This is a genomic window from Streptomyces sp. NPDC127092, assembly GCF_042722475.1.
GTDB lineage: Bacteria > Actinomycetota > Actinomycetes > Streptomycetales > Streptomycetaceae > Streptomyces.
On record NZ_JBHXFE010000015.1, the window covers coordinates 1 to 110588 of the forward strand.

The following is a 110588-nucleotide window of genomic DNA, read 5'->3' on the forward strand; positions in this document are numbered from 1 at the left end:
AGGGGGTGGGGGTTGTTGGTTTTTTCGGACATCGTGTGTGTTCCCCCCCCCCCCCCCCGCGGACCCGGCCAAGATCCGGAAGAGACGGCCTAGCAGCGCCGGACCGAGGTGGGTCTCCACTCGCACCAGGGCCGCGGCCAGTGCGGGCACCGCGGCGAGCGCGGCGAGACCGGCCGCGGAGACGTACAGCGCCTGGGTGGTGTACCCGGGGTGCTCGGTCCGCCAGTGCATGGGGACCGCCCAGATCCACGCGTACACGGTGGCGGCGGCCGCTGCGCCGACCAGCAGGGTCAGCAGCAGCGTCTCAAGCCCGCCCAGGAGCGGTCCGACGGCGCAGTGGTAGCCGATCTGCCGCTGCGACCGCCGGCGGCCCGGGCGGGGGATGTCCACCCCGAGCAGCCGCCGGAAACGTCGGTGCTGGGCCGCGGTGAGGACCGGGACGCAGCCGGCTCCGAGTACCACCACGAGCCCTAGGGCCACTGGTGCCTGCGCGTCCTGCCCCTCGACGACCTCCCATGCGAGGACGAGGACCGCGAACAGCACGCACGCCATGAGGAGGTGCAGCGGCACGCCCAGCGCGAGGAAGGACGTGTCACGGGCCACGCGGGTGAGCGCACGCCGGGTCCTGGGTGGCAGGTTCATGATCCAACCGTAGGCGCCCGGCGCGGCGGGCCACCATGCAGGTGGTGTCCGGAACAGGGGTGTAGCTGGTGCCACCCCGAGTCGGACATGGGCGTTACTGACTCCGGCACGGTGAGAGCGGAGTGTTGATCACGAGCCCGAGAGCCGGGTTCGTGACACGAGGGGCAGCTCTTCCATGGCCTTGTGCGACGTTCGTCTTCCCGCTTGCTCCGGCCATGACGGCCACGCTCCCCGGCACGGCGGCAGCGCCGGACGCCTCGGCCTTGCCCGCCGCCTGCAAGGGCGCGTCCTGGTGGGTGCCGGCCTGGCCCTGCTGCCCTGGCTCGGCTACCTGGCGGGCACGCTGCCCCCTGCCGAAGCGGCGGGCTGGGTCGCGCTGGACGCCGCCGAGGCGGCGGCACTGCTGACCGCGGGAACCCGCGTCCTGCGCCTGGACCGTGCTTGCCGTTTCCCGGCGGCGGCTTCGGCCGCGCTCCTCGTCGCCGACGCCTGCATCGACCTCGCCACGGCGAGTCCCGGCGCGGAACGGATGGCCGCCGTCGTCATGGCCGCTCTCGCCGAACTGCCGCTCGCGGCCCTGTGCCTGATGCTCGCCATCTCCTTCAGACGTACCCGCCGCCGGCCTCCCTCGCCCCACAGGCGGGCCGACCGGCGGACGGCGAGCCGATCGGCCGACGAGCACCCCGGCACGTCCAAACCTAACGTGGAGGGTGGGAACCGACGTGACGGAGGAGTCATGGACATGAGTAGCGCCATGGGCAAGGCCAAGGGGCGGCTCAAGGAGATCACCGGAAAGGTCACCGGCCACGAAAGCCTGGAGGCCGAAGGCCGAATGGACCAGAGGAAGGCCAGGGTCCGGCAGAAGGTGAGGAGCGCTCGACACCGCGCCGAAGGCATCGTGGACTCGATCAGGCACGGCCGCTCGTAGGACATCCTGGGGGATCGGACGCCCACCGCCCGCCGCCCGCCGCCGTGCGGTCGGACGGCAGCATCGACGTCCGCCGGCTCCCGGCCGGCCGCCCATCGGTGCGGAGTCACCGGCTCGACCTTCGAGTAGCCCGGAGACCGCGTTCTGACAGCCGACCCTCAAGATCCGTCCCACAGCCCCAGACGCTTGAGCCGGCGCTGCCGGAGTCGCTCCGCGCCGGCCGTGAGAGCAAAAAGGGATCCCATGATCAACCCGCTCAGTACGGCGGCAAGGAGACTGTCGGCTCCGTCCTCAGACGATACTGACAGTGCGAGAAGCGAGAAGGGAACGGCCAGGCAGAGACCAGCAGCGATCGGGCGTCGGGCCACCCACTTCTGGAGCCGAGTCGGACGCTGCTGCCCGACCTGCTCGGCCAGCGTCCAGCCGTTCTTCCGCTCCAGCGGAGCCAGCAACCCGGCCAGGTAGTCCAGCGCCCGATCGCGGGGCTCCGACCTGCCAAAACGATGCGCGATGCAGGCATGGAACCCGGCTATCCCCTCGAACCACGACTCGACTCGACCTGCTCAACCGTCAGGTCATCGGCACACAGATACACCAACGAGCCCCACACCACATCCCTCACGAAGATGTGGTTGCAGGATTAGTCTGACCGGATGACAGCTGATCGCACAGCAGCCAAGTACCGCCGCATCCTCGCCCTGGCCGGCGCGGCCGGGATCGCCCTTGGCGGGAGCGCCTGTTCCTCGTCCGGGAGTTCCGGCGGGGCCGCCTCAGGCGGTGAGAGGCTGTCCTACGACCGGGTCGCCTCGACGGCGAAGCAGCTGACGAGTACGTCGGCCTGCCCGTTCGGCCTCGACCCGGCGGCGGCGCTGAAGGCCGCCGGTGCCGAACGGACCGTCGCCCCGGCGGCGTCCGGCGGCGACCCCGCGGCTCAGGGGACCGTCGACCCGGGCCGCCCGGCCCAGGCCTTGCCCAGCGGGCAGCCCACGCCGTCCGGGCTCCCCTCCTTCCCCGCCGTCCCGCCGAACGCGTCTGTCGTCTGCAACTTCACGGCTTCGGGAGCTCCGATGGAGATCGACCTCGTGGCCGTGTCCGAGGGCGAGGTGGCGGTGAACCTGGCGCTGCCGAAGATCGCCACCCTCGGCCACCTCAGCGCTGACGAGGTGATGACGTTCTCCAAGGACGAGCCCGGGATCGGCCAGACCAGGGTCACCCCGGGCCGGGGCACGGCCGCCGTCGCACGGGTGGCGGTGGCGGGCAAGGGCGACTTGGTGCTCGTGGTCTCCCAGGGATCGACCGTCACCAAGGCGGACCCGGCCCTGGCCGGTGAGTCGCTCGGGAAGGTCGCCGAGGCACTCGCGGCCCAGCTGCGGCCGTAGGCGGCGCCGGCAGGCGACCCGACCGGAGCGAGCCGGTGCGGTACACACCACATCCGTCATGCAGATGCGGTTGCAGTATTAGGGGGCGGATGGGGGCCAGGTGTCGGTTTTCCGTTTGGGCGGGTAGTCGATCTGGTCGGGTTCCCAGTGCCAGTCCTCCCCTTGGTAGACGGCCCGGCCGGGAACGGGGTTGGGTCCGCCGTCTCGGCCGGCGTGCCAGTAGATCAGGGCGATCACCGCGCCGAGGAAGAGGACCATCCCGAGGACGGCCCACGCCGCCGGGTCGCCTTCGGCGAGCCGTGGCCCGCCCGTGGTCCAGAGGAAGCGCCCAAGCCGCCAGGCGGCGACCACCAGCACGTACCCGAGCCCGAGGGCGAACGGCAGGAACACCAGCCCGATGCCCAGACAGCCTTTGTCCACGCTCCCGCGTCTCATCTCGCAGCCCCCTTGTTCCCCCGCCCGCTGCCGGGTGTCGCCAGGGCGGGGCATACCCGGCCCGGGACGGCCCGACACCGGTGGCGGCTCCTGCCCAGCCGGTCCGTCGCCGTGTCTCTCCTGGACGTTCCGGGGCAGGAGATGGCGGCTACTGCGCGTCAGGCTGGTCGGCAGCCTCCCACGCGAACCCGTCCAGGTCGGTGAAGGCGCCGGCGCTGCTGCCGAGGACGACGCGGTGGGAGCCGGTGCCGTCGGCGGGGACGCCGAGGTCCTTGGCCAGAGCACGGCGCTTGTACAGCGCCAGCTTGACGGGGCTGGACTGGCCAGGCGCGAACTCCGCGTACTTGCCGCCGAAGCTCTTGGCCACGGTCATGCCCCGGTCGACATAGAACTGCTTGGTGGCCTTCACGTCCTCGACGCCGATCAGCACGACGACCTCGTCGATCTCGCGGGTGGCGGGGCCGGTGTCCTTCTTCGCCGACGTCGCGATCTTCCAGATCGTCCCGTCCGGGGCCCGGACGACGCCGCCGTAGCCCCACATCGACTTCGCGGCGGGCTTCAGCACCGTGGCGCCCGCGTCCACGGCGGCGCGGACGAAGCCGTCGACGGTGGCCGGCCCGGACACCGTGAGCGCCAGCGTGAAGCCACGGAATCCGGTGCAGTGCGCCTCGGACACCCGCAGGCGTATGTACGTGTCCACGCCGAAGGCTGCGTAGAAGCGGCGAGCGGTCTCGAGGTCGGCCACCTCAAGGGTGACGGACGCGAGGGAGATGTCGGCTGCGGTGGAAGTGGTGGTTGCCATGACCATCACGCTAGGGGGCGCACGGCGGCCGGGGCTTCTTCAATCCTGACCGGTCCGGTGGTGAGACGGGCTTCCCCGCATCCCCGCATTCGCACGCTTCCGCGAGTGGGCGGGAAACGGGCCCCGGCAACTCGGTCCCGTTGCGGGTGTCGAGGCGGGGCCGCCGGTTCCGTTCTCGGTATACCGGTGGCCTGCACCGGTGACCTCGAAGACTCGCGCAAGGCCAAGGGAGACCGTCATGACGCTTCAGCGGATCGACAACGTCGGCATCGTCGTCGAAGACCTGGACGCGGCCATCGCCTTCTTCACCGAACTGGGCATGGAAGTCGAAGGCACGGCGGAGATCGAGGGCCTCTTCGCGGACCAGGCCGTCGGACTTCCCGGAGTCCACAGCCACATCGCGATGATGCGAACCCCCGACGGCCACGGGAAGCTCGAGCTCGCGCAGTACCACTCCCCCGCGGCGACCGGCGACGGATCGCACCCTCTGCCGCCGAACACGCTGGGACTGCACCGGATCATGTTCGCCGTCGACGACATCGACGACACCATCGCCCGTCTGCGCCCGCACGGTGCCGAACTCCTCGGCGAGGTGGCGCAGTACAAGGACATCTACCGCCTGTGCTACCTCCGCGGCCCGTCGGGGATCATCCTCGCCCTCGCCGAAGAGATCAGCTGACAGCCCTGTACGGGCCCGGCCCGGTGGTGTACGTGGGGGGATGGCCGGGAGGGGAGGGCGGCCGAGACCGCTGGTCATGAAGGTCTGCCCGGGCCGGCGCGGCCCTCCCCAGGTCCGTCGCCCCCTCCGCAGGAGTCAGCCGGAGTCGCCCCCGCGCAGGGGCGAGCCGGATTCGCCGGCGCGGGGGCGGGGCGGCGCGGGCGGCGGCGTCGTTGTCAGGCTCCCCTGCGGCGCCTGATGGCGTAGAAGGTGATCCCTCCGAGCACGAGGACCGCGACGCCGACTCCGGCCGGTACGGCGAGGCTGCCCAGGGGCGAGTCGCCGTCCTTCGCCGACGGTGCCGGGGTGCCGGTCGTGCCGGTCGTGCCGTGTTCGCCGTTGCCGTTCGCTCCGGACGGTGGTCCGTCCTGGGCGGTGGCGTCGCCGAAGAAGAACACCGGGCCGTTCTCGGGGCGTGGTGTGCCGGAGACGTCCACGGTCAGCGAGATCGGTACGACGATGCCTTTCGCCTTGTCGTCCGGCTCGGCCACCTGCGCCTGGATGTAGTAGGTGCCCGGCACGTCGTACCCGTTGGGGTCGGGGCTCTTCGTGTCGTCCTGCTCGGTGATCTCCCACGGGCCGCAGGCCCGCTCGATGTGTCCGGTCCGGCCCGCGAGGAGTTCGGTGGAGCGGTGGTCCTCGTTGCAGAGCGTCGAGCTGCGCTCGGCGTTGTAGACCGTGACGCCCCATCCGGTGGTGGCGGACGCGGGGAAGTCGGACGGGATGTCCACGCCCGCCTTGACGGCCAGTTTCTGACCTGCCTTCAGTTCGACGCGCCAGAAGGGGGCCTCGCCGACGGCGATGGACTGGCGGTGGGTACCCGGTCCGATCGGCGTGGCGCTGTTGAAGGAGAAGCCGCCCTCGGCATCCGCGCCTGTTCGGGGCTCGGGAGTCCGCGAGCCGGTCCGCTGGGTGTCGTTGTCGGCGATGCCGACGAGAAGCTCGACGGGCATCGGCTTGTCACCGGGCCTGGTGATGTCGTTCTCGACCATGATGCAGCCCGTGTCGTCCGGCGCGGGCTTGTCGTTGCCCGCTCCGGGCTTGCTGCGCCCTCCGGTGGAGAGGATGTTCGCCCACCCCATCGACTGGTCGAACTCCCGCAGCCACGCGCGAGGTTCGCCGTCGCCCGCAGGGCCGGCCGCGACGGTGATGATCGAACCGCGCTCGTAGCCCTCCTCGGCGACGGCGGTGGCGCTCACCTGGAGCCGCTGGTCCGGCCGCTTCTTGACCTTGTAGTAGAGGTCGCGGCCCCCGGTGAACTCGTCCAGGTACTGGCCGGGGGCAACCAGCGGAGCGTCCTGGCAGCCGGTCGGCGAACCGTCGACCGGTTTTCCGGTGGCGTGGTAGGTCCGCCACTCCTTGCGGAACAGGGCGCCCAGATGGGCGGTCAGCGAGTCGGCGTCGTCGGCGTCCGCGTACGACCCGTCGGTCACGTCCGCGATGCACTTCAGCTGCGCTCGCGCCGCAGAGGGCGTACGGAACCCGACCACGTCGACGGCGAGGTCGATGCCCTGTGCCTTGAGCTCGCGGGCCACCTCGCACGCGGGCGGCGGCGCACACGTGTCCTCACCGTCCGAGACCAGGACGATGCGGCGCCTGCCGCCCGTACCGTTGCCGTCGAGGTCCTTGGCGGCTTCGCGCAGCGAGACGCCGATCGGTGTGAAGCCGACCGCCTTGAAGCCCGCGACCTGCTTCTTGGCGTCCGCGCGCGACGCCCGGTCCATGGCCGCCACAGGCCGGACCAGCTGCGTGTCGGCGCAGCCCTGCTTCTTGTCCTGCCCGGGATAGGTGGCGCCGTACACGCGCAGTCCTAGTTCGGCCTCTGCGGGGGCGGTGTCGATGATCCGGGAGACCGCCTGCTTCGCGGCGGCCAGGCGGGTCATGCCGCCGGCGTCGTTCTGGTTCATCGACCCGGACAGGTCGAGAACCAGATCGATCCGGGCCGGCTTCGGAGCGCCGGGCGCTGCGCGGACGGCAGGCGCTGCCGGGATGGCGGCGGTCGCGGCCGTCGCCGCCGACGGCACGACCGCGGCAAGGACGAGGAGGGAAACGGCGGCGAGCGCAGCTCGCCGACGTCGTCTGAGAGGCATGAAGGTGATCTCCGAAGGGTCGGTCTGCCGGGTCCGTTGCAAAAGACCCGAGGACTCGGGGACTTGGGACATGCCTCGTTCGACGATGAGCACATGCGAACGGTTCCTCGGAACTGCCCGGGTATCAATTTCCTGCACTGATTGCGCAGACATATGACGGGACCGTTCCGATCGCAACCACATGCGGGGACGTCGCCTCAGGGTCGGCTGGGCTCAGGGCGGCGTGAGCGTGTCGATCCGGGCGGCGAGGTCGGGGTGGGCGGACGCCAGGTGGGGGCGGGCGGCGGCCAGGTGGGCGATGAGGTCGGCGGGGTCGTCGTGGGCGAGGGCCGCGTGGAGCTCGCCGAGCGGGCCCCGGGCGGCCGGGGGAAGGTCGGTGAGAGCCGTGATCTGGCCGGCGAGACGGCGCAGGTCGGCGGCGTTGGCGCGGGCCCAGGTGGCGGTGGTGCGTTCGGCGGCCCGGGCCTGGCGGGTGGCCGTCACGCGTTGCTCACCGGTGGTCCCCGCGGGGCCGGGACGGCCGCGCAGATAGCGGCGCTCCGCGGCCTGGCGGCTGGCGACGCCGAGGGGGTGGGCGAGGTCCGCCCAGCTGGCTCCCGCCTCCCGGGCCGTTTCGATCAGGCCGGTCTCCCATCCGGCCAGCTGCTCGCGCACCTGCCGCAGCAGCAGAAGGGAGGCCAGCGCCTGCTCCGGCCCGGGGCCGGGGCCGGGATCGGCGTCAGTGGCGGGATCGGGACCTGTGCGGGAGCCGGGAGCGGGGCGGGGTCCGGAGCCCGGGTCGGGGCCTTCGGAGGTGTCCGGGGACTCTCGCCGGGCGTTGCGCAGGGCGTCGTCTATGGCCCGCAGGGCCGCCGCGGCGGCCAGGAACGACGCCGGGCTGTGGGCGTTTGCGCTGGTCGCGGGCGGTTGGTCGGCTGCAGTCACGGGCACCTCCTCAGACTGTCATCGTTTCGACGACATCATGTTTGTCATCCGATGGATGACATGTTACAACGGTGTCAGTGAGGCGCATTGGCAGCAACTGCCCGAACCTGCTGGAGGTGTTTTCACGATGTTGATGCGCACTGACCCCTTCCGTGAGCTGGACCGGCTGGCGCAGCAGCTGATGGGCCCGGGCACGTGGTCCCGCCCCTCGCCGATGCCGATGGACGCCTACCGCGAGGGCGACGTGTACGTGGTGGCCTTCGACCTTCCGGGCGTCACCGCGGACGCGATCGACATCGACGTCGAGCGGAACATGCTCACGGTGAAGGCCGAGCGGCGGCCGGTGACCAAGGCCGACGACGTGCAGATGGAGCTGTCCGAGCGGCCGCTGGGTGTCTTCTCCCGCCAGATCGTGCTCGCCGACACCCTCGACACCGAGCGCATCCAGGCCGACTACGAGGCCGGCGTGCTCACTCTGCGCATCCCGATCGCCGAGCGCGCGAAGCCCCGCAAGATCTCCATCGGCGGCGGATCCGGCCGCAAGGAGATCTCCGGCTGAAACCGGCCGGACAGGTGCGGAGGGCGAGCACTCGATCTCCCCCTCACCTCGCTCTCCGCACCCCCGTCGTACGTCCGAAGAAGAAGGGGTGGCGGCCGAGATGACCCTGCGACGTGAAGCATTCCTCGACCAGGTGAAGGAACGCGGCGAGTACGACAGCGCGGAGGAAGCCGAGCGCGCGGCGCGCGTGGTGCTCGCCCTGCTCGGCGCCCATCTGGTCGGCGACGTGCGCGCCCAGCTCGCGGCGCGCCTGCCCGAGGCGTTCGCCCTGATCCTGCTCAACCCGCTGCAGAGCGCGGAGCCGCTGTCTCCGGAGCGGTTCGTACGCGCGACCGCGGCGTGGATCGAGGGCGCCACCGAGCAGACCGCGGCCTGGGACGTCAGTGCCGTGCTGTCCACCGTCGCCGACTCCGCCGGCGAGGAACTGCTCGGGCGGATCCTGCTCCAGCTCCCCGTCGGCTACGACCTCCTCTTCGGCCGCCCCCAACACAGCTGACCGAGACGGGTGGTGCCGCACGCCCACGCCGGCACCACCCTTCACCCACCTGACTCCACGAAAGGCATGCCCCGCAGTGATCTCCGACGTCCGCGTACCGCTCGATCACCAGCAGTCGTGCGGGAAGGCGTACGAGCAGATGCTGGAGAAGGTCCGCTACGAAGGCGCCTACCCCACGCGTGAGCGCGCCGACGAAGCCGTCCGCCTCGTGCTGGCCGGGCTCGGGCGCCAGCTGACCGGCGACGAACGCGTCGACCTCGCCGCCTGCCTCCCCCTGGAGGCCGCCCGCGTCCTGACCGCGCAGGTCCCCGACACCCAGCCGCTGACCGGCTGGGCCTTCGTGAAGGACCTCGCCGCCCGCACCGGCGCCTCCCTCGCCGTCACCCGCTGGGACACCGGCTCCGTCCTCTCGGCCGTCGCCGCCCACGCCGGCCCGGACCTCACCGCCCGCATTCTGGCCCAGCTCCCCACGGGCTACGCCCTGCTCTTCGGCCGCGCCGAGCTCGCGCCCACCGCGTAGACGACGAGCTGCGCGTCGCCGGTGCCGGGCCGTGTCGCGACGTATGCCCTCGCCCGTGCACCTGCCGCGCGGATGATCACCCTTCCTCGCCGGAAGGGCGGCCTCATGCCTCCGACGGCGCGCCACTGCCCTGGCGCTGCCGTCGGCGGTGTTTGCGCATCGACACCTGAGAGCCGCAACCGGTACTGCAGTACAGCCCGGCTCCGTTGCGGGTGCGGTCGAAGAAGCCGAAATGGCACGGAGGGTTCCGGCACGCCTTGATGCGGCCCCAGTCACCGCTCTGGGCGAAGGTCGTCACCGCGGCCAGTACCGTCCCGAAGACCCGCGGCACCCCCGCTTGCGGCGAGGTCAGTTCGACGCCGTCGGCCGTGACCGCCGCGGCCAGAGGGTAGAGCTCACCCACACGTCGCAGGTGCCTCTCGGCCCGCAGCAGCGGCTCGCCCAGGCTTTCCTCATCGCCCGAGTGCGCGAGCAGAAGGGTCACCAGGGCGTCACGCAACTCGCGCGCGACCGCGGCGTCGGCATCGGTCACCACGGTTTCGCCACCGAACTCGTCGCGCTCCGCCAGCCATGCCGCGAACGCGGCCCCGTCCCCGAACATCTCACGGCGCCCCGATCCGTCCGCGCGCGTGTTCACGAACGCGAGAACGGCCTCCACCGTCGGCGGAACGGCTCGAGGGCTGAGTCCGGGAGATCCGGCTGTCGCACTGCTCATACGACCACCCTACCTCAGCGCTCACGAGCTAATCGGACTAGAAGGCAACCTGCACCATCAGATCAATTGACGTGTTGCGACCTAACGCCTTACGGTCGCAACATGAATCAAGCATCCCACCAGCAGAACCGTCTCCGCACCTGGCTGATCACCGGCGCGACGTCCGGCATCGGCCGCGAACTGGCGCTCCAGGCCCTGGAGAACGGCGACACCGTCGCGGCCCTCGCCCGCGACGTCTCCCCTCTGGACGACCTGGCGCAGGCGCACGGCGACCGCCTGCTGTGCGTCCAGGCGGACGTACGCGACGAACAAGCCGTCCGGAACGCGGTGGCGGGCACGCTCGCACGCTTCGGACGTATCGACGTGGTGGCCAACAACGCGGGCTACGGACTGTTCGGAGCCGTTGAGGAGGCCTCCGACACGCAGGTCCGCGCCGTGTTCGACACGAACGTCTTCGGAGTGCTCAACGTGCTCCGCGCAACGCTGCCGGTTCTCCGCGCCCAGCGGTCCGGGCACATCCTCCAGGGCTCGTCGGTCTACGGGCAGTCCGCCCACCCCGGCGTCGGCCTGCTGGCCGCCACCAAGTACGCGGTCGAGGGACTGTCGGACGCGCTCGCGGCCGAGGTCGCGCCGCTCGGCATCAAGGTCACGATCATCCAGCCCGGAATGACCGCGACCCCCTTCCTCGCCAACCTCGATGTCGCAGCCGGCCTGGACGACTACGACGCGACCGTCCGCGAGGTCCAGAAGGGCATCGGAGAACTGCCGGCATCCGCGTTCTCCGCCGCGGCACGAATAGCCGCAGGCATCCGGACCGCCGTCGAAAGCCCCAACCCCCCGCTACACCTGGCCCTTGGCACCTCCAGCTCGACGGGCATGCGCACCGCACTGGAGGCACGCATCGCAGACCTGGACACCTGGCACCACGTAACGGACGCCGTCGACAGGTAGCAAGTCACGCCTCCCACCGGGAGCATGGCCACGGCGGCCGTGAAGCAGCTGGATAGGCTGGTCCGTCATGCCCAGCCCCCAGCTGAAAGGTGCCGCCGTGAGCCAGTACTTCGACATCGGCGACGAGACACTGTGGAACCCGTCCAACGGCGCTTCTCGCATGTTCCAGCGTCAGGTGGCGGTTTTCGAAGCGGAGCTGGAACTTCCTTCCGGCATCGCGCCGATGGAGAACGACGAGTGTCAAATCAGCCCCGACACCTTCGAGACCTTCGTCAACGCCCTTCTGGCGAAGCACCGAAGAACGAGCCACGCCATCTGGCTCGCTCTCTCCGACGGCTTCACCGCAACAGTCCTGGTCCTTGCCGAGCGCGCCGGGATCGAGGTGGACTGGCCACGACACGGAGCCGCCCCGGAAGGGCCGCTCGAAGACGTGCAGGTTTCCACGGTCACCGGCATGTCCGGCCCTTCGGAGGGTGAAGCCTGGGCTGCGGGTCTGCGTGCGAAGGCACAGGAGCTGAGTCGGCGCATGCCCCGCTGACAGCGGAGTGCGCGGCGGACGAGGAGCTGCGCGGAGAGCGGCGATCGGTGACCGCGCGGACGCGCTAGACGCGCCCGCGCCCCTCTCCCGCCTCGCCGCGCCGCCCATGCGGCCGTCGTTGCTCCTCGCGGCCCAATCCGGGTGACTGACGCTTGGCGCGCATGCCGTCTGCATCGGGTTCCGCGTCGTCGTGGCGGTCGCGGAGGGCGTCGTCGGCTTCCCGGCGTGCCGCGTCGTCGCCGCTCTCGCCCTTGGCCTGGGAGGGCGTGGTGCGCGGCGGCGCGTCCGCGGGAAGGGTCCGCCGGCGCTCGTGCTGGTTCATGGTCGTCCCTCTCCTGTTCGTCCGGACGTCAAACGGGCTACGAAGGCGGCTGCCCCGTCACCTCACCGGGAAACACCCGGCATGACGGTGGGCATAAATGACGGCGGCCTGGGTCCGATGGCCGTGAATGCCGAGGAAGGCGCAGGTGCGAGAGGGTCGGCGTCACCTTCGGCCGGTTCCGGCGGCCTCCCCAGGGCGGCGGCACAGAAGCGGTTCGAACCACGTGAGGCGTGCCCGCCCTCCGCGCCAGGGCTCGTCCGGCGGATCGTGGGCCGGGCCACGGCCGGACCGGGGCGAAGGCTGGTCAATGATTAATCGTGTTGACCGGCCCCGGCAGGCGGTGCTGGAGTCGGCACGTGGACAGCATCCCCGCCAACCGGCGGTTCTGGAACCAGATCAGCAGCGCGTACCAGCACGAGCACGATCCCCAAATCGGCGCCGCACCCCGGCTGTGGGGCATGTACTCCATCCCCGACGCGCACCTGCAAGCCCTGGGCGACGTCAGCGGCAAGCGCGTCCTCGAACTCGGCTGCGGCGCCGGCCAGTGGTCCAGGGCGCTCGCCGCCGAGGGCGCCACCGTGGTCGGGCTCGACGTGTCCGAAGCCCAACTCGCGGCAGCGGCCCGCGCGATGGGAGCGGATCGCTACCCGCTCGTGCAAGGCGCCGCCGAACAACTCCCCTTCGCCGACGACAGCTTCGACCTGGTGTTCTGTGACTTCGGCGGGCTCAGCTGGGCGCCCCCGCGCCTGGCCGTCCCGCAGGCCGCACGCGTCTTGCGCCCAGGCGGGCGACTGGTGTTCAACGTCGCCAGCCCCTGGTTCGAAGCCTGCTACGACGAGCCCGCCGGCCGCGTGACCACGACGCTGCGGCAGGACTACTTCGGGCTGGACACCATCGCCGAAGACGACGGCGCGACCAGCTATCAGCTCACCTACGGCGACTGGGTGAGGGTCCTGCGCGGCGCGGGTCTCGTCATCGACGACCTCATCGAGCCACGGCCCGAACTCGGAACACGCAACGGCTACAACGAAACCGACCCACCCGACTGGGCACACCGCTGGCCTGCGGAACTGCTCTGGGTCACCCACAAACCGGGCGCTCCCGCCTAGGCCGTGTCCTTCGGATTACTGTGACACAGAGCGTTGGCACGTTGTAATGGGTGGTCGATCTCCCGTAGTTCTGGCTAGCCTCCGCTGATGCTGCATGCCGAGTTCCGTGACCCCTTGCTGGTGGCTGTCTACGATGCCGAGTGTCCGTGGACACGTGAGGACGACTTCTTTCTTGGTGTGGTTGGTGAGGCCCCGAAAGGGAGGGTGCTCGATCTCGGCTGCGGGACGGGGCGGCTGGCCCTGGGCCTGGCCGCGGCCGGACACGTGGTCACCGGCGTCGACCCGGCCGGCGCCTCGCTCCAGGCGGCTCGCGCCAAACCCGGCTCCGAACGGGTGACCTGGGTGGAGGGAACCTCGGCGGACCTGCCCGTCGCGGCGTTCGACATCGCGGTCATGACGAGCCATGTCGCGCAGTTCTTCGTCACGGATGAGGAGTTCGGCCGTGTTCTCGCCGATCTGAAGCGTGCACTCGTGCCAGGCGGGCGCCTGGTCTTCGACACCCGAGACCCTGCGGCCCGGCGCTGGGAAGCGTGGAACCCGGTCGACTCCCACCGGCAGGTCGAGCTGGCAGACGGAACTGTGGTCACGGCCTGGACCGAGGTCACCGCCGTCATCGACGGCGCGGTCTCCTTCACCCACCACTACACCTTCTCCGACCACCAGCAACTGCAGAGCACTGCGACCTTGCGATTTCGGACCGAGAGGGAAGTCCGCGCGGCACTGCATACCGCGGGTTTCCAGGTCGGGCACGTCTACGGTGGCTGGAACCGGGAACCGGTCGGTGACGGAGACGGTGAACTTCTGGTGATCGCCCACCGCTGATGTTTCGCAGGAGGAAAACCGGCCAGAGCGCTTCTGTCCACCTTGCCGCAGACAATCGCTGCCGCCCGCTGGCCTTCGTCCTCACGCCCGGCCAGGCAGGTGATGCACCCGTGTTCCCCCATGTCATGGCATGTCTGCGGGTACCTCGACCAGTCGGTCGGCCCAGAACCACGCCAGACATGATCCTGGTCGACAAGGCGTATTCGTCCCGAGCGATCCGGACCCACCTTCGTCAGCGCGGAATCCGAGCAGTAATTCCGCAGCCGGCCGATCAGGTCGCGAACCGTAAGCGGCGCGGCAAGCTGGGAGGCCGTCCGCCAGTCTTCGACCACGAGGCGTACAAGCGGCGCAACACGGTCGAGCGGTGCATCAACAAGCTCAAGCAGTGGCGCGGTCTGGCCACCCGATATGACAAGACCGCCACCATCTACCTGGCCGGGCTCCACGTTGCCGCCATCTTCATCTGGTCAGCCCGACATGATCCGAAAGACACGGCCTAGCGGTGTCAGAGATCAACAGCTCTGTCGCTCTCCGCGTACGTGTGGGGTACGCGGGTACGCACCGGCGGTGTGGTGATCACTTCTGATCCGTCGTCAGCGGGGAGAGTGGCCGCTCGAAGAAGGTCTCGAGCACCACCGTCGCCTGCGTTCCGCTGACGCCCTCGATGGCGTAGATCCGCCGCAGTACGTCCTGCAGTTGCTCGGTGGTCGCGGTCCTGACCTTCACCAGTACCGAGGCACTGCCGGCGATGACGTGCGCCTCCAGGATCTCGGGGAGGGCGGCGAAGGCCTGCGCCGAATCGCCCATCCAGGACGTCGAGTCGACCATCACGTAGGCCAGAACGGCGCTGCCGACGGCGGCCGGGTCCACCTCAGCCGTCGTGCGCCGGATGACGCCCCGCTCGCGCAGCTTCCGCACCCGCTCGTGGGCGGCACCGGCGGACAGGCCGACCGCCTGACCGAGCGCGGCGTAGGACTGGGTGGCGTCCTGCTGGAGCTGCGCCAACAGTGCGCGGTCAATGTGATCCACAACTCTCCATTCGGAATCGACTGGCTATCGCAGTATCCCATCTTGCAGCATGCAGCTTGAGCCGATTCTCATTCGGCATGGGACGGGTTTCGGGAGAGGTGGACTCCATGAGCGGCGAGCGCAAGGGGCTGTACGAGATGCTTGACGACCGGTTCCGGACCGGCAGGTGCATGAACGGTGACGACGCGCTGGAGGTCCTGTACGCCGGCTGCCGCTGGGCGGAGGGGCCCGTCTACCTGCCCGCCTGGCGCCAGGTGATCTGGAGCGACATCCCCAACGACCGGATGCTGCGGTGGGACGAGGAGACCGGCTCGGTCAGCGTGTTCCGCCGATCCGCCGGGCACACCAACGGCAACACCCTCGACCGTGAGGGCCGGCTGATCACCTGCGAGCAGGGCAACCGCCGGGTGACCCGTACCGAACACGACGGCACCCTCACCGTGCTGGCCGACCGCTGGCAGGGAAAGCGCCTGAACAGCCCGAACGACGCGGCCGTGAAGTCCGACGGCTCGATCTGGTTCTCGGACCCCGACTTCGGCATCACCAGTGACTACGAGGGATACCGCGCGCAGAGCGAGATCGGAGCCAACAACGTCTACCGAATCGACCCGGTCACGGGCGAAGTGCAGCTGGTCGCCGACTGCTTCGGCGCGCCGAACGGGCTGGTCTTCTCCTCCGACGAGCGGCAGCTGTTCGTCTCCGACACCCGAGCGGGCTTCATCCGGGTCTTCGACGTACGCGACGACGGCACCCTGTCCGACGGCAAGGTCTTCGCCGAGGCCGGGGCCCGTGAGAAGGCCCGCTTCGACAACCTCCGCTTCGACGACGGCGGCCGGCTCTGGGCCGCCGCGATGGACGACGGCGTGCACTGTTACGACCCTGACGGGACCCTGATCGGCCGCCTCAACGTCCCTGAGGCGGTCGCCAACATCTCCTGGGGCGGCGCCAAGCGCAACCGCCTCTTCATCGCCGCCGAGACGAGTCTGTATTCGGTGGTCATGGGGGTGACCGGCACGCACCCGACGGGACCCGGACGACGGCCCTGGCTGTAGACCATGCTCCCGGCGTCGGCCGGCCTCACCACTCACCCGGCCCTGGTCCGGTGCCGGGGAGTGGGTCCGGGTCGGCACCGGCCACGATGGCCCTCGGCGGGGGCCAGCCGCGGACGATGAAGACGTGCCGGGCACCGGTCACGTGCAGGAGGCGGGCGACCGGGCGGCTCAGTGCGGTCAGTATGAGGGTCTTGCCGGCCTTGCGTGCCAGCCGGTTCAGGTCCTCCAGGACGTGCAGGCCCTGACTGTCGAAGAAGGTGACGGCGGACAGGTCGACGTCGAGGCCGCGGCTGCTGGATCCGAGTGCCGCGGCGAGGTCACGGCGCAGGCCGCCCGCGTTCTCCATGTCGATCTCGCCGCGCACATGGGCCAGCACCCGCAGCGGCCCGGGTTCGACGACCACGGCCACGACGGAGGGCCTCAGGGTACCGTCGATGCGCGCCGCCCCGGCGGGGAGCGGGCGGCCGAAGTCAGGGGTCATGGCCTTACTCCCTTCAGACCCCGAAGCGCGGGGAAGAAGGCCTGGTCGGGCACTGGCGCGGTGAGCCCGGATCCCTCCAAGATCAGCCGTGCCGGTCGCGCTCACCGTGACCACCGTCCGGATGCCCGGTCGCCCCGGCGGGTGGGGCGAGGTCGACCAGCAGGTGCAGCAGGTCCGTGATCTCGTGCTGGCCCTCGGCCGGATGACGGAAGAGGGTCCCCGGCGTGACCTCGTAGTGGTTACGGCGACCGTGGCGCACGCGCGTGAGGTACCCCGCGGTGTCCAGGTCCGTGACGATCGCCTGGGCCGCCCGCTCCGTGATCCGGCAGCTCTCCGCCAGGTCTCGCAGCCGGATCTCCGAGTCACGCAGGATCATGGCGAGGATCCGGGCGTGGTTCGTGACGAACGTCCAGTTACTCCGGGACAGCGTCGGCTCCATGTCCGAAATTATATGATTTGCGACACCTGTTCCGCCAGACCGGAATGCGGAATCCGGAATCCCTGCTCCTGAGTCGTGGCTCATGGCCCCAGTCGCGGCTCATGGCGGCTCCAGCGCACCACTGCCCTCTCCGACAGATACGCGCTCTCCGACACCGCAGACGCTCTCCGACACCGCACGCGATCGAGCAGCAGGCCGCGGCTCCCTTAGCATGTGCACATCATGATCAACATTCGGCACAGTCGACGAAAGCATCCGATGCACCTCAAGCGCCTGCGCACCGCCCTCGCCGCCCTCACCGCGATCACCGCCCTCTCCGCGCTCACCGCCTGCGAGGACAGCTCCCCCGACCGTACGTCCGCAGCGGGCTCACCGACAGCCGTCGCCGACAAGGGTGCTGACGCCGCATCACTGGAGGAGGCGCAGAACTACGTCCGGCGATACGCCTCATGTGAGGAGATGGGCACCGACCCGAACGACCATCGGCTGCCGCTCGTCGATCTCACGACCGTCGGCAAGTGGTCGGTGACCGAACGAGGGGTGTGCAGCGACCGCGTCGAGCGTGGCGAGATCGTCTTCTACATGGCCTCCGACATGAAGGCGTTCCAGGAGGGGTACAAGCAGCGCGTCATGGCGAAGATCGCCGCCGGAAACGCCACGTACGGGCTCTTCAGCCGCGTGTTCGTCGGCAAGAACTTCGCGGTCACGCCTACGGAGACCAAGACCGCGCTCAAGCTGTCCCGCTCGGACCTGCGCATCCTCACCTGCAACCCGACGGCGACGGTTCCCGAGGGCTACAAGCGGGAGAAGGCGCTCGTCGAAGGCTGCGTGCTGAGCGACTTCGTCGCGAGCGCGAACGGCGACGGCAGTCCGAACTTCCAGGCGCCGCAGGATCCGGCCGCGGGCGGCTCCGCGTCCGAGAAGCCGGGGCAGCCGGCCGAGGGCGGTCTCGGTCTGCCGAAAGCGGGCAGTCTGACCGAGCTGAAGGCCATGCTGCACCCGAACTACGTCGACTGCACCCAGTACTCGACCGACCCGGCCTCGCTCGCGGTCGAGTCGATCGACTACCAGCCGGTCGTCACCGGCGACCACCAGGCCTGGGGCGTCGAGGAACGGGCGATCTGCGGCAATACGGGCGGCGCCCAGCGCGCCCATGATCTCAACTGGCTCGACGTCGTCAGCGATATGACGGTTCTTCAGTTGCGTGCCAAAGCGGCCCAGCAGGAGGACCTCAAGGACGACGGTCGTGTCCGGGCCACCGCGAGCAAGCTGCTCGTGGGCCAGAACATCGCGGTGGAGACGAACGACCAGTCCGTCCGCCACGGCCTGTACCAGCTCCAGTTCCTCTACCTGAACTGCGAGCCGGGCTTCTCCGCACCGGCCGGCTACCGCGTGGAGAAGGCCGCCGTCGCCGGCTGTGTCCTGACCAATTACGAGCCGGGCGCCAGCTGACGAGCGGCGCGTCGTCGGTCCCCGCGCCGGGGTTGTTCACATGCCGTGCTGGACGACCCCTCGCGTGGAGAAGGTGACGGGATCACCGCCGGTGAAGTCGCCCGGCGGGATCCCGGGATGATGTCCCGGCGGGATCCCGGGATGATGTCCTTCGGTGGTGACGGCGGGTTCCGCGCTGGGGCCGAGGGCGAGGCGGGAGACGATGCGGTAGCGGTCGCCGCGGTAGAGGGAGTGGACGTACTCCACCGGACGGTTGCGGACGTCCGTGGTGAGGCGTTCGAAGAGGAGCGCCGGGGAGAACTCCGGAACGTCGAGCAGCTCCGCTTCGGCCCGGGTGACCACGGTGGGCTCGATGGACTGCACCGCTTCGCTGACCTGGATGCCGTGCAGGTCGCGGAGGTGCTCGTACAGGTCGCCCTGCTCCAGTTCCTCACTGGTCAGGTCGGGCACCAGGTCGGCCCTGATGTGGAGGTGCTCGATGGCCATGGGCGCGCCGTCGACCAGCCGGAGGCGGGCGACGTAGCGGATCTCCGCCGCCGGCGAGATCCGCAGCCTGCGCCCCACGCGCGCGCCCGCGGGCAGCGTGCGAAGCTCCAGCAGTCTGCTGGTCCACACACCGCCCGCCTGCGGGAGGCTGAAGGCGTTGCGGTCCGACACCAGTTCCTGGGTGATCTTCTCCGCGGCCACGAACATGCCGCGGCCGTGCTCGCGGACCAGCAGTCCCGCCACGACGAGTTCGTCGACCGCGGCGCGCAGGGTCGGGCGGGAGACCCCGAGTTCCGCGCACAGGACGCGTTCGGAAGGAATGGCGTCGCCGGGGCGCCGCGCCTCGATGAGTTCGAGGATCGCCTCCCGGACTCGCTCGCGCTTGAGCATCGCCCCTGAGGCGGCGGTGTCGATCTCCAATGGGAGCCTCGTTCGTCTGGGGACAGTCACTGGTCATCGTAACTGGTTCGCTGGTCAGGTCACTCTAAGCGGTGAGACGCGCGGCCATCCAGTCCTCTGATCACGAGCCTTCGCCAAATCCCGTCCATTCTCGGAGGGTTGACGGCGCCAGTGGTCCATGCCACCTTCATCCCCGCACCAACTGGTAAGCCCTCTGCGACCAACTGGTCAAGCCGAGGTGTCGTGCGCTGCCCCGTCGCCCGCCTACTGTCCTCTGTCTCCCGTCTCCCGTCTCCCGTCTCCCGTCCTCCCTTCCGCCTGTTTCTTCTCCAGGCTCCTCAGAGGTGAACCGTGAAGCACCGATCCCTGGCCCTGCTCGGCGCCCTGCTGCTGAGCAGCGCGCTCACCGCCTGCTCCCCGTCCGGCGACGGTTCCGGTGGTGGTTCCCGTGACGGGTCCGGCGACGCCGCCGGCGGCCGGACCGTCCTCGACGTGTGGCTGATGCGCGACAGCGTCTCGGCGGCCTTCCAGCAGGAGTTCGAGGCCGGCTTCGAGGAGGATCATCCGGAGATCGACGTGAAGATCCAGATCCAGGAGTGGGAGGGCATCGGCGAGAAGGTCACGGCCGCCCTGGCCAGCAACGACGCCCCGGACGTCATCGAGGTCGGGAACACCCAGGTAGCCCAGTACGCGCAGAGCGGCGGCCTGACCGACTTCACGGGCAGGGTCGGTGAGCTCGGCGGCGACAGCTGGCTGACGGGCCTGGCGGAACCCGGTGCGTACGAGGGCAGGCAGTACGGCATCCCGTACTACGCCGCCAACCGGGTCGTCATCTACCGCACCGACCTGTTCCGCCAGGCGGGGATCGACGCCGACACGATCAGGACGCGCGAGCAGTGGATCGCCGCCACCGAGAAGCTCGACCAGGGCGGGACGCAAGGCATCTACCTGCCCGGCCAGAGCTGGTACACTTTGTCCGGGTTCATCTGGGACGAAGGCGGCGACCTCGCCGTCGAGTCCGGCGGGGAGTGGAAGGGCGGTCTCGACAGTCCCGCGGCCCTGCGGGCCATGGAGTTCTACCGGAGGCTCCAGGCACTCGGGAAGGGCCCGAAGGACTCGGACGAGGCACAGCCGCCACAGGCCGAGGCCATGGCCAAGGGGCAGATCGCGCAGATCATCGCCACCCCCGGCGGTGCCAGCGTCGTCGCGGAGAAGAATCCGGACTTGAAGGGCAAGCTGGACTTCTTCCCCATCCCCGGCAAGAGCGCCGCCACCCCGGGTGCCGTGTTCACCGGTGGTTCCGACCTCGTCGTACCGGCCGTCGCCGCCCACCAGCAGGAGGCGTTCACCTTCCTCAAGGAACTCACCGGCGACGCCTGGCAGAAGAAGCTCGCCCTCGCGATGAGCTACGTGCCCAATCGGACCACCTTGGCCGGCGCCGTCGCCTCCGACCCCGGAGCAGCCGCGATGGCCGTCGGTGCCGCCAACGGCCACGCCACGCCGAACACGCCCCAGTGGGCCGCCGTCGAGGCCAAGAACCCGATCAAGGACTACATGACGGCCGTGCTCACGGGCCGCGATCCCCGGACCGAAGCCGCCAAGGCGTCCCGCGTCATCGCCGACACCCTCAACAGCGACTCCTGAGAGCCGTGGCGCCCGAGGCGCCCACCGACTCGCCACCGACTCCCCACCGGCCCCGCCCGAACCACCCGAGAGACCCACTCGAGACCACCCGAGAGACCACCCAACACCCACCCGAGAGACCACCCAAGACCCACCCGAGACCCACCCAAGACCCACCCGAGACCCACCCGAGACGAGGAGACGCCGTGTCGACCGTCCGCGAGCGGACCGCTCCCCGCTCCGTCACCCGCCGCCCCGCACGGCGCCCCTCCACGGCGACGTCGGCCGCTCGCGGCAACAGCAGGTCGCCCTGGCCGTACGTGCTGATCGCCCCGGCGGTACTGGGCATGCTGTACCTGCTGCTCTACCCGCTCGGCCGGGCCGTGGTCATCTCGTTCCAGGACTTCCGGCTGCGGCAACTCATCCTCGGCGACGCCGAGTTCGTCGGACTGCGCAACTACCGCACCCTGCTGTCCGACCCCCGCTTCTGGGAGGTCGTGCGTCGCACCTTCCTGTTCATGGCGGTCAACGTCGTCGCGATCATGATTCTGTCGACGCTCGTCGCCCTCATGCTCGAACGCCTGGGCAGGCTCGCCAGGACCGTGGTGCTCAGTTCACTCGTCCTCGTCTGGGCGGTCCCCGTGGTGGCCGCCACGACCGTCTTCCAGTGGCTGTTCCACTCCGAGTTCGGGATCGTCAACGAGACCCTGACCGGCCTCGGTTTCGATTCCTTCGACGGCTATCCCTGGTTCGCCCACGGCGGCGCCGCGTTCGCCATCGTCGTGGTGCTCATCGTCTGGCAGTCCGTGCCGTTCGCCGCGATCACGCTCTACTCGGCCCTCACGACGGTGCCGGGCGAGCTGTACGAATCGGCGCGCATCGACGGTGCCGGCGGGATCCGCGTCTTCCGGTCCGTGACCTTCCCGCTGGTCCGGCCGATCTTCACGCTCATCGTCTCCCTCGAAGTCATCTGGACCTTCAAGGCCTTCGTGCAGATCTGGGTGATGACGCGCGGCGGGCCCGGTGACGCCACGACGATCCTGCCGGTCTACGCCGTGCAGACCGCCCTCGCCAACCAGCGCTACGACCTCTGCTCGGCCGCCTCCATTGTCACGCTGCTGCTGATGAGCGGCGTACTCGTCCTCCACTTCCGCCAGTTGTTCCGACAGGAGAGGGAGCACCTGTGACGACGACGCTCCGCCGTCCCGGCCGTCCCCGCGTCTTCGACCGGGCCCGAGCTGCCGCCCGCGCTCGGCGCAGGATTCCGCTGTGGGCCGCCGCCACCCTCACCGTGCTCGTCTGTCTGTTCCCGGTGTACTGGATGGTCGCCACCGCGTTCCGCCCGTCGCGCGACATCCAGTCGTACGATCCGCGGCTGATCCCGCAGGAGTGGACGCTGGACCACTTCCGGCGGGCCGTGGAGGCCGACGGTTTCGGTCTGTTCTGGCGCAACAGCGTCCTGGTCACCCTGAGCGCCGTCCTGCTCGCGCTCGTCGTCGCCCTCGGCGCCGCGTACGCCGTGGCACGGATGCGCTGGCGCGGCCGACGGCAGTTCGTGCTGGCGGTGTTCATCGCGCAGATGGCGCCGTGGGAGTCACTGATCATCCCGGTCTACATCATCTCCCGCGACACCGGCATGCTCGACCGGCTGCCCACCCTCAGCCTCGTCTACTTCATGATCACCCTGCCGTTCACGCTCGTGGTCCTGCGCGGTTTCATCGCCGGCATCCCGCCGGAACTGGAAGAGGCGGCCCAGGTCGACGGCTGCACGCGCATGGGCGCCTTCCGTCGCGTGGCCTTCCCCCTGCTCGCACCCGGGCTCATGGCGACGTCGCTGTTCGGATTCATCACCGCTTGGAACGAGTTCACCTACGCCAACTTCCTCATCATCAAGCAGCAGGACAACCGCACCCTGCCGGTGTGGCTCTCCTCCTTCCAGTCCTCCTTCGGCACGGACTGGGGAGCAACCATGGCCGCCGCCACCCTTTTCGCGCTCCCCGCGCTGCTCGTCTTCCTCGCTCTCCAGCGCCATGTGACCTCGGGCCTGGCTTCCGGAGCGGTCAAGGGGTGAGGCATCCGAGGCGTCGTCCATGCCCGCCGAGCGATGGCCGAGCCCGCCGACGACCGAACCGCAGCACCGCCGCCCGCAGACCGAGACCGCAGAACCGCCTACCGCAGACCACCGCCCGCCGACCACCGACAACCGACCGCCGGAGACAGATCCCGTGGACCTGCCACGCCCCGAACTCTCCCTCGTACCCCGCCCCCGCACCATGCTCCTGCGCCCCGGGCACTTCCGCATCGACGCCACCACCCGCCTCCGTGTGACGCCGGGCGCCGAGACGGCCGCGCGCCTGCTGCGCGACTGTCTGACGCCGGCCACCGGGCTGCTCCTGGAGCACTGCGACGACGGGGCGTTCGTCCTCGCCGTCGACCCCACGCTCAGCGGCCTGGGCGACGAGGGGTACGGGCTAACCGTCGGTCCGTACGGGGTGCTCCTCCGCGCCGCACGTCCGGCGGGTCTGCTGCGCGGCGTCCAGACCGTACGCCAGCTCCTGCCTGTCCGAGCCCTTTCTCCGGCGCCCGCCGGGGCCCCCACCGAGCGCCCCATCGACCTGGTCCTCCCCGGGGTGGAGATCACGGACGTGCCGGCGCATCCGTGGCGCGGCGCCCTGCTCGACGTCGCCCGCCACTTCCAGCCCGTCTCGTACCTGCGCCGCTACGTCGACCTCCTCGCCCTGCACAAGCTCAATGTCCTCCAGCTCCACCTCACCGACGACCAGGGCTGGCGGATGCCGGTGGCCGCCTATCCCCGGCTCACCGAGATCGGCGGCCATCGCGCCGAGTCGATGGTCGGACCGGCGGGCAGCGACTGCTTCGACGGGCGTCCGCACGGCGGTTCGTACACCCGTGCCGAACTCGCCGGCCTCGTGGCGTACGCGGCCGAACGCGGCGTCACGGTTCTCCCCGAGATCGGCGTGCCCGGGCACGTACGCGCCGCCCTCGCCGCGTACCCGGAACTCGGCAACCACCCCGGCCGCAGGTTGGACGTGTGGACCGAGTGGGGCGTGTGCCGGAACGTCCTCGGTGTCGGCGACCACGTCATCGACTTCTTCCGCACCGTTCTGGACGAGGTGATGGACGTCTTTCCCTCCCCGTACGTCCACATCGGCGGCGACGAATGCCCCACGGACGAGTGGGAGGAGAGCCCGGACGCCGCCGCCCGGGCGGCGCGTGAGGGGCTGTCCGGGCCGAGGGAGCTGCACGGCTGGTTCCTGGGACGGATCGCCGAGCACGTGGTCCGGGCGGGTCGTCGCCCCGTCGCCTGGGCGGAGACCGGCGCGACGCTGCCCGTCGAGTGCACCGTCATGAGCTGGCGGGAGCCCGCCCACGCCTGGGCCGCGGCCCGCCGCGGCCACGACGTGGTGTACGCGGACCACCGCGCCACCTACTTCGACTACGCGCAGGGACCCGGCCCCTGGGAGCCTCCGGCGCAGCCCGGCCGGATCGTCGACCTCGAGACCGTGCACGCGCTCGACCTGACACCGCCGTCGGACGAGCCCGCGCTCGCCGGACGGGTCCTGGGCGCGCAGGGGCAGTTGTGGACCGAGTTCGTCACGACGCCCGAGCACATCGAGTACCTCGCCTTCCCGCGCCTGTGTGCCCTCGCCGAGCGCCTGTGGGACCCGGCCGCCACCGACTGGCGCGACTTCCGCGACCGGCTCACGGGGCACCAGGCGCGTCTCGACGCTCTGGGCGTTCCGCACGCTGCCCCACCTGGCCGTGCTCACGAAGGGGCACACGGCCACCACAACCGCCTCGGCAGCCCGAGCAGCCCCGGCAGCCCCAGCAGCCCTGGCAGCCCTGGCAATCCCAGCAGCCTCGGCCTCCCCGGCAGCGCTGGCAGTCCCGACCTCCTCGGCAACCCCGACGCCCCCGACGCCCCCGGTGCCCCCGGCACCCCCGGCAGCCCCGGCAGCATCGGCCTCCCCGGCAGCCCCAGCAGCCCCGCCTCCGCGACCAGTTGACGCGGGCCGCGTCCGGACCCCTGCCGGCCGCACCACAGCGAACCGCCCGTGCCGCCCCGCCCCTGTCCTCCCGTACCCCACGGGAGTCATCGAAAGGAACAAGGATGAGCACTCGCCCCACCGGCCGCCGATCCCGCGCGGCCCTCGCCCTGACCGCGCTGACGGGAAGCGCCGCCCTGGCCACCCTGCCCGTCACGACCGCCTCCGCGAGCGCCGACGGAGTCGCCGTGCAGTACCGCACCAGCGCCTCGGGAGCCACCGCGGACCAGAGCGAGCCCTGGTTCAAGGTGCGGAACACCGGCTCCACCACGATCCAGCTCAGCCAGGTCAAGGTCCGCTACTACTTCAAGGCCGACTCCCCCACCGCCACCTACCGCTTCGCCTGCTCCTGGGCCGTCCGCGGCTGTGCGGCGATCACCGGCACCTTCGGGACGCCGGCCCACCCCACCGCCACGGCCGACCGCTATCTGGAGGTCGGCTTCACGCCGGGCGCGGGCTCGCTGGCGCCGGGTGCCGACACCGGCGACATGCAGCTGCGCTTCTACCAGTCGAACTGGCAGCCGCTCCGGCAGAGTGACGACTACTCCTTCGGCGCCACCCAGACCGCGTACGCCGACTGGTCCAAGGTCACCGCCCAGGTCGCCGGCACCACCGTGTGGGGCACCGCCCCCGAGGGAAACGACCCGACCGACCCCACCGACCCGACCGACCCCACCGACCCGACCGACCCCACGGATCCGACCGACCCGCCCGGCGGCGGCCAGACGCTCTTCGACGACTTCACCTACACCTCTCACACCGACCCGGCCATATCGGCGCACGGCTGGAGCGTCCGCTCGAACTCCGGCGGGCCCGGTGTGCCCGGAGCCACGTGGGACCCGTCCAAGGTCACCTTCGTCAGCCAGTCCGGGAACACGGTGATGAACCTGGAGACCTCCACCGCCGGCACCGGCGAGTCCACCCGGCACACCGAAGTCCTGACGAAGGCCATGAAGTTCAGGAACGGTACCTACGCCGCCCGCGTCAGGTTCTCCGACGCCCCCAAGTCCGGCCCCGACGGCGACCGTCTCGTGCAGACCTTCTTCACCATCAACGACCTCAAGGCGCCGATGGCGGACGACTACGCCGAGTACGACTTCGAGTACCTGCCCAACGGAGGCTGGGGCGAGCCGGCCAACATCCTCTACACGACCTCGTGGGAGACCTACAACCCCGACCCCTGGCAGGCGGTCAACCAGCACAGCGAGAGCCGGCAGAGCTTCGCCGGCTGGCACGACCTGGTCGTGACCATCGACAACAGCGCGATCAGGTACTACGTCGACGGTCAGCTCTTCGGCACCCATGACGCCGCGTACCTGCCTGAGCGGCCGATGTCGATCAACTTCAACCAGTGGCTCATCGACCTCAACGGCCAGACGTCGACCACCCCTCGCGCGTACGACCAGCAGGTCGACTACGTCCTGCACGTCAAGGACCAGGTCCTCACCCCGGCCCAGGTCGCCGCGAAGATCGCCGCCTACCGGAGCGCGGGCACGGCGTTCGTCGACGAGGTCCCGTCCAGCTGATCGTGACGTGAACGGAGGCGGGCAGCCCGCCGCCCGACCCCGCCCTCCTCGGGTGCGGGGCCGGGCGTCTGCCTGAGCCGTCCGTCGCCCAGCCTTGTCACGCGTCCGCCTTGGCCCTATCGTACGGTCGCCAGAAAGCGCTTTCTATCCTGTGATTCCGCACCACCCGGCATTCGACGACGAACGATTCGGGAGACAGCGATGAGACGACCAGTGGCAGCACGACTCTCCGCGGGCCTCGCCACGATGGCCCTGGCGGCCGTGGCCGGCGTCGTGGTGACGATGCCTCAGGCCACGGCCGCGACGGCTGGAAGCGCGACCGGCTACGCGTCCCAGAACGGCGGTACCACCGGCGGGGCCGGCGGACGGACGGTACGGGCCACCACCGGCACCGCCATCCACGCGGCCCTGTGCTCGCGGGCCAGTAGCAGCACCCCGATCGTCATCGAGGTCGAGGGGACCATCAACCACGCCAACACCGCGAAGGTGTCCGGCAGCAGCTGCAACACCGCCGACGGAGTCATCGAGCTCAAGCAGATCAGCAACGTCACCATCGTCGGCGTCGGCAGCGGTGCCGTCTTCGACCAGCTCGGCATCCACATCCGCGAGGCCGCCAACATCATCGTCCAGAACGTGACGGTGCGGAACGTCAAGAAGTCCGGGTCACCGATCTCCAACGGCGGTGACGCCATCGGCATGGAGAGCAACGTCCGCAACGTCTGGGTCGATCACGTCACCCTGGAGGCGTCGGGCGGCGAGTCGGAGGGGTACGACGGACTCTTCGACATGAAGGACAACACGCAGTACGTGACCCTGTCCTACAGCGTTCTGCGCAACTCCGGCCGTGGCGGCCTCGTCGGCTCCAGCGAGACCGAGCTCTCGAACGGGTTCATCACCTACCACCACAACCTCTACGAGAACATCGACTCCCGCACGCCCCTGCTCCGCGGCGGCATCGCGCACATGTACAACAACTACTACCTGAAGCTCAACGAATCCGGCATCAACTCCCGTGCCGGGGCCCGCGCCAAGGTGGACGCCAACTACTTCAAGGACTCCAAGGACGTCCTCGGCACCTTCTACACCGACGCGGCCGGCTACTGGCAGGTGAGCGGCAACGTCTTCGACAACGTCACCTGGTCGGCACCGGGGACGGACTACAACCCCGCCGGCCCCGACGTGCGGTCGAACACCACCGTGAGCATCCCGTACGCCTACGCCCTGGACGCGGCCTCCTGCGTACCGGCCGTCGTGAGCCGGACGGCCGGGGCCGGCACGGGCCTGCTGGTGTCGGACGGCTCCTGCACGCCGCAGACGCCGACGCCGGCACCGACCTCGACGACGCCCACGCCGACTCCGACTCCGACTCCGACTCCGACTCCGACTCCGACTCCGACTCCGACCGGCGGCACTCCCACGCCCACCCCGACGGCAAGCACGCCCACGGGGACCAACCTGAGCATCGGGGCCGGCTCCGACGGCTCCAGCAAGGCCGACGGGACGAGTTACGGCAACGTCCGCGACGGCAGCATGAGCACGTACTGGTCACCGGCCGGCGCGACCGGCTCGATCTCCGTCAAGTGGGGCTCGGCCGTGTCCGTTGCCACGATCAACATCCGGGAGGCGGCCGGATCCGCGGGGACCATCCGCACCTGGCGGGTGATCAACGCGGACACCGGCACCGTGCTGGCCTCCGGCACGGGCGCGGGCGTCATCACCTTCCCGCGGACCTCGCTGAGCAAGGTCACCTTCGAGATCACGGGCTCGACGGGTACGCCGAAGGTCGCCGAGTTCGAGACGTACGCGGGGTAGCCACAGACCGGGACGGCCTTCCGGCCGGGTGACGACGGGCTGGTCCTGCGCCGGGGCGCCGGGCCGGCCCTTCGGCTTCCGCCGGGGAAGTGCGCGCTGACGGCACGGGCGCTCTCGCTCGAACATGACCCGAAGGGTCCGGATGAGGTACGAAGTGCTGCGTGAATGATCAGTCCATCAGTGCGGCCACCAGCGCGACCATCCGCGTCTTCATCGCCCTCGCCCCGCCCGACCACGCGAAGGACGAGCTGGCGCGGCAGCTGCGCCCCGCCCTCGACACGTACCCCGACCTGCGCTGGAACCGTATCGAGGACTGGCACATCACCCTGGCGTTCCTCGGCGAGCTGCCGGTCACCGCGGTGCCACCGCTGCGCGCCGCGCTGGCGGGCCTCGCCGCGGGCCGCCGGCCACTGGAGCTGGCTCTGCGCGGGGCCGGTCACTTCGACGAGCGGGTGCTGTGGAGCGGTGTCGAGGGCGACCTGGAAGGACTGCACCTGCTGACGTCCGACGTACGGGCCGTGGTCAAGGACCGCGGCATCCCGTACGTGGACCGGCCGCTGCGTCCGCATCTGACCCTGGCCAGGGCTCGGCGGGGCGACGCGACGTCCGTCACGCGGCTTGCCGCTGACCTGGCGGGATTCTCCGGCCGCGGGTGGCCGACGGAGCGGCTGCACCTGGTGGGCAGCAACTTCGGGCGCGGTCCGGGACCGATCCGCTACCAGGACATCGAGTCCTGGCCGTTCGAAGGGCGCTGAGTCCGCTCCGGCGGCCTGCCGGACGCACGAGCACCGGTGCGACCGGAGGTGAGTCGTGTCTCATCCGGACGGGCTTGCTATGCAACAAGGTGCATAGCAAGATCGGGGGCATGGCGCTCGACCACGCGATCCTCGTGTCCCTGCTCGAGAAGCCCGGATCCGGATACGAGCTGGCCCGGCGCTTCGAGCGGTCCATCGGGTATTTCTGGACCGCCACCCACCAGCAGATCTACCGCGTGCTCAAGCGCATGGAGGCCGACGGCTGGGTCGACGTCCGTGACGTGCCGCAGGTCGGGCGGCCGGACAAGAAGGAGTACTCCGTCGCCGCCGCCGGACGGGACGCGCTCTCCGCGTGGCTGGGCGCGCCGATCGAGCCCGAGAGCGTACGGCACGATCTCGCCGTGAAGATCCGGGGCGCCGCCTTCGACGACCCCGCCGCCCTCATCGGCGAGGTCGAACGGCACCGGCAGGCTCACCGGGACCGCCTCGCCCACTACCTCGCGGGCGAGGCACGGGACTTCGGAGCACCGCCGGCCGCGGACGGCGGTCCTCCCGACGCCGAACGGGAGCTCCAGCACGTCGTGCTGCGCGGCGGCATCGCGTACGAGCGGATGATGATCGACTGGCTCGACGACGTCCTCTCCACCCTCGCCCGGTTCGGACCGGGCCCTGAGCCCGGGCACGAGTCCGAGCCCGGGGCCGGGCACGAGTCCGAGCCCGGGGCCGGGCACGAGTCCGAGCCCGGGGCCGGGCGCTGAGCACGCGGCCCCGAGCACTGACCCCGAGCACTGACCCCGAGCACTGTTCCAAGCCTCCGAACCGGCCGCCGGAGCGAGGGCCCTGACCCCGGACTCCGAACCCAGGCGCCAGGCCGCGGCGGTCGGACCCGGGCCCGGGCGCCGCGCCCGGGCCCGCACGGCTGGAGCCGAGCCCTGGGCTCCGCTCCCACCTCCAGCATCACCACCCTCATCCCGATCCGGAAAGGCGGACGTCATGGCCGACCCGCTGCTGTTCAACCCGCACACCTACGACCCGGCGCACTTCGACCCGGAGACGCGCCGCCTCCTGCGCGCCACCGTCGACTGGTTCGAAGCGCGCGGCAAGCGCCGGATCATCGAGGACTACCGGACCCGGGCCTGGCTCGGCGACTTCCTCGCCTTCGCCGCCGAGGAAGGCCTCTTCGCGACCTTCCTCACGCCCGCCTCCGCCGCCGGGGAGCCGGAGGGTGACAAGCGCTGGGACACCGCCCGCATCGCCGCGCTCAACGAGATCCTCGGCTTCTACGGCCTCGACTACTGGTACGCCTGGCAGGTCACCATCCTCGGGCTCGGCCCGGTCTGGCAGAGCGACAACGCGGCCGCACGCGCCCGCGCCGCCGAACTCCTCGCCCAGGGAGAGGTGTTCGCCTTCGGGCTCTCCGAGAAGTCGCACGGTGCCGACATCTACTCCACCGACATGCTCCTGGAGCCCGACGGCGCCGGCGGCTTCCGCGCCACCGGCTCCAAGTACTACATCGGCAACGGCAACGCGGCCGGCCTCGTCTCCGTCTTCGGCCGCCGCACCGACGTCGAAGGCCCCGACGGCTACGTCTTCTTCGCCGCCGACAGCCGCCACCCGGCCTACCACCTCGTCAAGAACGTCGTCGACTCCTCGAAGTTCGTCAGCGAGTTCCGACTCGAGGACTACCCCGTCGCCGCCGAGGACGTGCTGCACACCGGTCGCGCCGCCTTCGACGCCGCCCTCAACACCGTCAACGTCGGCAAGTTCAACCTCTGCACCGCCTCGATCGGCATCTGCGAGCACGCGATGTACGAGGCCGTCACCCACGCGCAGAACCGCATCCTGTACGGCCGGCCGGTCACCGCCTTCCCGCACGTGCGGCGCGAGCTGACCGACGCGTACGTCCGGCTCGTCGGCATGAAGGCGTTCAGCGACCGCGCCGTCGACTACTTCCGGACCGCCGGACCCGACGACCGCCGCTACCTCCTCTTCAACCCGATGACGAAGATGAAGGTGACGACGGAGGGCGAGAAGGTCATCGACCTGATGTGGGACGTCATCGCCGCCAAGGGCTTCGAGAAGGACAACTACTTCGCCCAGGCGGCCGTGGAGATCCGCGGACTGCCCAAGCTGGAGGGCACGGTCCACGTCAACCTCGCGCTGATCCTCAAGTTCATGCGCAACCACCTGCTCGACCCGGTCGCGTACGAGCCCGTCCCGACCCGTCTCGACGCGGCCGACGACGACTTCCTCTTCCGGCAGGGCCCGGCCCGCGGCCTCGGTTCGGTCCGCTTCCACGACTGGCGGCCGGCCTTCGACGCGTACGCGCACCTGGCGAACGTGAGCCGCTTCCGCGAACAGGCCGACGCGCTCTGCGAGTTCGTGCTCAAGGCCGCTCCGGACGAGGAGCAGAGCCGCGACCTGGACCTCCTCCTCGCCGTCGGCCAGCTCTTCGCGCTCGTCGTCCACGGCCAGCTGGTCCTGGAACAGGCCGCGCTCACCGGCCTGGACGAGGACGTGCTCGACGAGCTCTTCGCCGTCCTCGTACGGGACTTCTCGGCGTACGCCGTCGAGCTGCACGGCAAGGACTCCGCGACCGAGCAGCAGCAGCTGTGGGCGCTCGGCGCCGTCCGACGGCCCGTCGTCGACGAGGCGCGCTCGGCGCGCGTGTGGCAGCGGGTGGAGGCCCTCTCGGGGACGTACGAGATGGCCCCCTGAGCCACCCGGGACCAGCCGTCGTATGGTCCTGGGCATGCAGCGCAGCGATGTCACGCAGGACGACGGCAGGTGGGTCGGGCTGTCCCTGGACGTACGGGGCCGGCCCCGGCCCGGGCTGTGCGTGTTCAGTGCCGGATCGCGACTGCTGATCTCCCAGCAGTCGCGGCCCGTGCTGCTCGCCATCGTGGACGAGCAGCTCGACGGCGTGGACTTCTGGCGCACGGAGGAGTACCGCTCCTTCGTGCCGCCGTTGCGCGCCGATGTGGCACGCGCCCTGGCCGGCAGCCCTCAGCGGTGGGCGCATCGCTTCGCGCAGTACCTGGCCGACTCGCCGGAGAGCCCGTTGCACGAGGGCCGATGGCTGCTCTCGTGCGAGAGCCCGCTCCGGCACTGGCGCCACGCCGGCGAATCTCATGCCGAGTACTGGGGCTCGATGCTGGTCGAGGGGCATCCCGAGGGTTACCTCGACTGGTTCTTCCATGCCACTTCGTGGGAGGTCCTGCCGCTGCGGCCCATGCCCGACGCCCAGGACGGCCGGGTGAAGGCGTACCGCAAGCAGGCCCGTGAAGGGACGCTCCCACCCGTTCTCCTGTGGTGGGTGAGCGGTCTGGACTGTCATCTGATCCTGGACGGTCACGCGCGGCTCGCCGCGGCGGTCGCCGAATCCGTCGAGCCCCCGTTGCTGCAGTTGCAGCGCACGCTGCCGGGGGACGTCCTGGCCGAGCGGACCGACGAGGCCGTGGCCTTCTACGAAGGCGAACTGGCGCGCTTCGCGCAGCTCCGCGCCCTCCACGGCCCCACGGTGCCGGACGGCGCAGCCACCGCCGGCCCCCAGCTCGTCCGCCTGCTCCACGATCTGAACACCGTGACGCAGCCGACCTGGGCCTGGCCCCTGCCCGGCGGGGAGGACCAGTGGCGTCGCATCGCTCGCGAGGTGACGGCCGACCGGGAGTGGCCCCCTTCCTGAACGTCCGCCGTGCGCACACGGTCGGACCGGCTGGGCGGAGTGGCTGGTCGTACCGGCTGGGCGGAGTGGCTGGTCGGACCGGCTGGGCGGACCGGCTGGGTGGAGTAACCAATCGGACAGGCGTGGCCTACGGCCAGATGGCGCACGTGCCGCGCGCCGGAGCAGCGGCCGTGGGCGGGGTGGCCGATGCTGGGCGTCGGACCGCCTGTCACACCCGCGGGGCGTCCGTCGCCGCACCTGAGGAGGCAATACGTGCCCGTTTCCGCCCTCGGAGCCCGCACCGGTCGGCGTGTCGTCCGGCGAGCGGTCGCCGCGGCCCTGGTGGCCGGGGCCGTGCTGACCGGTACGGCGGCGGCACCCGGCGCCGCCGGCGGACCGCCGCCCGTCGGCCATGGCCCTCATGACGAGGCGCTTCAACGCGCCCTGGCCGAGCTGGTCGCCGCGCCGGGCGGGCCGCCGGGGGCGATCGCCGTGCTCACCCGGGACGGCATGCGGCGGGTCTACCGGGCCGGCACGGCCGAGGTGGGTACGGGGCGCCCGCCGCGGGCCGGGGACCACATGCGCATCGCGAGCGCGGCCAAGGCGTTCAGCGGGGCCGTGGCCCTCAGTCTGGTGGACCGGCGTGCGCTGGGACTCGACGAGACGATCGGCGAGCGGCTGCCCCACCTCCCGGTGGCCTGGCACGCGGTGACGCTGCGCCAGCTGCTCCGGCACACCAGCGGTCTGCCGGACTTCAGCCGGAGCAAGGCGTTCCAGGACATCGTCCGCGCGGATCCCCGGCACCACTTCGAGTCACGCCGGCTGCTGGACTTCGTGGCCGACCAGGGCCTCGCCTTCCCGCCCGGAAGCCGCTACGCCTACTCGAACTCGGACAACATCGCGGTCGCCCTGATGGCCGAGCAGGCCACGGGACGGCCGTACGAGTCGCTGCTGCGCGAACTGGTCTACCGGCCGCTCGGCCTTCGCGAGACCAGCCTGCCGCAGGGCTACCGGCTGCCCCGCCCGTACCTGCACGGCTACGACACGGCTCCCGGTGAGCCGCCGGAGGACGTCAGCGAGGCGGTCAGCGCGTCCGGCGCCTGGGCCTCGGGCGGCATCGTCTCGACGCCGGCCGACCTCTCCGCCTTCATCGGCGGCTACGCGGGCCCCGGGCTGCTGACCCCGGTCACCCGCCGTGCCCAGCAGGACTTCCTGCCCGGCGGCGCCTCCCAGCCCGCCGGTCCCGGGACCAACTCGGCGGGACTCGCGTTGTTCCGCTACGACACCCGGTGCGGGACCGTCCTCGGCCACACCGGCAACACCCCTGGCTACACCCAGTTCGCCGCGGCCACTCCCGACGGCCGGCGCACGGTCACGGTCTCCGTGACCAGCCAGGTCCCGCTCGACCCGGCGCTGCTCGCCCGGCTGCGGACGACCGAGGAGAAGTTCGTGTGCGCGTTGCTGGAGCACGGACGCCCCTGAGGACGGCCGGGCGAGGGCAGACGGCCGGGCGCGGACGGGCAGCCGGGCAATCGGGCAATCGGGCAATCGGGCAATCGGGCAATCGATAACGGCTGAAATTAGCCCGGGCTGGGGTGAACAGGTGCCTACGCGCTGGTAACTTGCGGGAGTTGATCAAGGTCGAGGCCCCTTCACGGAGCCGTCGGCCCGCGCCACCCCCCAACCAAGGAACCACATTGGCACGCACCATCCGCACGATGGCCCTCCCGCTCGCCCTCTCCGCCCTCCTGCTGTCCGCCGCACCGGCCGCCGCCGACGCTCCCACCCCGCACCTGGACGCGGTGGAGCAGTCCCTGCGCCAGGTCTCCCCCGGCCTGGAGGGCTCCGTCTGGGAGCGCACGGCGGGGAACCGGCTGGGCGCATCCGCCCCTGGCGCCCCGGACTGGCTGCTCCAGACGCCCGGCTGCTGGGGCGATCCCACCTGCGCCGACCGCGCCGGCTCCCGGCGCCTGCTGGAGAAGGTCCGCGAGGACATCGCGAACGCCCGGCACAGCGTGGACATATCCACGCTGGCGCCGTTTCCCAACGGCGGCTTCCAGGACGCGATCGTGGCCGGTCTGAAGGAGGCGACGCAGAAGGGCAACCGGCTCCAGGTCCGCATCCTGGTCGGCGCCGCGCCTGTCTACCACGCCAACGTGATTCCGTCCTCGTACCGCGACGAGCTGGTGAGGAAGCTCGGCCCCGCGGCGTCGAGCGTCACCCTCAACGTGGCCTCGATGACGACGTCGAAGACGGGCTTCTCCTGGAACCACTCCAAGCTGGTGGTGGTGGACGGGAGTTCGGTGATCACCGGCGGCATCAACAGCTGGAAGGACGACTACCTCGACACGTCCCACCCGGTGAACGACGTCGACCTCGCGCTGTCCGGCCCGGCGGCGGGCTCCGCCGGCCGCTACCTCGACACGCTGTGGGACTGGACGTGCCGCAACAAGAGCAGCTGGACGGCCGTCTGGTTCGCCTCCTCCGACGGTGCGGGATGCATGCCGACGCTGCCCCGCCCCGCCGCCCCTGCCGACGGAGGCGACGTCCCCGCTCTTGCGGTGGGCGGCCTCGGTGTCGGCATCCGGAAGAACGACCCGTCCTCGTCGTTCAAGCCCGTCCTGCCGACGGCCTCCGACACCACCTGCGGATTCGGGGTGCACGACTACACCAACGCCGACCGCGACTACGACACGGTCAACCCGGAGGAGAGCGCGCTGCGGGCACTGGTCGCGAGCGCGACCGAGCACATCGAGATCTCTCAGCAGGACCTGAACGCCACCTGCCCGCCGCTGCCCCGCTACGACATCCGGCTCTACGACACCCTCGCCGCGAAACTCGCCGCGGGCGTGAAGGTACGCATCGTCGTCAGCGACCCGGCCAACCGGGGGGCGCTCGGCAGCGACGGCTACTCGCAGATCAAGTCGCTGTCCGAGGTGAGCGACGCCCTGCGGGGCCGCCTCAAGGCCCTCACCGGTGACGAGCCGAAGGCGAGGGCCGCGATGTGCCGGAACCTCCAGCTGGCGTCCTTCCGCGCCTCGGACAAGCCGACGTGGGCGGACGGCAAGCCGTACGCCCAGCACCACAAGCTGGTCTCGGTGGACGACTCGGCCTTCTACATCGGCTCGAAGAACCTGTACCCCTCCTGGCTCCAGGACTTCGGCTACGTGATCGAAAGCCCCGCCGCCGCACGCCAGCTGGCGGACGGGCTGCTGGCCCCGCAGTGGAAGTACTCGCAGGCGACCGCGACGTACGACTACGCGCGCGGCGTCTGCCAGCCCTGACGCCCCTCCGCCCCCTCGGGCCGGCACGTACACCGGCCCGAGGCGTGGCCGCCCGCCGCCCCGCTTGAGCCGCCAAGCCACCGACGATTCTCTGCCCGTTACTGCACGGCCGATCCAGGTTCCCCGGGCAAGGCCGAGGGCTCGCGCATCCTCCTCCAGCCCGCCCGTGGGGACGACGCCGAAAAGGCGTTTCGTCCTGGCGAAGGTGTTGGTCAAGCCAATCGCGGGGATGGCTGGGCTTCGGCCAGCCGCAGCAGTTCTCCGTCCTCGTCGTAGAGCTCAAGGCTGAACCGCAGGCCGAACCGGGTCACCAGCGCTGCCAGGTCCTCGAACCGGTCGGGATCGACCACTCCGTGGAGGAGCGTGTGCTCGTCCGTCGGGTCGATCTCCAGACGGCACCAGCCGGTCTCGACCTCGTACGAGTCCCACGACGTCGATCTGGAGCTCCAGCCGGCACCGACGAACCGCTCGGCCAGCGACGCCGCACTCGCGTCCTGGGCCAGGCTGCCGTACACGTTGTTGTCGAGCTCAAGCCAGACGGGATCGAGCGGCCGGCCCTCATCGGATAGGTCCACCGCTGGATTATGGACGAGACCGGGGTCCTCCGTCGCGCGCGTTGTCCACGTCCGTGAGGGCGATCGTGTCGGTCATCAGGCCGCCGCCCGCCGACGGTCGGTCGGCTACGCGCCGCGTCGTACGCGGGCGGCCCTGCGGGCTTCGGCCGTGCGGCGGGCCTCGGCGGACTTGCGGGACTCGTTCTTGGCGCGGCCGGGTTTTCCGGGGACGGTGCCCATGCCGCGGAAGGGGGCGTTGCCGCGGCGGTCGTGGCCCGCGCCGTCGGGGGTGGCGGAAGGGGTCCTGGCTCCGGTGATGCGGCGCAGTTCGGGGTCGCCGGGGCGGGTCTTGGTGATCCGGGGGCGGATGCCCGCGTCCGTGAGGAGTCGCGCCATGTCGCGGCGCTGGTCGGGCAGGACCAGGGTGACGACGCTTCCCGAGGCCCCGGCCCGAGCCGTGCGGCCGCCGCGGTGGAGGTAGTCCTTGGGGTCGGTGGGCGGGTCGACGTTGACGACGAGGTCGAGGGCGTCGACGTGGATGCCGCGGGCGGCGACGTTCGTCGCCACCAGGACGTCGACCGCCCCGGTCCTGAAACGGTCAAGGGTGTCGGTTCGCTGGGGCTGGGACTTGCCGCCGTGCAGGGCGGCGGCCCGTACGCCGCTGGCCACGAGGTGCCGGGTGAAGCGGTCGACGGCGTGCTTGGTGTCCAGGAACATGATCACCCGCCCGTCCCGCGCGGCGATCTCCGTGGCGGTGGCGAACTTGTCGGCACCATGGACGTGGAGCACGTGGTGCTCGACGGTGGAGCCGGTCTCCCCGGCGGGGTCGACGGCGTGGACCACCGGGTCCCGCAGGTACCGGCGGACCAGGAGCTCGACGTCCTGGTCCAGCGTGGCCGAGAACAGCATCCGCTGGCCGCCGGGCGGCACCTGGTCGAGCAGTTCGGTCACCTGGGGCAGGAACCCCATGTCGGCCATCTGGTCGGCCTCGTCGAGGACCGTGATCTCCACCTGGTCCAGGCGGCAGGCCCTGCGTTCGACGAGGTCCCTGAGGCGGCCCGGGGTGGCGACGAGAACCTCGGCCCCGGCGCGCAGCTCGCCCGCCTGCCGGCCCGACTGCAGGCCGCCGACGACCGTGGCGAGGCGCAGTTTCAGGGCCTGGGCGTACGGGGCGAGCTCCTCGGACACCTGCTGGGCCAGCTCGCGCGTCGGGACGAGGACCAGGGCGAGCGGCTTCTTCGCGTCGGCGCGCCGGCCGGCCGTGCGGGCGAGGAGCGCGAGCCCGAACGCGAGGGTCTTGCCGGAGCCCGTACGCCCCCGGCCGAGCACGTCACGGCCCGCGAGGGCGCTGGGCAGGGTGGCGGACTGGATCGGGAACGGCGCCGTGACGCCTCGGCGGGCCAGTGTCGTCAGGACCGCGGCGGGCAGCTCCATGTCGTCGAAGCGCTCCGCGGCCGGGAGCGGGGAGGTGCCGGTGTCGCCGGTGAGATCGGCGAGGCCGGTGAGATCTCCCGTACGGGCCGAGGGGTTCATGGGTGCCGTGCCTTCGTCGATGGGATGCCCACCAAGGAAAACACGGCGGGGCTGGGCCGGTCGAATCCCCTGGATCATGCTGCGGCGGGTGGTGTCCTGGCCGGTCGGCGCCCGGGGGCGTGTTCCTCTGCGGCGCCGGGCGGAGCGCGGCACGGTGGCCCTGGCGCTGGGAGAGGAAGTCGGGAAGGCTGGCCCGCATGATCTCAGTAGTGCAGAACGTGGCGATCGACTGTGCGGACCCCTACGAGCTGGCCCGCTTCTGGAGCGCGGTGACGGGCCGCCCGCTCGATCCGGACAGCGGACCCGGGGACCGGGAGACCCAGGTGCTGCTGGGCGAGGGCCCCGTTCTGTACTTCAACCAGGTGCCCGAGCCGAAGACGGCCAAGAACCGGATCCACCTGTGCCTCCGTCCCGACACCTCACGTGATCTGGAGGTGGAGCGGCTCCTCGGGCTCGGCGCCACCCTCGTCAACGACCTCCGGAACGACGACGGCTCGGGCTGGGCGGTCCTCGCCGACCCCGAGGGCAACGAGTTCTGCGTGCTCCGCAGCGACTCCGACCGGGACGGCATGAAGCCGGCATGAGGCCCGCGGTTACGTCCCCCGCGGCTCCGCTCCCGTGCGCTCGGCGCCGTGCGCCTCGGGCGGGCCGCCTCGGCGGGCTCGTACCCATCGCACCAGGCGCGTGACGCCGTAGCCGAGCAGCCAGGGCAGCACCGTGATGGCCCCGACGTACACCGCCAGGTAGCCGAGGAAGTCGGTCAGGTGGGGCGGCAGCTCCTTCGCGCCGTCCACCCGCACCGGGCGGTCCCATCGGCTCAGCGGGAAGATCATGACGATCGCCGAGGTCATCACCGGGTACAGCGGGACCAGCACCGACCACCACCTGCGTCGCGGACCGGGGCCCGAGCCGCACCACGCCCCCAGCAGCAGCATGGCGAACGGTCCGAAGAACACCCACAGCACCGCCGGAATGAGCAGCAGCACCCACCACTCGTCGGAGTACCCGAACATCATCAGCGCCCCCCAGCTGAAGTCGCCCGCCACCCCCGGCGGGCTCCTCCCCGTCCCGTACCCGCGTCAACGCGTCCCCCACAGCCAAGCACGGCCCGGTCGAGAACGGCAGCGATATTCGACGGGCCGGGCTCGGCACCCGACGCAGTGGTGTGCGGGCGTCAGTCCGCGTCGCGCGGGTCGAACGACTCCGTGTCGACCGTCAGCCTCTCGGGAAACGCGCCGGCGACGGCGTCCCACCGGACGAACTTGAAGTTGGTGCCTTCGCGGTCACCGTCGGCAGGGGTGGCCTCGCCGTCGTGGGTGACCAGCATGCCCTGCGGGAAGGCTCGGCCCAGCGGCACGTTGACCACTGTGGAGCCGTCGGAGTGCTGCACCCCGTCGACCGCGCCGTCGGCGAGGCGGAAGGAGCCGACGTAGTCGTTGTCCCCGTCGCGCTCGTACACGGCGAAGGTGTTGTCGCCCTGGCTGGAGGCCAGGACGTATCCGGTGCCGTCCTGCGCGTGGTAGACCGTGACGCCCTCGGCGTCGGCGCTCAGGTGCTCACCGCCGAAGCCGGGGTCGCCGGCGGTGTCGAGGACGCATTCCTCCTCCTCGGCGTCGTACGTCCAGGGCGTGCCGTACTCGCGGACGCGGTCGACCAGCTGCGGGTCCTCGAACTCCGCGTCGTCCAGGTCGATGCGCCACAGGCCGACGCGCTCCTGCGCGGCGTACAGCACGTGCTCCTCCTGGTCGACGGCCATGCCCTCGACCTGGGGCCGCTCGCCGGGGTCCGCGCAGGGCGTCCAGTCCTGGCCGTTCGGCAGGGTGAAGGTGGTGGGCAGGTCGAGGGTGTCCTCGGTGCCGTAACCGACGCGCCCGTCACGGTCCTTCAGACGCAGCAGCCGCAGGCGGGTCTCCTCGCGTCGCGACACCACCACGTAGGCCTCGTCGTCGTCGCTGAAGGCGGTCAGGCCGTAGGAGGTGCGCTGCTCGTCCACCTCGGCCTCGTCGGCGGCGAACACCGGCGGCGCGGTGGGGTCGGTGACGTCCCTCAGCGGCGGCCGGCCCTCGGCGACGGCGCGCGGGTCGATCGCGTAGGCGCGGACGCGGTCGCGGCCGCGGTCGCTGACGAGGGCGAGGTCCGTCTTGCGGCCGCCGAGCTCGAAGCCGTAGACGATGTCGACGTTGTTGAAGCGGCCCGGCTTGGCGTCCTCCCCGGGGGCCTGGGGCGCGGCGACGTGCTGGAGGCGGCGGCCGTCGAGGCCGTAGACGTCCAGGCCGGCCTCCTTCAGCGTGCCGATCACGATGCTGCGGCCCGGGTTCGCGGGGTCGACCCAGACGGCCGGGTCGTCGGCGTCGGCGTTGCCGCCCGCCTCGTCGTCGTAGACGGCGGGGGTCTCCACCGTGGCGGTGAGGGTCACAGGCGCCGCGGGGCCGGTCGTCAGGGCGAACGCGGTGGTCAACGCGGTCAGCGTGCTGAGAGCGAATGCGCTCACGTTACTCCTCGGTAAGAGTGTGGTCGCGGTGAACCTACGAGTGATCTTCGAGTGACCGGCGACCGCGTTCGTACGCGAGGGTGAACGGCCCCTGAATCCTCGCCCCTGCCGCTCGCCTCCGGACGGCCCCGGGCGGGGGCTCGGCCGGGCCGAGCCGGCGCCCTCGACAGGGCGGGCGGTGACGTGCCGCGCCGTGAGCCCGGCAACGGGACATGCCCGGCGGCCTGCGGTATGCCTTTCGCATGGATCCCCACCGAAGCGCCTTCGTCCCCCGCCTCACCCGGCGTGGCGGCAAGCTGCTGCCGGCCGTGCCCTTCCTGCTGATCGCGGCGGTGACGGTGGTGGACGTCCTGGTCCCGCCCGAGGTCCACCTCGGGCCGTTCCTGATCGCGGCGCCCGCGGTGACGGCTTCGTTCGCGGGGCCGCGGATGACGGCGTTCGTGGGGGCGGTCGCGGTGCTCGCCCAGTCGGTGGTGGCGGTCGCGCGGACGAGCCTCACGGATCTCAACCACACCTATCAGATCGTCGCGCTGATCCTGATCTCGGTCATCGTGACCTTCTTCGCCCATCTGCGTGAGCGGGACGAGGGCAGGGTGACGCGGCTGCGCTCCATCGCCCACGCCGCCCAGAGCGTCGTCCTGCGACCGCTGCCCCACCGGGCCGGGCCGCTGCGCATCGCATCGGTCTACCTGGCGGCCGAGGAGGAGGCGCAGATGGGAGGCGATCTGTACGCGGCGGCCCGTACGGCGTCGGGGACCCGGCTGCTGATCGGCGACGCCAGGGGCAAGGGGCTGGACGCGATCAGCGAGGCGTCGCTGGTCCTGGGCGCCTTCCGGGTCACGGCCGCGCGGGAGCGGGAGCTGCCGGAGCTGGTCAGGCACCTGGAGGCGGGCGTCGGTTCGGCCGAGATCAACGGTGCGACGGGAGTGGGCTCAGGTGCGGGACCGGGTGCCGCGGGGGACGACCACACGGACGAGGCTTTCGTCACCGCGGTCGTCCTGGACATCCCCGACCGTGAGCCGGTGGTCCGGTTCGTGAACTGCGGTCACCCGCCGCCGCTGCTCCTCAGGGAGGGCCGGGTGATCTCGCTCGACGCGGGCGGGGCGAGCCCTCCGCTGGGCCTGTCGGACGTCCTGGCCCCCGACGTGACGGTGGAGACCTTTGCCTTCGACGTCGGAGACGTGCTGCTGCTGTACACGGACGGGGTCGTCGAGGCCCGGGACCGCTCGCGCGCCTTCTATCCGCTGACGGAACGGCTCACGGCCTGGGCCGGGGACGATCCGCAGACGTTGCTCGACCGGCTGCGCGCCGATCTCCAGGCGTACGCGGGCGGTCATCTCGGCGACGACGCGGCCCTCGTCGCGGTCGAGCGGCTCGCGGCGGGGCCGTAGGCGTCATCGCAGCCGGGCCGTAGGCGTCATCCCAGCGGGGCCGTAGGCGTCATGTCCGACCGCCCACGGCCCCGGTGGTTCCGACGGTTCCTCGGCCCCCGAGCGGTCAGGGCTTGGCCGCGCGCAGCTTCTTGAGGGTTCCGCCGACGGGGATGAGGCCGTCGCCGCCGGGCTTCATCTGCTTGGGGTCCACGGGGAGGGCCTTCGTGACGGGGGCGGTGTCGAGCGGAAGGGCTTCGGTGACGTTGCCGACGCCTCCGGCGTGCGCGGGAGCGGCGATGGCGACGCCGGTGAGGGTGAGCATGGCGGCAGTGACGATCTTCTTCATGCCTGGAGGAACGATCGGCTCCGGTCCGGGTCACGCGCGGAGGGACGCTGGGGCGTCCTGCGGTGCCTGAGGTTGACGACGGCCGCCCTGACGAGGGCGCGGGGACTGAGGAAGCGCATCGGTCGGATGAGTCGGCCGGCGGAGAGGGAGCCCTGGTCTGGCCGCCCGGGCTCGCTCTTGCCGCCGGCGCCCTGTTCCACCGCGCCATCACCCCGGCCGGCACCGGACGGAGGTCGTGACGAGCGGACGGGTCGGCGGCGTGGCACCTGCCGGCAGGGGATGCCCAGCGCGTACAGGTATGTCCTGATCCCTTCGATCCGAGGAGCCCCCGCATGAGGACCATCCGTTCCCCGCACCGCCGCACTGCCCTGGCCGCCCTCGTCGCCGCCTCCGCTCTCTTCCTCGCCGGCTGTGGTGACAACGGCGACGGCTCTGCCGCCGCCTCTCCCAGCCCCACCACGTCCGCCTCGGTCCCGGCAGGCGAACACAACCAGGCGGACGTGGACTTCGCGCAGGGCATGATCCCGCACCACCGCCAGGCCGTCACGATGTCCGACATGGCCGCGACCCGGGCCTCCTCCAGCGAGGTCAAGGCCCTCGCCGCGAAGATCAAGAAGGCTCAGGAGCCGGAGATCGCGACCATGTCCGCCTGGCTGACGTCCTGGGGCGAAGAGGTTCCCCAGGGCATGGACGGAATGGACGGGATGGACCACGGTGACGCCTCGTCCATGCCCGGCATGATGAGCGACCAGCAGATGGACGACATGCGAGGCGCCTCCGGCAAAGCCTTCGACACCATGTTCCTGACCATGATGATCAAGCACCACGAAGGCGCCGTCGACATGGCCGAGACCGAGAAGAAGGAGGGCTCCTACGGCCCTGCCAAGGACCTCGCCGACGACATCATCACCGCACAGAAGGCGGAGATCACCCAGATGAAGCAGATGCTCGGCACGAACTGACCACGGCGCCGGGCGGGCGGCAGGTCGTCTCGGGAGCAGAAGTCGGGACAGCGGCCCGGGCACACGGCGGAGGTGCGGCCGGGCGCGGTCGCGCCGAGGGGCGACGGGGCCGCTGGACAGGCCTTCCCGGGCGCCGGGTAGGGTCTCGGCGTGATCACGGCTCGGGCTCCCTTCAGCGCGACGCGGTCCCGGCCAACGGCCGGACCGCTGCGGTTGCTGTGGCTGGCCGCTCTGCTGTTCGCCTTCCTCTACACCCACGCTGCCGGCGCCGACAGTGCCTCCGCGCACGTCACCGGCGGCGCCGCGGTACCCCAACTGGCCTCCACCAGCTCCGGCGACGCCCACCACGGCGGGACTCCAGATCGACGCGACGACGGCCAGGGGCACTCCCATGCTGCCGAGGAGTGCGCCTCGCCCCACCCGCAGCACGGCTGCGAGCTGCCCGGTCCGCACCCCGATCCCCTCGCAGGACAGACCTCCCCCTCTGGAGAGGGCAAGCCCCAGGCGTGGACCCTGACGCGGTCCTCCGGCCTCCCACCCTTGCGCAGTTCCCTCAGCTCAGTGGTGCAGCAGGTATAGATCCGGGCCGTTTGCCCCGATCTGCCCCCTCCTCATCGCCTGCCCCGGTCGCCTGGCACACGGCGCCCACCGGGCGGTGAGGCACGCTCGCCACACCCCAAGGAACTCGTACACATGACCTCCGCCCAGCTCCTCGACACCGGCACGGCCGACAGCGGGCTCGACGCTCCGCCCATGGGACGGGCCGCCCGGCGCAAGGCCGGCTCCTCCCGGAAGCGCCCACTGGCCGCCCGGTACCTCGGCTACGTCGGCTACTTCGTCGGCGCCGGCCTCATCAGCGGCGCCGTTGTCCACCACCCGCTCGACCCCGACCGCTACACCCGTATCGCCGCCTACGGCGCGCTCGTCTTCCTCGCCGCCACCATCCTCAACGAGGTCCTCCTCACCCGCGAGAGGCCGGGCCTGGGTCGCACGCTCGTGGTGGTCGGCTCCTCGCTGCTCCTCTCCTTCGGCATCGGCATGCTCAGCGGAGGCCTTCAGCACTTCGACGACTTCCCCGCCCGCGGCGCCGTCCTCGTCCCCGTCGGCCTCGTCGTCTCCTTCGTCACCTTCGTGATCAAGGACGCCGACACTCCCTGGCAGCGCATCTTCAGCGTGTTCGGTCTGACCGTCGTCGTGGTGGCGGCCCTCGCGTTCTTCGGGCTGCGTGAGGTCGCAGCCTCGATGGAGACGTCCTCCAGCGGGCACGACCACGGCACTGCCGAGGAGCCCGCGGCGGACGAGCACGCACCCGCCCCCGGCTCCCCTAGCGATGCGGTGACGGATCCGGTCACCACCACCCCGCCTGCGCCGGCTTCCACACCGTCGTCCCATGACGACGGACACGCCCACTGAAAACCGCCGAGCTGCCCCGCCTCGACTGAGTCCGGGCAAAAGGGACCCGGGCCGGGTCTCCCGGGCCGGGTCTCCCGGGCCGGGTCTCCCGGGCCGCGCCGTCGGCCTACTGCAGGTAGCCGAGGACGGCCATCATGCCGGATTCGGCGTGATAGACGTTGTGGCAGTGGATCATCCACAGCCCGGGGTTGTCCGCGTCGAAGTCGACGTCGAGCTTCCTGCCCGGCAGCACGATCGAGGTGTCCTTCCGTGCGCCGCCGTCGGCCAGCCCGTACGTGTGGCCGTGCAGGTGCATGGGGTGCCACATCGTCGTGGTGTTCACGAACGACAGCCGCACGCGCTCGCCCGCGCGCACGGGATAGCGCTGCGCCGGGTCGTACTTCCTGCCGTTGACGGCCCAGTCGTACGTCGTCATCGAGCCGGTGAGCTTGAACTCGATCGTCCGGTCGGGGCGCCTCGACTCGAGCCGTACGGACTCGGCCGCTTTCAGCTGACCGCCGTGGACGACCTTGCCGTCGAGCTCCTTCGGTCGTACGGAGGAGCTGGGCGCGGCGCCGCCGCCGGTCCGCAGGACGGCGAGGGCGGTGCGGGCCTTGCCCTCGGCGAGCGCGGTGAGGGGGAAGGCGCCGTCCCCGACGGTGACGAGCGCGTCGAGGCGCTCGCCCATGCCGAGCAGGACGGCGTGGGTCTGCGTGTGCTCGACGGGGAAGCCGTCGGTGTGCGTGACGGTGAGCTTGTGGCCGCCGAGGGCGACCCGGAAGGCGGTGTCGCCGCCGGCGTTGACGATGCGGAGCCTGATCCGGTCGCCCGGCCTCGCGGCGAAGGTCCGCGGCTCGTCCGGCGTACGGCCGTTGATCAGGTAGTGCGGGTAGCCGACGTCTCCGGCGTCACCGCCGAGCAGGTCGCTCGTGGCGCCCATGAGCATCCGGGAGGGGCCGGCCGGCTTCGGGGACGGGGACTTCTTCCTGGTCATCGACATGGTGGACATGTCGTGGCCCTCCATGCTCCCGGAGTGGGTGCCGCCGTGGTCCATGCCTCCCGTGCCGCCCATACCCTGGCTCAACTCGGCGAGCACGGCGTCCGGGGTCGAGCCGTCGACGCCGTCGACCCAGTCGTCGAGGACGATCACCCACTCCTTGTCGTACTTCAGGGGCTCCTTCGGGTCCTCGACGATCAGCGGGGCGTACAGGCCGCGGTCCTGCTGGACGCCGGAGTGGGGGTGGAACCAGTACGTACCGGGATGGGTGACGGCGAAGCGGTAGTCGAACGAGCCGCCGGGCCTGATGTCGCGCTGAGTGAGACCGGGGACGCCGTCCATGTCGTTGCGCAGGGCGAGACCGTGCCAGTGGAGGCTGGTGGCCTCGGGAAGGTTGTTGGCCAGGGTGAGGGCGAGCGTGTCACCGGCGGTGACCCTGATCTCCTTGCCGGGGAGGTCGTCCCCGTACGCCCAGGAGCGGACGGTGCGTCCGCCGCCGAGGTCGAGCGGGGTCTCCACGGCGGTCAGCTTGAACCGCCGTTCCGGGCCGGGCCTGCGGAGGGCTTCGGCGGCGCCGACCTGCTTGCCGTCCGGGGTGACGTAGTCGGCGCTCGGCGACGTGCCGCCTCCGCCGGAGGAGTGGTCCATGCCGCTCATGGAATCGGAGCAGGCGGTCAGCAGGCCGGTGCCGGCGGCGGCGAGTCCGGCACCGAGGACGGTACGACGGGTGAGTCGGGACATGACTGTGGAACCTCTTGACGTGGTCGTTGCATGGACAAGTCGGCTTTCCGCTCACGAGGTGGAGCGGCCGGTCTGCCTAAATGCGCAACGACGAGAGGCGGGTCAGGAGGGAGTTGGGTGACTCGGGCGGCGGGATCGCGCGGAGGGCGTAGGCGAGCCGCACGGCCGAGGGCGCGGCGGCTCGGCGTCGGTGTGCGAGCGCGCCACCTAGCGCCAGCAGGGTTCCGATCCCTGCGCCGAGCACGGCCAGGCACACGGCTGCGACACCGGCCCCATGCGCGGGTGCCGGGGCCGTCGCGTGGCTCGCATCGGCGACCACGTGCTCCATCGCCGCGGCCGCGTGCCCGACGGAGGTGTGTGTGGCGTCGGCGTGCTCGCCGGGGTGGCCGAGGACGTGCATACGATGCCGACGAGCAGCGCGGCGGCGAGCACGCACCGGCTCCACCATGTCGCCGCCCTCGGGCGTCTCTTCACCTCGGATTCCACTCGCTCATCATACGGAGAGGGGGTATGCGGGACGTCAGTGAGAGCCGTGGCGACGGTGCCCATGTCGGCCATGGGCCAGGGTGTCCTCCATCCCCGCGGGGGTTTCCTGGACGGGATGAGCGTCAGCACTCAGCCCGGCCAGAGTCACGGTGACGAGCCGTCGCACCGCCGCCTTCGACGGGAGGCCCGCAGCCGCGCCGAGTGCGTGGAGGCAGTACGCGGCGAGTTCGCCGGGCGCGACATCGGAGCGCAGGGCGCCGCTCGCGGCGCCCTCGGCGACCAGGTCCCGGACGAGCTCCAGCAGCCGCTCGTGGGCCTGAGTGATGACCGGCCCTTGGTGGAGCAGGGCGGTCATAGCGGCTCCGTGGTGACCATGATGCCGGTGGCGCTCGTGGGACATGAGCGCGTACGTCTCCAGGACGACGTGAAGCCTGCGGTCGGGGTCCGTGGTGCGATCCCGTGCGGCTTCGAGCTGTTCGAGGTGGTGACCGACCTGGCGCTCGTGCCAGGCGACGAGGATCGACTCGACGTCAGGGAAGTACTTGTAGAGCGTCGCCCGTCCGATGCCGGTCTCCTGAGCGATCCGCGACATGGTCACCGACATCAGGCCGTGCTCGGCGACCAGCGCGGCGGTCGCGTCGAGCGTCGCGTCACGCACGGCGCTGCGGTGCGCCTCGATCGTCTCGTTCCACAGCTTCGGCATCCCCACAATCTAGGGGACGACGATGACGTGACACCATGACTTGACAGAGACACTCTGTATCGAAAAAGTGGCGAGTCGGCGCCACGCGGCCGTCCGCTCCCTCACGCATCGGAGTCTCCCCATGTCCGACGGGACACCTCCCCCGTACGCTCCCCGCCCTCGTTGGGTGACCGCGCTCCTGATCGGTGCCGCGATCCTTGTCGTAGTCTTCCTGGCCCTGCACCTCGCGGGCGGCGGCATGCGGGGCCACGGCTGATGCCGATGTCACCACGGGTGCGCAAGCTCGCCCTCACCGCCCATGTGACGGCCTCCGTGGGCTGGTTCGGCGCGGTCGCCGTCTTCCTCGCCCTCGCCGTGACCGGAGTGACCGCGACCGACGCGCTCACGGTGCGGTCGGTGTACGTCACGATGGGCGTGGCCGGCTGGTACGTGATCGTCCCGCTCTGCTTCGCCTCGCTGGCGACAGGCGTCGTGTCCTCGCTCGGGACGACATGGGGCCTCCTGCGTTACCACTGGGTGACGGTGAAGCTCGCGATCACGGTGCTCGCGACCGGCGCCCTGCTCCTCCACATGCCGCCCGTCAGCCACATCGCGAGCGCGGCGGCAGCGCCGGACTGGTCCGGCGACACCCTCGTCGGCCTGCGGACCCAGCTCGTCATCCAGTCCGCCGCGGCCCTGGTCGTGCTCCTGCTGGCGACCGCCCTGTCGATGTACAAGCCGCAGGGACGGACCCGCTATGGACAGCGCCGGCAGCACAGGGGTCTCCTGGCGCCCAAGGCGTCGTGACCCGGTTGCGGCCAGCAAGCGCGACCACCACAGACCCCGGCACACGGAACACGACGCCGCGGCCGTCTGACGGATCCTCGAAGCGGACCGGGCCGGCGTCGGGGCCGTGTGCGCGAGCGGTCGGGTCTCAGCCCTCCGCGAGGACGACGATCGCGTCCGCGGGCCCGAAGGCCAAGGGCGCGGTCTTCGACGGGTTGAGGAAGATCCCGAAATGGGGCGGGGCGTCGCCCTGCCGGGCGAGGCGGTAGCCGATCGCGGTCTCGCCCTCCCGCCGGGCGGCCTCGACGACGGTGGCGAAGTTGGCCTCCGCGCCGAGGACGACATAGTCGGAGGCCGGCTTGAGGTAGATTTCCGAGCCCTCCGGGTTGAACAGATCGGTGAAGACCTCGTACAAGCCGCGGTTCTCGCTCAGCTGGGTGAGGAGCAGGCTGATCACCTTGGTGCTGACGATGAAGTCGTCGGCCTTGGTCACCTGGGCGACCTCGCGGTTGGCGTCGTCGTTCATCTCAGTGACGATCGAGTACGGGTCGCCGAGCCGTACTTCGATGTCCCGCAGGTGGAGCAGGGTCACGAGCGTCCGGTCGTCGGCCGGCCCCGGGGCGATCGTGTCGTCGGAGAGCACGACGATGTGCTGGTAGTCGCCCAGGTCCAGGGCCTCCAGGGAGGAACGGCGGGTCGGCTCGCAGTGCTTGTAGCCCACGGTGAGGTTCACCGTGGGCTGCTCCAGCGCGGTGTCCGGGCGGCGGGGCGCGGCGACGTCCAGCGTGGAGCCGGGCTGGACGAAGCTGTCGAGAAGCGTGACGAGCTTGCTCGTACGGGAGTTCTCGCCGATGAGGAGGGTGCGGTCGAGCCGCGGCGGCTCGGCCGGGGCCGAGGTGATGGCCGATTCGACGATCCGGGGCCGGGTCCGGGCGAGCCGGATGAGCAGGTCGTCCTGCGCGATCACGAGCAGCTGGTCGCCCGGGCAGATGAGCGTGTCCATGGGCGGGTTGACCAGCACCGTGCCGTCCGCCCGTCGCAGTCCGGCCGGAGCGCCGACGTCGTAGGCGTGGAGCGCCGCCCCGTAGGTGGTCCCGACGAGCTCGGGCTCCTCGCGGAGGTAGAACTCGTTGCCGACGAAGCTGAGCAGTTCGTTGAAGACGCCCGACAGGCCGGTCTGGCGGTGCGCCTGGGCGATGAGGCGTACGGCGATGTCCTCGGCATCGATCACCAGGGCGCCGTCGCCCGCGGCCAGGCGGGCGGCGGCGATGTTCTCCGAGTCGTGGACGGCGGCGACGATGTCCGGACGAGCGCCCCGCCACGGGCGGCTGTTCAGCAGCAGCAGGACCTTGATGACCTCGACGTCCTTTTCCTCACCCGCCGGCGGCAACACCATGATCGATTTGGCCGTGTCCGGGCTGACCAGTTCCAGGTCGGTCCGCACGAGCGGATTGCCGGAGCGGCAGATGACGCGGGTGCTGCCGGTGTCCGGGATCCGGGCCCGGATGGCGTCCTCCATGAACACCTTGTCGCGGTCCGCGAGGACCACGACACACGAGCGGCGTTCGCTCTGGTTCGCCTCGACGAGTTCCGCGATGACCGTGAAGACCTGGTCCGACCAGCCGAGGACGATGGTGTGGCCGCGTTCCATCAGCTGCGAACGGCCTTTGCGCAGCTCGTGGATCTTCTGGTTGAGGCCGGTGGTCAGGACACCGATGAGGGCGCTGACGAGGAAGATGCCGCCGATCGTCACCGCCAGCATGAGGCCCAGGAAGACGGGGCTGCCCGTGTCCCCGCCCATGGTGCCGGCGTCGAGCGTGCGCAGCAGACTCATCCATGCCACGCCGAACCAGCCGCCGTTGTCCTCGGCGTCCGTGTCGGTGAACAGCACGACCAGGGTCGAGGCGAGCGCGATGAGCAGCACCGAGGCCAGCGCCAGCCAGCTGATGAGCGCCGGTGTCCCCCGGTCCATCGTCGCGTCGAACCAGTACCGTAACCGGGTCCGCAGCCTGCCGCGCGCCACCGAATGTCCCCCGCCCCGCGCCCGTCCGTCGTCTTCGTGCGTCACAGGCCCGTTGCCGTGGCTCCGACCTTGCGCGGTTGATCATTCTTTCAGACTCGGGGGCGGCATTCGCCGACGAATACACCGGGCCCCGGGCTCGCGTCAGCGACGAGGGCCGAGCCGACTCCGGCGCCGGCCCCTTGTCGTCAGCCGCCCTGTTCGAAGGTCCGGAGCAGGTCGGCTGCGACGCTGACCGCGATCGTGGCGGGTTCCTTGCCGGTGATCCCGGCCGTACCGATCGGGGTCTTGATCCGGTCGATGGTGGCGTCGTCGTGGCCGCCCTCGGTGGCCAGGCGCTGCCGGAAGCGCGACCATTTGGCGGCCGAGCCGATCAGTCCGATCGTGCCGAGGCCGTGGGTCCGCAGGGCCGCGTCGCAGAGGGCGGCGTCCTCGGCGTGGTCGTGGGTCATGATCAGGACGTGGGTGCCGGGGGCCAGCTCGGCGAGCACCTCCTCCGGGAGCAGCGGTGTGTGGTGCACGCGGACCTGCGCCACCGCGTCGGCGAGCAGGACGCCGAGCCGTTCGTCGGTGAGCATGTCGGGGCGGCTGTCGACCAGGTGCAGGTCGAGGTCGTGGCGGGCGAGGATGCGGGCCAGCTCCAGGCCGACGTGTCCGACGCCGAAGACGGCGACCGCGGGGACCACCGGCAGCGGTTCGAGGAGCACGGTGACGGCTCCGCCGCAGCACTGCACGCCGTGCCGGCCGGTGACCTTGTCGTTGAGGGCGAACTCCATCAGCTCGGGTTCCGCGCCGGCCGTGCCGGTCAGTTCGCGGGCCCGGTCGATGGCCACGGCCTCGATGTTGCCGCCGCCGATCGAGCCCCAGGTCCCGGTCCGCCCCACGACGAGCTTGGCACCGGCGCGGCGGGGCGCGTGGCCGCGCACGGTCGCGACGGTCACCAGCACGCCGGGCTCCCGGCGTGCTCGCAACCGCGCGACCGCGGCGACCCAGGTCATGTCAGGCATGGAGCGGGGCGTCGGTGTCGTCGGGAGTCCGGACGCCGTCGCGTGCCCGTCCGCCGCCCGGTCCCCGTACCTCGGCCGTACGGGCCGCTTCGACGGCCCAGTAGACCGCCTCCGGCGTGGCGGGAGAGGCGAGTTCCACGCTGACCCCGGCGGGTCCGAACGCCGCGGCGGCCTCCCGCAGCGCTTCCCGCACCGAGAACGCCAGCATCAGCGGGGGCTCGCCCACCGCCTTGGAGCCGTACACCGCGCCCTCTTCGGTGGCGTTCTCCAGCAGCGTGACGTTGAACTCCTCGGGCATCTCCGAGAAGCTCGGCAGCTTGTACGTGCTCGCGGCCTGGGTCAGCAGCCGACCGCGGTTCGGTCCCTCGCCGGTGTCCCACCGCAGGTCCTCGAGCGTCAGCCAGCCCGCGCCCTGGACGAAGCCGCCCTCGACCTGACCGATGTCGATCAGCGGGGACAGGCTGTCGCCGACGTCGTGGACGATGTCGACGCGGCGGATGCGGTACGCGCCGGTGAAGCCGTCCACCTCCACCTCGGTGGCGGCGGCGCCGTAGGAGAAGTACTTGAACGGCGAGCCCCGGAACGACTTCGCGTCCCAGTGCAGTCCCTCGGTCCGGTAGAAGCCGGCCGCCGACAGCTGTACGCGCTGGAGGTACGCGGTGCGCACCAGGTCGTCCCAGGCCAGTTCCTGGTCGCCGCCGAGGACGCGCGCGACGCCCTCGACGATGCGGACGTCCGCGGCGCCGGCTCCGAGCTGGGTGGCGGCGACTTCGAGGAGACGTGCGCGGAGCTGCTCGCAGGCGTTCTTCACGGCGGCGCCGTTGAGATCGGCCCCGGCGCTGGCGGCGGTGGCGGACGTGTTGGGCACCTTGTCGGTACGGGTCGGGGCGAGCCGTACCTTGTGCAGCGGGATGCCCAGCGTGGTCGCGGCCACCTGCAGCATCTTGGTGTGCAGGCCCTGGCCCATCTCGGTGCCGCCGTGGTTGATGAGGACCGAGCCGTCCTTGTAGATGAGGACGAGGGCGCCGCCCTGGTTGAAGGCGGTGAGGTTGAAGGAGATGCCGAACTTGATGCCGGTGAGCGCGAGCGCCCGCTTGGTGTGCGGGTGCGCGGCGTTGAAGGCGGCGATCTCGCGCCTGCGATCGGCGAAGCCGGCGTCGTTCTTGACCTGCCGCCAGACCGTGGAGATCCGGTCGGCGTGGGTGACCGGCTGTCCGTACGGCGTGGTCTGGCCCTGGCCCGGCCGGTAGAAGTTGCGTTCCCTGAGCTCCGTCGGGTCCAGGCCGAGCAGCGGCGCGCAGCGGCCCATGATGTCCTCGATCACCAGCATGCCCTGCGGGCCGCCGAAGCCGCGGAAGGCGGTGTTGGACACCTTGTTGGTCCGGGCGATGCGGCCGGTGACGCGCGCGTTGGGGATCCAGTAGGTGTTGTCGATGTGGCACAGGGCGCGGGCCACGACGGGCTCGGACAGGTCGAGGCTCCAGCCGCCGTCCGCGGTCAGGGTGGCGTCGAGGGCCTGGATGCGGCCCTCGGCGTCGAAGCCGATCTTCCACGTGGCGTGGAATCCGTGCCGCTTCCCGGACATGGTCAGGTCCTGGGTCCGGTTGAGACGGACCCGGACCGGCCGGCCGGTCAGCCGGGCGCCGAGCGCGGCGACGGCCGCGAAGCCGTGCGGCTGCATCTCCTTGCCGCCGAAGCCGCCGCCCATCCGCAGACACTGCACGGTCACCTCGTGGCTGTGCAGGCCGAGCACGTGCGCGACGATCTCCTGCGTCTCCGAGGGATGCTGGGTGCTGCTCTGGACGAACACCTGCCCGGCCTCGTCGACGAGGGCGAGCGCCGCGTGCGTCTCGAGGTAGAAGTGCTCCTGGTCGGAGAACTGCAGCTCGCCGGTGAACACGTGCGCGGATTCGGCGAAGCCGGCGTCGACGTCTCCGGCCAGCATCACCGGCCGTGCGCCGTGGAAGCTCTCCGCCGCGATCGCGTCCTGCAGCGTGACCAGGGAGGGCAGTTCGTCGAGTTCCACCTCGACGGCCGCCGCGCCGAGCCGCGCCGCCTCCAGGGTCTCGCCGAGCACCCAGGCGACGGCGTGGCCGTGGAACATGACCTCGTCGGGGAACAGCGGCTCGTCGTGCTTCATGCCGGCGTCGTTGACGCCGGGCACGTCGGCACCGGTCAGCACGCGGACCACACCGGGCACGGCGAGCGCGGGCTCGGTGCGCAGCGCGGTGATCCTGCCGTGGGCCTTCATGACCTGGACCGGGTAGGCGTGCAGCACGTCCTTGGTGCGGTGGACCAGGTCGTCGGTGTAAAGCGCGCTGCCGGTGACGTGCAGGGTGGCGCTCTCGTGCGGCATCGGCACGCCGACGACGGGCTTCTCGGGGCGCTCGGACAGCTGACTCATGACGACACCGCCTCGGTGGTGGTCTGTGCGTAGGTCTTCAACAGGCTCTGGCCGAGCATCGCGGAACGGTACGCGGCGCTCGCGCGGTGGTCGTCCATGGGCGTGCCCTGGGCCCGCAGCACCCGGGCCGCGTCCTCGACGGTCTCCGCCGACCAGGGCCTGCCCTCCAGGGCCGCCTCGGTGGCGAGTGCGCGGATCGGGGTGGCGGCCACACCGCCGAGGCCGATGCGCGCCTTGCGGACGATCCCGTCCTCGATGTCGAGGGCGAAGGCGGCCGCGACGCTGGAGATGTCGTCGAAGCGGCGCTTGGCGATCTTGTGGAAGGCGACGACCGGCGACAGCGGCAGCGGGATGCGCACCGAGCGGATCAGCTCGCCCGGTCGGCGCACGCTCTGCCGGTAGCCGGTGAAGTAGTCCGCGAGCGGGACCTCGCGCTCGCCGTCGGGCGCGGCGAGCACCACCGACGCCTCCAGCGCGAGCAGGACGGGCGGGGTGTCGCCGATGGGCGAACCGGTGCCCAGGTTGCCGCCGAGGGTGGCGCTGTTGCGGATGAGCCGGGAGGCGAACTGCGGCAACAGCTCGGCCAGCAGCGGGACGCGGCCGTCCAGGCGGCGCTCGATCTCGGTGAGCGTCACCGCGGCGCCGATCTCGATGCGGTCGGACTCGACGCGCAGCTCGCGGAGTTCGGGCAGCCGGTCGACGGCGATCACACAACCGGCGCGGCGGGACCGGATGTTGACCTCGACGCCCCAGTCGGTGCTGCCGGCGACGACGACCGCTTCGGGCCGCTCGCGCAGCTCGCGCAGCGCCTCGGCCAGGGTGGCGGGTCGCAGGAACAGGCTGTCGCCCTGGGCGTACGCGGTGGCGACCGGCGCGGGCGGCGCCTGCTCGCGGCGCTGCGCCAGGACGTCGTCCTCGGTGGGCGTGCCGACGGCGAAGGCGGCGTCGCGAATGGGGCGGTAGCCGGTGCAGCGGCACAGGTTTCCGCTCAGTGCGTGGAGGTCGAAGCCGTTCGGGCCGTGCTCGGGGTCGGCGGAGCGGGTGCCGAGGGGGGCACTGGCGGCGTCGGCCGCGGATGCGTGCGTATCCGGGTGTGCTTCCGCATCGGCGTGCGCTTCCGTGGCCGGGTCTGCCTCCGCATCCGCGTGCGCTTCCGCGGCCGCGTGCGCGCAGCGGTCGGGGCGGTAGTACTCGGCGGCCATGCTGCAGATGAAGCCCGGCGTGCAGTAACCGCACTGGGAGCCGCCGCGCACGGCCATCTCCTCCTGCACGGGGTGCAGCCTGGACGGCGTGCCGGGCTCGTCGGGCCGGCCGGCGGTGGCGAGGCCCTCGGAGGTCACGATCTCCTGTCCGTCGAGTGCCGCGACCGGGACCAGACACGCGTTGACCGCGACCCAGTCGGTGGGCTTGTCCACCCCGGGGCGGGCCACGAGGACCGCACAGGCACCGCACTCGCCCTCGGCGCAGCCCTCCTTGGTGCCGGTGAGGCCACGCTCGCGCAGGAAGTCGAGCACGGTCGTGTGGGGCGCGACGGGCGAGAGCGGCGCTTCCTTCCCGTTGACGGTGACCCGCGCCTCTACCATGACATGTCCTCATTTCGGTGCACGGTCGATCCGATCGTCGTAGTCGCCATTGTTTTCAGGAGCTTTCTGTAGCGGTGGCGCGGCTCGCGCACGTCCGTGAGTCAGGAGAGTCCCGGGCGCGGACCAGGAGCGCGCGGACCAGGAGCGCGCCGCCCCGGAGTGCGCGGACTCAGAGTGCGCTGACCCGGAGTCCGCCGCCCCGGAGTGCGAGAACCCATGACTCACATCAGCACGCGACGCCGTGCACGAGGTGGACGACATGCACGGCGCGCCGCGAGGGTGGTGACAGAGATCAAGGAATGCCGGTGGCGCCGTCGGGCACACCGGGAGAAGGAGGCTGCTCAGCAGCCGTGCGCTACGCGGCCCGGAACCCAGGCGGTCCGGCGAGCGAGGCGATTCAGGTCGGAGAAGAGTGACATCCGACTTCGCCTCCTTTCGACAACTCACGAGCCGGTGCGCTCGAAAGTACGATGCGGCGGGCTGATCGGTCAAGAGACGGACCCGAGCCCCCTGACCGGCCGCGGCGGGGTCTCACCGGCTGATGGAGCAGGAGCAACCGGAGCCGCTGCCAGGGGTGGTGGCGGGGCGGGCGGAGGGCCTGCCGGGGGACGGTGTGTGGCGACTTCTCGACAAGGAGTGCGGGATTCCGCATCCGGGCGGTGGCGGCGGGCAGAACAGCCGGAGACACCTCGGACGTACGCGATCCGCCGCAACCCCGTCGAGCGGGTTCCCCGACGTGAGGAGAAGCGCATGCCGACCTGGCCGCCGGCCGAAGAGCCGGTCTTCACCGCGGACTTCGGCTCGTCCGAGCAGTGGGTCGCGGGCCGCAGCTGGGCCTATCCGAACGGAGGGCCGGTCAACCCGGGCGACAACAAGCTGGACCACCTGGTCGACGACCCCGCGTACAGCCGTACGGGCGTGTTCCGGGCGACCCGCCGGCGCGACGGACTGTGGGACACCGGGCTGCTGACCACGGAGGGCAGCCCGGAGGGCTTCGAGGTACGCACCGGGGACGTGCTGGAGGCGCGGGTGCGGCTCCCGGAGGAGACGGGGGCGTGGCCGGCGATCTGGACCTGGCGCGACGGCGGCCAGGAGGTCGACGTCTTCGAGTACCACCCCGACAACCCCGATCTCCTGGAGCTGTCCAACCGCGTCCGCGGCACCCACCGTTACCACCGCTCCCCCGACGTCCGGCCGGGCGGCTGGATCGCCCTGCGCATCGAGTTCGGAGCGCGCTCGGTGGTGTGGTGGCTCGACGGCACGGAGGTCTTCGCCGACCACCGGGGCGTCGGACGCGGGTGGCACGCCGCCCTGATCGTCAACCTCTCGGTCTGCGCGGGCCGTTACCACCCCGCCCCGGACGACACGACGACGGAGATGTCCTACGAGGTGCAGGACCTCCGGGTGTTCCGCCCGACCGGGTGACGCTGCAGCCGCGGGTCACGTGAGATGCAACGCGACATCGCACAGCCCGAGGCCGTCGCGGACGGCGTTGCGCCAGACACGCGGCGGGCCGTCGAGGACGCTCTCCTCGTCCGCGCCGTAGGAGAGCCAGTCCCTGCCCTCCGCGGCGGCCCGCTCGGCAGGCGTGAAGGCGAAGGCCGCCTCGACGCGCGGAAGGGCCTCGCGCACCTCGGCCGCGGTGAGGACGAAATTCCCGCACCAGCCGGGCAGCAGGGCGGCGCGGGCCGGGCCGAGGGACTGTGGCATGGGTCGTCACCGGCAGAGCCGGGCCTTTCGAGCCCTCTGTTCACCCGAGAGAAGACATCACCCCCTTGACTGGTGACGCTCACGGTCGCCATGATGGCGTCACCGCTTCAACCGGTGACGCGTAGGCAAGGTGTGACGCGCGCCGGACTTGAGGTCATGAGAAGCCTCCGAGCCGAACTGGGAGTACGAGCGATGGCAGTCACCTACACCGCACACATCGAAGTCGACGGAGAGGGTCGCAACGGCGGTCGCGTCCGCTCCGCCGACGGTCTCCTGGAGACCCGGCTCGCGATTCCCAAGGAGTTCGGCGGCGCGGGGGACGCGACCAACCCGGAGCAGCTGCTGGCCGCCGGCTGGGCCGCCTGCTTCCTCGGCGCCCTGCGCCGCGCCGCCGCCACCCGCAAGCTCCGGCTCGGCAGCACCACGATCACCGCCGAGATCACGCTCATCCACGGCGACGACGGAGAGTTCTCGCTCGCCGCGGTCCTCAGCCCCGTCCTCGGCGGCGTGGACCAGGCGACCGCCCAGGAACTCACGGAAGCCGCCCACCAGATCTGCCCGTACTCCAAGGCCACCCGCGACAACATCCCCGTCACGCTCAACGCCTCCGGCACCGCCGCCTGACGCGCCCTGAGCCGCCCCCGTCCCGTGCCGCTTTCCTCTCCGTCCCTCCCTCCGGCACGGGACCGGTCCCACTCACCCATTTCTTCCGCGAGCGGACGAGGACATGTCCCTGACGACGCAAACCCCCGACCGCGCCGACCCGACCCACGGCCCACCCCCCGAACGCGAGCAGCCGAGCGCCGCACACTTCTGGAACTGGACGGAAACAGCAGTGCTGTTCGGATACGGCCCCGGGGTCCGCAGCTTCAGCTGAAAAAGCCGCGGTGGCCGAAGACGCGCTCTGTTCCGGAGGCCCCGCGCGCGGAATAGTCGGGGCATGGCCTCCGACACTCCCCCGCCGACTCGCGCCCTGGCCTTCGGCCGAGCCGCCCGCGCCTATGACGCCTATCGCCCCCGGTATCCCGACACTGCCTTCGAGACCATGGAGGAGTTCAGCGGTCGGCCGCTCGCCGGAGCCCGGGTCGCCGACGTGGGCACCGGCACCGGGATCGCCGCTCGTGCCCTGCACGAGCGCGGGGCCAGGGTGGTGGGCGTGGAGCCGGGCGCCGCGATGGCGGCGCAGTTCCGCAGCGGGCTGCCCGGGATTCCGCTCGTACGCGGGGACGGCAACCGGCTGCCGCTGGCCGACGGCTCGCTCGACCTCGTCACGTACGCCCAGTCCTGGCACTGGACCGACCCCTCCCTCGCCGTCCCGTCCGCCCTGCGCGCCCTGCGCCCGGGAGGCGCGCTCGCGCTGATGTGGAACGACCCCGACCCGTCCGTACCGTGGGTGGCCGATCAGCGGTCCAGGATCGAGAAGTGGTTCGGTCCCGGCTGCTTCATCTCCGACGTCCACACCCCGGCCGAGCTCAACTGGCGGAAGCGCACGCTCCGCTGGTCGCGCCGCGTCACCGTCGACTTCCACCTCGCGAAGCTGGCCACGCACTCGGCCGTCATCGTGCTCGACGAGTCCGAGGCGACCGCCTTCCTCGCCGCCGAGCGGGAGCAGCTCACGCGGCATTTCCCCGACGGCCGGCTGGACGAGCCCTATGCGACGACCGTGGCGGTGGCCCTCCGCCCCTGACCGTACGAGTGGGGAGGGAAGGAATCCTCACGGTGCTGTCCAGCACGCGCTCGCGCGGCTCACGGGGCACTACGGGCGCCCCCGGGCTCACGGACGCTCGACGACCCGGTAGCCCACACCCGGCGTGGTGGTGACGACCTGCGGTTCGCCGAGCTTGCGGCGGAGACGGCCGATCGTCACCGCCACCGTGTTGGTGAACGGGTCGGCATGCTCGTCCCACACCCGCTCCAGGAGCTCCTCCGCGCTGAGGAAGGCCGGGCTGGCGTCCAGCAGCGCTTCGAGCAGGGCGAACTCCTTGACCGAGAGGTCGAGCTGCCTGCCGTCCCGGGTGACCGTCCGCCGGAGCGGATCGAGCTCGATGCCCGCGGCTCGGAGCACGCGGGCCCGGGCGCCGGGCCGGCGGCGGGCCAGGGCCCGTACGCGGAGCACCAGTTCGGGGAAGTGGAAGGGCTTGGCGAGGTAGTCGTCGGCGCCCATGACCAGTCCGGCGACCCGGTCACCGGGTGCGTCGGCCGCGGTCAGCATCAGGACCATGACGCGATCGTCCCGCGCGACGATCATCCGGCACAGGTCGTCGCCGTGGATGCCGGGCAGATCGCGGTCGAGGACGACCACGTCGTACGCGTTGACGTCGAGCTTCGCCGCCGCCTCCAGGCCGTCGTACGCCACGTCCACCGCCATGCCCTGGTCGCGCAGGCCCTCGACGAGGACGTCGGCGAGGGACAGGGCGTCCTCGACCACCAGCACTCTCATGCCGCCGCCCCGTCCTTCCCGTCCGCCCGGGGCAGGACGACGGTGACCCGCAGGCCGCCCTCGTCGCGGGCCGACAGCTCCAGGCTGCCGCCGTGCGCCTGGGCGATGGCGGCGACGATGGAGAGGCCGAGTCCGGACCCTCGCCCTCCCCTGCTGGTCCGCTCCTCGCCCAGGCGGCGGAAGGGCTGTGCCAGCAGGGCCACTTCGCGGGGATCGAGCACCGGTCCGCCGGTCTCGACGGTCAGCCGCGCCGTCGCGGCGTCGGCGTGGGTCGCGACGCCGATCCAGCCTCCGGCCCGGTTGTGCGCGATGGCGTTGTCGACCACGTTGTCGACCACGCGGCGCACGAGGCTGCGGCTCGCCCACACCTCCGCGCCGCCGTCCGCGTCCTCGTCCTCATCCTCGTCAGCGTCGGCGACCGCGCCCGCGCGGCGCACCGTGAGGTCCTTGGCGGCGATGTCGGCGGCCCGCTCGCTCAGGGCCGTCGTCACGAGCCGGTCCAGGCGGACCGCCGTCGCGTCGGTGAAGGCGCCGTGCTGCGTGCGGGCGAGTACGAGGAAGCCTTCGAGGAGCCGGTCGACCCGGTCGAGTTCGGTGCGGATCCGGCCCGCCAGGGCGAGCGTCTGCTCGGCGACGGGGCCGGGCTTGGCCACCGCCACGTCGGCCGCGGCTCGCATCGTGGCCAGGGGGGTGCGCAGCTCGTGGGAGGCGTTGGCGACGAACCGGCGCTGTGCGGCGAAGGCTCCTTCCAGACGTTCCAGGAGGCCGTCGATGGTGTCGGCCAGGTCCTTGACCTCGTCGCCGGGGCCCGTGACCGCGAGGCGCTCGTGCAGGTTGTCGGCGGAGATGCGCCTCGTGGCCGCGGTCATCGTCCGCAGGGGACGGAGCACCCGGCCCGCGGCCAGCCACCCCATCAGGAGGGACAGCACGGCCATCGCGCCGAGCGCGACCGCCGATCCCAGGAGGATCCGGGCGGACTGCGCGTCCTGCGCCTGGGCCAGCTGTCGTTCCAGCGCGTCGATGCGCTCCTGGGCCTGCGCCGGCATCGCGGGAAGCGCGGGCGTCGTCCCGGGCGCGGTCCGGCTGTCCCTGCTGCCCGAGGCCACGGCGGCGGCGATCGCCAGCAGGACGGTGCCCGAGAGCAGGAACAGGCCGACGTACAGGGCGGTGAAGCGCGCCCGTACGGTGCCGAGCCGGGCGGAGAAGCCTCGTACCACTGCCTGGTCCTCCCCCGCCGCCGGTCCGGATACGTGCCCCAGGTTAGGCGGCGCCACCTAACAGCGGCATGACAGCGCCCGTTCGGCGCGTGTCATGTCCCGCGCCGCAGGGTGTGCGTCATGAGCGAAGACACGAGAGCGACCGTCGAGGTCGTCGGCCTGCGCAAGCGCTTCGGGCCGCAGGTGGCCCTGGACGGCATGACCTTCACGGTCCGCCCGGGCCTGGTGACGGGGTTCGTCGGTCCCAACGGCGCCGGGAAGTCGACCACGATGCGGGTGATCCTGGGCCTCGACGCACCCGACGCGGGCTCCGCGCTGGTCGGCGGGCGACCGTACCGGAGCCTGCGCGAGCCGCTGCGGCACCTGGGGGCACTCCTCGACGCCTCTGCGCTGCAGCCGAGCAGGACCGCCCGCGACCACCTGCTGTGGCTGGCCCACTCCCAGGGCCTCCCGGCCCGGCGGGTGGACGCGGTGATCGAGCAGGCCGGCCTGGGTACGGCCGCGCGGCGCAGGGCCGGCGGCTTCTCCCTGGGCATGCGACAGCGGCTCGGGATCGCCGCGGCGCTGCTCGGCGACCCGCCGGTCCTCATGCTGGACGAGCCGTTCAACGGTCTCGACCCCGACGGCATCGTCTGGATGCGCGGCTTCCTCGCGTCACTGGCCGGGCAGGGCCGGGCCGTGCTGGTCTCCACCCATCTGATGGGCGAACTCCAGGACACCGCCGACCACCTGGTGGTCGTCGGACGCGGAAAGGTCATCGCCGACACGGGGGTGCGGGAGCTGCTGGCAGCGGCTTCCGGCGACCGGGTCACGGTGCGGACCAGCGCGCCCCTGGAGGCCACGGCGGTCCTGGAGGCGGCCGGCGCCCAGGTGTGCGTCGCGGGCCACGACACGCTGTCCGTGTCCCGCCTCGCGGACGAGCGGATCGCCGCGGTCCTCGGGCGGGGCGCGGTGCCCTTCTCCCAGGTGTCGGCGCACCGCGCGACGCTGGAGGAGGCGTACATGGAGCTGACCCGTGACGCGGTGGAGTACCGCGGGGTTCCGGCCGCGGAGGCGGGGCGATGAGCCGGACCACCTTCCCGCGGCTGCTGCGCGCGGAGTGGACGAAGTTCCGTACGGTGCGCGGCTGGGTGCTCGGCATGGCCGCCGCCGCGCTGGCGACGGTGCTGGTCGGGCTCCTGGGTACGGCGGCCCCCGGGCCGTCCGGGCAGGGCACCGACACCTCGTTTCCGCGGGGCCCGGGCGGGGAGGCGGTCAACGACAACTTCTTCCTCGTCCACCGGACCCTGACCGGTGACGGCAGCATCACCGTTCCGGTGCAGGCGCTGACCGGCGTCCCGGACGCCGGCCCGACGCCGGACACCGGCCGCACGACCGACACCACTCCTCAGACGGCCGGTGATCCGACCACGGCGGACGTTCCCCCCTCCTCTCCCGCCGCCGTCTCTCCCTGGGCCAAGGCCGGGATCATCGTCAAGGGGTCGCTCGCGCAGGGCTCCACGTACGCCGCGGTCATGGTCACCGGTGCCCACGGGGTGCGGATGCAGTACGACTACACCGGCGACATCGCGGCCGCCGGGTCTTCCGGCGGCGTTTCCGAGGGGTCGGCGCGCTGGCTGCGGCTGGTGCGTGCCGGCTCTCTCCTCACCGGTTACGTCTCCGCCGACGGCAGCCACTGGAGCTGGGTGGGCACGGCCCGCCTCGCCGGGCTGCCGGCCACCGTCCAGGCGGGTCTGTTCGTGGCCTCTCCCCAGGCCATGGAGGAGACCCCGGTCGGCGCGGGCTTCAGCCCCGCCGTGGCCAGGGGTGACTTCGGGCGCCCGGTGCTTGGAGGCGACTGGTCCGACGAGGACTGGACCGGCACCCAGGTCGGCGACGACGCGGGCACCTCCGGCAGCTACACGAACACGACGAAGGGCGAGTTCACGTCGTCGGCCGCGGGTTTCAGTGTGACCGGCGCGGGTGACATCGCGCCCGTGGTGGGCGGTCCGGCGATGGGCCACGGCTACACCCTGGAGAACTTCCTCGTCGGCGCGTTCGCCGGGCTGATCGTGGTGACCGCCGTGGGCACGGTGTTCGTCACCGCCGAGTACCGGCGCGGACTGATCCGTACGACGCTGACCGCGCACCCCGGGCGGGGGCGGGTGCTCGTCGCGAAGGCCGCCGTCGTCGCCGCCGCGGCCTTCGCCGTGGGGCTGGTCGCCGCGGCCGTCGCGGTCCCGCTCGGCGGGCGGAGCGCGGAGGGCAGGGGCTTCCGGGTCTTCCCGGTCCCGACGGCCACCGAACTGCGCGTCGTGGTCGGCACCGCGCTGCTGTTCGCGGTCACCGCGGTGCTCGCGCTCGGCGTCGGCGCCGTGCTGCGGCGCAGCGCCACGGCGGTGGCGCTGGTCGTCGCTTCGCTGGTCCTCCCGTATCTCCTGGCCACCGCCGGAGTCCTGCCCGTGGGGGCCTCGGAGTGGCTGCTGCGCGTGACCCCGGCCGCCGGCTTCGCCGTGCAGCAGACCCTGCCGCGCTACGCGCAGGTCGTCACCGTCTACGAGCCCTCGACCGGTTATCACCCGTTGCCCCCGTGGGCGGGCTTCGCGGTGCTGTGCGGCTACGCGGCGGTCGCCTTCGCCCTGGCCCTGACGCGCATGAAGCGGAGGGACGCGTGAGGTACGCGCTGTGCGCCCTGCGCGCGGAGTGGACGAAGCTGCGGACCGCGGGCGGCGCCGTCGGGCTGCTCGCCCTCGCGGTCGTCCTGACCGTGGGCCTGGGCGCCGGGACGGCGCAGGGCGCGATGTGTCCGGGCCCGGGGTGCGGTGAGGACGGCGTACGGATCGCCCTCACCGGTGTGGTGCTCGGTCAGGCGGTCGTCGCGATCGCCGCCGTGCTGACGGTCAGCGGTGAGTACGGGACCGGCATGATCCGCACGACGTTCACGGCGGTGCCGCACCGGATCGCCGCGTTCACCGCCAAGGCCGCGGTCCTGACGGGCGCGGTGCTCGCGGCAGGGGCCCTCGCCGTGCTCGGTTCGCTGCTCGCCGGGCGGTACCTCCTGCCCGGCCGCGGGTTCACGGCGGCCAACGGCTATCCGCCGCTGTCCCTGTCCGACGGTCCCACGCTGCGCGCCGCCGTCGGATCGGTCCTCTACCTCGCGCTGGTCGCTCTGCTGGCCCTCGGCGTCGCCACGGCGGTACGGGAGGCCGCGTCCGCGATCGGCACCGTCCTCGGGCTGCTCTATCTCTTCCCGGTCGTCGCGCACGTGGTGGGAGACCCGGAGTGGCAGCGCCACCTGCAGCAGATCTCCCCGATGACCGCCGGCCTCGCCGTGCAGTCCACCACCCACCTCGACAAGCTGCCCATCGGCCCGTGGGCAGGCCTCGGCGTCCTCGCCGCGTGGGCGGCGGCAGCCCTGCTGGGCGGCGGCGTGCTGCTGCGCCTGCGCGACGCGTGATTCCCGCTCGGCGGGGCCCGTGGGGCTGACGGAAGTCTTACGGCGCGGTGCGGATCGCCCTGCCGCCCGCGCCTTTTCCGTAGCGTGCGGGGCATGCGCGTACTCGTCACCGGAGGAGCCGGGTTCATCGGCTCGCACATCGTCTCGGCTCTGCTCGCCGCGGGCCACGAACCCGTGGTCCTGGACGCGCTGCTGCCCGGCGCGCACGCCACCGTGCCCGAGCCTTCGCCCGTCGGCCTCCTCCACGCCGACGTCAGGGACGCGGCGGCCGTCCGGGCGGCCCTGGCCGGAGTCGACGCGGTCTGCCACCAGGCCGCGATGGTCGGCCTCGGCAAGGACTTCGCCGACGCCCCCGACTACGTGGGCTGCAACGACCTCGGCACGGCCGTGCTCCTGTCGCAGATGGCGGAGGCGGGCGTGCGGCGACTCGTCCTCGCGGGCTCGATGGTGGTGTACGGCGAGGGCCGGTACGAGTGCCCCCGGCACGGCATCGTCCGGCCGGGCGCCCGCCGCCCCGAGGACCTGGCCGCGGGCCGCTTCGAACCCCCCTGCCCCGCGTGCGGCGCGGCACTCGTGCCGGGTCTGGTCGGGGAGGACGCGCCGGCCGACCCCCGCAACGTGTACGCCACCACCAAGCTCGCCCAGGAACACCTGTCGGCGGCGTGGGCCCGGGCCGTGGGCGGGACGGCGGTGTCGCTGCGCTACCACAACGTGTACGGGCCGGGCATGCCCCGGGACACCCCGTACGCGGGTGTGGCCTCGCTGTTCCGCTCGGCGCTCGCCCGCGGCGAGGCGCCCCGCGTGTTCGAGGACGGCGGACAGCGACGGGACTTCGTGCACGTCCGGGACGTCACCGCGGCCAACGTGCTCGCCCTGGAGGCCACTGTGGAGGCCGCCGCCGGACTGCCGGCCGGCGCCCTCACCCCGTACAACGCCGGCAGCGGGGAGCCCCACACGGTGGGCGAGATGGCGACGGCGCTCGCGCGGGCGCACGGCGGCCCGGCGCCGGTGGTGACCGGCGAGTTCCGGCTGGGGGACGTGCGGCACGTCACCGCGGACTCGTCGCGGCTGCGGCGCGACCTCGGCTGGCGACCGGCGACCGGCTTCGACGAGGGCATGGCCGAGTTCGCCCGCGCCGGGCAGCGGGCCTCGGCGCCGACGACGGGCATCACGGCCTGAAGAGTCCGCCCACCCACCAGTCGTGCGGCTTGCCGTCGTTGGTGATGCTGCGATGGCGCAGCGTGCCTTCGACGGTGAAGCCGAGCTTCTCGGCGACGGCATGCGAGCCGGTGTTGCCGACCATGGCCCACCACTCGATGCGATGGACGTCGAGGGTGGCCCAGCCCCAGTCGCACAGCGCCCGAGCGGCCTCCACCGAATACCCGCGCCCGCGCTGCTCCCTGACCGCCCAGTAGCCGAGCTCCCAGACGCCGCGGCTGATGAGGGTCAGGCAGTACGAACCGACCAGGGCGCCGGTGTCCTTGCGGAAGGCCCCGAGGGTGTAGTCCCTGTCCTCGGCCCACTGGGCGGGCAGCTTCTCTCCGACGAGCTCCTCCGCGTCCGCGCGCCGGTACGGCACCGGCACCGGGGTGTAGAACTGGATGTCCTCGTCCTGGCAGGCCTCGTACACCGCGTCCACGTCGGCAGGAATGAAGGCCCGAAGCACCAGACGCTCGGTCTCAAGAGTCACCGGATCCATCGCGGCAGTATGACCACCGCCGGCCCGCGGCGACCATCGAATATCCCGTCCGGTCACGCTTCCTTCGCCACCCGGGCCCGCCCCTTCAGCCCGCGGCGGCGGGGAGGGTGACCTCGAAGCGGCAGCCGCCGGGGACGTTGCGGACCTCCGCGCGGCCCGCGTGCGCCTCGACGATGCCGCGGACGATCGCGAGACCGAGGCCGGCGCCGGCAGGTGGGGTGCGGGCCTCGGTGCCGCGCCAGCCGGTGTCGAAGACGCGGGGAAGGTCCGCGTCCGGGATGCCGCCGCAGCCGTCGGTGACGGACAGGACGACGGCGTCGTCGCGGCGTTCGGCGGTCACGGCGACCGTGCCGTCGGCGGGGGTGTGGCGGATGGCGTTGCCGAGGAGGTTGGCGAGGACACGGGTCATCTCCTTGCCGTCGACCTCCACGGGAACGGCCTCGACCTGCTGCCCGACCAGGCGCACCCCGTGCTCGCGGGCCAGTGGGTCGGCACCGCTGAGGGCGTCGCCGACCAGGTCGTAGACGGAGACGCGGCTCGTGCTGAGGGCGAGGGCGCCCGCGTGGATGCGCGAGAGCTCGAAGAGGTCGCTGACCATGCCGGTCAGGCGCTCCACCTCGGTGCGGATCTGCCGGTGGTAGCGGGCGGGATCGGCGGCCACACCGTCCTCCAGGGCCTCCGCCATGACCCGCAGCCCGGCGAGCGGGGTGCGCAGGTCGTGCGAGATCCACGCGACGAGCTCGCGGCGGGACGCCTCCAACGAGCGCTCGCGGGCCCTGGACGCCTCGAGCTTGGCGCTGGTGGCGGCCAGTTCGCGGGTGAGCGTGGCGAGTTCGGCGGTGGCGGCGCCGTCGGGGGCGGAGAAGCTGCCGCCGTCGCCGAAGTCGCGTGCGGCGCGGGCGAGCGCCCGGCTCCGGGCGACGACCCACCTGCCGAGCACGAGCGCGGTGCCGAGCGACACGAGGGCGGCCATCGCGGCGACGACGGTCACCACCCACAGGTCGTGCGGCGACAGGAACATCGCCTGGGCGACGGCGAGGGTCCCGGCGAGCATCGCCGTGACGGTGACGGCGGCGACCACGGTCAGCGAGACGGCGACCGAGCGGTGGCGGACGAGGCGCAGGACGACCGCTCCCGCGAGGCCCGCGCACACGGCGCCGGCGAGGGCGAACGCGGCGATGAGCAGGACGTCCTTCACGCCGCGCCCTCCGCCCGCCCCGGGCCCTCGACGATCGCCTGCCACGGCTCCGGCTCCGGCTCCGGCTGCGGCTCCGGCTGCGGCTGCGGCTCGAAGCGGTAGCCGACTCCCCACACCGTCTGGATCAGCCGTGGCCTGGCCGGGTCCTCCTCGATCTTGGCCCGAAGCCGACGGACATGGACGGTCACCGTGGAAAGGTCGCCGAAGTCCCAGCCCCACACCCGCCGCATCAGGTCCTCACGGGAATGCGCCGCTCCCGGGTGCTCCATGAAGTACGACAGGAGGTCGAACTCCCGCAGAGTGAGAGCGAGTTCGCTGCCGGCGCGGGTGGCGCGGCGGGTCGCCGGGTCCACGACGAGGTCCCCGGACCGCAGCACCGGCCGGGCCGCGGCGCCGGCCGACGCCCGGCTCCGGCGCAGCACGGACTCCACGCGCAGCACCAGTTCGCGCGGGCTGAACGGCTTGGTGACGTAGTCGTCCGCGCCCACCTCCAGGCCCGTGATGCGGTCCTCCTCGTCGCCCCGTGCGGTCAGCATGATCACGGGCACGGGACCGTGTGCACGGAGCCGCCGGCACACCTCCAGGCCGTCCAGGCCCGGCAGCATGAGGTCGAGCACCACCAGCTCCGGCCGTCGTTCGCCGGCCTTGCGCAACGCGTCGGGACCGTCGGCGGCCTGCTCGACGGCGAACCCGGCCCGCTCCAGGTAGCCGGTGACCACCTCGGCCACCGTCGGGTCGTCGTCCACCACCAGGATCCGTGCCCGGCTCTCCGGGCCTCCGCTCTCGCTCATGCCGCACAGCGTCGCATCCACCGGCGCGACGGTCACGGGCGCCCCGGAGCGCCGGGAGTGATGTCCGCGTTTCGTAAGGACTTCCGGAGCCCCGATCCGCCCCGCGCTTCCTACGGTGGGTCCCGTGACACCCAAGACCGAGACCGTAGACGTCGTCCTTCCCTGTCTCGACGAAGCCGAGGCGCTGCCCTGGGTCCTCTCCCGCATCCCCGTCGGCTGGCGGGCCATCGTCGTCGACAACGGCTCCGCCGACGGATCCGCCGCACTCGCCCGGAGCCTCGGCGCCACCGTCGTCCACGAGCCCCGGCGCGGCTTCGGCTCCGCCTGCCACGCGGGACTGCTCGCAGCCGACGCCGAGTTCGTCTGCTTCTGCGACTGCGACGCCTCTCTCGACCCCGGCCTGCTGCCGGGGCTCGTCCGTACGGTGGCCGACGGCTCCGCCGAGCTGGTCCTCGGCCGCCGCCGGCCCGCCGGACGCGGCGCCTGGCCCGCCCACGCCCGGGCCGGGAACCTCGCGCTGTCCTGGCTGCTGCGCCGGCGCACCGGACTGCGGCTGCGCGACCTCGGTCCGATGCGGGCCGCCCGCCGCGAGGCGCTTCTGGGCCTCGAACTCACCGACCGCCGCAGCGGTTACCCCCTGCAGACGGTCGTGCGGGCCGCGGACGCGGGGTGGCGGGTGCGCGAGGTCGACGTACCGTATCTGCCCCGCTCGGGCCGGTCGAAGGTCACCGGCACGTGGAAGGGGACGTGGCAGGCCGTGCACGACATGCGCAAGGTCCTCGCCGAAGCCGCGGAGACGCCCGTCTCGACGCCGGCTCCCCCGGCCGCGCCGACGCCCGCGCCGACGCCCGCAGCGGCATCCGGAGCTGCGTCCCCGCCGACGGACCGATCCGCCTTCGCACCACCGACGGACCAGGCCGCTTCCGCACCGCCACCCCCGCCCACGCACCGGCCGGCCGGCTGGGCACGCCCGTGACGACCTTCCTCGTCATCGCCAAGCAGCCGCTGCCCGGCCGGGTGAAGACCCGGCTCACGCCTCCGTTCAGCCCGGAGGAGGCCGCCTCCCTCGCCGAGGCGGCGTTGGCCGACACCCTGGACGCCGCGGCTCGGGTCCCGGCCGGCCGTCACGTGCTGGTCCTCGACGGCGCGCCCGGATCGTGGCTGCCCGCCGGCTTCGACGTCGTCCCCCAGGCGGCGGGCGGGCTCGACGAGCGGCTCGCCGCCGCGTTCTCCGCCTGCGCCGGGCCCGCCCTGCTGATCGGCATGGACACCCCGCAGGTCACCCCGCGGCTGCTCGCCGCCGCCCTCCGCTGGGAGGACCACGACGCCTGGTTCGGCCCCGCAGCGGACGGCGGCTTCTGGGGCCTCGGGCTGGCCCGCCCCGACCCGGCCCTGTTGCTCGGCGTGCCGATGTCGAGGCCCGACACCGGTGCCGTCCTGTACGAGCGGCTGTGCGCGGCCGGGATGCGCGTCGGGACGCTGCCGGTCCTGAGGGACGTGGACACCGCCGCCGATGCCCGGGCGGTGGCGGCCGAGGCGCCCGGTACCCGTTTCGCCGCACGGCTCGCGGCGCTGACCGCCACGACCACCGGAGCGGGCCCGTGACGGCGACGACGGACTGGCGCGCCGACCCGTACGCCGACGCCCTGCGCGCCGGGCGCGGCCCGCTCTTCCTCCGCCGTGCCGACGGCTGGCTGCTGCCGCTGGAGGTGGAACGCTGGTGCGAGGCGCCCGACCGGGCCGACCGCTCCGTCCTGGAACGCTGCCGGGGCGCGGTGCTCGACGTCGGCTGCGGCCCGGGCCGGCTCGTGGCCGCCCTGGCCGCCCGGGGCCGGCGCGCGCTGGGCATCGACATCGCCCCGGCGGCGGTCGCGCACACCGTGCGGCTGGGCGGTTCGGCCCTGTGCAGGTCGGTCTTCGATCCCGTGCCGGGCGAAGGCCGTTGGGACACGGCCCTGCTGATCGACGGAAACATCGGCATCGGTGGTGACCCGGCCGCGCTGCTCCGTAGGCTCCGTCAGGTGGTGTCCCCTGCCGGGACGGTCCTCGCCGAATGCGTGCCCGTGGACGTCGACGAGCGCTGCGAGGTGCGGGTCGACGACGGCCGGGGCGGTCGCGGTGCCCCGTTCCGCTGGGCCCGGGTGGGCACCCGCGCGCTGGCCGGGCACGCCGGGCGGGCGGGCTGGGCCGTGTCCGAGCGGTGGACGGTGGCGGGTCGCTCCTTCGTCTCGCTCGTGCCTCAGTCGTCCTCGGCGGTACGCCGCTGAGCCCGGGCCCGCTGCCGTCGTACGAGGTGCAGCGCGCCCGCGACGACGGCCACGGCGCCCAGCACGAACGCGAGGTTCCGGGCGTACGGGAGGGGAAGGGCCGACGGGTTCGGGGGCTCTCCCGGCCGTACGAGCAGCGGGAGCGCCACCAGGATCACGCTTCCCGCGACGACCAGCGTCCCGCGCAGCAGTCCGCGCCCGGGGCGTCCGACGAGCAGCAGCCCCACGGCGAGGACCAGCGGGGCGAGGAGGCCGTCGTGCAGGACCAGCGCCCCGGCCAGCCACACGAGGACGCCCGCCGGGTCCGGCTCGACCGCGACCAGCCACGCCCCGAGGCCGATCAGGCCGAGGCCGAGGGCGCCGGCTCCGTACCGCAGGACGTTCGCCGTGCTCACAGCACCTCCAGGCGGTGCACCCACTTGGTCTGCAGGACACCGGGCCGATTGGGAGCGATGATCCGGGCCGGGAAGCCGTGGTCGAGGGAGAGCGCCTGCCCGTTGAGGGTGAGGGCGAGGAGCGACAGCGGGTCCGCGGCGTAGTCGGCGCCCATCTCCATCACCCGGTAGGCGCCGCTCACTTCCAGCGAGGTCACCCGCACCGCGGCCGTCCCCGGCCGGCCGCCGGCGCGCTCGACCAGTTCGCGGACCGGCACTCCGGCCCAGTCGGCGTCGACGCTCCAGCCCTCGACGCAGGCGATCGGCAGCCGGGTGCGGGCCTGTGGCAGTGCCCGGAGCGCGTCGAGGGTGAGGACGTACGGACGGGGTCCGGCGACCTCCAGGCGCCAGTCCCGCAGGCTTCGCGCCGACACCCCGGCCGCGGCGGCGGTCCGGTTCACCGGCAGTCCCTGCGGTCCGTGGTCGGGGTGGCGTGGTGCGAGCAGGTCGAACGTCTTCAGCGGTGTGAAGGACTGACCGACCGTCGTCAGGGTCACCACGCCGACCGCCGCGCCCGTGGCCAGCAGCAGCGAACGGCGGTCGACGGCGTCCTCGGCGGGCAGGGCGCGGGTCCCCGTCGAGCGCCGCCCCCAATGGTCCCTGATCTCGGGCGCCTTCACCGCGATGTGCAGCAGGACCGATCCGGTCGCCACCCAGGCGACGGCGAAGTGCACCGGCACGAAGGCGAAGGGCCAGGGGTACCACTCGACGATGTTCAGCAGGCCGGTGAACAGCTCGAACACGGCCGAGGCCACGAGCAGCGCGACGGACAGCCGTTCGAGGGCGTGTCGCACGGACCGCACCGGCGGCCAGACGAAGAGCCGGGGGTACACCGCCCACAGCTTGACCAGGAGCAGCACGATCGCGGCCAGGCCGGTGGCGACGTGCAGGCCCTGGTTGAGCGCGTAGCCCCACACCGGCCGGGTGGGCAGCCGGTCGGCCAGCCAGGCCGGCGGCCGTTGGAGGTAGTGGCTGACGAGCCCGGTGACGAAGCAGACGGCGAAGGCCGCGCCGAGCCACCGGCCGACGGCTGTGGCCGTCCTGGCGTCGTGCAGTCGGCCGTGGAAGGCGGGCGGCCGGAACGCGGACGGCTCGAGGCGCGGCCTGCGCATGCGGAAGGTCATGCCATCCATGACACCGCCGTCGTGGGCCCCGCGGGCGCTCCGACACCTTACGAAACCCGAACGCTCCGACGGGTCGCCCACCGGCCGGCCGGCGCCGCTGACACGCTGCGCCCATGACCCGCGCCTCCCGCACGTCAGCCGACACCGCCGCCCGCGCCGCCGCCCGGACCCCCGCTCGCCCCGCCACCCGTACCGCCGTCGTCACCGCCGCCCTGTTCCTCGCGGCCCTGACGGCCGCGCTCGTGGTCCTGCTCCGGAGCGACGCGAGCGGAACGGGCTTCCTCGCCGGATACGCGGCCGCCTGGGCCCTGTTCGCGGGGGCCGTCGTGGTCCTGCGGCGCGTCCCGGCCCGCTCTGCGGTCCCGCTGGTCCTGGCCGGGGCGGTCGTGGTCACGGCCACCGGCCTCGTGGCGTCCCCGCGCACCAGCACGGACGCGTACCGGTACGCGTGGGACGGCAGGGTGCAGGCAGCGGGCGTCTCCCCGTACGACCACGCCCCCGCCGACCCCGCCCTGTCCGGCCTGCGGGATCCGTGGCTCTTCCCCGAGCGCGCCGCCTGCGCGCACGGCCGGGACCTCGCGCCGCTCGGCGACGGGCTGTGCACCCGGATCAACCGGCCCGCGGTGCACACGATTTATCCGCCGGTGGCCGAGGGCTGGTTCCTCCTGGTCCACGCCGTCTCGCCGTCCGGCGTCCGGCACAAGGCGCTCCAGACCGGCGGAGCCGTGCTGTCCCTGTCCGTCACCGGCCTGCTGGTCCTCGCCCTGCGCCGCCGGGGCGACCCGCGCCGGGCGGCCTGGTGGGCGTGGTGCCCGGCCGTTCCCGTCGAGGGGGTGAACAACGCCCACGCGGATGTCCTCGCCGTGCTGTTCTCCGTCTGTGCGCTGGTCGTCGTGGCGCGACGGCGGTCGGCGGGCGGGGCCCTGCTGGGTCTGGCGGTCGCGGCGAAGCTGCTGCCGGTGCTGCTGGTGCCGGGCGCCCTGTCCGGCGTACGGCGGCCGCGCGAGGCGGCGGCGGTCCTGGGGCCGGCGGCCGTCACGGTCGCCGCGCTGTACCTGCCGTACGTCCTGCTCTCGCGCGGTTCGGTGCTCGGCTATCTCGGCGGCTACGCCGAGGAGGAGGGTTACGACGACGCGGGCGCGGGCGGCAGGTACGCCCTGGTGCGTCTCGTGCTCCCCGACGCGTGGGCGCTGCCCGCCGTCCTGCTCGTGCTCGCGGTGGTGTCGGTCCTCGTCGTGGTGCGCGGAGATCCCGAACGGCCCTGGCGGGGCGCCCTGGTGACCACCGGGACGGCGTTCCTGCTCCTGACTCCCGGCTACTCCTGGTACGCCCTGCTGCTGGTGGCGCTCGTGGCGCTGGACGGCCGCTGGGAATGGCTCGGCGTCGCCGTGGCCGGCGCGGTCGCGTACCTCGCGGGCCCGGAGGCCGGGAGCGGTGCCGTGACCGCCGCGTACGGGACGGCGGCGGTCGCGGTGGCCGGCGGGTGGTGGGTGCGTCGGCGCCCGCGCGTCCGGCACCTCGCCCGCGGGGGCGGCGGCGGGGCCGGGCGCGTGGCCGTCAGGCGCGGGTGAGTGCGGCGGCGCCGAAGGAGACGTCGAAGCGGTCGCACCAGATGCTGACGCTGGTGTACTTGCCGAGGTCGGTGCCCGCAGGCAGGGCGTAGTTCTGGTCGCCCTTGTTGCCCTTGAGCTTGCCCAGGCTCAGGTGACGGCCGTCGTCGAAGACGCGCCAGCCGGCCACGCCCTCCTTCACCGGTGCGTCGGTCAGCAACACGTGGAGGTCCGGGCCGTTGCTGGTGTCCAGGTTCTCGATGCGGAGTGTGTGCGTGCCGTCCGGGAGTCGGATGATCTTCACGGTGCCGGAGGTGCTGTGCTCGTGGCTGATCAGTTCGCCGGAGGCCACTGCCTGCGGCGCGGCCGGCGGGGCCGAGGCGGTGCCCGTCGGCGCCGTGCCCGTCGACGCGCCCGGAGCCGCGGTGCTCGAAGCCGTGGTGGCCGGAGCGGAGGGCAGGGCCTCGCTCACGGTTTCGTCCACCCAGATCTTCCACGGCTGGAACCAGAAAAGCCCGGCGCCGAGCCCGAGCACCACCACGGCCAGGACGGCGATGGTGATTCGTCGACGTGACACCCTGCTCATGCGGTTCTCCCTGAATCGTTCCTGGTGGTGGCGGAGCCTCCATTCAACGCGCCCTGCCCGGCGTGCGTCCCGGGCCGGGCGATGACGATTTCCTTACGTCGGTTCCTGAGGGCTGCCCCGTGAAGGACCCACGACATGCGGTTCCACCAGCGAGCCGCGCCTCGTCCGGCGCGGGTGGGGGCGTGCGCTGTTCTGCCGGCGGCGGAACAGCGGCCGGACCGGGGTCGACGATCACTACAGTCCCCCCTCATGACGACGATTGCGACGCGTACGGTCGAGTACCCGGCGGACGGTTTGACGATGATCGGGCACCTCGCGCTCCCGGCCGGTGTCGACCGCCGGCCCGCGGTGCTGCTGGGACCGGAGGGCATGGGGCTCAGCGACGTCGAGCGGCGCCGGGCCGACGCTCTCGCCGAGCTGGGATACGTAGCGCTGGCCTTCGACCTTCACGGCGGGCGCTATCTGGCTGACCCGGCGGAGATGCTGGCCCGGTGCATGCCCCTGCTCGCTGATCCCGACCGGATGCGGCGCATCGGACACGCGGCACTCGACGAGTTGCGCGCCGAGCCCCGGACCGACCCCGACCGGATCGCCGCCATCGGCTACGGCACCGGGGGCGCCATCGCGCTGGAACTCGGCCGGGACGGCGTCGACCTGCGCGCGATCGGGACAGTCAACGCGACGACCACGGGCCGAGCGGGCGAGGCAGCGCGCATCCGCTGCCCGGTGTGGGCCGGGGTCGGATCGGAAGACCCGATCATGCCGCCCGAGCAACGAGAAGCGTTCGTCGCCGAGATGCGGGCCGGGGGCGTCGACTGGCGCCTCGCGGTCTATGGCGGCGCCCTGCACGCCTTCCACCACCCGCCGGTCGACCACCCCACGGTCCCCGGTGTCGGCTACCACCCGGAGCACGCGCGGCGGGCCTGGCGCGACGTCGTCGACCTGCTCGCCGAGTGCCTGTCGTGACGGCGGACCTGGGGGCATGACCCAGGCGGACACGCCGGCGCCAGGACCGGCTCGCCTCCGACCCGCTCCTCGTGGAGAACGCCGACCTCCTCGTTCCGTCGGGCGCGTGGGACGAGCCGGACCAGGCCGAGCGGACACCGCCGCGACCGCTCCGGTCGCCTGGAGGGCCGCGTCGTCTCAGTGCAGGTCCCGGCGTTCCTCGTCGGTCACGGTCGGAGCGACCGGAGGGACCACCACCCGGCGGCGGCGCAGGATGCTCGTGTACACGGCCGTGCCGATGATGCCGACGGCCATGAGGATCAGCCCCACCAGGTCGAGATCGACCCCGTCGAGCTCCCAGTCGGTCGCGAAGGTCAGTATGGCGCCGATGGCGATCAGGATGATGCAGGCTCCCAGACCCATGTTTCCTCCCTTGTCGGGTCGGATGTCGCTCGCGTACCCCCGTCCTCGGCTCTCATCCCCTCGTGCGGCGGCGGGCGGGCCGACTCCTCCGCCGCGCGGGGCCGTTGCGGAGACCGTCGCGTCGTCGGACGGGAGGGCGCGGCGGCGTCAGCAGAGCCCGAAGGGCGGTCGCAGGTAGCCGGCTTCGCCGCAGCGCGCGCGGCCGGCCGCCGCGGGGGCGAACGTCTCCTGGGGCAGGGGGAAGTCCCATGGCCCGCCCAGGACGACGGCCGCGGCCAGACGGCCGATCTCGTCGGAGCCGCGGGCCCCGTGCCCGTTGCCCCCGACGGCGACGGACAGGGTCCTCTCGGCGTCGAGATGTCCGATGTACGGGTACCGGGACGGCGTCTTGTCGACGACGCAGCACGCCTCGCGTACGGAGACCGGCGCGAGGCCGGGCAGCAGGAGCCGCGCCATCCGGGTCAGGAAGCCCGCCTGGTCCCGGGTGATGCGCTGCCGGGCGTACCAGGCACGTGCTTCGCCGGCCGTGCGCAGCTCGCGGACGACCGGCTGCATGCCCGGACCGGTCCGCAGGTACCACCGGCCGTCCGGGTAGCGGACCGGCGGGATCAGATAGGCCGACAGGTTGTCGTTCCCCGTGTCCTCGGGGTCGATGGTCACCACCGTGGGCAGGCACCGCAACCGGTCGAGGCCGTCCTCGTCGACCTCGAAGAGGAGGTTCGGCTCCGTGAAGGTCCGGAGGTCGAGTGCGTGTCCCGCCGGGAGGGCGCCGGTGTGGTTGGCCAGGGAGCCGGTGGCGAGGAGGACCTTCCCGGCCTCGACGCGGAAGCCGTTCCTCCCGTCATGGAAGGACACCTTCCAGCGGCCCGTCCTTCCGTCCCTGCGCACCTCCGTCACCGTTCCGCGCACCCGCCGGGCTCCGGACGCGACGGCCAGCTCCAGCTGGGCCCGTACCAGCTGACGCGGATTGAGGTAACCGGCGCTCTTGCGTTCCAGGAGTCAGAAGAGGTCCCAGCCCAGGCAGCGGGCGATCCGCGTCTCGTCGTGGTGCGCACCGAATGCGCCGAGACCGGCTCCGTGGGCGTCGTCGGGCCCGGTCGGCCCGATCACGCACGTGTCGGCGCCGGCCCGACTCAGGTACTTCGCTGCCGCGGCGCCGAACATGCCGGCTCCGACGACCACTACGTCACGTACCACCGCACTCCTCGTATCGCGTTTCGGGGTTCTTCGGCGAAGCCGCCGTCGGCGGGGAAGGCGCCGTTCTCATGCCGGTGGGCTGGTGGTGTCGACGAGGTGGTCGACGACGTCGGTCAGGGCGGCGTTGCGGCGGTAGGCGGCGCGCTGGCCCTCGGCGCCGCCGCCCCGGGTCCGCAGCCGGGCCCAGAGGGTGTGCACGAGATCCGTGTCGCCGTGCCGGTCGAGTGCGGGGCGCAGCCGGGACAGGAGCGCCTCGACCTGGGTGACGGCCGGGGTGAGGCGGCCCGTCGCGGGGTCTATGGTCTCGCCGGTGATGCCGTCGCGGGCAGCGCGCCAGCACGCCGCGCGCAGCATGTCGTCGGAGGGGCGGAGGGCCGGTTCTCCCGCGTCGACGGCGGTGTGGGCGGTGGCGACCATGGCCCTGGCGATGCCCGCCAGCAGGACGGTGTCGTCGGGGGTGGCGGCGGCGTCGGCGGCACGGAACTCGAGGGTGGGCACGTGGTGGGAGGGCCTGATGTGCCAGTACAGGCCTCCGCGGTCCATGAGGGCGCCGGTGGCGAGGAACGCGGCGACGAGTTCCTCGAAGTGGGACGGGGACGTGAAGTACGGCGGGGGGCCCGCGACCGGCCAACGGCCCCAGGTGGTCGTGCGCCAGCTGGCGTAGCCGGTGTCCCGGCCGTCCCAGAACGGGGAGTTGGCCGACAGGACGATCAGGAGGGGGATCCACGGGCGCAGGTGGTTGCTGATCCGCAGGGCGGTCGCCAGGTCGGGGACGCCGACGTGGATGTGGCACGCGCAGGCGATCTGTTCGTCGTCGAGGGCGCGGAAGGTCTCGGCGCTGCGGGCGTAGCGGGGTCCGTCGGCCAGCGGTGGGGGGCCGGGCGGGGCGAGGACGGGGGTTCCGGTGGAGATGACGCGCAGGCCTTGTCGTGCGGCGGCGTGGGCGAGGGACCGCCGTGTGGAGCGGACCTGGTCGGCGAGGCCGGCCAGGCTGCTGTGCGGGTCGGTGCGGGTCTCGACCTGGTAGCGGGTGATCTCGGGGCCTACCCGGTCGCCGAGTTCGCCGGCGGCTTCGGCCACCACCTTCTCGGCGTCGGCGCGCAGTTCGCGGGAGACCGGGTCGACCAGCAGGAACTCTTCTTCGACGCCGACGGTGAGCGGAGTCGCCCTCCGGGCGGGAGGCCGGGTCCGGCCACGGCGGGGTTCAGGGGATGGTGTGACGGCCGGCGTGTGCCCTGTACTCGTCATGACGGCCATGCTGGCACGCGGAAGGGCAGCCGGGCAGAAGGCAGAGTCGTCATTGACCGATACGGCGGCCGGATCACGGCGGGCCGCACGGAGGCGCGTTCGGCTCCGTGCGGCCTTCGAGCGGGAGGCGACGCCGGGTCAGCGGGGGTTGCGGCGTGGCTTGAGCGGCGTGGTGGGGAGTTCGGGTGCGGGCAGCCGGAGCGGGGTGCCGGCGTAGCCGACGACCTCGCCGAAGCGGGTGCCCGACATCCAGTCCTCCCTCGCCTGGCGGATCTCCTCGTCCGTGCGGGCGATGAAGTTCCACCACATGACGATCTCCTCCTCGAACGGCGTGCCGCCCAGCAGGACCGCCCGCGCGCGGTGGCCGGACTCGTTGGTGAGGGTGAGGGTCGTGCGTCCCGTGGGCACGTAGCCGAGTTCGGCGGGCTTGAGGACGGTGTCGGCGAGGCGCACCGCGCCCTCGTCGACGAGGAGGCCGTGCTCGAAGGCCGGGTCGACGTCGAGGGTGACGGTGGCTCCGGGGTCGACGAGGAGTTCGGCGCCGAGCAGCGGCGTGAAGGTGCGTACCGGCGAGGTGTCGCCGGCCAGCGTGCCCAGGAAGACCCTGAGTTCGGCTCCGTCGACGCGGAGCGGCTTCGGCGCGTGGTGCTGGAAGTCGCGCGGGGCGTGGCGGTGTGCGTCAGGGAGGACGAGCCACAGCTGGACGCCGTGCAGGACGGTGGTGCCGGGTGTGGAGACCTCGGAGTGGCTGATGCCGTGGCCGCCGGTCATGAGGTTGATCTCTCCCGGCCGCACGTAAGCGTGGGTGCCGAGGCTGTCGCGGTGCTCGATCTCGCCGCTGAAGAGCCAGCTCACCGTCTGCAGCCCGGTGTGCGGGTGCGGGGCCACGTCCATGCCGCCCGAGTCGGCGACGAGGTCGGGGCCGTAGTGGTCGGCGAAGCACCAGACCCCGATGAAGCTCCGGGCCCGCTGGGGCAGTGTGCGGCGCACGGTCATGGCGCGCGGGCCGCCCAGCGGGACGTCCCGTGCGGTAAGGACCTCGACCTCCGTGCCAGTCATCTCCCGACCCCTTCCCCAAGATAGTTCCATTTTCAACAATCATGGAGGATGATAGCCAGGAAGACATACCGCAACAACAGCGAAGGCGAAGGAGCACCAGGTGACTGAGACTGGGACGGCGGCTACGGCGGCCGTGGCCGCGCGGTCCGCCCGGGCGGACCGGCGGATCTACCTCGACAAGCAGAACCCCGCCGCCTACCGCGCCCTCCTGGCCACGGCCGAGACCGTCCGGAAGACCGCCGCCGAGGCGGGCCTCGACCGCGTCCTCGTGGAGCTGGTCAACCTCCGGGTCTCCCAGCTCAACGGCTGCGCCTCCTGCCTCGACGTCCACACCCGGGCCGCGCTGCGGGCCGGTGAGACCACCCGGCGCCTCGGCGTGCTCGCCGCCTGGCGGGACACCGAGCTCTTCACCGCCCGCGAGCGCGCCGCGCTCGCCCTCGCCGAGGCGACCACCCACCCGGAGCAGGCCGACGCCCAGGACCGCGCCTACGCCGAGGCCCGTCAGGTGCTGAGCGACGACGAGCTGTCCGCGGTGATCTGGGTGGCGATCACGATCAACGCCTTCAACCGGGTCTCGATCCTCAGCAAGCACCCCGTCCGCGGGTCCGCCGGCCACTGAGCCGTCCGCCCCCGGCCGTCAGGACGCCGGATAGCTGGCCACGACCTTCCCCTTCTGGTCGGCCGTCAGATAGCCCACCGCGCTGTACTCGTTGATGAGGTAGAAGCGCATCGTGGGACGGTCCTCGTTGAAGGTCCAGCGGTCGACGACGACATAACGCATCGTCGGGTTCTCCACCTTCAGCTCCTTCTCGCCGCGCCGCATCAGCGACGGAAGCGTGTCCCACGCCATGGCGCCGACGTCGAAGGGCTGGTCGTCCGGGTCGGTGCCCAGCGTCCCGCCGGGGCCGGTCCTGCGGGCCACGCCGTTGCGGAACTCCCACCGGTCGTACGTCCTCGCCCCGGGCCGGGTCGGGATGGAGGCCAGCGCGTAGCCCTCGTAGACCGTGAGTTCCTTCATGGTGGTGCTGCCGGCGGCATCACCCAGCGCCTTGACGACGCCACGGACGTTCGCCGTGGTGAGCAGGCTGCCTCGGGGTGCCGTCGTGCCCGGGTCGGCGGTGCCGGGGGCACCGGCCACGGTCGGCGTACGGCCCGCCGGAGAGGTCGCCGGCGAACTCGCGGCAGAAGAGGAGGCGCCGCCCTTCGCCCCGGTACCGCGTCCGCCGTCGGTACCGCCGTCGGGCAGCAGGTTCACCACGCCCAGCACGGCGGCGCCCGTCAGCACCACCGCGCCGGCGACCAGGCCGGCACGTCGTCCGGTACGGGACGGGGCGGGCCGCCCGAAGCCGCCGGACGGGACGGTCGGCGCGGCCCACGCCCCCGCCGGCACCGGGCCGGACGGGCCGTGCGGGCCGTGCGGGCCGGGCGGCCCGTAGGCGGGATGGGCGTACGGGGCGCCGAAACCGGCCGCGGCCGGAGGTCCGACCGGAGGTCCGACCGGAGGTCCGGCCGGAGTCCCCACCGCAGGACCGGCCGCAGGGCCCACGGGAGGCGCGGCCGGCATCGCCGCCGGCGTGCCCGCCTCGGCCTCCGCGAGCAGCCGGTCCAGGAGCGCGCCGTCAGGGCGCGCCGCCGGATCGCGCACCAGGAGCCGTTCGAGTACGGGCGTGAGCGGCCCGGACCGTACCGGTGCCGGGATCGGGTCGTCGAGCACGGCGACCACCGTCGCCAGGCTCGTGGCGCGGCGCAGCGGATGGTGGCCCTCGGTCGCCACGTACAGGAGCATGCCCAGCGACCACAGGTCGGAGGCCGGATTGCCCTCCTCGCCGCGCACGCGCTCGGGTGCGATGAACTCGGGCGAGCCGATCAGGTCGCCGGTGGACGTGAGCCGCGAGGTCGCGCCGTTGAACGCGGCGATGCCGAAGTCCGTGAGGACGGCGCCGCCGTCGGGGCGGAGCAGCACGTTGGCGGGCTTCACGTCACGGTGCTGGATGCCCGCGGCGTGCGCGGCGCGCAGCGCGGAGAGCACCTGGCGGCCCAGGGTGACCGCCTCGGCGGGCGACATCGGGCCTTCGGCGAGCCGGTCGTACAGCGAGCGGCCCTCGACGAGTTCCATGACGATCCACGGGTGCGAACCGTCACCCGGCTCGACGATGTGATGGATCGTCACGACGTGCGGGTGGGAGAGCCGGGCCAGGGCCCGTGCCTCCCGGACGGCGCGCTCACGCAGCTGCGCGGCGAAGCCGGGATCGGCCTCCGCGGCCGCCGGGTCCGGCGGCCGTACCTCTTTGAGGGCGACGTCCCGGTCGAGGGCGACGTCCCGCGCCCGCCACACCGTTCCCATGCCGCCGCTGCCCAGTCTCGCGACCAGCCGGAACCGCCCGTCCACCAGCGGTCTGCCGCCCTCACTCGTACTCATGGGCGGCATCGTAGGCGGTTCCGGTGACACCTCCGCTCCCGAGGCCCCGGGAGAACCCGGGAGGGCCCGGGAGACGGTCTACGGCGTCTCGTCCCAGTCCGGGAGGCTGTCCATGAACGAGCTGACCGAGAACACCGCACGGCCGGGGCCGGCCGGGCCGTAGCCGGGAGGCGAGCTGAGGCCGTGGGACTCCATCGTCGCCCGGTAGGCGTCGAGAAGCCGGATGTGGTACTCGAGCGGCGCGCCCGCCGGGTTGGCCTTGCCGAGCGGAGTGGTGGGCTCGGGGCACCAGGTGGTGAAGCGGGGCGTGATGCCGCGCGACATGAAGTACTCCAGGCCCTCCGTCGTGGAGGCGATGGCCTCGTCGACCGTCGTGAAGCCGAAGGGCTCGGCCATCTCCACGCCCGCCACGAAGTTGGGGATGACGTTGCGCGGGCCGAACACCTCGGCGGAGTCGAGGATCCGACGGTGCCACTCGTCGCGTCCGACGTACCGCTCCTTGCCGGGGCAGTACAGCTCGAACAGGCGCTTGTCCCACACCTCGTAGTTGGGGTGGTAGATCTGGATGCCGTAGTCCTTGAACCGCTGGACGTCGGCCTTGGGCAGCGCCTGGGCGACGACCTTGCCGATCCAGCGGCCGGGGAAGCGCTCCTCGATGGCCTGGGCGTACTGGCCGTAGAAGTCGGCCTCGTCCTTGCCGGCGACGCGGGAGGTGACGGCGCCGCCCGTGAGGGTGTACGCGGTGGAGGCGCCGGCCGTGTCGTACTTGTCGATGATCGCGAGCGCCTCGAGCACCTCCTCGACGTCCTTCACGCCGGTGTAGGGCCGGCCCGCGGCCTTGTGCTGGCGCCAGTTGTGGTTGATGTCGCAGTACTGGCACTCCTCCTTGGCACCGAAGTACTGGCAGACGCGGAAGACCGTGAGGTAGATCAGGTAGCCCCACTGGATGGTGGGTGCCACCTCCATGACGGACTTCCCGTTGGCGAGGGTGTGCCGGTAGTACTCGGGCATCGGCGGCAGGCCGACGTCCGCGATGCGGCGGCCGTCGAGGTAGAGCCCGAGCATGCCGTCCTCGCCCGCGGCCACCTTGTAGGGCGAGGACGGGTTGACGCGGACGGAGACGACGGTGCGGCGCAGCTCGTACGGCCCGCCGGTGAGCACGATCTCCTCGGGCGGGCGGCGCAGCGCGGCCTGCCCGAGCTCGGGCAGGGTGCGGTGGTCGAAGGAGAAGATGAAGTACGACTTGGGCTTGACCTCGCCCGCCGCCTCGTCGCCGGAGTCGGTGAGGGCCGAGTCGTCGAAGGCGATGCCGCCGCGCAGAAGGTCCTCCTTGATCACCGCCTCCTTCGGGACGTGCGGGAAGCGGTGCATGAGGTCTTCGACCTCGTCGGTGCGGCGGATCATGCGCGAAGACATCTCCTCGGTCGTGCGGTCGCGAGCCGGATGGGCCACTGACCACCCTAGGACGGCGCCGCCGGGGCCGGTATCCGACCCCGGTCGCACGCGTCCTCGGCCGCGGGGCGGAGGCCGGTCAGCCGCCGAGGACGACCTGGTGTCCGGTCAGTTCCAGTTCGAGCCCGTCCGGCTGGGAGCGGGCGGCGGTGAAGTCGGTGTTCGTGGGCATCGGCACCCGCCAGGTGTACGTGCTGCCGCCGAGCTCCGGGACGCGCAGCTGGAACTCGTCGGCGGCGACCGCCACGGTCGCGGTCGTGTCGATCGGCCTGCCGTCCCAGGTCCCGGTGATGCGCAGCGGCGCCGACCGGTCGCCGCCCGCACCGCCGGATCCGCCGGTGGCCGGTGCGACGGTGAGCGCGCCGCCCTTGCCGAGCAGCCGGGAGACGACTCCGGACAGGTCCTCGTAGCCGATCGTCACGCGTCCGGTGACGAGGTTGGCGCCGGCGCTGCGCGCGGTGAAGGAGGGCGCGGTCAGGTCGTGCAGGTCGAGGCTCAGCTTGCGCACGTTGAGGTGGTCGCCCCGGGCGTTGACCGTGGTGTTGACGGAGAAGTTCCCCGCGGTCAGGGTCACGTGGTCGAAGCTCAGGTCCGCGGCCTGGGTGAGGAACGGGAAGCCGTGGATCGAGAGCTCGGTGAGGCCGTTCGTCGATCCCGATCCGTAGCCGTACTTCTCCTCGACGAGGGCGACGGCCTCCTTCTCCGCGTAGTGGACGGCGATCCGGTCCACGGCGACGAAGAGCCCCGCCAGTATCACCAGCGTGACGGTGAGCACCTTCACCCAGCGCCGCTTCATTCCCGTACTCCCCCCGTGGATGCCGTGTCCGCCCCCTGCGGGCATGGCCCGGCCGATCCTAAGCGGTGCTCAGAAGTTGCCGTAGTTGACCTGCCAGGTGGGCAGGCCCATCCGGCGCCAGACGGCGACGACCCGGTCCCGGTCGTCGAGCGACACGCGGACCGCGTAGCGGGAGCGGATGTGGGCGTCGAACAGCTCGGCCTTGACGAGGTCGTCGGAGCGGCCGTCGTCGGACGCCCGCATCCACAGCTCGTCGTACGGCACCTCGTACCGCGCGAGCCAGGCCTCGGTCATCTCCCGGTGGTCCTCGCTGCGCCCGGAGAGCAGCACGATCCGGTCCTGGTGGGACGCCCGGAAGGCGCGCAGGGCCTCGCGCACGGGCACGTTGAGCAGGTCGAGGTCGCAGCGCGAGAAGTCGTACGGTCCGCGGTCGCCGCGCAGCGCGAGCGTGCCGTCGATGTCGCACAGGACGGCGGAGGGCAGCGCGGGGTCGGGGACGTACGGGGTGACGGCGGGACGGTCGTTGAGCCAGTCGCCGGTGAGCCGCCAGCCGCCGCGGGTGGCCTTGGCGTGCTTGTCGGCGAGGATGCGGATGATCTCCTCGCCGACGGGCCGGGCACGGCCGGCGTCGCGGCGGACGCACTCGTCGACGGGCACGTCGGTGAAGTCGTGCACGACGAAGGTGGCGTCGCGGCCGGCGACGGCGGCCTTGAGGCGCTTGGGGATGTGCGGGGTGAGGTGGGTGTTGTCGACGACGACGTCGAAGCCGTCGTCGACGGCGGCGCGGATCGCCGCGTCCTGGATGCCGAGCACGGTCTGCTCGTGGACGTGCGAGCGGCGTCCGTCGCCGGGCAGGTCGAGCATGGTGCGCAGGTCGTCGAGGTTGACGCGGCGCATCCGGCCCTCGGACCGCTCCTGGAGGGCGCGGGCTGCGGTGGTCTTGCCGGAGGCGGGCAGTCCGGTCATGACGTGGACCACGGGCACGGTCAGTTCTCCTCGTCGGTGGTGAAGGGGTCGGCGGTCTCGGGGCGCAGCTCGCGCCAGACCATCAGGTCGGTGCGGCGGCCGTCGAGGCGCAGGAAGAGGGCGGAGCGCAGCCGCGGGTCGGGCAGCGCCTTGGCGGCCCGGGCGAAGGCTCCCCGGTCGTCGGCGAGGTGGGCGAGCGAGGCGTAGGCCTCGTCGATCGCTCGCTCGCGGGCCGCGAAATCGTACTCCAGGCGGGTGATCACGGAACGCACCCAGGTGTCGAACTCGTCGGGGACCTGCTCCAGGAGGGCGTCGAGGGGACGGCCGCCCTGGGCGCGGACGCCGCCGAGCTCGGCCATGGACAGACCGAGGCCCTGCGCCAGGACCTTGGCGGAGGTGCCGGCGAAGCGCTGGATGCCGTGGCCGCGCCAGATGTCGCGCTCGGTGACGCCGGTGAGGACCTTGTGGAGCCGCACGTACTCGGAGATCTTCGCCTTGGCGCGGACTCCGGACGCGAAGCGCAGCACGAAGCCCTCGGCGTCGGTGCCGGTGGACGGGCTGCCGTCGGGGAGCGTGCTGGTCTCGGTGAGCTTCAGGAGTTCGTCGAGCGCGATCGGCGGGTGGACGGTGACGACGGAGCCGATGCCCTGCCAGGCGCCGGCGGCCTCGGCGAGCGGCGTCTCGGTGCCGTCCGGGCCGAAGGCGGCGAGCAGCACGAGGTCACGCCGGCCGCCGTAGTCGACGACGATCCGGTTCTCGGGGTAGACGATCTCCATGAGGTACGTCGTCCCCGGGACCAGCTCCGAGGTGTCGGCGGCGTCGAGCCGGCGCTGCGCCCAGGTGGCCTGGGTGCTGACGAAGGAGCCCTTGGAGGCGACGTGCCACCGGCCGTCGTAGTGGAAGACCACGCCGAGGCTGCCGTCGACCTTCTCGTAGACCTCGAAGGGCTCGTCGGGGAGCGCGGGCGCGTAGGGGCGGTCGCTCTCGTGCTCGGAGACGTTGAAGAACTTGGGCAGCGGGAGGGCGACGACGCGGCCGGTGCGGTCGTCGGCGACGAGGCCGCGGCAACGGGTGGTGACCTGGTTCCACACGCCTTCGTACTGGCACACGCGCGTGTACGTGTAGAGGGACAGCGGCAGCGTGGGGTGCGGCTTGCGGGTCACGTGTCCGGACGCGAGCGCCGCCGCCAGTTCGTCCGGCGGCAGCAGCGTGTCGAGAGTCAGGCCGGCCTGGCTCATGGGTTCCCTCCCCTGTTTCGAGGAGGCTCATTCTTCTGTCCCGTCGCGGGCCCGACCAGCGAATTTCCCGTCCACGAGTGGGTCCGGCATCCGAACCCGGGACCGGGGGCGGGCGTCCGCCCCCGTAGACTCGCGGTCCTGAAGGACGTCGGAGAAGGCCGAGGAAGCGAGCGCAATGAACTACGCGGACACCACCGCCCCCATCTATGCCGAGCTCATACGCGAGCAGGGGGACGTCCCCGGTGACGTACGCCGGACCGCCGAAGAGGTGATGCGCGACCTCAGCCGTGTGATCCAGATGCCGCCGGCCGGACTGGGCCCGTCCGGTGTGCCGATGCAGTAGCCGCACCGCCGGTACGGTCACGGCGGACGACCAGGGGGCGTGAGCATGACGGGTGCCGACAGCACGGGCGGGACCGGCGGCGCGGGCGGGAACGGTGGCGCGGATCACGACCGCGTACGGCGGAGCTACGACGCCGTGGCCGAGGAGTACCGCGTCCGGATCGGCGACGAGCTGGACGGCAAGCCGCTCGACCGGGCGCTGTTGGGCGCGCTGGCCGAGCAGGCCGGCGACGGAGCCCGGCTGGCCGATCTGGGCTGTGGGCCCGGGCACGTCTCCGCGTGGCTGGCCGGTCGCGGTGCGACCGTGGTCGGTGTCGACCTCTCCCCCGCCATGGTGGCGATCGGCCGTGAACGGCACCCCGAGGTCGAGTTCCGCGAGGGCGACCTGCTGCGGCTTCCGGCCGGGGACGGCGAGTTCGACGCGGCCGTCGCGCTGTACTCGCTCATCCACCTCGCGCCGGACGAGCTCGCCCCTGCCCTCACGGAGATCCGGCGGGTGCTGCGCCCGGGCGGCGGGCTCCTGGTCGCCTTCCACATCGGCACCGAGGTGAGGAACCTCACCGAATGGTGGGGGCACGAGGTGGATGTCGACTTCCACTTCCTGGAGCCGTCCGCCGTCGCGTCGGCACTGCGGGAGGCGGGCTTCCGGATCGAGGCCCGGCTGGAGCGGGCTCCCTATCCGCACGAGGCGGAGACACGACGGGCCTGTCTGCTGGCCCGCCGGGAGGACTGAACGCAGAGGACCCGGGAGCGTCGACGACGCATGGCGGGGGGCGGACGGCCGCTGGTATACCAACTTGGTATACAAGTCGGCGTCCGTCTGATCGTCTCGCCAGGAGGCCCCGTGTCGTCCCCGCAGCCCGCGACCGCCACCGCCACCGCCACCGTGTTCCGGAACGTGCGTCCCTTCGGCGGTGCGGCCGTCGACCTCGTGGCCGTCGACGGGGTCCTGGTGGACGCCGTGCCGGACGGGGCCGTGGTGGAGACGGTCGACGGCGCCGGCCTGATGGCGCTGCCGACCCTGGTCGACGCACATGTCCACCCGGACAAGACCGCGTGGGGCGAGCCCTGGCACAGCCGCCGCGCTGCCGGGGGCATCGCCGAGTACGTGGCGGGCGACGTGGAGCTGGCTCGCGCGCTGCCCACGCCCGTGGCCGGGCGGGCCTACCGGCTGATGGCGCACGCGGCGGCGCAGGGCACCCGGGCAATGCGGGCCCACGCCGACGTGGCGCCCGCCTTCGGGCTGGCGGGCCTGGAGGGTGTCGCCGAGGCCCGGGAGCGGCTGCGCGGCATCGTGGACGTGGAGCTCGTCGCCTTCCCTCAGCACGGCGTGGTGCGCACGCCGGGTGTGGCGGAGCTCCTTGCCGAGGCGGCGAAGAGCGGGCTGATCACGCACGTCGGCGGGATCGACCCGGCCGGTTTCGACGCGAGCGGTGGCGCGGGGGCCGCGGACGGCGACCAGCTCGGGACGGTGTTCGCGCTGGCGGAGCGCCACGGCCTGGGGCTCGACATCCATCTGCACGACCGGGGCGAGACCGGTCTCGCGCCGCTGCGGGAGATCGCCGCTCGCACCAGGGCGCTGGGCCTCCAGGGGAAGGTGAGCGTCGCGCACGCCTTCGCGGTGGCCGAGCTGTCCGGCCGGGAGCTCGACGAGACGGCCGACCTGCTCGCCGACGCCGGCGTGTCGCTGACCACGGTCGCGCTGTCCTCCGTCACGGTCCTGCCGTTCCGGCGCCTCGCCGAGCGCGGGGTGCGGGTCGGGCTCGGCTCGGACGGCGTGCGGGACAACTGGAGTCCGTTCGGCAACGCCGACATGCTGCACCGGGCGTGGCTGACGGGCTGGGCCCTCGACGCCCGGCTCGACGAGGACCTCGAGGCCTGCTTCGCGCTGGCCGCGCACGGCGGCGCTGAGCTGCTCGGGCTGCCCCGGGCGGACCTGCGGCCCGGTGCGCCCGCCGACTTCATGCTGGTCGAGGGCGAGTGCGTGCCGCAGGCCGTGGTGGACCTGCCGCGCCGCGATCTGGTGGTGCGGGCGGGCCGGGTCGTGGCCCGCGACGGCGCCCTGGTCTGAGTCAGCCGGCGCGGCCGCCGAGGGTGCGCCAGAGGAAGGTGTGTTCCAGGGCGCTGTTGTGGGCGGTCTGCTCGTGGTCGGTGGCTCCGGCGTGGCCGCCGGCCAGGGTCTCGTGGAGCAGCACCCGGTGGCCGAGCTCGCGCAGCCGCGCGGCGGCCTTGCGGGCGTGGCCGGGGTGCACCCGGTCGTCGCGGGTCGAGGTGGTGAGCAGGACGGGCGGGTAGGGCCGTCCGGCGGCGAGCCGGTGGTACGGCGAGAGCGCGGCGAGGTGCGGCCGGTCGGCCGGGTCGTCGGGGTCGCCGTACTCGGCCGTCCAGCTGGCGCCGGCGAGCAGGGTGTGGAAGCGCAGCATGTCGAGCAGCGGCACGTGCGCGACGATCGCGCCGAAGAGCTCGGGGCTGCGGACCAGCATGGCGCCCATGAGGAGGCCGCCGTTGCTGGCGCCGGTGATGCCGAGCCGGCCGGGCGTGGTGATGCCCCGGGCGACGAGGTCGCGGGCGACGGCCTCGAAGTCCTCGTAGGCGCGGTGCCGTTCGGCCTTGAGCGCGGCGCGGTGCCAGCGGGGCCCGTACTCGCCGCCGCCGCGGATGCCGGCCACCACGTACGTACCGCCACGGGCGAGCCAGGCCCGGCCGCGCACGGTGTCGTAGGACGGGGTGAGGGAGACCTCGAAGCCGCCGTAGCCGGTGAGGAGGGTGGGGCCGGGCGCCTGCTCGGGGGCGCCGACGACGGTGTACGGGACGCGGGTGCCGTCGGCGGAGAGGGCGAAGTACTGCCGGGCCTCGAGGCCCGTGGCGTCGAAGCGCTCGGGGGCCTGCTTGATCCGCTCGCCCGGGCCGTCGATCTCGCCGCGGTGGAGCGTGGGCGGGAGGAGGTGTCCAGTGACGGAGAGGAAGTACTCGTCGCCGGTGTCCGGGTCGGTGTCGGTCAGCGCGGCGGAGGCGAGCGGCGGGATGTCGGCGAGTTCCGTGCGCCGCCAGGCGCCGGTGCCGGCGGCCGGGGTGAGGACGTGCAGCCGGCTGGCGACGTCCTGGAGGGTCTCGACGACGAGGTGGTTGCGGGTCCAGGAGTGACCGGCCAGGGCGGTGCGCTCGTCGGGGGTGAAGAGCACCTCGGGTTCGCGGTGTCCGGCGAGGAAGTCGTCGAACCGGAAGGCGAGGAGGGAGCCGGCGGGTTGTCCGAGCCAGGGCGCCTTGGGCGTGACGAGCAGCCACTCGCGGTGCACGGAGCTGTCGGCGTCGTCGGGGACGTCGATCCGGACCGGCTCGCCGCCGTCGGTGAGCAGATGGGTCTCGTGGTGCCAGAAGTCCCGGTAGCGGACGGCGAAGGAGCGCTCGAAGCCCTCGGTGGGGTCGTGCCAGGCGGAGACGGCGAGGTCGGAGGCGGTGCCCTCGTGGACGAGCGGGGCCTGGTCGAGCGGGGTGCCGCGGCGCCAGCGGCGCACGGTGCGCGGGTAGCCGGAGGCGGTCAGGGAGCCGGGGCCCTCGTCGGTGCCGACGAAGACGTGGTCCTCGTCGATCCAGCAGATGTCGGTCTTGGCCTCGGGCAGCGTGAAGCCGTCGGTGACGAACGCCCGCTCCTCCAGGTCGTACTCGCGCACCACCACGGCGTCGCCGCCGCCGCGCGCGAGGCTGACCAGGGCCCGGCGGAACGCGGGCCGCAGTACCTGGGCGCCCGCCCAGGTCCAGTCCTCGCCCTCGGCGTCGGCGAGCGCGTCGAGGTCGAGCAGCACGTCCCAGGCCGGCTCGTCGGTGCGGTATTCCTCGAGGGTGGTGCGCCGCCAGATTCCCCGGGTGTGGCCGGCGCCCTGCCAGAAGTTGTAGAGGTACGGGCCGCGGCGGCGGGTGTACGGGATGCGGTCGGGCGCGTCGAGGACCTCGCGCAGCTCGGCGACGAGCTCGCGGAAGGCCTCGTCGCCGGCGAGCTCGGCGGCGGTCTCGGCGTTCCGCTCGCGCACCCAGGCGAGCGCCCGCTCGCCCTCGACGTCCTCCAGCCACAGGTAGGGGTCGGCTTCGGGGCTGGTGGTGCCGGTGTCCGCGCTCGTCTCGCTCATGGGGAGATTGTGGACCACGCCACCGGCACCGGGGAGCGGCGGGCCCCCTCAGGCCTGGGGCAGCAGGCCGAGCTGGTCGAGGAACTCCATCTGGTCGAAGTACAGCCGGTAGCTCTCGATCCTGCCGTCCCTGACGGTCGCGAGGTCGGTCCCGCGGATCGTGACGGTCCTGCCCGTGGCGGGCAGCGTCTCTCCGTCGGGCAGCTGGATCGGACCCGTGTTGACGCCGCTGAAGATGCCCTCGTCGATCGCGGTGTCGTCGGTCTCGTACTGGTGGAGGGGTGTGAAGGTCGCCTCCGGTATCGACTCGGTCATCGTGCGCCAGTACTCGACGATGGCGTCGCGTCCGTGCAGCTCGCCCTCGTCGGGTGTGACGGCGACGGCGTCCTCGGCGTAGAGCTCGGCGAGCGTGGTGAGGTCCGAGTGGGTCACCGCCTCGGTGAGCCGGTCCATGACGTCGCGTGCCTCGCCCATGATCCACCTCCGGTGGTCCTTGTCGCGTGCCGGCCGGTCCTCTCATTTTCTCACCGCTGTCCGCTTCCGGGTGGCCGGGCGCGGCCGCCGGTTCGCCGGGCCCGTCGCGTACCACTGGCGTATTGGTTCGCGGTCGGACCAATTCAGTGTCCATATCGGCCCATGACCTCACCGTCCGACGGAAGTTAACCAATCGATTACTGCACGGCCGTATACCTTTGGGGCGCCTTCCCTCATCCTGTCCTCGGCGTGCCACCGGGGCACAGCGGGACACGAGAGGCGGGGCATGACTCCCATCAGCCGCAGAGGGTTCGTAGGCATCGGGGCGGGGCTCGGGGCCGGGCTCGTCGCCGGGGCGGCGCTGCCGACCGGGACGGCGTCGGCGGCCGCGCAGGCGGCCACGGGCACCATCACCGACGTGAAGCACGTCGTGATCCTCATGCAGGAGAACCGCAGCTTCGACCACTACTTCGGCCGGCTCAAAGGCGTCCGGGGTTTCCGCGACCGGGCCGCGGGCAACCTCCCGGGCGGCTGGGGGATGTTCAACCAGCCCAACTGGGGTGGCCGGCAGTACCCGTGGAAGCTGAGCTCCACTCCCCCGGCGGGCGGTGTGGACGGGGAGACGCTGGCGCAGTGCAACGGCGACCTGCCGCACAGCTGGACCTCCCAGCACGCCGCCTGGAACAAGGGCCGGCTCGACAACTGGGTCGCGGGCGTCGGCAACACCCGCACCCTGGGCCACCTGGACCGCGGCGACATACCCTTCCACTACGCGCTGGCGGACCACTACACCGTCTGCGACGCCTACTTCTGCTCGGCGCTCAGCGCGACCGGCCCCAACCGCACGTTCCTGTGGAGCGGGAAGATCGACGCCTCCAGCAAGGACGGCGGCGACGAGTCCGGGCTGACCTGGGAGACGTACGCGGAAGCCCTCCAGCGGGCGGGGGTGAGCTGGAAGGTCTACCAGAACGCCCAGGACAACTACGGCGACAACGGCCTCGCGTACTTCAAGCGGTTCACCGACGCCAGGCCGGGCGACCCGCTGTACGACCGCGGCATGGGCTCGGTGCCGAAGGTCACCGGCTCGACCCCGGACGACATCGCCGCCGCGATCCGCGCCGACGTTCTCGCGGGGACGCTGCCGCAGGTGTCGTGGGTGGTGGCGAGCGAGGCCTTCTCCGAGCACCCGTACGCCCCGCCGGGCGACGGAGCGCACTTCGTGGACCTGGTCTACCGGGCGCTCGCCGCGAACCCCGAGGTGTTCGACTCGACCGTGCTGTTCCTCAACTACGACGAGAACGACGGCTTCTTCGACCACGTGCCCCCGCCGGTCGCGCCGCCCGGGACGCCGGGCGAGTACATCGACGGCGTGCCGATCGGCCTCGGCTTCCGCGTCCCGATGATCGTCATGTCCCCGTGGACCCGGGGCGGCTGGGTCAGCTCCGAGGTCTTCGACCACACCTCCGTGCTGCGTTTCATGGAGGTGTGGACGGCCGCCCTCGGCACCCCCGCGACCTGCCCCAACATCAGCGCCTGGCGCCGCAAGGTGACCGGCGACCTCACCGGCGTCTTCGACTTCGCCCACCCGGTGTACGGGGTGCCGGCGAACCTGCCGTCCACCGCGAAGGTCATCGGCCAGTCGACCTGCGGTCCGCTGCCCAACCCGGTCCCGCAGGACAACGCCCTGCCGCCGCAGGAGAGCGGCACCCGGCCCGCGCGCGCACTGCCGTACCAGGTGAACGGCAATCTCGACCGCTTCGAGTTCGGCGCCGCGGGCAAGATCCTGGCCTGGTTCTCCATGAGCAACCAGGGCGCCGAGGCCCGCCGTTCGGCGCACTTCTCGATCCACCCGCACCAGTACCGGGACACCGCCGCCTGGCAGTACACGGTCGATCCCGGCACGACCGCCACCGACTACTTCAACATCGGGCTCGGCTCGGGCTCCGGCAAGTACGACATCTCGATGATGGGCCCCAACCGCTTCCTGCGCCGCTTCATCGGCGACGCCTCGAAGGCGGGCAAGGACATCGAGGTCGCCGCGCGCTACGCGACCGAGCCCGGCACCGGCAGGACCGCCCTCTACTTCACGATGACCAACAACGCGGCCACCCCGGTGACCTTCACCATCCGCTCCGACGCCTACCGCGGCGACGGCCCGTGGACGTACACGGTCCCGGCGAAGTCCTCGCGCGAGGACTACTTCAACGCCGTCGCGTACCACAACGGCTGGTACGACTTCACGATCCTGGCCGACATCGACGGCACCTGGTCACGCCGCTACACCGGCCACATCGAGACGGGCGCGCCCAGCGTCTCCGGCTGACCCGCCCGGCACCGGCCCCCGCTCGCGGCCGCATCCCCCGCGGGGGCCGGTACCGTGACCGCCCTCAGGAACCGCCCGACGGCACGGACGGTCGTGCGGTCTCGCGGCTGCCGTAGCGCGCCCTGTACCAGGCCACCTGCTCGGCGGTCATGGACGAAGCGACGGCATGGACGTCACCGACACGGCTGTCGCCGCGCCGGCGCTCCCTCCGGTTGCCGGCCCCGCCTCCGTAGCCCGCGCTCCCACGGGCGCGGGCCACCATCACGGACACCTGGGAAGCGGGCTGCCAGTGCAGGGAGTACGCGGGAGCGTTGGGGTCCGGGACCTCTTCCAGGGGCACGCCGCGCTTCGCCAGCAGCCGCTCCAGCCGGTCGAAGCGGAGCCGGCGGCCGAAGCGGCCGTACCGCTCACGGATCACCGGGTTGACCACTCCGCCGCCGCCGTACGGGAGCCGATGCACCTGCAGGGTGAAGTGGTGGCCCTCCCACGGGTGACCGCGTGACTCACGGGACCAGAAGAACTCGGCCATGCCGTAGTCGCGCCACATGCCGTGGTCGTCGAAGGAGTTCTCGGCGAAGTCCGGACCGAGGATCTCGGTGACGCGGTCGGGACTGTCCGTCGGCCTGGCGCCCAGCACGGTTCCGGAGGTGATCACGTCCACGTAGAACGCGAGGGAGTACGGGGTCAACTGGTCCTTCCTCGTCGGGGCGCGCAGCCCGATCGGCTGCCTCAGCATAGGCGCTGGCACCCGCTCCCATCTCACCCTTTTGCCGGATATGAATGATTTCTGGATGATGGGTTCGGTTAGTGAGGCTGAGAGGGCCGCCGACGGCCCGTACCGCAGACAAGGCGTGGAAAGGCGGTCTTTCACCGTGTCTCGACCGAGAATCCTCGTGGTGGGCGCCGGTTTCGCCGGGGTCGCGTGCGTACGGCGCCTCGAACGGCGGCTGACCGGACGGGAGGCCGCGATCTCGCTGCTCTCGCCCTTCGCGTACCAGCTGTACCTGCCACTGCTGCCCCAGGTCGCCTCCGGCGTGCTCACCCCGCAGTCGGTCGCGCTGTCGCTGCGGCGCAGCGAGAAGCACCGGACCCGGATCATCCCCGGCGGCGCCGTCGGCATCGACACGGAGGCCAGGGTCTGCGTGGTGCGCACCATCACGGGCGAGACGGAGACGGAGCCGTACGACCACCTGGTGCTCGCTCCCGGCAGCGTCACCCGCACCTTCGACATCCCCGGACTCGCCCAGTACGCCCGGGGCATGAAGACCCTCGCCGAGGCGGTGTACCTCCGCGACCACGTGATCGCGCAGCTCGACCTGGCCGACGCGAGCCAGGACGAGGCCGAGCGGGCCGCGCGGCTGCAGTTCGTGGTGGTGGGCGGCGGTTACGCGGGCACCGAGACGGCCGCCTGCCTCCAGCTGCTCACCCGCAACGCCGTCAGCCGCTACCCCCGGCTCGACCCGCAGCTCATCAAGTGGCACCTGGTCGACATCGCGCCCACGCTGATGCCGGAGCTCGGGCCCAAGCTCGGCGCGGCGGCCCTGGACATCCTGCGCAAGCGCGGCATCCAGGTCTCGCTCGGCGTCTCGGTGGCCTCGGTGGACGAGGAGAACGTGACGCTCACCGACGGCCGGGTGCTGCCGTGCCGCACGCTGATCTGGACGGCCGGGGTCGCGGCCAGCCCGCTCATCGGCACGCTGGGCGCCGAGACCCTGCGCGGCCGGCTGGTCGTCGAGCCGGACATGACGGTGCCGGGTCTGCCTGGTGTGTACGCGCTCGGCGACGCGGCGGCCGTGCCGGACCTGGCCAAGGGCGAGGAGGGCGCGGTCTGCCCGCCGACCGCCCAGCACGCCATGCGCCAGGGCAAGGTGATCGCCGACAACCTGGTGGCGACGCTGCGCGGCGAGCGGACGCGCCCGTACGTCCACAAGGACCTGGGCCTGGTGGTCGACCTCGGCGGGCTCGACGGCGTGTCCAAGCCGATGGGCGTCGAGCTGCACGGCATGCCCGCCCAGGCGGTGGCCCGCGCCTACCACTGGGGGGCGCTGCGGACGAACGTGGCGAAGACCCGGGTGATGACCAACTGGCTCCTGAACGCGCTCGCGGGCGACGACTTCGTCCGCACCGGCTTCCTGGCCTCGAAGTCCGGCACGCTGCGGGACTTCGAGTACACGGACGCGTATCTCACGCCCGAGCAGATCCGCGCCCACACCGCCTCGCTGCGCGCCGCGAAGTCCTGACGTACGCGCGGCCCACCGCCGCGTGGGCCGCGGCGGCGAGCAGCTGTACGGTCACTGCCGTGGCCAGCGCGGCCGTGAGGGAGCGGGCCGCGAGCGGCCCCGCCACCGCCGCGCCCAGCGCGAAGGCGGTGATCTTGACGCTCGCACCCGTTGTGAACACCTGGGCCCGCAGCCGCTCCGGGGCCTCCCGGTGGCGCACCGCGAACAGCGCGGTGAGCTGCGGCCCTTCGGCGGCCCCGGCCAGCAGCGCGGCCGTGACCAGTAGGACGCGGCTGCCGGCGGACGCCGTCGTGGCGGACGCGGCCATGCTGAGTGCGAGCGCGAGGACCAGCGGCGCGATCCACAGCACGGTGTCGGCGGCGGGCGGCCGGCGGAGCCGGGCGAGCACCGCGCCCGCGCCGAGGGCGGCGAGCGCCGTGCAGGACAGCAGCATCGCCCCGTCGCCCGGCGTGCCCAGGACCCTGGCGCCCAGCAGCGGCACACAGGCGACGAACGCGCCCTGGCCCAGGCAGGACAGGGTCGAGGTGACGGTCGCCCTGGCCAGCGGCATCGAGCGGACCAGACACGCGAAGCCCCGCCGCAGGTCGCGGGCCACGGCGCGTACGGTCACCGGCCCGGCCGCGGCCGCGCGGTGCGGCAGGCCCCGGGTGGCGGGAACGGCCAGCAGGATCAGCGCGGCGGCGGCCACGACGGCCGTCGGCGCGCCGAGGAGCCGTCCCAGCAGGCCGGCGAGCGCGGGTCCGAGCAGGCTCGCGGCGCTGTAGGTCATCGCGTCGAGCGCGTGGGCCCGGTGCAGCCGGTGCGCCGGCACGGCCGTGGAGAGCCGCGAGGTCCAGCCGCCCGCGAGGGCGGGCGCGAACGTCCCGGCGGCCAGCGCGGTCAGCAGGGTGAGCGGGAACGGGACGCGGCCGAGGCTCAGCAGGACGAGCGCCAGTCCGGCGGCGTGGAGGACGAGCGAGACGGCGAGCAGGCGTCCGGGGCGGGCGGCGCGGTCCAGGAGCGCGCCGAGCACGGGTCCGCCGAGCGCGGCGGACGCGGTGATGCCGGCGAGCAGCGCGGCGGCGGTCGCGGCCGAACCGGTCTGGGCGTAGCCGAGCAGCAGGAGCGCGGGCCCGGACATCTCGTCGCCGGTGCGCGCCGCCGTGGCGCCCGCGAGGAGGCGCCGCATGCCGTGCGGACGCGGGACTTCGGGGTGGGTGGACACCGGTGTGACGCTACGCAGGTAACTCAAAGCTCCACAACATGCGTTACATTCGCCGGATGGTGTCTCCCGCCGCGGACGACCGGTCCGCCCGCCACTCCGTGCTCGCCAACGCCCGGCGCGCCGCCGACCTCGTCAACGTGCTGAGCCGCCCGGGGCCGGACTCGGTGGTGCTCGCCGAGACCGGGCGGGTGCTGCGCGCGTACGGCGAGAGCGAGCCGCTCGGTCTGACCGGCGCGGACCTGCCCGGACTGCGGGAAGCGGCCGCGGCGCTGCGCCCGGTCTTCGCCGCGACCGGCACCGACGCGGCGGCACACGCGCTCAACGCGCTGCTCGCCGAGCGGACCGGCCCGCTGCGGCTGAGCGCGCACGGCGGTACGAGCCCCTGGCACCCGCACGTGGACCGGGACGACGAGGCACCGTGGGCGGAGTGGTTCCTCGCCTCGTCCTGTCTGTCGCTCGCCGTGCTCCTGTGGGACCGGGGCCGTGCACCGGGCGGCGTGTGCGCGTCGGCGGTCTGTCAGGACGTCTTCGTGCCGCAGGGCGCGCAGGAGCGCCGCTACTGCTCGCGCCGGTGCGCCACCCGCGAGCGGGTCGCGGCGCACCGGCGGTCGAAGGGATCCGTTCCGGTCAGATGTCGATGACGCGGTAGGCGATCGTGTAGACGCCGCCGGAGCCCTCCAGGGAGCGGTACTGGACCTCGGCGCCGACCTCGCTGCCGGTCACCAGGGTGGCGCCCAGCTTGTCCGAGCCGAACGTGTCCTTGTCCCAGAGCGTGAGGGTGCGGGCCTGCTCGCGGCCGAGGACGAGGACGGGGTTGCTGTTGCCGTCGGTCATCGAGCGGACGTAGCCGGCGCCCATGGTCTGGTACGAGATGCCGTTGCCGGGCCACACCTTGACCTGGTTGCCGTTGGCGTCGGTGATGTTGAGGTAGGCCTCGTCGTGGTTGCCCTCGCTGTTCTTGTGGCAGGTCAGCTCGAGGAGCTCGATCTTCACGTAGTCGATCGGCTCGGCCTGGGCGGTGCCGGCGAAGAGGCCGAGGCTGCCGAGTCCGAGCAGTGCGGCGGCGGCGACGCGGACGGTCCGGTGCTTGCTCATGTGGAGATCCCCCTTGTTCGACGTCATGTGACGTGACGTCCGGTTGGTGTCCCGTCCCTTCCGGGCGGGCCGTTCGTGCCGTTCCCCTCGGCACGTCCCTTACTGTGCCCGGCCCGCCGTGACGTCTTCTACGCGCGTTCCACTGGACGGAACGACGCGGCGGCGGGCACCGCGGGCCCTCCCCGGGCCAGGCCGCGGGCGAGGCAGCCTCCCAGGGCCGCGCCCGCCTCGGCGACGGCGTCGGCCAGCGGTCCGAGCCGCCGTCCCGCCCTGGCCATGCCGGCGAGCGCGGCCACGACGCGGCCGTCCGGCGCCCGTACGGCCACCGCCGCGCAGCACACGCCGTCCATCACGTCCTCACGGTCGAGCACGGCGCCCGCACGCCTCGGCCCGCGCAGCGCCAGCCCGGCGGCCGTGTCAAGCCGGAAGGCGACGCCGTCGCGCACCGGCACCACGGGTTCGAGCTCGCCCGGCACCGAACTCACGGTCAGCGCCTGGTCCTCCCGCATCACCACGAGGAGGGCGCTTGCCCCGGTCACCGCCCGCAGCCGGTGCAGCGGCAGCCGGGCGGCGGCGCGCAGTCCGGGGTGCGGCTCCCAGGCGAGGCCGAGCCGGTAGAGCTGCGGGCCGACCCGGTAGCGCCGGTCGCGGCGTTCGACGGCGCCGACGGCCACGAGCTGGTCGAGCAGCCGGTGCGCCGTGCCCTTCGGCACCCCGCAGGCCTGGGCCAGTTCGGTCACGCCCGCCGCTTCGTCCCCGTGTCTTCGCAGTGCCTCCAGGAGCGCGAACGCCCCTTCGAGCACTCCCCTGCCCCGGCTCGCCGTGGTCCCGTCTCCCGGCGTGTCCGTGTGCTTCATGTGTCGTCCCCCCTAGATTCCGCTCGCGTCCGGCCGCGGTCCCCCGACGGCGCGGCGGCTCCCGGACGCAGAGGACACCATGCGGCAGAACGGACGTACCGGCCAAGTCGTTGCGCGGCGCGCCGCGGCGTCCGCGCCGCTCAGCCGGCGATCGTCGCGGCCGGGCCCATGACGACGACGGGATTCCGCGCCGGGTCGAGGGCGCGGAGGAGTTCGGTCATGTTCTCGCGGGGCAGCGAGACGCAGGCCTGGGTGGGGCCGCCGTGGTCGACGTGGATCCAGACCCCGCCGCCGCGCTCCGGGCCCAGCGGGCGCACCTTGTCGAGCGGCGTGGTGCCGGGGACGCGGTTGTAGTCGATGGCGACGACGTAGTCGAAGGAGCCTTCGAGCGGCTCGCCGAGGAAGCCGGTGCCGGAGACGGCGAACTCCTCGTCCTGGTCGTACGGGACCCTGGCCCCGGGATCGGGGAGCCGGCCGCCCGCGTCGCCGAGCCGGTAGACGCCGGTCGGCGAGCGCAGGTCGCCCGCCACGTGGTCGTCGGTCCAGCCGCGCAGGGCGTTGTGCCCGCGCCAGGGACCGGCGGCGCGGCGCCAGCGGCCGGCCGCGTCCCGCTCGTGGAGCACGGCGGTGACGACGTTGCCGTCGACGCCGTCGCCGCTGACCACGAGGACCTGGGTGGTGCCGTCGGGGATGCGGGCGTGCGTACGGGGGCCGACGCCGGGGATGCGCGAGGGCGCCCGGTTGGCGCCGTCGCGCGCCTCCTGACCCTGCGTCCGGTCCCGTTCCGGTCCGTGGAGCGGGCCGTGCGGCGGGGACGTGGAGGCGCCGGGCGCCGGGGCCGGCGGCGCGGACGGCGGACGCTGCGCGGTGCAGCCGGTCAGGACTCCGCCCAGGACGAGGGCCGAGGACAGGGCGCAGGTCAGCACCGCGGTGGTGCCCTTGCGGACGGGCATGGGAGGGCTCCTCCGATGGCTCGGGGCGATGCCCGGATCCGTACCCGGTCGGCACCCGGGCCTGTCGCGGCGCGCGCGCCCTCACCCGTCCGGTCGATGCGGCAAAGCGTTTGACGGTTCGTCGCGGTGCGGGATTTCCTGCCCGGATGAACGCGCTGCGCATCGAAAGCATCGACCCGGCCGACCCGGTGGCCGCTCCCGCGCTCCTGGCGGACTGGCGGCTGATCCACAACACGATCATCCCGACGGCCCCGCTCTCCGCGGACGAGGTGCGGGAGCGGGCGGGCCGCAACCGGCTCGACGTGGCCTACGCCGGCGGCGCCGCCGTCGGCTGCTCCACCGTCCGCCCGCCGGACGGCGAGACGCCCGCCGCCACGGTCATCTCCCGGATCCTGCCGGAGTACCGGGGCCGGGGGTACGGGACCGCGCTGTACGAGCGGGGCCTGGCGCACGCCCGGACGCTGAGCCGGGCGGGCGTGGAGACGGTGGTGCTGGCGAGCAACGAGGAGGGGCTGCGCTTCGCACGGGCCCGCGGCTTCGTGGAGACCGAGCGGTACGTGCTCCCCGGCGACACCGTGGCCTTCGTGACGCTGCGTCTGGACGAGGGCGCGGCGCGGTCGGAGGCGTAAACCCGCTGGACCGCGCGGCCCTGGGTGCGGCACCATCGGAGCATGATCGACAGAATCGAGTCCACCTTCACCCGGTGAGCGCCCTGGAAGAGCGCGGAGCGCTCACCTCCCGTCCCTCGCTGTACGCCTACGTCCTCGGCCTGCTCGCCGCCGAACCGGACGGGCGGCCCCCCGTCGGCGGCTATCCGCCTCCTGATGAACCGTCAGCACCGCCGGGCGCTGTCCGGCTGCGGGGCAAGAAGGCCTTCACCGCTGTCCGGTCGGCCCTCGGCCCGCTGCTCTCCGGTCCCGACACCCGGACCGCCGTCGAGGCGGTCGAGCGCCGCCTCGCCGGACTCCCGGTCCCGGTGGGCGCGCTGGTCGGCGCCGTCCTCTCCCTGCCGCTCGACGACGAGGCCGCCGCACGGGCCCTCGGCCGCCGCCTGGTCCTTACGGGCCGGGAGAGCCGGTCCGTCAGCGTGGGCCTCGCGCTCATGCGCCGGCTCGGGGAACCCGAGGACGTGCCGTCCCTCAGGACGATCGCGCGTCTCAGGAACCTTTCGCGCCTCGCCATGACGGCCCTGCAGCCGCTGGATCCGCAGACCGCCGCGCTCCTCTGGCTGGACGAGCGGGTCAGGAACCCCGAGCTGCGTCCGCTGGTGGACGCCCTGATCGCAGGGCCGGCGTCCGGCTTCCGGGCGCTGCTGGCCGGACGGTCGTGGGACGTGCAGGCGGTCGGGCCGGCGCCCGCCCGGCGCATCGCCGAGGCCGCCGGCCTGGCCGGGCTGCTGCGCGACGGCCCGGTCGACCCGCGTCTGCTCGCGCGTGCGGGACGGCTTCTCGTACGGATGGCGAGCCCGCGCGACTACCAGGCGGAGATCCTCTGCTACGGCGACGCGGTCGAGGTCTGCGAGACCGTCGTGCGGCGCGCCTCCGCGCTGCCGCCGACCGTCGGCCACGCCGCCGTGCTGCTGCCCCTCGCCGTCGACCTGCACAGCGGGCCGACGCACCTCCTGCCCTGGCGGGACGGACAGCGCGAGCAACTGCTCGACGCGCTCGGCGCCCTGCTCGCCTCGCCCGCGTGGGAGGGGGCCTTCGAGGAGCCGGGCCCGGACGCCCCGTCCGCCGTGCGGCGGCGGGCGGCCTGGCTGCGGTACACGTCCGACGTGCTGTTCCGGACGCCCGGGCCGTCCGGGCGGCTGAGGCTCGTGGTGCTGTCGCGCGATCCCGCCGACGACGAACCGGTCGAGACCCGCGTCCTCGTCGACGGCACGCCTCTCGTGCCGGCGCTCTTCGCACGCGGCGCCGCCGAGGCCCCCGAGTACCTCCTCGACCGGGGCGCCCTGCGGGCCACGGAGGAGCCGCACGAGGTGATGCTGGCCGAGGCGTGGTGCAGCGAGGGCTGTTGCGGCGCGCTCCGGGTGACCGTCGTCCGCGAGGGCGACGAGGTGGTGTGGCGGGACTGGTGCCACCCGGCCCGGCTGCCCTCCGGCGATCCGGCGCCCGAGCTCCCGGCGTACCGCTTCGACGCCGCCGCCTACGACGCCGAGCTCACCCGGGCGACAGCCGGCGACGGCTGGTCGTGGCCGGCCCGGACCGCCGGCCGGCTGATCGACGCGGGGCTGCGGGAGCGTCCCGGGCTCCTCGCCCGCTGGGACGCGCGGTTCCTCCACGCGGGAGTCGACCACCGGGCCCCGGACACCACCGTGGTGTGGTTCCTCTACCGCCCGGGGTTCTTCGAGGGTGCGGCGGACGAGGACGGGCCGTGGCTCCAGTTCGTCTGGCGCCTGCCCGACGACGGCGCTCCCCCGGCCGAGCGGGCGGCAGCCGCGCTGCGGCGGCTCGCGGAGGAGGACCCGAGGGCGTACGCCGACTGCATCGCGGGCAGCCGCTGAGCCGGCACCGACTGCCCTCTCCCAGGGGCGCTGACGCTCCGTCAGATCCGGGGCGTCACACCTCTGGGAACCTCGCGCCCCCGGCGTTACCCTCCGCGCATGATTCGGACCGTGGTATGGGGAACCGGAAATGTCGGGCGGGCGGCAATCCGTGCCGTCGTCGCCCATCCGGCGCTCGCACTCTCGGCCGTCCTCGTCGCGAACCCCGCCAAGGTCGGCCGTGACGCGGGCGAGCTCGCCGGGCTCGGGCGCGCGCTGGGCGTGGCCGCCCGGGACGACGTGGCGGCCGTGCTGGCAGAAGGCCCCGGCGCCGTGGTGTACGCGGCGTCCGGGGACATGCGCCCGGACGAGGCGCTGGCCGACGTCGTCCGGGCCGTGCGGGCGGGCGCCGTGGTGGTCACGCCGTCGCTGTACCCGCTGTACGACCACCGGGGCGCACCGCCCGAGTTCCGGGACCCGGTCCTCGCGGCGGTGAAGGAGGGCGGCGGCTCGCTCTTCGCCTCGGGCGTGGACCCGGGCTGGGGCAACGACGTGCTGCCGCTGCTCGTGAGCGGTCTCGGCAGCACGGTGGAGGCCATCCGCTGTCAGGAGATCTTCGACTACTCGACGTACGAGCAGGAGGAGTCGGTCCGTCTGCTCGTCGGCATGGGCCGGCCCATGGACTACGAGCCGCCGATGCTGCTGCCCTCGGTGCCGACGATGGTCTGGGGCGGGCAGCTGCGGCTGATGGCCCGGGCGCTCGGCGTCGAGCTCGACGAGATCCGCGAGACCGTGGACCGGCGTCCGCTGGAGTCGACGGTGCGGACCCGGACGATGGGCGAGTTCGCGGCGGGCACGCAGGGCGCGGTCCGCTTCGAGGTGCAGGGGATCGTCGGCGGCGAGCCCCTCCTGGTCATCGAGCACGTCACCCGGATCCATCCGGACTGCGCCCCGGACTGGCCGGTGCCGCCGGACGGCTCGGGCGCCCACCGGGTGATCGTGGAGGGGCGGCCGCGGATCGAGGTGACGGTCGAGGCCTCGGACGAGGGCGAGAACCGGTCGGCGGGCGGCAACGCGACCGCCGTGGGCCGGCTGGTGGGAGCGATCGACTGGCTGGTGGAGGCCGGGCCGGGGCTGTACGACGCGCTGGACGTGCCGTTGCGCCCGGCGGTGGGGAAGCTGGGAAGGAGAACGCGGTGATCATCGACATTCCGGAGGGGCAGGAGCCGATCGGCTACGTGTGGGGCGACATGGTGCCGGGCATCGGCATGGCGGCGGCGAACTTCTCGTTGTCCGTGTACTCCCACACGACGCTGGGGCTGCGTGAGTTCGAGGCGGCGCGGCTGCGGATCGCGCAGATCAACGGGTGCCGGTTCTGTCTGGACTGGCGGACGGACCGGGACGGGGAGAAGGTCGAGGAGTCCTTCGCCGACGCGGTCCTCGAGTGGCGCACGACGGACGCCTTCGACGAGCGGACCAGGCTCGCTGCGGAGTACGCGGAGCGGTACGCGCTCGACCACCATCACCTGGACGAGGAGTTCTGGTCCCGGATGACGGCGGCGTACAGCCAGGTGGAGATCGTGGAGCTGACGATGAGCCTGGGTTCGTGGCTGGCGTTCGGCCGGCTCAACCGCGTGCTCGGTCTCGACACGGTGTGCGTGCTGCCCACGCACTGAGCGGCGGCGGGGCGGACGAGGAGGGCCGGCCCGGGATCTCTCCCGGCCGGCCCCTTCGCGTGCGGGTCACCCCTGGGCGCCTCACAGGTCGGTCGCGATGATCTTCTCGATGTTCCGTTCGGCGAGCGCGGTGATGGTGACGAACGGGTTGACGGCGGTGCTGCCGGGGATGAGGGCGCCGTCGATGACGTACAGGCCGTCGTAGCCGTGCAGGCGGCCGTGGTTGTCGGTGGCCTCGCCGAGGACGGCGCCGCCGAGCGGGTGGTACGTCAGGTGGTCGCCCCAGATCTTGTAGGCGCCGAACAGGTCGGTGCGGTAGATCGTGCCCTCCTTGGCGTTGATCTTGTCGAAGATCGTCCTGGCCGCGTCGATGGAGGCCTGCTTCCAGGCCCGGTCCCAGCTGAGGTCGACGCGTCCGGCGGCGGCGTTCCAGCTGAACTCGGCGCGGTGCGGGGTCCTGGTGATGGACAGGTAGAAGGACGCGTAGGTCTCGATGCCGGTCGGCAGGGGCGCGACCTCGGCGAAGGCGCCGCCCGCGTCCCAGTTGTCGATGCCGGCGGTGGGCATGGCGGACTGGAGCTTGCCGGTGGGGTCCCACATGTGGTTGGCCCGGCCGCACATGACGTTGCCGTTGTCGCCCCAGTTCTTCCCGACGCGGTCGTTGAGCGCGGGCAGTGCGCCGGTGGCCTTCAGCCGGGTGAGCAGCTTGCTGGTGCCGACGCTGCCGGCCGCGAAGAAGACCCGGTCGGCGGTGACCGTCTTGGTCTCGACGGTGGCGCCGGTGGTGTCGGTCCGCTCGATGACGACGGTGTATCCGCCGCCGGACGCGGGAGTGACGGTGGTGACCCTGTGGAGCGGGGAGACGGCCACCCGGCCGGTCGCGGCGGCCCGTGCGAGGTAGGTCTTCTGCAGGCTCTTCTTGCCGTGGTTGTTGCCGTAGATGACCTCGCCTTCGAGGGCGGACTTCGGTACGGCGCCCGTGGCCTCCTGCTTCATGTAGTCCCAGTCGTAGACGTTGGGCACGAAGACGAAGGGGAAGCCGGAGCGTTCGGCGTGCTTGCGGCCGACGCGCGCGTACTGGTAGCAGTCGGCGCGCTCCCACCACGTCCGGTCCACGTCGGTGACGCCGAGTCCGGCGTTGGCACGCGGGTAGTAGGTGGCGTACATCTCGCCGGGATCGACGGTCGGCAGGAGCGACGGGAAGACCTCGCGGCGCGGCGTGACGGCCATACCGCCGTTGACGAGGGAGCCGCCGCCGACGCCGCGGCCCTGGTAGACGGTGATCCCGGCGAAGTCCTCGGCGTCCAGGATCCCGGTGTGGCGGGGCACGTCCTTGTCGAGGGGGAAGCCGAGGAACTGGCTCAGCGGCTGCTTGGTACGGGTGCGCAGCCAGAAGGAACGGTAGTCGGGTCTGGTGGTGTTGGCGAAGATCTTCCCGTCCGGCCCGGGTGTGTCCCAGGCCATGCCCATTTCGACCAGATGGACGTCGACGCCCGCCTCGGCGAGCCGGAGCGCGGCGACGGAACCGCCGTATCCGGAGCCGACGACGAGGGCGGGGACGCGGGCCCCGGTGGGGATGGACGCGAGGGCGGACCGGACCTCGGTGGAGGTTTCGGCCTGCGCGGAGGTGGTGTGACCGGCGAGCGCCAGGCCACCCAGAAGGGAACCGGTTCCTGTGACGAACCGACGGCGGGTCAGGCCTCTGGAATGCGAGGCCGAAAAGGATCTGTCACTCACGTGATGTTCCTCACCCTGGGAGTGAATGGGAACATGTTCTACTGGGACGTTCCTGGGAAGTCACGAGAAACCGCCCGGTAACTTTCGGCCGAAAATCATCGCCCGCGATCACGTTCGGGCAACGAACCCACCCCCGCATGTCGAACGCGGATACGGGCCTGATAAACCTTCACGTCTGGTCGTCGCTCTGCCGCCTGCGAGTGCGCGCGGACGGCACCGGGGGGGTTTCACGCTGGACGGGCTCGGAGCGCTGTGGCGCCGTGCCCGGGTTCCACCTTCGCTGCTCCTTCCGGGCTGCCCGCTGCCCGCGGCCGCGCGCGACGCGGATCGTGAGAGGGAGCGTGTGCATGGGCGGAACCGCCCGTAGCAAGGCATTCAGATGGGGTGCGGCCGCCGTCGCCGCCCTGGCCGTCACCGCGGCCGCCGTCCCGGCTTCGGCCGCGCCGGCCGGCCCGGCGAAGGACCCGGGCCCGCAGCGGGTCGGAGCGGCACCCAAGGCGCCGAAGGGCGCCGTCCGTACGGCCGACCCGGCCCCGGGCGAGACGCTCGACCTGAGCGTCGTCCTTGAGCCCCGCGACCCGGCCGCGCTGCAGCGGTTCGTCGCCGAGGTCTCCACCCCCGGCTCGCCGCGCTACCGCCAGTACCTGGGTACGGGCGAGTTCGCGAAGGTCTTCGGCGCCGAGCCGGAGACGGTGCGCGAGGTGCGCGCCGGCCTCGAGGCCAAGGGCCTCACCGTCGGCGAGCTGGAGGCCGACGGCCTCACCCTGCCGGTGAGGACGACCGTCGCCGGCGCGGCCAAGGCCTTCCGGACCGAGTTCGACGGCTACAAGCTGAAGGACGGCACGACCGGCCACCTCAACACGGCCGCCCCCGCCTTCGACGGCCGGGTCGCGGACGAGGTGCGCACCGTCGTCGGTCTGAACACCCTGGACTCGTACAAGCCGCGCAACACCGGCGTCAAGGGCGGGAACCGCAAGAAGCAGACGGCCACGGACACCCGTGCCCTGCGGCCGCGGCTCACCGGCACGACCCCGACGATGTGTCAGGACGTCAAGGACTACCTGGCCGACGCGAGCGACCCCGCGTACCCGGCGCTGTACGACACCAAGGACTACTGGAGCGCCCGCTCGCTGGCCGTCCAGTACAACATGGCGAACCAGCCGAACGTGCAGACCGGCGCCACCATCGCGGTCTACGCGCTCGAGAACTACGACCCCAAGGACATCGCGGAGTACCAGCGCTGCCACGGCACCCGGGTGCCCGTGACCGCCGTCCGCGTGAACGGCGGGCCGACCGAGCCGGTGGACCCGTTCGGCACCGGCGCCGGCCTGGAGACCGCGCTGGACGTCCAGACCATCATCGGTCTCGCCCCGCAGTCCAAGATCCTCGTCTACCAGGGCAAGAACACCTGGACCGACGCCACGGCCACGTACCGCCAGATCGTCACCGAGAACCGCGCCAAGGTCGTCTCGGTCAGCTGGGGTCTGTGCGAGATCCACACGCCGGCCGACGCCCGGTCCGCCCAGAACCTGATCTTCCAGCAGGCCGCGGCCCAGGGCCAGACCGTCGTCGTCGCCTCCGGCGACAGCGGCTCGACCGGCTGCTACCTGCCGATCGACGAGGAGGGCACCCCGCACCCCGAGGTTCCCGACCAGGACCAGCTGGTCGTCGACTTCCCGTCGGCCTCGCCGTACGTCCTCGCGGTCGGCGGCACCACGATGCAGACCTCCGTCTCCAACCAGACCACGTGGTCCGGCTCCGGCGGCGGTGTCTCGCGCGGCTTCACCGTCCCGTCGGACGGCTTCCAGGCCGGCCGCACCGGCGCGGGCTACAGCGACCTCTGCACGGCGCCCGCCGACACCACCTGCCGTCAGCTCCCGGACGTCGCCGGCGTCGCCGACCCGGCCACCGGCTACCCGATCGCCTTCGGCGGCGGCCAGTACTGGGGCGTCATGGGCGGCACCAGCGGCGCCGCGCCGGTCTGGTCCGCGCTGCTCGGTCAGGCCAACCAGGACCTGGCGTGCCAGGCCAACGGCCCGGTCGGCGCCGTCCACCGCGCGCTGTACCAGCTGCCGGCGACGGCCTTCCGTGACGTCACCACCGGCAACACCAACCTGACCAAGTCGGGCAACTTCAGCGGTCTCTACCAGGCGGGCACCGGCTTCGACCTGGCCACCGGCCTCGGCACCCCGAACGGGCGCGAGATCGTCGCCGGCCTCTGCAAGGCCGTCGCCCCCTCCCCCGCGAGCACCTTCGACGCGCTCGCCCCGGCCCGCATCCTCGACACCCGCTACGGCATCGGCCGCACCGGCACCGCGCCGGTCCCGGCCAAGGGCACCGTCAAGCTGAAGGTGACCGGCGTGGGCGGCGTCCCGGCGTCCGGCGTGACCGCGGTCGTCATGAACGTCACCGCCACCGCGCCGGCCGGCCCCGGCTTCCTGATCGCGTACCCGAGCGGCACCACCCGCCCGGCCTCGTCGAACATCAACTGGCTGAAGGGCGAGACCGTCCCGAACCTGGTGACCGTCCCGGTCGGCAAGGACGGCTCGGTCGACCTGTACAACGCGGGCGGCTCCACCGTCCACCTGATCGCGGACATCTCGGGCTACTTCACCACCGGCACCGAGGGCTCCACCTACGTGCCCAAGGGCCCGGCCCGCATCCTCGACACCCGCAACGCCATCGGCCGCGCCGGCACCTCCCCGGTCGCCGGCAAGGGCACCGTCTCCCTGACGGTGGCGGGCGCCGGCGGCGTCCCGGCCACGGGCGCCACCGCGGTGGTCCTCAACGTCACGGCCACCTCGCCGACGTCGAACGGCCACCTGATCGCCTACCCGAGCGGCACCACGCGCCCCACCTCGTCGAACATCAACTGGCTCGCCGGCCAGACCCGTCCGAACGCGGTGGTCCTCCCGATCGGCGCCGACGGCAAGGTGAACCTGTACAACGCCGGCAGCGGCACCGTGCACTTCATCGCCGACGTCTTCGGCTACTACACCCCGGGCGCGGAGGGCAGCACCTTCCACACCGCGGGCCCGGCCCGACTGCTCGACACCCGTTACGCGCTCGGCACCTCCGGCACCACGCCGCTCAAGGGCGGCACGCCGCTGGCGCTGAACCTGAACGACGGTCACACGCTGGCCAACGCCAAGGCGGTCGTCCTCAACGTGACCGCCACCGCGCCGACGAGCAACGGCTTCCTGACGGTGTGGCCCGACGGCACGACGCTGCCGAACGCGTCCAACCTCAACTGGACGACCGGGCAGACCACGGCCAACCTCGTCACCGTGCCGGTCGTCAACGGGAAGATCGACTTCCGGGCGAACACCGGAACGGTCCACGTGATCGCCGACCTGTTCGGCTACTACTCCTGAGGCGTCACCCGTGACGTGTCACCTGACGCGTCACTCCTGATCGCGGGAGCCCCCGGGCCCCGTCCCCGTCGCGCGAGCGCCGGGGGCGGGGCCCTCGCCGTCTCCGGATCCGGAGGTCAGGGCCGCGACCAGCACCGCCGCGAGCGCCGCCCAGGCGAGCGCGCCGGGACCGGCCGCCCGCCAGCCGAGACCCGCGAGCAGCACTCCGGCGAGCAGCCCCGCGGCCAGGGCACGCCGGTCGCGGGTGAAGGCGAGGGCGCGGCGGGCGGTGCCCGGGGCGGCGCGCTCGCGCAGGGCGAGGCGGCACACCAGCAGCGCCGCCGCGACCGCCGCCGTCAGGGCCAGGACCATGCCGTGCACCACCTCTCCGCGCCGTCTGCGGCCGGTCCCTCCGCGCCCGCCCGCTGCGGACCAGTCTCCCCGGCGCCGCGCGCGGTCGCGCGCCGGCTCGCGCGTCAGGCGGCCAGGAAGGCCTCGATGGCGTCGGCGAGCTCCTTCGGGGTCTCCTCGGGTGCGTAGTGACCGGCCTCGGGCAGGACCGTGAGCCGCGCGTTGGGGTACCAGCGCAGCCAGGTGGCCTCCATGGCGTCCGCGCCGAGCGCCGGGTCGTGGGCGCCGACGACGAGCAGGACGGGCGCCGGGTTGTCGCGGACCCGCTCGTGGAAGTCCGTGCGCGACCAGGAGTCGAGGTAGGCGCGGAAGGCGGTGGCCGAGGAACGGCGCAGGGAGCGGTCCACGAGGGCCGAGAGCCACGCGTCGTCGTAGCGGCCGCCGGTGGTGTTGTCGATGATGGCCCGGCGGTTGCCGGGGTTCTCGGCGGCACCGGCGAAGAGCGCCCAGGTGTCCTCGTCGAGCGGGAAGCCGGCCGCGGAGACGGGGGAGATCCCGACGATGGAGCGCACGCGCTCGGGCGCGTCGAGCAGCATCAGCTGGGCGGCCTTGCCGCCCATGGAGTGGCCGACGACGGAGAAGGTGTCCCAGCCGAGGTCGTCGGCGACGGCCAGGGCGTCCGCGGCGACCTCCTCCATGGTGTACGCGCCGTCGGCGTCGATCGCCTCCCCGTAGCCGCGGCAGTCGAGGAAGGCGTAGGACCCGGTGGCTTCGTCCAGGTGCTCGCGGAGCGGTGCGAAGCTGCTGCGGTCGCCGAACCAGTTGTGCAGCACCAGGGCCCGGTGCGGACCGCTGCCCTGGACGTCGTACGGAAGAACCCGGCCGGTCATGATGCCCCCTGGTCACGAGGTGTCGGGACTGCGCGCCCGCCGCGGCAGCCGACGCCGAGTCTCGCGAGCCGCCCGGGCCGGGTCAATGCCCCCTAGGGGTGGTTCCGGGTACCGGCGGACGGGGCTCGCCGGGACCCGGCGCGGCGTCCGGGCGTCCGTACCGCGGGTACTCCGGATGCGGTGCCCTTCCGGGCGGGAGCATGCTGGCTGTGTGACCTCGAACGGCGCGGCAGGCACCGCCCCGTCGGCCGAGACCGGGCCCGCGCGCCCGGAGCCGGGCGCCGCCGGGTGGGCGGCGGACGCCCTGACGGCCGTCCTCGCGGAGTCGGTGCTGCGGGCCGTCGAGGCGGCCGGCGGCTACGCGGGCGGGGTCTATCTGCGATCGGGCACCTCGGGGCTGCTGCGGCTGGCCGTGCTCGCGGGGCTTCCCGGGCCGCTGTTCCGGCCGTGGTGGCGGATGCACGAGAACCGGCCGTTCCCGGTGGCCGAGGCGCACCGGTCGGGCCAGCCGGTGCACCTGGGGGACGTCGAGGAGGCCATGCGGCTGTTTCCCCAGCTGGTGGCCAGCCTGCCGTTCCCGTTCGCCTCGCTGTACACGCCGGTGCTCGGCGGCAGGGAACGGTACGGGGTGCTGGTGGTGCTGCGCACGCCCACGCCCGGGGTGCCGGTGGACGCGCGCGACCGCAGCCGGATGATGCAGGAGGCGCGCCGGCTCGGTGTGACGCTCGGCGCGCTCGCCGCCCGCGGGACACGGGTGGAGTGGCCGGGCGAGCCGGTGTCCGTACAGCTGCCGACCAGGACCGGGCCGCGCGTACGGATCGGCTATTTCGACTGGGACCTGGATTCCGGCACGCTCACGGCGGACGCGGGTCTGCGCGAGATCCTCGGCGTGCCCGACCCGCTGCCGTGGACGGTC

General features: G+C 72.4%; 105 protein-coding genes and 2 pseudogenes (1 of these 107 running past the window's edge). 56 read left to right on the top strand and 51 right to left on the bottom strand.

Annotation, left to right across the window (positions count from 1 at the left end; translation table 11 throughout):
* Positions 1–642, bottom strand: a pseudogene (locus ACFWJO_RS14710) (hypothetical protein); the annotation flags it as partial.
* A gap of 292 nt (positions 643–934) precedes the next feature.
* Here ACFWJO_RS14710 and ACFWJO_RS14715 point away from each other — a divergent pair.
* Together ACFWJO_RS14715 and ACFWJO_RS14720 are read left to right on the top strand one after the other, a co-directional pair.
* Positions 935–1570: a CsbD family protein gene (locus ACFWJO_RS14715; protein WP_386865075.1), complete on the top strand. Its 636-nt coding sequence runs from the start codon at positions 935–937 to the stop codon at positions 1568–1570.
* 653 nt (positions 1571–2223) lie between these two features.
* Complete coding sequence (locus ACFWJO_RS14720; protein WP_386865076.1) at positions 2224–2949, top strand: hypothetical protein; 726 nt, start codon at positions 2224–2226, stop codon at positions 2947–2949.
* A gap of 78 nt (positions 2950–3027) precedes the next feature.
* On the opposite strand, the gene ACFWJO_RS14725 is transcribed toward ACFWJO_RS14720, so the two are convergent.
* Positions 3028–3384, bottom strand: a complete 357-nt coding sequence (locus tag ACFWJO_RS14725) for a hypothetical protein (protein ID WP_386865077.1) — start codon at positions 3382–3384, stop codon at positions 3028–3030.
* A gap of 148 nt (positions 3385–3532) precedes the next feature.
* The gene (locus ACFWJO_RS14730; RefSeq protein WP_386865078.1) at positions 3533–4192 is read right to left on the bottom strand and encodes a glyoxalase; all 660 of its coding nucleotides are present in this window, start codon (positions 4190–4192) and stop codon (positions 3533–3535) included.
* A 232-nt stretch (positions 4193–4424) separates the two neighbouring features.
* On the opposite strand from ACFWJO_RS14730, the gene ACFWJO_RS14735 reads away from it, so the two are divergent.
* Entirely contained in the window at positions 4425–4865 is a 441-nt protein-coding gene (locus ACFWJO_RS14735) for a VOC family protein (RefSeq protein ID WP_386865079.1), read from the top strand.
* Positions 4866–5080: 215 nt separating this feature from the next.
* Here the strand turns inward: ACFWJO_RS14735 and ACFWJO_RS14740 are convergent, their stop codons facing one another.
* Together ACFWJO_RS14740 and ACFWJO_RS14745 are read right to left on the bottom strand one after the other, a co-directional pair.
* On the bottom strand, positions 5081–6994 hold the full coding sequence (locus tag ACFWJO_RS14740) for a VWA domain-containing protein (protein ID WP_386865080.1): 1914 nt from the start codon (positions 6992–6994) through the stop codon (positions 5081–5083).
* 213 nt (positions 6995–7207) lie between these two features.
* Complete coding sequence (locus ACFWJO_RS14745) at positions 7208–7918, bottom strand: type III effector protein (protein WP_386865081.1); 711 nt, start codon at positions 7916–7918, stop codon at positions 7208–7210.
* A gap of 127 nt (positions 7919–8045) precedes the next feature.
* On the opposite strand from ACFWJO_RS14745, the gene ACFWJO_RS14750 reads away from it, so the two are divergent.
* The 3 genes from ACFWJO_RS14750 to ACFWJO_RS14760 all read left to right on the top strand — a co-directional run bounded on the left by ACFWJO_RS14750 (position 8046) and on the right by ACFWJO_RS14760 (position 9493).
* Complete coding sequence (locus tag ACFWJO_RS14750) at positions 8046–8477, top strand: Hsp20/alpha crystallin family protein (RefSeq protein ID WP_386865082.1); 432 nt, start codon at positions 8046–8048, stop codon at positions 8475–8477.
* Positions 8478–8577: 100 nt separating this feature from the next.
* Positions 8578–8973 (top strand): DUF2267 domain-containing protein, encoded by a 396-nt coding sequence (locus ACFWJO_RS14755; protein WP_386865083.1) that lies wholly within the window; start codon positions 8578–8580, stop codon positions 8971–8973.
* A gap of 76 nt (positions 8974–9049) precedes the next feature.
* Entirely contained in the window at positions 9050–9493 is a 444-nt protein-coding gene (locus ACFWJO_RS14760) for a DUF2267 domain-containing protein (RefSeq protein WP_384406577.1), read from the top strand.
* Positions 9494–9596: 103 nt separating this feature from the next.
* Here ACFWJO_RS14760 and ACFWJO_RS14765 read toward each other — a convergent pair whose 3' ends face one another.
* A complete protein-coding gene (locus tag ACFWJO_RS14765; protein WP_386865084.1) occupies positions 9597–10208 on the bottom strand; it encodes a CGNR zinc finger domain-containing protein in 612 nt (203 codons plus the stop codon).
* A 102-nt stretch (positions 10209–10310) separates the two neighbouring features.
* Between ACFWJO_RS14765 and ACFWJO_RS14770 the strand changes: the two genes are divergently transcribed.
* Both ACFWJO_RS14770 and ACFWJO_RS14775 read left to right on the top strand, forming a co-directional pair.
* Positions 10311–11159: an SDR family NAD(P)-dependent oxidoreductase gene (locus ACFWJO_RS14770; protein ID WP_386865085.1), complete on the top strand. Its 849-nt coding sequence runs from the start codon at positions 10311–10313 to the stop codon at positions 11157–11159.
* 97 nt (positions 11160–11256) lie between these two features.
* Positions 11257–11697 (top strand): DUF6086 family protein, encoded by a 441-nt coding sequence (locus tag ACFWJO_RS14775; RefSeq protein ID WP_386865086.1) that lies wholly within the window; start codon positions 11257–11259, stop codon positions 11695–11697.
* A 64-nt stretch (positions 11698–11761) separates the two neighbouring features.
* Here ACFWJO_RS14775 and ACFWJO_RS14780 read toward each other — a convergent pair whose 3' ends face one another.
* Positions 11762–12019: a hypothetical protein gene (locus tag ACFWJO_RS14780; protein WP_386865087.1), complete on the bottom strand. Its 258-nt coding sequence runs from the start codon at positions 12017–12019 to the stop codon at positions 11762–11764.
* 356 nt (positions 12020–12375) lie between these two features.
* Here ACFWJO_RS14780 and ACFWJO_RS14785 point away from each other — a divergent pair, with 356 nt between their 5' ends.
* From ACFWJO_RS14785 to ACFWJO_RS14795, 3 genes and pseudogenes are all read left to right on the top strand, one after another.
* Positions 12376–13128: a class I SAM-dependent methyltransferase gene (locus tag ACFWJO_RS14785; RefSeq protein WP_386865088.1), complete on the top strand. Its 753-nt coding sequence runs from the start codon at positions 12376–12378 to the stop codon at positions 13126–13128.
* A gap of 87 nt (positions 13129–13215) precedes the next feature.
* Positions 13216–13950, top strand: coding sequence for a class I SAM-dependent methyltransferase (locus ACFWJO_RS14790; protein WP_386865089.1), 735 nt, complete (start codon positions 13216–13218; stop codon positions 13948–13950).
* Positions 13951–13958: 8 nt separating this feature from the next.
* A pseudogene (locus ACFWJO_RS14795) lies at positions 13959–14450 on the top strand (IS5 family transposase); the annotation flags it as partial.
* 76 nt (positions 14451–14526) lie between these two features.
* On the opposite strand, the gene ACFWJO_RS14800 reads toward ACFWJO_RS14795, so the two are convergent.
* Positions 14527–14979, bottom strand: coding sequence for an Lrp/AsnC family transcriptional regulator (locus ACFWJO_RS14800; protein WP_386865090.1), 453 nt, complete (start codon positions 14977–14979; stop codon positions 14527–14529).
* A gap of 107 nt (positions 14980–15086) precedes the next feature.
* Between ACFWJO_RS14800 and ACFWJO_RS14805 the strand changes: the two genes are divergently transcribed.
* Positions 15087–16031 carry an SMP-30/gluconolactonase/LRE family protein gene (locus ACFWJO_RS14805; protein WP_386865091.1) on the top strand — a complete coding sequence of 315 codons (945 nt, stop codon included), beginning with the start codon at positions 15087–15089 and terminating at the stop codon, positions 16029–16031.
* Between the two features lie 25 nt (positions 16032–16056).
* Here ACFWJO_RS14805 and ACFWJO_RS14810 read toward each other — a convergent pair whose 3' ends face one another.
* Together ACFWJO_RS14810 and ACFWJO_RS14815 are read right to left on the bottom strand one after the other, a co-directional pair.
* Positions 16057–16512, bottom strand: coding sequence for an STAS domain-containing protein (locus tag ACFWJO_RS14810; RefSeq protein WP_386865092.1), 456 nt, complete (start codon positions 16510–16512; stop codon positions 16057–16059).
* A gap of 82 nt (positions 16513–16594) precedes the next feature.
* Entirely contained in the window at positions 16595–16951 is a 357-nt protein-coding gene (locus tag ACFWJO_RS14815; protein ID WP_386865093.1) for a helix-turn-helix transcriptional regulator, read from the bottom strand.
* 258 nt (positions 16952–17209) lie between these two features.
* Here ACFWJO_RS14815 and ACFWJO_RS14820 point away from each other — a divergent pair, with 258 nt between their 5' ends.
* Complete coding sequence (locus ACFWJO_RS14820) at positions 17210–18403, top strand: hypothetical protein (protein WP_386865094.1); 1194 nt, start codon at positions 17210–17212, stop codon at positions 18401–18403.
* Positions 18404–18439: 36 nt separating this feature from the next.
* Here ACFWJO_RS14820 and ACFWJO_RS14825 read toward each other — a convergent pair whose 3' ends face one another.
* Entirely contained in the window at positions 18440–19309 is an 870-nt protein-coding gene (locus ACFWJO_RS14825; protein ID WP_386865095.1) for a GntR family transcriptional regulator, read from the bottom strand.
* A 330-nt stretch (positions 19310–19639) separates the two neighbouring features.
* Between ACFWJO_RS14825 and ACFWJO_RS14830 the strand changes: the two genes are divergently transcribed.
* From ACFWJO_RS14830 to ACFWJO_RS14885, 12 genes are all read left to right on the top strand, one after another.
* A complete protein-coding gene (locus ACFWJO_RS14830; protein ID WP_386865096.1) occupies positions 19640–20932 on the top strand; it encodes an extracellular solute-binding protein in 1293 nt (430 codons plus the stop codon).
* Between the two features lie 185 nt (positions 20933–21117).
* Entirely contained in the window at positions 21118–22098 is a 981-nt protein-coding gene (locus tag ACFWJO_RS14835) for a carbohydrate ABC transporter permease (RefSeq protein WP_386865097.1), read from the top strand.
* 74 nt (positions 22099–22172) lie between these two features.
* Positions 22173–22982: a carbohydrate ABC transporter permease gene (locus ACFWJO_RS14840; RefSeq protein ID WP_386865265.1), complete on the top strand. Its 810-nt coding sequence runs from the start codon at positions 22173–22175 to the stop codon at positions 22980–22982.
* Positions 22983–23136: 154 nt separating this feature from the next.
* Positions 23137–24939 (top strand): family 20 glycosylhydrolase, encoded by a 1803-nt coding sequence (locus ACFWJO_RS14845; protein ID WP_386865098.1) that lies wholly within the window; start codon positions 23137–23139, stop codon positions 24937–24939.
* Between the two features lie 104 nt (positions 24940–25043).
* Positions 25044–26504 (top strand): cellulose binding domain-containing protein, encoded by a 1461-nt coding sequence (locus tag ACFWJO_RS14850; RefSeq protein WP_386865099.1) that lies wholly within the window; start codon positions 25044–25046, stop codon positions 26502–26504.
* Positions 26505–26705: 201 nt separating this feature from the next.
* Complete coding sequence (locus ACFWJO_RS14855; RefSeq protein ID WP_386865100.1) at positions 26706–28316, top strand: polysaccharide lyase family 1 protein; 1611 nt, start codon at positions 26706–26708, stop codon at positions 28314–28316.
* Positions 28317–28477: 161 nt separating this feature from the next.
* Complete coding sequence (gene thpR / locus ACFWJO_RS14860) at positions 28478–29071, top strand: RNA 2',3'-cyclic phosphodiesterase (RefSeq protein WP_386865101.1); 594 nt, start codon at positions 28478–28480, stop codon at positions 29069–29071.
* Positions 29072–29181: 110 nt separating this feature from the next.
* Positions 29182–29829 (top strand): PadR family transcriptional regulator, encoded by a 648-nt coding sequence (locus tag ACFWJO_RS14865; RefSeq protein ID WP_386865102.1) that lies wholly within the window; start codon positions 29182–29184, stop codon positions 29827–29829.
* A 235-nt stretch (positions 29830–30064) separates the two neighbouring features.
* Positions 30065–31789, top strand: coding sequence for an acyl-CoA dehydrogenase family protein (locus tag ACFWJO_RS14870; RefSeq protein ID WP_386865103.1), 1725 nt, complete (start codon positions 30065–30067; stop codon positions 31787–31789).
* A gap of 34 nt (positions 31790–31823) precedes the next feature.
* Positions 31824–32756 carry a hypothetical protein gene (locus ACFWJO_RS14875; RefSeq protein ID WP_386865104.1) on the top strand — a complete coding sequence of 311 codons (933 nt, stop codon included), beginning with the start codon at positions 31824–31826 and terminating at the stop codon, positions 32754–32756.
* 186 nt (positions 32757–32942) lie between these two features.
* On the top strand, positions 32943–34217 hold the full coding sequence (locus tag ACFWJO_RS14880) for a serine hydrolase domain-containing protein (protein WP_386865105.1): 1275 nt from the start codon (positions 32943–32945) through the stop codon (positions 34215–34217).
* Positions 34218–34432: 215 nt separating this feature from the next.
* Positions 34433–36019 carry a phospholipase gene (locus ACFWJO_RS14885; RefSeq protein WP_386865106.1) on the top strand — a complete coding sequence of 529 codons (1587 nt, stop codon included), beginning with the start codon at positions 34433–34435 and terminating at the stop codon, positions 36017–36019.
* Between the two features lie 212 nt (positions 36020–36231).
* Here the strand turns inward: ACFWJO_RS14885 and ACFWJO_RS14890 are convergent, their stop codons facing one another.
* On the bottom strand, positions 36232–36594 hold the full coding sequence (locus ACFWJO_RS14890) for a hypothetical protein (RefSeq protein ID WP_386865107.1): 363 nt from the start codon (positions 36592–36594) through the stop codon (positions 36232–36234).
* A gap of 105 nt (positions 36595–36699) precedes the next feature.
* Positions 36700–38106 (bottom strand): DEAD/DEAH box helicase, encoded by a 1407-nt coding sequence (locus tag ACFWJO_RS14895; protein ID WP_386865108.1) that lies wholly within the window; start codon positions 38104–38106, stop codon positions 36700–36702.
* A gap of 197 nt (positions 38107–38303) precedes the next feature.
* On the opposite strand from ACFWJO_RS14895, the gene ACFWJO_RS14900 reads away from it, so the two are divergent.
* Positions 38304–38690 (top strand): VOC family protein, encoded by a 387-nt coding sequence (locus ACFWJO_RS14900; RefSeq protein WP_386865109.1) that lies wholly within the window; start codon positions 38304–38306, stop codon positions 38688–38690.
* 9 nt (positions 38691–38699) lie between these two features.
* On the opposite strand, the gene ACFWJO_RS14905 is transcribed toward ACFWJO_RS14900, so the two are convergent.
* Positions 38700–39152 (bottom strand): hypothetical protein, encoded by a 453-nt coding sequence (locus ACFWJO_RS14905; protein WP_386865110.1) that lies wholly within the window; start codon positions 39150–39152, stop codon positions 38700–38702.
* Positions 39153–39280: 128 nt separating this feature from the next.
* Positions 39281–40597, bottom strand: a complete 1317-nt coding sequence (locus ACFWJO_RS14910; RefSeq protein WP_386865111.1) for a phytase — start codon at positions 40595–40597, stop codon at positions 39281–39283.
* A gap of 242 nt (positions 40598–40839) precedes the next feature.
* Here ACFWJO_RS14910 and ACFWJO_RS14915 point away from each other — a divergent pair, with 242 nt between their 5' ends.
* Complete coding sequence (locus ACFWJO_RS14915; protein ID WP_386865112.1) at positions 40840–41988, top strand: PP2C family protein-serine/threonine phosphatase; 1149 nt, start codon at positions 40840–40842, stop codon at positions 41986–41988.
* Positions 41989–42094: 106 nt separating this feature from the next.
* Here ACFWJO_RS14915 and ACFWJO_RS14920 read toward each other — a convergent pair whose 3' ends face one another.
* Positions 42095–42316 (bottom strand): hypothetical protein, encoded by a 222-nt coding sequence (locus tag ACFWJO_RS14920; RefSeq protein WP_386865113.1) that lies wholly within the window; start codon positions 42314–42316, stop codon positions 42095–42097.
* A 332-nt stretch (positions 42317–42648) separates the two neighbouring features.
* Here ACFWJO_RS14920 and ACFWJO_RS14925 point away from each other — a divergent pair, with 332 nt between their 5' ends.
* The 3 genes from ACFWJO_RS14925 to ACFWJO_RS14935 all read left to right on the top strand — a co-directional run bounded on the left by ACFWJO_RS14925 (position 42649) and on the right by ACFWJO_RS14935 (position 44691).
* Entirely contained in the window at positions 42649–43278 is a 630-nt protein-coding gene (locus tag ACFWJO_RS14925) for a DUF305 domain-containing protein (protein WP_386865114.1), read from the top strand.
* 150 nt (positions 43279–43428) lie between these two features.
* On the top strand, positions 43429–43857 hold the full coding sequence (locus ACFWJO_RS14930; RefSeq protein WP_386865115.1) for a hypothetical protein: 429 nt from the start codon (positions 43429–43431) through the stop codon (positions 43855–43857).
* A 114-nt stretch (positions 43858–43971) separates the two neighbouring features.
* Positions 43972–44691 carry a hypothetical protein gene (locus tag ACFWJO_RS14935; protein ID WP_386865116.1) on the top strand — a complete coding sequence of 240 codons (720 nt, stop codon included), beginning with the start codon at positions 43972–43974 and terminating at the stop codon, positions 44689–44691.
* Between the two features lie 106 nt (positions 44692–44797).
* Here ACFWJO_RS14935 and ACFWJO_RS14940 read toward each other — a convergent pair whose 3' ends face one another.
* Both ACFWJO_RS14940 and ACFWJO_RS14945 read right to left on the bottom strand, forming a co-directional pair.
* Positions 44798–46408 carry a multicopper oxidase family protein gene (locus tag ACFWJO_RS14940; RefSeq protein ID WP_386865117.1) on the bottom strand — a complete coding sequence of 537 codons (1611 nt, stop codon included), beginning with the start codon at positions 46406–46408 and terminating at the stop codon, positions 44798–44800.
* Between the two features lie 520 nt (positions 46409–46928).
* Entirely contained in the window at positions 46929–47597 is a 669-nt protein-coding gene (locus ACFWJO_RS14945) for a TetR/AcrR family transcriptional regulator (protein ID WP_386865118.1), read from the bottom strand.
* A gap of 255 nt (positions 47598–47852) precedes the next feature.
* Here ACFWJO_RS14945 and ACFWJO_RS14950 point away from each other — a divergent pair, with 255 nt between their 5' ends.
* Positions 47853–48383, top strand: a complete 531-nt coding sequence (locus ACFWJO_RS14950) for a hypothetical protein (RefSeq protein ID WP_386865119.1) — start codon at positions 47853–47855, stop codon at positions 48381–48383.
* Positions 48384–48510: 127 nt separating this feature from the next.
* On the opposite strand, the gene ACFWJO_RS14955 is transcribed toward ACFWJO_RS14950, so the two are convergent.
* From ACFWJO_RS14955 to ACFWJO_RS14970, 4 genes are all read right to left on the bottom strand, one after another.
* Positions 48511–50385 (bottom strand): potassium transporter TrkA, encoded by a 1875-nt coding sequence (locus ACFWJO_RS14955; protein ID WP_386865120.1) that lies wholly within the window; start codon positions 50383–50385, stop codon positions 48511–48513.
* Positions 50386–50570: 185 nt separating this feature from the next.
* Complete coding sequence (gene xdhC / locus ACFWJO_RS14960; RefSeq protein WP_386865267.1) at positions 50571–51380, bottom strand: xanthine dehydrogenase accessory protein XdhC; 810 nt, start codon at positions 51378–51380, stop codon at positions 50571–50573.
* A 1-nt stretch (position 51381) separates the two neighbouring features.
* Positions 51382–53793, bottom strand: a complete 2412-nt coding sequence (gene xdhB / locus ACFWJO_RS14965) for a xanthine dehydrogenase molybdopterin binding subunit (protein ID WP_386865121.1) — start codon at positions 53791–53793, stop codon at positions 51382–51384.
* Positions 53790–55376, bottom strand: a complete 1587-nt coding sequence (locus ACFWJO_RS14970) for a xanthine dehydrogenase small subunit (RefSeq protein ID WP_386865122.1) — start codon at positions 55374–55376, stop codon at positions 53790–53792. The genes xdhB and ACFWJO_RS14970 overlap by 4 nt, the downstream gene beginning before the upstream one ends.
* A 750-nt stretch (positions 55377–56126) precedes the next feature.
* Between ACFWJO_RS14970 and ACFWJO_RS14975 the strand changes: the two genes are divergently transcribed.
* Positions 56127–56801, top strand: coding sequence for a beta-glucanase (locus ACFWJO_RS14975; protein ID WP_386865123.1), 675 nt, complete (start codon positions 56127–56129; stop codon positions 56799–56801).
* 15 nt (positions 56802–56816) lie between these two features.
* On the opposite strand, the gene ACFWJO_RS14980 is transcribed toward ACFWJO_RS14975, so the two are convergent.
* Positions 56817–57086: a hypothetical protein gene (locus ACFWJO_RS14980; protein WP_386865124.1), complete on the bottom strand. Its 270-nt coding sequence runs from the start codon at positions 57084–57086 to the stop codon at positions 56817–56819.
* Between the two features lie 192 nt (positions 57087–57278).
* Between ACFWJO_RS14980 and ACFWJO_RS14985 the strand changes: the two genes are divergently transcribed.
* Together ACFWJO_RS14985 and ACFWJO_RS14990 are read left to right on the top strand one after the other, a co-directional pair.
* Positions 57279–57710 (top strand): organic hydroperoxide resistance protein, encoded by a 432-nt coding sequence (locus ACFWJO_RS14985; protein WP_386865125.1) that lies wholly within the window; start codon positions 57279–57281, stop codon positions 57708–57710.
* Positions 57711–58026: 316 nt separating this feature from the next.
* Entirely contained in the window at positions 58027–58773 is a 747-nt protein-coding gene (locus ACFWJO_RS14990; RefSeq protein WP_386865126.1) for a class I SAM-dependent methyltransferase, read from the top strand.
* Between the two features lie 87 nt (positions 58774–58860).
* Here the strand turns inward: ACFWJO_RS14990 and ACFWJO_RS14995 are convergent, their stop codons facing one another.
* Both ACFWJO_RS14995 and ACFWJO_RS15000 read right to left on the bottom strand, forming a co-directional pair.
* Positions 58861–59526: a response regulator transcription factor gene (locus ACFWJO_RS14995; RefSeq protein WP_386865127.1), complete on the bottom strand. Its 666-nt coding sequence runs from the start codon at positions 59524–59526 to the stop codon at positions 58861–58863.
* Positions 59523–60743, bottom strand: a complete 1221-nt coding sequence (locus tag ACFWJO_RS15000; RefSeq protein WP_386865128.1) for a sensor histidine kinase — start codon at positions 60741–60743, stop codon at positions 59523–59525. Before ACFWJO_RS15000 ends, ACFWJO_RS14995 begins: the two co-directional genes overlap by 4 nt.
* Positions 60744–60863: 120 nt before the next feature.
* Here ACFWJO_RS15000 and ACFWJO_RS15005 point away from each other — a divergent pair, with 120 nt between their 5' ends.
* From ACFWJO_RS15005 to ACFWJO_RS15020, 4 genes are all read left to right on the top strand, one after another.
* Positions 60864–61808, top strand: a complete 945-nt coding sequence (locus tag ACFWJO_RS15005) for an ABC transporter ATP-binding protein (protein WP_386865129.1) — start codon at positions 60864–60866, stop codon at positions 61806–61808.
* Positions 61805–63397: an ABC transporter permease subunit gene (locus tag ACFWJO_RS15010; protein ID WP_386865130.1), complete on the top strand. Its 1593-nt coding sequence runs from the start codon at positions 61805–61807 to the stop codon at positions 63395–63397. The genes ACFWJO_RS15005 and ACFWJO_RS15010 overlap by 4 nt, the downstream gene beginning before the upstream one ends.
* On the top strand, positions 63394–64179 hold the full coding sequence (locus ACFWJO_RS15015; protein ID WP_386865131.1) for an ABC transporter permease: 786 nt from the start codon (positions 63394–63396) through the stop codon (positions 64177–64179). The genes ACFWJO_RS15010 and ACFWJO_RS15015 overlap by 4 nt, the downstream gene beginning before the upstream one ends.
* A 93-nt stretch (positions 64180–64272) precedes the next feature.
* On the top strand, positions 64273–65358 hold the full coding sequence (locus ACFWJO_RS15020; protein ID WP_386865132.1) for an NAD-dependent epimerase/dehydratase family protein: 1086 nt from the start codon (positions 64273–64275) through the stop codon (positions 65356–65358).
* Here the strand turns inward: ACFWJO_RS15020 and ACFWJO_RS15025 are convergent.
* The 3 genes from ACFWJO_RS15025 to ACFWJO_RS15035 all read right to left on the bottom strand — a co-directional run bounded on the left by ACFWJO_RS15025 (position 65348) and on the right by ACFWJO_RS15035 (position 67867).
* Entirely contained in the window at positions 65348–65878 is a 531-nt protein-coding gene (locus ACFWJO_RS15025; protein WP_386865133.1) for a GNAT family N-acetyltransferase, read from the bottom strand. The two genes, ACFWJO_RS15020 and ACFWJO_RS15025, sit on opposite strands and share 11 nt — an antisense overlap.
* 85 nt (positions 65879–65963) lie before the next feature.
* Entirely contained in the window at positions 65964–67076 is a 1113-nt protein-coding gene (locus ACFWJO_RS15030; protein ID WP_386865134.1) for a sensor histidine kinase, read from the bottom strand.
* Positions 67073–67867 (bottom strand): response regulator transcription factor, encoded by a 795-nt coding sequence (locus ACFWJO_RS15035; RefSeq protein ID WP_386865135.1) that lies wholly within the window; start codon positions 67865–67867, stop codon positions 67073–67075. Before ACFWJO_RS15035 ends, ACFWJO_RS15030 begins: the two co-directional genes overlap by 4 nt.
* Positions 67868–67991: 124 nt before the next feature.
* Between ACFWJO_RS15035 and ACFWJO_RS15040 the strand changes: the two genes are divergently transcribed.
* Genes ACFWJO_RS15040 through ACFWJO_RS15050 form a run of 3 tightly spaced genes read left to right on the top strand, consistent with a single transcriptional unit; the run spans position 67992 to position 70134 of the window.
* The gene (locus ACFWJO_RS15040) at positions 67992–68843 is read left to right on the top strand and encodes a glycosyltransferase family 2 protein (protein ID WP_386865136.1); all 852 of its coding nucleotides are present in this window, start codon (positions 67992–67994) and stop codon (positions 68841–68843) included.
* A complete protein-coding gene (locus ACFWJO_RS15045; protein WP_386865137.1) occupies positions 68840–69472 on the top strand; it encodes a DUF2064 domain-containing protein in 633 nt (210 codons plus the stop codon). Before ACFWJO_RS15040 ends, ACFWJO_RS15045 begins: the two co-directional genes overlap by 4 nt.
* On the top strand, positions 69469–70134 hold the full coding sequence (locus ACFWJO_RS15050; protein ID WP_386865138.1) for a methyltransferase domain-containing protein: 666 nt from the start codon (positions 69469–69471) through the stop codon (positions 70132–70134). The genes ACFWJO_RS15045 and ACFWJO_RS15050 overlap by 4 nt, the downstream gene beginning before the upstream one ends.
* Here the strand turns inward: ACFWJO_RS15050 and ACFWJO_RS15055 are convergent.
* Positions 70107–70529 carry a hypothetical protein gene (locus ACFWJO_RS15055; protein ID WP_386865139.1) on the bottom strand — a complete coding sequence of 141 codons (423 nt, stop codon included), beginning with the start codon at positions 70527–70529 and terminating at the stop codon, positions 70107–70109. The genes ACFWJO_RS15050 and ACFWJO_RS15055 overlap by 28 nt on opposite strands.
* Positions 70526–71692: a molybdopterin-dependent oxidoreductase gene (locus ACFWJO_RS15060; protein WP_386865140.1), complete on the bottom strand. Its 1167-nt coding sequence runs from the start codon at positions 71690–71692 to the stop codon at positions 70526–70528. The genes ACFWJO_RS15055 and ACFWJO_RS15060 overlap by 4 nt, the downstream gene beginning before the upstream one ends.
* A gap of 113 nt (positions 71693–71805) precedes the next feature.
* Between ACFWJO_RS15060 and ACFWJO_RS15065 the strand changes: the two genes are divergently transcribed.
* Positions 71806–73263: a glycosyltransferase 87 family protein gene (locus ACFWJO_RS15065; RefSeq protein ID WP_386865141.1), complete on the top strand. Its 1458-nt coding sequence runs from the start codon at positions 71806–71808 to the stop codon at positions 73261–73263.
* Here the strand turns inward: ACFWJO_RS15065 and ACFWJO_RS15070 are convergent.
* Positions 73250–73828: a DM13 domain-containing protein gene (locus ACFWJO_RS15070; protein WP_386865142.1), complete on the bottom strand. Its 579-nt coding sequence runs from the start codon at positions 73826–73828 to the stop codon at positions 73250–73252. The two genes, ACFWJO_RS15065 and ACFWJO_RS15070, sit on opposite strands and share 14 nt — an antisense overlap.
* A gap of 249 nt (positions 73829–74077) precedes the next feature.
* Between ACFWJO_RS15070 and ACFWJO_RS15075 the strand changes: the two genes are divergently transcribed.
* Entirely contained in the window at positions 74078–74794 is a 717-nt protein-coding gene (locus ACFWJO_RS15075; protein ID WP_386865143.1) for a dienelactone hydrolase family protein, read from the top strand.
* 177 nt (positions 74795–74971) lie between these two features.
* Here ACFWJO_RS15075 and ACFWJO_RS15080 read toward each other — a convergent pair whose 3' ends face one another.
* From ACFWJO_RS15080 to ACFWJO_RS15100, 5 genes are all read right to left on the bottom strand, one after another.
* Positions 74972–75196: a DUF6458 family protein gene (locus tag ACFWJO_RS15080; RefSeq protein ID WP_386865144.1), complete on the bottom strand. Its 225-nt coding sequence runs from the start codon at positions 75194–75196 to the stop codon at positions 74972–74974.
* Positions 75197–75343: 147 nt separating this feature from the next.
* A complete protein-coding gene (locus tag ACFWJO_RS15085) occupies positions 75344–76192 on the bottom strand; it encodes an NAD(P)/FAD-dependent oxidoreductase (protein ID WP_386865268.1) in 849 nt (282 codons plus the stop codon).
* 3 nt (positions 76193–76195) lie between these two features.
* Positions 76196–76393 carry an FAD-dependent oxidoreductase gene (locus tag ACFWJO_RS15090; protein ID WP_386865145.1) on the bottom strand — a complete coding sequence of 66 codons (198 nt, stop codon included), beginning with the start codon at positions 76391–76393 and terminating at the stop codon, positions 76196–76198.
* A 66-nt stretch (positions 76394–76459) separates the two neighbouring features.
* Entirely contained in the window at positions 76460–77641 is a 1182-nt protein-coding gene (locus ACFWJO_RS15095) for a glutamate--cysteine ligase (protein ID WP_386865146.1), read from the bottom strand.
* Between the two features lie 138 nt (positions 77642–77779).
* Entirely contained in the window at positions 77780–78700 is a 921-nt protein-coding gene (locus ACFWJO_RS15100) for a pirin family protein (protein ID WP_386865147.1), read from the bottom strand.
* A 100-nt stretch (positions 78701–78800) separates the two neighbouring features.
* On the opposite strand from ACFWJO_RS15100, the gene ACFWJO_RS15105 reads away from it, so the two are divergent.
* Positions 78801–79319: a carboxymuconolactone decarboxylase family protein gene (locus ACFWJO_RS15105; protein WP_386865148.1), complete on the top strand. Its 519-nt coding sequence runs from the start codon at positions 78801–78803 to the stop codon at positions 79317–79319.
* Between the two features lie 18 nt (positions 79320–79337).
* Here the strand turns inward: ACFWJO_RS15105 and ACFWJO_RS15110 are convergent, their stop codons facing one another.
* The 5 genes from ACFWJO_RS15110 to ACFWJO_RS15130 form a co-directional block, all read right to left on the bottom strand.
* A complete protein-coding gene (locus ACFWJO_RS15110; protein ID WP_386865149.1) occupies positions 79338–81119 on the bottom strand; it encodes a serine/threonine-protein kinase in 1782 nt (593 codons plus the stop codon).
* A 78-nt stretch (positions 81120–81197) separates the two neighbouring features.
* Positions 81198–82523 carry a radical SAM protein gene (locus ACFWJO_RS15115; RefSeq protein WP_386865150.1) on the bottom strand — a complete coding sequence of 442 codons (1326 nt, stop codon included), beginning with the start codon at positions 82521–82523 and terminating at the stop codon, positions 81198–81200.
* Between the two features lie 127 nt (positions 82524–82650).
* Positions 82651–83367: a DUF2993 domain-containing protein gene (locus ACFWJO_RS15120; RefSeq protein ID WP_386865151.1), complete on the bottom strand. Its 717-nt coding sequence runs from the start codon at positions 83365–83367 to the stop codon at positions 82651–82653.
* 69 nt (positions 83368–83436) lie between these two features.
* Positions 83437–84351 (bottom strand): AAA family ATPase, encoded by a 915-nt coding sequence (locus ACFWJO_RS15125; RefSeq protein WP_386865152.1) that lies wholly within the window; start codon positions 84349–84351, stop codon positions 83437–83439.
* Between the two features lie 2 nt (positions 84352–84353).
* A complete protein-coding gene (locus ACFWJO_RS15130; RefSeq protein WP_386865153.1) occupies positions 84354–85571 on the bottom strand; it encodes an RNA ligase in 1218 nt (405 codons plus the stop codon).
* Between the two features lie 175 nt (positions 85572–85746).
* On the opposite strand from ACFWJO_RS15130, the gene ACFWJO_RS15135 reads away from it, so the two are divergent.
* From ACFWJO_RS15135 to ACFWJO_RS15145, 3 genes are read left to right on the top strand one after another with little or no spacing between them, the layout of a single operon-like run.
* Positions 85747–85914 carry a hypothetical protein gene (locus tag ACFWJO_RS15135; protein ID WP_386865154.1) on the top strand — a complete coding sequence of 56 codons (168 nt, stop codon included), beginning with the start codon at positions 85747–85749 and terminating at the stop codon, positions 85912–85914.
* Between the two features lie 45 nt (positions 85915–85959).
* Positions 85960–86646: a class I SAM-dependent methyltransferase gene (locus tag ACFWJO_RS15140; protein WP_386865155.1), complete on the top strand. Its 687-nt coding sequence runs from the start codon at positions 85960–85962 to the stop codon at positions 86644–86646.
* A gap of 30 nt (positions 86647–86676) precedes the next feature.
* Positions 86677–87984: an amidohydrolase gene (locus ACFWJO_RS15145; RefSeq protein ID WP_386865156.1), complete on the top strand. Its 1308-nt coding sequence runs from the start codon at positions 86677–86679 to the stop codon at positions 87982–87984.
* 1 nt (position 87985) lies between these two features.
* Here ACFWJO_RS15145 and ACFWJO_RS15150 read toward each other — a convergent pair whose 3' ends face one another.
* Positions 87986–90037, bottom strand: coding sequence for a prolyl oligopeptidase family protein (locus ACFWJO_RS15150; RefSeq protein ID WP_386865157.1), 2052 nt, complete (start codon positions 90035–90037; stop codon positions 87986–87988).
* A 48-nt stretch (positions 90038–90085) separates the two neighbouring features.
* A complete protein-coding gene (locus tag ACFWJO_RS15155; RefSeq protein WP_384406706.1) occupies positions 90086–90511 on the bottom strand; it encodes an ester cyclase in 426 nt (141 codons plus the stop codon).
* Positions 90512–90797: 286 nt separating this feature from the next.
* Between ACFWJO_RS15155 and ACFWJO_RS15160 the strand changes: the two genes are divergently transcribed.
* Positions 90798–92834 carry a phosphocholine-specific phospholipase C gene (locus ACFWJO_RS15160; protein ID WP_386865158.1) on the top strand — a complete coding sequence of 679 codons (2037 nt, stop codon included), beginning with the start codon at positions 90798–90800 and terminating at the stop codon, positions 92832–92834.
* Between the two features lie 64 nt (positions 92835–92898).
* Here ACFWJO_RS15160 and ACFWJO_RS15165 read toward each other — a convergent pair whose 3' ends face one another.
* Entirely contained in the window at positions 92899–93570 is a 672-nt protein-coding gene (locus ACFWJO_RS15165; RefSeq protein ID WP_386865159.1) for a hypothetical protein, read from the bottom strand.
* A gap of 136 nt (positions 93571–93706) precedes the next feature.
* On the opposite strand from ACFWJO_RS15165, the gene ACFWJO_RS15170 reads away from it, so the two are divergent.
* A complete protein-coding gene (locus tag ACFWJO_RS15170; RefSeq protein ID WP_386865160.1) occupies positions 93707–95074 on the top strand; it encodes an NAD(P)/FAD-dependent oxidoreductase in 1368 nt (455 codons plus the stop codon).
* Here ACFWJO_RS15170 and ACFWJO_RS15175 read toward each other — a convergent pair.
* Complete coding sequence (locus ACFWJO_RS15175) at positions 95019–96278, bottom strand: MFS transporter (protein WP_386865161.1); 1260 nt, start codon at positions 96276–96278, stop codon at positions 95019–95021. The two genes, ACFWJO_RS15170 and ACFWJO_RS15175, sit on opposite strands and share 56 nt — an antisense overlap.
* Positions 96279–96334: 56 nt before the next feature.
* Between ACFWJO_RS15175 and ACFWJO_RS15180 the strand changes: the two genes are divergently transcribed.
* On the top strand, positions 96335–96919 hold the full coding sequence (locus ACFWJO_RS15180) for a CGNR zinc finger domain-containing protein (RefSeq protein WP_386865162.1): 585 nt from the start codon (positions 96335–96337) through the stop codon (positions 96917–96919).
* On the opposite strand, the gene ACFWJO_RS15185 is transcribed toward ACFWJO_RS15180, so the two are convergent.
* The 3 genes from ACFWJO_RS15185 to ACFWJO_RS15195 form a co-directional block, all read right to left on the bottom strand.
* Entirely contained in the window at positions 96906–97373 is a 468-nt protein-coding gene (locus ACFWJO_RS15185; RefSeq protein ID WP_386865163.1) for a hypothetical protein, read from the bottom strand. The genes ACFWJO_RS15180 and ACFWJO_RS15185 overlap by 14 nt on opposite strands.
* A 128-nt stretch (positions 97374–97501) precedes the next feature.
* Positions 97502–98230: an IclR family transcriptional regulator gene (locus tag ACFWJO_RS15190; protein ID WP_386865164.1), complete on the bottom strand. Its 729-nt coding sequence runs from the start codon at positions 98228–98230 to the stop codon at positions 97502–97504.
* 140 nt (positions 98231–98370) lie between these two features.
* Positions 98371–99183, bottom strand: coding sequence for a hypothetical protein (locus ACFWJO_RS15195; RefSeq protein WP_386865165.1), 813 nt, complete (start codon positions 99181–99183; stop codon positions 98371–98373).
* Between the two features lie 146 nt (positions 99184–99329).
* Between ACFWJO_RS15195 and ACFWJO_RS15200 the strand changes: the two genes are divergently transcribed.
* From ACFWJO_RS15200 to ACFWJO_RS15215, 4 genes are all read left to right on the top strand, one after another.
* Positions 99330–99812 (top strand): GNAT family N-acetyltransferase, encoded by a 483-nt coding sequence (locus tag ACFWJO_RS15200; protein WP_386865166.1) that lies wholly within the window; start codon positions 99330–99332, stop codon positions 99810–99812.
* A 74-nt stretch (positions 99813–99886) separates the two neighbouring features.
* Positions 99887–101686 carry a hypothetical protein gene (locus ACFWJO_RS15205; protein ID WP_386865167.1) on the top strand — a complete coding sequence of 600 codons (1800 nt, stop codon included), beginning with the start codon at positions 99887–99889 and terminating at the stop codon, positions 101684–101686.
* Positions 101687–101785: 99 nt separating this feature from the next.
* Positions 101786–102865 (top strand): dihydrodipicolinate reductase, encoded by a 1080-nt coding sequence (locus ACFWJO_RS15210; RefSeq protein ID WP_386865168.1) that lies wholly within the window; start codon positions 101786–101788, stop codon positions 102863–102865.
* Positions 102862–103341: a carboxymuconolactone decarboxylase family protein gene (locus ACFWJO_RS15215; RefSeq protein ID WP_384406726.1), complete on the top strand. Its 480-nt coding sequence runs from the start codon at positions 102862–102864 to the stop codon at positions 103339–103341. Before ACFWJO_RS15210 ends, ACFWJO_RS15215 begins: the two co-directional genes overlap by 4 nt.
* Positions 103342–103422: 81 nt before the next feature.
* Here the strand turns inward: ACFWJO_RS15215 and ACFWJO_RS15220 are convergent, their stop codons facing one another.
* Positions 103423–105078 (bottom strand): GMC oxidoreductase, encoded by a 1656-nt coding sequence (locus ACFWJO_RS15220; RefSeq protein WP_386865169.1) that lies wholly within the window; start codon positions 105076–105078, stop codon positions 103423–103425.
* Positions 105079–105425: 347 nt separating this feature from the next.
* On the opposite strand from ACFWJO_RS15220, the gene ACFWJO_RS15225 reads away from it, so the two are divergent.
* Positions 105426–108452 carry a protease pro-enzyme activation domain-containing protein gene (locus tag ACFWJO_RS15225; RefSeq protein WP_386865170.1) on the top strand — a complete coding sequence of 1009 codons (3027 nt, stop codon included), beginning with the start codon at positions 105426–105428 and terminating at the stop codon, positions 108450–108452.
* A gap of 30 nt (positions 108453–108482) precedes the next feature.
* Here ACFWJO_RS15225 and ACFWJO_RS15230 read toward each other — a convergent pair whose 3' ends face one another.
* Both ACFWJO_RS15230 and ACFWJO_RS15235 read right to left on the bottom strand, forming a co-directional pair.
* The gene (locus tag ACFWJO_RS15230) at positions 108483–108803 is read right to left on the bottom strand and encodes a hypothetical protein (protein WP_386865171.1); all 321 of its coding nucleotides are present in this window, start codon (positions 108801–108803) and stop codon (positions 108483–108485) included.
* A 104-nt stretch (positions 108804–108907) separates the two neighbouring features.
* Complete coding sequence (locus ACFWJO_RS15235; protein ID WP_386865172.1) at positions 108908–109672, bottom strand: alpha/beta fold hydrolase; 765 nt, start codon at positions 109670–109672, stop codon at positions 108908–108910.
* A gap of 175 nt (positions 109673–109847) precedes the next feature.
* On the opposite strand from ACFWJO_RS15235, the gene ACFWJO_RS15240 reads away from it, so the two are divergent.
* Positions 109848–110588 carry the start of a SpoIIE family protein phosphatase gene (locus ACFWJO_RS15240; protein ID WP_386865173.1) on the top strand. The gene runs 1833 nt beyond the window's last position, so only the first 741 of its 2574 coding nucleotides appear in the window; the start codon lies at positions 109848–109850; the stop codon falls past the right edge of the window.

Bases quoted from the DNA above. Each gene is read 5' to 3' on its own strand.
- ACFWJO_RS14720 (WP_386865076.1), top strand. From the start codon at position 2,224: ATGACAGCTGATCGCACAGCAGCCAAGTACCGCCGCATCCTCGCCCTG.
- ACFWJO_RS14725 (WP_386865077.1), bottom strand. From the start codon at position 3,384: ATGAGACGCGGGAGCGTGGACAAAGGCTGTCTGGGCATCGGGCTGGTG.
- ACFWJO_RS14730 (WP_386865078.1), bottom strand. From the start codon at position 4,192: ATGGTCATGGCAACCACCACTTCCACCGCAGCCGACATCTCCCTCGCG.
- ACFWJO_RS14735 (WP_386865079.1), top strand. From the start codon at position 4,425: ATGACGCTTCAGCGGATCGACAACGTCGGCATCGTCGTCGAAGACCTG.
- ACFWJO_RS14740 (WP_386865080.1), bottom strand. From the start codon at position 6,994: ATGCCTCTCAGACGACGTCGGCGAGCTGCGCTCGCCGCCGTTTCCCTC.
- ACFWJO_RS14750 (WP_386865082.1), top strand. From the start codon at position 8,046: ATGTTGATGCGCACTGACCCCTTCCGTGAGCTGGACCGGCTGGCGCAG.
- ACFWJO_RS14755 (WP_386865083.1), top strand. From the start codon at position 8,578: ATGACCCTGCGACGTGAAGCATTCCTCGACCAGGTGAAGGAACGCGGC.
- ACFWJO_RS14765 (WP_386865084.1), bottom strand. From the start codon at position 10,208: ATGAGCAGTGCGACAGCCGGATCTCCCGGACTCAGCCCTCGAGCCGTT.
- ACFWJO_RS14770 (WP_386865085.1), top strand. From the start codon at position 10,311: ATGAATCAAGCATCCCACCAGCAGAACCGTCTCCGCACCTGGCTGATC.
- ACFWJO_RS14780 (WP_386865087.1), bottom strand. From the start codon at position 12,019: ATGAACCAGCACGAGCGCCGGCGGACCCTTCCCGCGGACGCGCCGCCG.
- ACFWJO_RS14790 (WP_386865089.1), top strand. From the start codon at position 13,216: ATGCTGCATGCCGAGTTCCGTGACCCCTTGCTGGTGGCTGTCTACGAT.
- ACFWJO_RS14805 (WP_386865091.1), top strand. From the start codon at position 15,087: ATGAGCGGCGAGCGCAAGGGGCTGTACGAGATGCTTGACGACCGGTTC.
- ACFWJO_RS14810 (WP_386865092.1), bottom strand. From the start codon at position 16,512: ATGACCCCTGACTTCGGCCGCCCGCTCCCCGCCGGGGCGGCGCGCATC.
- ACFWJO_RS14815 (WP_386865093.1), bottom strand. From the start codon at position 16,951: ATGGAGCCGACGCTGTCCCGGAGTAACTGGACGTTCGTCACGAACCAC.
- ACFWJO_RS14820 (WP_386865094.1), top strand. From the start codon at position 17,210: ATGCACCTCAAGCGCCTGCGCACCGCCCTCGCCGCCCTCACCGCGATC.
- ACFWJO_RS14850 (WP_386865099.1), top strand. From the start codon at position 25,044: ATGAGCACTCGCCCCACCGGCCGCCGATCCCGCGCGGCCCTCGCCCTG.
- ACFWJO_RS14855 (WP_386865100.1), top strand. From the start codon at position 26,706: ATGAGACGACCAGTGGCAGCACGACTCTCCGCGGGCCTCGCCACGATG.
- ACFWJO_RS14865 (WP_386865102.1), top strand. From the start codon at position 29,182: ATGGCGCTCGACCACGCGATCCTCGTGTCCCTGCTCGAGAAGCCCGGA.
- ACFWJO_RS14870 (WP_386865103.1), top strand. From the start codon at position 30,065: ATGGCCGACCCGCTGCTGTTCAACCCGCACACCTACGACCCGGCGCAC.
- ACFWJO_RS14875 (WP_386865104.1), top strand. From the start codon at position 31,824: ATGCAGCGCAGCGATGTCACGCAGGACGACGGCAGGTGGGTCGGGCTG.
- ACFWJO_RS14880 (WP_386865105.1), top strand. From the start codon at position 32,943: ATGCTGGGCGTCGGACCGCCTGTCACACCCGCGGGGCGTCCGTCGCCG.
- ACFWJO_RS14895 (WP_386865108.1), bottom strand. From the start codon at position 38,106: ATGAACCCCTCGGCCCGTACGGGAGATCTCACCGGCCTCGCCGATCTC.
- ACFWJO_RS14900 (WP_386865109.1), top strand. From the start codon at position 38,304: ATGATCTCAGTAGTGCAGAACGTGGCGATCGACTGTGCGGACCCCTAC.
- ACFWJO_RS14915 (WP_386865112.1), top strand. From the start codon at position 40,840: ATGGATCCCCACCGAAGCGCCTTCGTCCCCCGCCTCACCCGGCGTGGC.
- ACFWJO_RS14920 (WP_386865113.1), bottom strand. From the start codon at position 42,316: ATGAAGAAGATCGTCACTGCCGCCATGCTCACCCTCACCGGCGTCGCC.
- ACFWJO_RS14925 (WP_386865114.1), top strand. From the start codon at position 42,649: ATGAGGACCATCCGTTCCCCGCACCGCCGCACTGCCCTGGCCGCCCTC.
- ACFWJO_RS14935 (WP_386865116.1), top strand. From the start codon at position 43,972: ATGACCTCCGCCCAGCTCCTCGACACCGGCACGGCCGACAGCGGGCTC.
- ACFWJO_RS14940 (WP_386865117.1), bottom strand. From the start codon at position 46,408: ATGTCCCGACTCACCCGTCGTACCGTCCTCGGTGCCGGACTCGCCGCC.
- ACFWJO_RS14945 (WP_386865118.1), bottom strand. From the start codon at position 47,597: ATGCCGAAGCTGTGGAACGAGACGATCGAGGCGCACCGCAGCGCCGTG.
- ACFWJO_RS14950 (WP_386865119.1), top strand. From the start codon at position 47,853: ATGCCGATGTCACCACGGGTGCGCAAGCTCGCCCTCACCGCCCATGTG.
- xdhC (WP_386865267.1), bottom strand. From the start codon at position 51,380: ATGACCTGGGTCGCCGCGGTCGCGCGGTTGCGAGCACGCCGGGAGCCC.
- xdhB (WP_386865121.1), bottom strand. From the start codon at position 53,793: ATGAGTCAGCTGTCCGAGCGCCCCGAGAAGCCCGTCGTCGGCGTGCCG.
- ACFWJO_RS14970 (WP_386865122.1), bottom strand. From the start codon at position 55,376: ATGGTAGAGGCGCGGGTCACCGTCAACGGGAAGGAAGCGCCGCTCTCG.
- ACFWJO_RS14975 (WP_386865123.1), top strand. From the start codon at position 56,127: ATGCCGACCTGGCCGCCGGCCGAAGAGCCGGTCTTCACCGCGGACTTC.
- ACFWJO_RS14980 (WP_386865124.1), bottom strand. From the start codon at position 57,086: ATGCCACAGTCCCTCGGCCCGGCCCGCGCCGCCCTGCTGCCCGGCTGG.
- ACFWJO_RS14985 (WP_386865125.1), top strand. From the start codon at position 57,279: ATGGCAGTCACCTACACCGCACACATCGAAGTCGACGGAGAGGGTCGC.
- ACFWJO_RS14990 (WP_386865126.1), top strand. From the start codon at position 58,027: ATGGCCTCCGACACTCCCCCGCCGACTCGCGCCCTGGCCTTCGGCCGA.
- ACFWJO_RS14995 (WP_386865127.1), bottom strand. From the start codon at position 59,526: ATGAGAGTGCTGGTGGTCGAGGACGCCCTGTCCCTCGCCGACGTCCTC.
- ACFWJO_RS15005 (WP_386865129.1), top strand. From the start codon at position 60,864: ATGAGCGAAGACACGAGAGCGACCGTCGAGGTCGTCGGCCTGCGCAAG.
- ACFWJO_RS15010 (WP_386865130.1), top strand. From the start codon at position 61,805: ATGAGCCGGACCACCTTCCCGCGGCTGCTGCGCGCGGAGTGGACGAAG.
- ACFWJO_RS15020 (WP_386865132.1), top strand. From the start codon at position 64,273: ATGCGCGTACTCGTCACCGGAGGAGCCGGGTTCATCGGCTCGCACATC.
- ACFWJO_RS15025 (WP_386865133.1), bottom strand. From the start codon at position 65,878: ATGGATCCGGTGACTCTTGAGACCGAGCGTCTGGTGCTTCGGGCCTTC.
- ACFWJO_RS15035 (WP_386865135.1), bottom strand. From the start codon at position 67,867: ATGAGCGAGAGCGGAGGCCCGGAGAGCCGGGCACGGATCCTGGTGGTG.
- ACFWJO_RS15060 (WP_386865140.1), bottom strand. From the start codon at position 71,692: ATGACCTTCCGCATGCGCAGGCCGCGCCTCGAGCCGTCCGCGTTCCGG.
- ACFWJO_RS15065 (WP_386865141.1), top strand. From the start codon at position 71,806: ATGACCCGCGCCTCCCGCACGTCAGCCGACACCGCCGCCCGCGCCGCC.
- ACFWJO_RS15070 (WP_386865142.1), bottom strand. From the start codon at position 73,828: ATGAGCAGGGTGTCACGTCGACGAATCACCATCGCCGTCCTGGCCGTG.
- ACFWJO_RS15075 (WP_386865143.1), top strand. From the start codon at position 74,078: ATGACGACGATTGCGACGCGTACGGTCGAGTACCCGGCGGACGGTTTG.
- ACFWJO_RS15080 (WP_386865144.1), bottom strand. From the start codon at position 75,196: ATGGGTCTGGGAGCCTGCATCATCCTGATCGCCATCGGCGCCATACTG.
- ACFWJO_RS15095 (WP_386865146.1), bottom strand. From the start codon at position 77,641: ATGACGAGTACAGGGCACACGCCGGCCGTCACACCATCCCCTGAACCC.
- ACFWJO_RS15100 (WP_386865147.1), bottom strand. From the start codon at position 78,700: ATGACTGGCACGGAGGTCGAGGTCCTTACCGCACGGGACGTCCCGCTG.
- ACFWJO_RS15110 (WP_386865149.1), bottom strand. From the start codon at position 81,119: ATGAGTACGAGTGAGGGCGGCAGACCGCTGGTGGACGGGCGGTTCCGG.
- ACFWJO_RS15115 (WP_386865150.1), bottom strand. From the start codon at position 82,523: ATGATCCGCCGCACCGACGAGGTCGAAGACCTCATGCACCGCTTCCCG.
- ACFWJO_RS15120 (WP_386865151.1), bottom strand. From the start codon at position 83,367: ATGAAGCGGCGCTGGGTGAAGGTGCTCACCGTCACGCTGGTGATACTG.
- ACFWJO_RS15130 (WP_386865153.1), bottom strand. From the start codon at position 85,571: ATGAGCCAGGCCGGCCTGACTCTCGACACGCTGCTGCCGCCGGACGAA.
- ACFWJO_RS15135 (WP_386865154.1), top strand. From the start codon at position 85,747: ATGAACTACGCGGACACCACCGCCCCCATCTATGCCGAGCTCATACGC.
- ACFWJO_RS15140 (WP_386865155.1), top strand. From the start codon at position 85,960: ATGACGGGTGCCGACAGCACGGGCGGGACCGGCGGCGCGGGCGGGAAC.
- ACFWJO_RS15145 (WP_386865156.1), top strand. From the start codon at position 86,677: ATGGCGGGGGGCGGACGGCCGCTGGTATACCAACTTGGTATACAAGTC.
- ACFWJO_RS15150 (WP_386865157.1), bottom strand. From the start codon at position 90,037: ATGAGCGAGACGAGCGCGGACACCGGCACCACCAGCCCCGAAGCCGAC.
- ACFWJO_RS15155 (WP_384406706.1), bottom strand. From the start codon at position 90,511: ATGGGCGAGGCACGCGACGTCATGGACCGGCTCACCGAGGCGGTGACC.
- ACFWJO_RS15160 (WP_386865158.1), top strand. From the start codon at position 90,798: ATGACTCCCATCAGCCGCAGAGGGTTCGTAGGCATCGGGGCGGGGCTC.
- ACFWJO_RS15165 (WP_386865159.1), bottom strand. From the start codon at position 93,570: ATGCTGAGGCAGCCGATCGGGCTGCGCGCCCCGACGAGGAAGGACCAG.
- ACFWJO_RS15180 (WP_386865162.1), top strand. From the start codon at position 96,335: ATGGTGTCTCCCGCCGCGGACGACCGGTCCGCCCGCCACTCCGTGCTC.
- ACFWJO_RS15185 (WP_386865163.1), bottom strand. From the start codon at position 97,373: ATGAGCAAGCACCGGACCGTCCGCGTCGCCGCCGCCGCACTGCTCGGA.
- ACFWJO_RS15190 (WP_386865164.1), bottom strand. From the start codon at position 98,230: ATGAAGCACACGGACACGCCGGGAGACGGGACCACGGCGAGCCGGGGC.
- ACFWJO_RS15195 (WP_386865165.1), bottom strand. From the start codon at position 99,183: ATGCCCGTCCGCAAGGGCACCACCGCGGTGCTGACCTGCGCCCTGTCC.
- ACFWJO_RS15200 (WP_386865166.1), top strand. From the start codon at position 99,330: ATGAACGCGCTGCGCATCGAAAGCATCGACCCGGCCGACCCGGTGGCC.
- ACFWJO_RS15210 (WP_386865168.1), top strand. From the start codon at position 101,786: ATGATTCGGACCGTGGTATGGGGAACCGGAAATGTCGGGCGGGCGGCA.
- ACFWJO_RS15225 (WP_386865170.1), top strand. From the start codon at position 105,426: ATGGGCGGAACCGCCCGTAGCAAGGCATTCAGATGGGGTGCGGCCGCC.
- ACFWJO_RS15230 (WP_386865171.1), bottom strand. From the start codon at position 108,803: ATGGTCCTGGCCCTGACGGCGGCGGTCGCGGCGGCGCTGCTGGTGTGC.
- ACFWJO_RS15235 (WP_386865172.1), bottom strand. From the start codon at position 109,672: ATGACCGGCCGGGTTCTTCCGTACGACGTCCAGGGCAGCGGTCCGCAC.